This window comes from Pedobacter miscanthi (genome assembly GCF_003315595.1).
GTDB classification, from domain to species: Bacteria; Bacteroidota; Bacteroidia; order Sphingobacteriales; family Sphingobacteriaceae; genus Pedobacter; species Pedobacter miscanthi.
The window spans coordinates 115,343-230,685 of record NZ_QNQU01000001.1 but is presented as its reverse complement, the minus strand read 5'-3'; the positions used below and the strand labels follow the sequence as shown (position 1 = coordinate 230,685).

The window sequence follows — 115,343 nt, the reverse complement described above, 5'->3', positions numbered from 1 at the left end:
TCTTACGATAAAACCATTGGTAAAAACAGCTTTTCGGGGATCCTGAGTTTTGGATTGAGCCAGAATAATTACAATTATAACCAGGTAAATGCATCAGGCTTTGCTACCGACGATTTTTCTTACAAATACCTGGGTGGGGCTTACCTGAAAGATCAGTTCCAGTTATCTTCTGATTTTGTAACCAACTCATTAATCAGTTACGTGGCGAGGTTTAATTACAGCTACGATAATAAATATTTTGCAACCCTTACCGGAAGGTACGATGGTTCGTCGAAATTTGGCAATGGCAACAAATGGGGACTTTTTCCATCACTTTCACTCGCATGGAATATTGCAAACGAAGATTTTTTCAAGGATATCAAGGGAATCAACATGCTTAAAATCCGTGCAGGTTATGGTATCGCCGGAAACCAGAAAATTGATGATTTTGCCTACCGTTCCCTTTATCGTCCGGTATTTACCAATGGATCTGTTACTTACGTGTCAGACGGCCGTTTAGGAAATCCGGATCTTGTTTGGGAAAAGCAAAAACAGCTCAACCTGGGGCTGGATATCGCCATTTTAGACAACAGGCTAACTTTTAATGCTGATTATTTTCTGATCCATAACAACGATTTGTTGATGAGAAGAACCCTATCCACCACATCCGGATTTAACAATACCATCGCTAATGTAGGCTCATTGCTTAATAAAGGATTCGATTTTAACATCAATGGTGTCATCCTGAAAGGTGATGATTTAAAATGGAACCTGGGTGCCAATATTTCGGCCTATAAAAGCAAAATCACCAAACTTTATGGTAACGTAGATGCCATTTATAATTATGGCGGATTTACCGGAGTGGAGATCCAAAGGGAAGGCAATTTCTTCCTTAACCAGCCGCTCAATTCGATTTATACCTATAAGTTCGAAAAAATTGCACAACAATCCGATATGGCGCGTATCCAGGGGATTGATTACGGTGGCCGTACCATTCATCCGGGTGATATTATCCCTGTTGACGTAAATGGCGATAAAAAGATAGATGATGCCGACCGTATTGTAGTGGGGAAAAAAGATCCTAAATTTTACGGCGGTTTCTTTACCGATGTAACCTATAAAAACCTCACGCTGAACGCGGTTTTCAATTACAGCTATGGCGGTAAGGCCATCAGCGGACTTTATGAAGGTTTATTAAACGGAACGGGCGAATATTCGGGTCATGAAGACGAACTTAACCGCTGGACACCTACCAACACCGGTTCTAACATCCCCAGAGCTTATAGCGGAAGTGGCAGGTATGGTATTGGTGAAACAGATTACGCCGTACAAAATTCATCTTATTTAAGGATGTCGGCCTTAACACTTGCCTATAATTTCACACAGGATTTTATGAAAAAGGCAAAAATCAGCAATCTACGTGTGTATGTTACCGGCCGGAACCTGTTAACCGTAACCAAATACAAAGGTTACGATCCTGAAGGCGGTGATGGTTATCCAACTTCAAAAATGTTTGTTTTTGGTGTTAATATTGGACTTTAAGAGAAATTACGATGAAAAGGAAATATAGTTTGATCATGCTTGCCTTATTGGTGATACTAAGCGGATCGTGCAAAAAATTTATAACAGAAGAGCCACAAACTGCCCTTACCGAAGAGCAGGTTTTTAAAAGCCTCGATAATATCGAACCTTTGGTACTGGGTTTATATACCAGCTGGCGCAATACTAAAAAAGATAGGGGAGGTTTTGTTTTTACCCTGGGTACCGATGAAGCTCAGCAAGGCGCTTACCAGGTTAGAACCGACGATCGTCAGGCAGGTTTAGACCGCTATAATGGCTTTTTAACTGCCAGTAATACCGCCCTTGCCGAGCAATGGAACAGCCGCTGGCCGGTAATTTCTGCAGCAGCAAAGGTAATTTATGCCTTAAGCTTAAATACAGAAGATCCTGAGCGTAAAAACAGGATTTTGGGCGATGCTTCCTTTATCAGGGCGGCGCTTAATTTCGAAATGAGCCAGTACTGGGGCGAAATACCATTGATCGATCAGGCAAAATTTGCTGAATATGGTACCAAACGTCAACCTTTAACATTGGTGTACAGCAGTATTGTTTCGGACCTTGAAAATGCAGTAAAATACCTGCCTGCAACACAAACCGACAAACGTAAAGCCACTAAAGGTGCTGCATTGGCACTATTGGGTAAAGTATACATGTACGCGCCTGTTAGTTCGGGGGTACGCGATTTTGCCAAAGCCAGAGATACGTTTAAACAGATTGTAGATGCAGGCACATACCAACTCGTAGCCAATTATGCCGACCTTTGGAACCCTGCAAAACCAAACAGCAGCGAATCTATCTACGAATTTCAGTTTAACAATGTTTACCCCGATAATAACCAAACCCAATGGCAAATGGGATCGAGGTCTTTGGCCGAAATTGATCAATATGCTTATTTTGGCGGTTACGACCTGATGGTGCCCACACAGTATTGTTATAAAGATGCAACTGCAGGCGGACTTTGGGAGGATGGCGATGTAAGAAAAGGGGAGAGCATCCGTTACGATTTTACCTATAAAGGCAAAACACCTGTACTTAACCCTACATTTGGTGGCGATGAGCTCGATCCACACGTTAAAAAATATGAAGATATCAGAACTGATGGTACGTTGAGTTTCTGGCTTTCGGGCAAGAATATTTTTTACCTGCGTTATTCGGATGTGCTTTTATGTTATGCCGAAGCCTTAAATGAAACCGGTGCAACTGCCCAGGCGGTTGATTTGGTCAATACAACCGTAAGAAGAAGGGCATGGAACAACAATCTGCCTGATGATAAAAAATGGAGTGCGGCAATGTCGCAACAGGATTTCAGAACAGCCATTATGGACGAACGCATGCGCGAACTTTGCTTCGAAGGATGGAGAAGAATGGACCTGATCAGAACCGGTAAACTGGTAGATCTTGTAAAAGCACGTAACAAATGGACAAAAGAGAGTGCTTCTATACAGCCTTTCCATAACCGTTACCCCATTCCATTACAGGAAATTAAACAAAACGACGATATATCCGAAGCGGACCAAAATCCAGGATATTCGAATAATTAGATGATTATGATGAACAAAAAGCCGCAGTTTGTGCGGCTTTTTGTTTACTGACCGTCAATTCGAACGGAAACTCCCCAGTACGTCATTTCGAGTGGAGCCGATAGCTATCAGGTGCAATGCAGTCGAGAACCAAATAATGCTCAGCGAAGCTAAATCTATCTCGAGATAGATCTCTCCATTCCACTGCGTTACAGTCGAGATGACGACTTCTTTGAGTGTTTTATCTTAAAAATGTATGGGAACCTCCTAAAACTTAATCGGCAGCTTATCAGAAACCAGCACATTGTTTTTATAATACTCAAAAAACCAGCTGCCGTTTTTCTTTAAAACTACACCTGCAATACCGCCGTTACTGGCAATAAAGAAATCTTCAACAGAAGTTTTTAATAAAGTCATTACAATTTTTGGTGTTGCATCAACCAATTGGTAACCGTTGTTTATGGGCTGTGCGTAAAGTACCGCTTCAGTTAGTTTTGTTCCGGTTGTTGCTGGCTGACTTACAGGTGCCGGCACGGCTTCAGTTTTAACTTCCTGAGCAGGTGCTGCAGCTGTTGTTGTTGTAGCAGGGGCAGGGATTGAAGTTTCAGGTGTGCTGCCTGCGGTATAACGAAAATCGTTTAACGAACTAAAGGCATCCTGTAAAGCTAGATTGAATGAGGTTTTATATTCCTTTTCCCTGCTTTTTCCTTCCTTGCTTTTTAATACTACTGTTCCTTTGCAATCTTTCAGCACAACCGTTAAATTGGTTACAAACATGCTGTTTTTTTCGAGTACATCTGCTGTTAAGGCCTTACATCTATCGCCTGCAATTTCAGTCGGAAGATCGGCGTTATCATAATAAACCGTAAAACCCATACCCTCAAACAGCGCTTTGGTAACACCATTTAAATTATACTGATTTGGCTGTTTAAGAAAACTGTATTTCTCGGGCACAATGATATATTTATAATGGTTGATATTAGGCTGCGCTTTTGCAGAAAAAGACAAAGCCAGAAGAATGATAAAAATGTACCGTTTCATAATTGTTGATTGAAAAAGGATTATCCGGGTTCAATTTATACAATGAAACGGAGAAAATCAAATGTGAAATGCTCTGGATGGATTTGTATTGGTTGAAGTAGAATATTTTACTTTAGATGGCGATGAATCACAACTGTGGCAAGGCACAAAAAATTTAAACAAAATTTATCGTTTAACCAGATATCAATGATCCGATATCACCATTTTAGCTGCTGCAGGATTTTTCTTCGTTTTTACAAAAAGTAACAGCGGCAGTGTAATTACAAAAAGCAGCCCCACAAAATAATAACAATCGATATAACTGAGCATAGACGATTGTGTACTAATCGTATGTTCCAATACGCCAATCCCTTTCATACGGGCCTCCATTATATTGCTCCCTTTTTGTTGAAAATAAGAGGTCAGCGAATTTAAACGTTCAACAGCCTGTGGATTATAGGGGTTGATATGCGTTAACAAATCGGTGCGGTGTACTGCAATTCTTTGTGCGTAATAAGTGTTCACCGCCGAAATGCCAAACGCACCACCCAATTGCCTCATCATATTGTTCAGCGATGCACCCTGCGGAATATCGGCAGGAGCCAATGATGATACCGCCAGCAAGGTGAGGGGGACAGTTAAAAAAGCCATGGCGGTAGCACGGAAAATCAGATTAATACTGATGGCGCGTGCTGAAATGCCAAAATTAATACCCGACATGCTCCAGTTGAAATAAATAAAACAGATAAAGCCCAAAACAACAATCAAAATCGGAGATACCCCTTTGGCCATCAGCCTGCCCGAAGCAATCAGTGCAAATATGGCAATTACAGCACTGGGCAGTAACATCAGTCCGGTTTCGGTAGGTGTAAAACCAAGCAGGCGCTGGGCCAGTACAGGTGTAATAAAAACCGAAGTAAACATGCCGATGCCGGTAATAAAGGTTAAAATGGCGGCAATAGATAAAGATCTGCTTTTAAATACCCTCAGGTTAACAACAGGATGGGGCACATGTAATTCCCAGAGAATGAATGCTGTTAAGGCAACAATAGCGGTAACTGTTAATACGATAATGTAACCGGTAGCAAACCAATCTTCCGTTTGTCCGCGTTCTAAAACCGTTTGTAATGAGCCGATACCTATGGCTAGTAGAATAATGCCCAGCCAGTCTACTTTGTTTATTTTAGGTTTAATAAGTGGTTCAGTAAGCAGAAAATAACAGGAAACAGCTGCTGCTATACCGATGGGGATGTTGATGTAAAAAATCAGCGGCCAGTTGTAGTTATCAATAATCAAACCGCCCATTGTTGGGCCAATGGTTGGTCCGATAAATACACCTATGCCAAAAATTGCACTGGCCACGCCCTGTTTTTCTTTCGGGAAAAGTTCGAATATTACAGCCTGCGAAACCGATAACAATGCACCGCCGCCCAATCCCTGTAAAAACCTGAATGCCACCAATGTCCAAATATCCGGTGCCCCACCACACATAATCGAACACACTACAAATACGATAATTGAACCAATGTAATACTTCCTCCTGCCAAAAATAGCGGTTAAAAAACTGGTCATGGGGATGATGATCACGTTGGCTATGGCATAAGCCGTAACCACCCAGGTGGTATCTTCCAATGTAGCGCCAAGATTCCCGCTCATGTGTGAAAGGGCCACGTTTACAATGGTGGTATCAATCAGTTCCATCACGGCGGCCATCAATACCGTAATGATTAATAATATGCGTTTTAAATTGTTCATTGGGTGTTTTGGTAAAAGTGAACGTTTGGTCTCTTTTTTGGTAAAAAAAATTATCTTGTTTTTGTTGGTTTAACTATAGTATATGGGATGCGGGTGATGTTAGGTTTATTCTTATTTTATAAAAGTGAACGATTGGTCTCTTTTTGTGTAAAAAATTTTAGATGATATAAGGCTCAATTTCTTTTTTCAGTATGGCGATAGTATTATGCAGGTATTCGGGACTATTTTCTATTTTGCTGATCAGTACGGCGCCTTCGTACATGGTAAAAACTTTAACTGCGTATTGTTCTGCATCAAAATCTTTAGAAAATTCGCCATTTTCCTGTCCATCAACGATGATTTTAATAATACGGTTTTTAAAACGGTGGATGGCAGCACTTACTTTTTGCTTCATTACAGGATTGGTATCATCAGCCTCTGCCCCAAAATTTAGGATGGCACAACCACCCCATTTAGATAAAATACGACTGTCGTAAAAATCCAGTAAGCCATAAAGTTTTCCCTTGGCTGTTGGTATTTCCCTTACTACTCCTGTAACCGCATCGTGCATTAAACTGCTCAGATAATTAAAAACTTCCAGACTCAGCGCTTCTTTACTGGGGAAATGCCGGTAAACACCACCTTTTGCCAATTGTGTAGCCTCCATAATATCGTTCATAGAAGTGCCTGCAACACCTTTTTTATTAAAAACCGGTGCAGATTTTTCGATAATGAACTGTTTGGTACGTTCGGCTTTTTTCATGACGGTACAAATATGAACAATCGGTCGCAAATTTTAAGCGGAATATTTATCTATTGACAAGCCAATTACAAAACAAAAAATGGTAACCGGAATTCCGGTTACCATGCTGTAAGATCAACGGTGTTTTTTTTGATTATTTTACCGGATAGAGGGCTTTTATGGCCACCTGATCGTAAGTGGTAAAAGGGCGGCTATTGTTACCCAAGCAGGCAAGCATCCACGATTCCGGATCTCCGTTTTCAGCCGTTGGTGTTCCGGGAATATGAACAGCACCTACATCCGCCTTACCTTCATTTTGCTTTAAATATTTTCCAAGCCACGAGTTGTAGGTCTGTATATCGCAGCTATAGTTTCTGTCTGCATAATCGGTATGTCTAAAACCAATGGCATGGCCAATCTCATGCGCAATTACGGTAGCCAGCAAACTCTTTTTATCATAGGTTGCACTATATACCTTATTGTTAAGTTTAATTGGGGTAGCAGGGTTTCCGTTTGCCGGAAATCCGGCCGACTGACCAAGAATGGTTTGTCCGTTTGATGCTTTACCTAAATCGGCACCGATGATGGAGATATCCGCTGTTTCAGTAGAAGTTGCATCCAAAAGTCTGAAGCTAAGTTTTAGGTTAAGGTCGTTATAACGTTTAAGTGCTTCAGTAGTTGCATCGGTAAATACCGTTTGTGATGCGCCGGCGTCCACTTTTATTTTTAAAGTCCTTGAAGTGCCAACACTCACAATATTTGTAGTACGGTACTGTTCGGTACTTGGTTTATTTTTATTAAGATCATCAACAATTCCCTGCTGAATGGCCAGGTTTTTAGCATCCAGAAAAATATCACCTTCTACCAGGTAACCGCCATCTTTTTTAAAGGCGTCAGCAGGAGAGAAGCCCGCCTTGGCGATGGCCATTTCTTCATCTTTGCTTAGCTGGGTTTGGTCTGGTTGAATTTCGTTACCGGTATTGCTTTTTTTACAACTGATGGCTACGGCCAGACCAGTTAAAAAAATAATTGCATAACCTGTTTTTGATTTTAAAAATTGTGTTTTCATTGGTTCGTTAGTTAAAAGTTAGTTAATAGGTTGATCTTACAATATTTTTTAACGCAACTGATGTTTTTTTAAACTAAAGAACACCATTAGCAAAAATTATTACAGGCGGTAGTATTGGGAAGCACAAATTAGATCGCGATGGCGGGAATCGGGAGAAATAATCAGGAAAACAGGGTATTGTTTTTGTGAACTGTAGCGTTCAGCTTTATTGAAGTTTTTCAGAATATGTCCCATCGTACTAAATGTTATTAATTTATGTGGGACGTGAAACAAATATAGATAAGCAGGTAATATTTGTGTCGTTAAATAACGTTGATTATCAGATTTTTACACGAAATCGGTAATGTAGATTTAAATATGGCTCTGTTGTATGTTTTTAATCATGAAATTTACACGAAACTTATTTTAATGTGTAGTTTTTATAAATTTTTAGGGTGTTTTCTATTAAAAAAGCCCGGTTAGCGAACCAGGCTTTTAATAAAATATCAGTTTTGATTAGTTCTTATCCACGAATTTATTATTGGCTTCGCTATAACGTTCGCCGGTATTGGGATATTTTTTTAGCAATACCTCAATTTTAGCAAGGTCATCAGCAGTAATATTTACATCAACAGCACCCGCATTTTCGATCAGGTATTTTCTGCGTTTTGTACCCGGGATGGGAATAATGTTTTCGCCCTGGGCAAGTACCCATGCAATAGCAAGTTGTGCGGCTGAACAGTTTTTACCGGCAGCCAGTTCGGCAAATTCCTGTGTTAATCCCCTGTTGTTTTCAGCATGCTCTTCCTGAAAACGTGGAAGGCTTTTTCGAAAATCGCCGTCTTTTAAGGTGCTTACATCTAATGTGTTGGTTACCAATCCTCTGGCCAATGGACTGAAAGGAATAAAAGATATCCCCAGTTCTTTACAAACCGGTAAAATTTCGGCTTCTACTTCGCGGGTGAGTAATGAATATTCACTTTGTAAAGCACTTATCGGGTGTACAGCATGTGCACGCCTAACCGAATTGGCCGATGCTTCAGAAAGTCCGAGGTAACGCACTTTTCCTTCTTTTACCAGATCGGCCATGGCACCAACCATTTCCTCTACGGGTACATTGGGATCAATGCGATGTGCATAATAAAGGTCGATTACATCTGTTTGTAAACGGCGTAAACTGTCTTCAACGGCTTTTTTCAGGTAAGCAGGTGAGCCATTAAATGCCGTATATTTTCCTTTGGTGTTCAGTTCGAAACCAAATTTGGTTGCAATAAAAATCTTTTGACGGTTTGGCTTTAAAACCTTTGCCACCAGTTCTTCGTTGGCACCATTCGCATAAATATCAGCGGTATCCCAAAAATTGATGCCCAATTCGAGCGCTTTTTCCAATGTAGCAATGGATTCGTTATCATCGGGTTCACCATAAGCATGGTTCATGCTCATGCAGCCTAATCCTAAAGCCGATAAAGCAATGTCTGTATTTCCTAATTTTCTGTATTTCATAACCTTTAATTATGCAACAAAGATAGGAGAGCGCTTGTTTCGGAAATAAAAGTATTCAAACCAATAATTCTAAAATTCAAACAACCGCTTTGCGGATCTCTTTAGGGCTTTTACCCGAATATTTTTTATAAAAGGTATTAAAATAACCAGGATATTCAAATCCCAGGCAATAACCAATTTCTGAAATGGCCCAGTTACTGTGTCGTAAAAGTTCGTTTGCCTCGAGCATAATTCTTGAAGCAATATGTTCGGTTGTGGTTTTACCCGTAACCTCCTTAACTGCACGGTTTAAGTGGTTAGTGTGTACGGAAAGGTGATCTGCAAAATCCTTTGCCGATTTGAGTTTAAGCTCATGTTGTCTCGAATCGATCGGGAATTGCCTGCCCAGAAGTTCCAGAAACATGGAAGTAATCCTTGCAGAAGCGTTCATATCATGATTGTAGTTATGGGCAGGCTTTAATTTTAGCGCATGGTGGATAATGAGATGGAGGTAATTACGCAATACATCCTGTTTTAGTGCATAGTTATTTTTGTTTTCCTCTACCATTTTCTCAAAGAAAAGCGAAATCTCTTTAACGCTTTCAGCATCAGGGAAAAATACTTTGTCGGTTTCGATCTGGAACATGGGCAGATCGGTTAACAACTCATCACGCTGTTTTACGAAAGCATCATTAAATATACAGAACCAGCCCAGTTGTTCGCCTACATCAGGTTGCCAGTGATAAGGGATGAGCGGATTCGAAAACATGAGCGCAGGCCGGTCGATATACAATGTTTTATCGGCATATTCGAGCGTGCCTTTACCCAATATCAGCGTAACTTTATAATAATCCCTCCGCGAATAAGGAACAACACCTACACACGATGCCCGTTCAAAAATGTTGATATGAGGATGATCGGGTGATAAACGTTCAAGCACCGGATATTTGATACGCTGATAAAAACTGTCGATATTTTCTCTTTTGCTCACGGTGCAAAATTAAACAATTCAAACAATAAAACCTGAGTTGTTCGATTGTTGAGGGGCGTGTTATCGAAAAATGTACATGATATTGAATTTGATATGGGATGTTAATTCAGAAAGTTATTCATTTTCAGCCATTTTACCGCTTGTGGCAGCCAATGGTCGTCTTCTGCCTTGTTATAATTGGCAAAACCATGTCCTCCTTTTTGGTAAATTTTAATGGTTGCAGGAATATTCCTCTTATGCAAAGCTTCGTAATAACTCAAACTGTTTTCTACAAGGGCCGTTTGATCGTCAGAAGCATGGATTAAAAAAGCCGGTGGTGTTTGGTTATTCACGTTAAGCTCGGGAGAATACCACCTGATTTGCTCTTGTGTTATGTTTTTTCCTAAAAGATTGATCCTCGTTTTAGATCCAGGTGCTGTTAACGAATCGCGGAAACTGATAATCGGGTAGGCAAGGATGGTAAAATCGGGCCTTAAACTGATATCCGAATCTACCTGTTTATCGTTGTAATGGGTAGAAGCCATGGCAGCTAAATGCCCTCCGGCCGAAAAACCAACGTAACCTATTTTGTTGGGATTGACGCCGTACTTTGCTGCATTTTTTCTAACAAGAGAAATCGCCTGTTGGGCATCCTGCAGGGCAATTAATCCATTGTTTTTATTACATAAACTATCTGAAAGGCGGTATTTTAATACAAATGCCACTATTCCGGCTTTACTTAGCTCGGCAGCCGTTTCGTAACCACCATCGAAAATACTGAGGTTGCCATAACCACCACCCGGACAAATAATTACAGCCGGACGGTTAATTCCGGTATTTTGGGGCATGAAAACCTTTAATGTAGGAACGGTGACTTTTTTTACCGTACCACGTTTACCTTTTTCTTCTGTCCATATTTCCTTTACCTCACATCCTTTCGAATTGGGGATTTTTCCGCTATAAAGGTTAAATTCCTGTTGCGCTTTTACAATAACGGAACAACAAAGCAGAAAAATCAAATAATGCCACTTCATATTAGTTCGCTGGTTTAAGGAGTTTTGGTTTCAATACATTTTCCCAGATTTTGTAACCTTCGGGTTTCATGTGCAGCATATCGGAAACAAATAGTTCAGGGCGCGATTTGCCATCCTTTAACATGGGCGTAAAAACATCTGCAAATGAAGTGTTTTTTTCTTTTTCAAAAAAAGACTGAAGCAGCTTGTTGGCAGCCATACATTTTGCCTGAAACTTATCCCTTACCGGACTCGGTTTTAAAGAAATGTAAACAATGGGTACTTCGGGTAATTTTTCCCTGATGGCCTTATACAAGGCAATGGTTTTTTCGAGGATAATTTCAGGCGATTCATTTTCTATGGGGATATCATTTTCGCCCACGTAAATCACCACCTGCCTTGGTTGATAAACAAACAGAAGATCATCGAGGTAATAGGTAACGTCATCAATTACCGCTCCCCCGATGCCCCTGTTCAAAACGTTATAGGTGCCAAAAGTGCTTTGCAGATTGCTCCAGCGCCTGATCGATGAGCTACCGATAAACAGGATGGGACTGATTGCAGGGGCATAAATTTTATCGTAACTTTTTATGGTTTGTACATCGTCAAAAAAACGGTGTTTTTCCTGCGCCATGGTTAAGGAGGCAAAAAAACAGCAGAAAACGATCAGTAATTTTATTTTTTTCATGGTATTCTGTTTATATGGATGTTGGATTACAGGCAATCACACTGTTCCGCACAGATGATGCATATTGTGTAAAATTATTTTCGAAGTCGCTGGCCAGTTTTTTCATGCGTTCCAGATAATCGCTGTTGTTCTGGTAGGTTTTGTACGGATTGAGTAGCGCTGTTGGTATATTTTTACACTCGAATGGAACAGCCAGATTAAATAATGGAAAAATTTCAAAATCCGCTTTATCCAGCACTCCATTTAATGCCGCATTTACCATGGTGCGTGTATGCGAAAGGCTGATGCGTTTACCCTGATGAAAAGGCAAACCACACCAACCGGTATTCACTAACCATACTTTAATTTCATGTTCCCTGAGTTTTGCACCTAACATTTCGGCATACACATTTGGGTTTAAGGGTAAAAAAGGAGCGCCGAAACAGGTGCTGAAGGTTGGTTTAGGCGATTTTATACCGGTTTCCGTTCCTGCAACTTTAGAGGTGTAACCACTTAAAAAATAATATTCTGCCTGTTCGATACTGAGTTTACTGATGGGTGGCAATACACCTGTAGCATCGCAGGTAAGGAAAAATATGTTTCTGGGGATTCCACCCACCGAAGGCCTTGCAATCCTGTCAATAAAGGTAATGGGATAACTTACGCGTGTATTTTCGGTGATGCTGTTATCGTTAAAATCAATTTCATTACTATCCGGACGAAAAACTACATTTTCTACCAATGCGCCATGGCGCAGGACTGCAAATATTTCGGGTTCGTGTTCGGCATTTAAGCCGATGGTTTTAGCATAACAGCCACCTTCAAAATTAAATACGGCATCTTTACTCCAGCCATGTTCGTCATCACCAATGAGCCACCGCTGAGGATCGGTACTTAAAGTGGTTTTACCTGTGCCGCTTAAGCCAAAAAATAAAGCGGTATCGCCTTGTGTACCGATATTGGCACTGCAGTGCATGCTCAATACTCCGTAGTTTGCAGGCATTAAAAAGTTGAGGACAGTAAAAATCCCTTTTTTAATTTCTCCGGTGTAACCTGTACCGCCAATCAGGATCATTTTTTCTTTAAAGGAGATCACCGAAAAATTCTTCGACCGCGTTCCGTGTTTGGCGGGATCTGCCTCAAAACCAGGTACCTGAATAACCGTCCATTCGCCGATAACATTTTCTGTAGAAACATCCTCCGGCCTTAAAAACATATTGTAGGCAAACAGATTGGCAGAAGCACTTTGCGTAATCACGTTGATTTTTAAGCGATAATCAGGGTGCGCACTTGCATAACATAGCCTTTGAAAGATTTCATGCTGGTTATTTATAAAGGCAAGTAAATCTTCTTTCAAGGCCTCAAAATAATGTGTTTTCATTGGGATATTGAAATCACTTTTCCAATCGGTAAGTGATATACTCAACTCATCTTCCACCGTGAATTTATCCAACGGACTCCTTCCAGTAAACGTGCCCGTATTAATGCATAAGGCACCGGTATCGTTCAGTTTTCCTTCTGCCAATAATGCTCTGTTAATGAGTTCGTCGGCAGATAATTGTAGGTGTATTGTGGTATTTGCAGTCTGTATCATGCTCATTACTTCTTTTCAGGATTTTCTACTGTAGCTAAATATTTTTGAACATCGATTAATTTTTCGCTTTTGGCAATCACCAATGTGGCAATGGTATTACCGATTACGTTGATGATGGCCCTTCCTTCACTCATAAAACGATCTACGCCTACCAGGAGGGCCAAACCTTCGAGCGGAATGATTTTTAAAGCGGTTAGGGTAGAAGTAAGCACCAAAAAACCACTTCCTGTAACGCCTGCAGCACCTTTACTGGTTAACATCAGGATGCCTATAATGGTGATTTCCTGCCCCAGGGTAAGGTTAACATGAAAGAGCTGGGCGAGGAAAACAACGGCTAAACTGAGGTAAATACTGGTGCCATCGAGGTTAAAACTATAGCCAGCCGGAACTACCAGCCCAACTACGCTTTTTTCGCAGCCTGCAGCTTCGAGTTTTTCCATAATGTTGGGCAGAACGGCCTCGCTGCTGCTCGATCCGAGCACGATCAATAATTCGGATTTGATATACTTTAATAGTTTCCATAAACTGAATCCGTTTGCCTTTAATACCAGGTAGAGTACAATAAAAATAAAAGCAGCACCGGTGATATAGAAGGTGATGAGCAATTTGCCCAAAACCGCCAGGGTGGCAAAACCAAACTTCCCGATGGTGTATGCCATGCCGCCGAAAGCACCTAAAGGACTTACTTTGATTACAATATGGAGGATATTGAACAATACCTGGTTAATTTTTTCAAAACCGGCAATTACGCTATCGCCGGCTGATTTCATTTTGCTCAACGCAACGGCGAACAGTACACCAAAAAACAGTACCTGAACAATTTCTCCTTTGGCAAATGCTTCTACAATGTTACCGGGAACAATATGGGCAATAAATTCTTTCCAGTCTATTTCTGCCCCATGTACCGCCTGTGCGGCGGCGGTTACGGGTTTTTCAACCCCTTCGCCGGGTTTAATGATATTGGCGATAACCAAACCGATGATAATGGCAATGGTGGTGATGATTTCGAAATAAACAATCGCCTTTAAACCCATTTTACCAACTTTTTTAATATCTCCTGCTTTTGCAATCCCGATTACAATGCTCAGGAAAATAACAGGCGCAATGATCATTTTGATCATATTGATAAAGGTATCGCTGATGAGTTTGGCCGATGGTGCGAATGAAGGGTAAAGGTACCCAACGATTACGCCAAGCACGATGGCGATTAATACCTGGACGTATAGTGTTTTTAAATATCTCAATTGATTTCTGTTTTAGTGTATGTTTTTCTTGGGTGATGAAATTGTTATGAGGTGCATCTTAATTCCTGTGGTCTAATTGATTTATTTGCCCTATGGCACGGTCTTGCCTCGGCTCGCCGCCGCCGAAGGGATCTTCCTTTTTGGCATCAAAAAGAAACAAAAAATGCCGGCTGAAAATTTTTCTTTGGGAGTCAGTAAGTTGGCTAGGTCGATGAAGCCCGAAAAATTTGTTAGGCCGGAGTTAAGTATAACGGAGGTGCGGTACTTTGGCTTAGCTGGGTGGAAATGCATGATCTGTATAAAATGCTTATTATTAATAAATTAATGAATAATGTCAATAGAGGTTTTTCATGTCATCCTGAGCTTGTCGAAGGGCCATCCATAACACTATGAAAGGCATTTCGGCAGCTCAGTATGACAATATATTTATGATCCTATCTCATCTTATCAATGGTAACCCGGATTCTGTGTAAGTTTCCGACCGGTATTGGAGTCGATAAAATCCTGTGGAAGCGGGAATAGCACCGGTGTATCGTAATCGTTCATTCCCCGTGCGTTACGACCGGCTATTTCATTGTATTTCCGGGTACGGCGTTTGAAATAGTTGTTTACATCTCGTTCATCACCACCTTTTTCCTGGCTTATACGCATCAAAGTATGCCTGCGTTCTTCTTCTGATAATAGCTCACGGCTACGTTCATCGAGGATAAAATCCAATCCGCCTGTGGTTAAATCTGTAGTGGTAATGGAAACAGCGTTCGAGCGGTTCCTCACTTTATTTATCCAGGTAATGGAGCCGCCCATATCGCCCAGTTTAAATAGGGCTTCTGCATAAAGCAGATAGGTATCGGCAAGGCGTAGGTAAGAAACATCGTTGTACGATTCGTCTGCATCACCCCTCGAAGCTATGGTTTGCGTATAATCCCATTTGCGGGTAGTTGGCCATTTATAGTTCTGGATGGTGGTACGGTTATCATCCAGCATAGCGGTGGTTAAAGTGGTATCAATCGGTGTTTTTCCGCCGGATAAAAACTCTACGATATTGCCCGCGGCATTTTTCTCGTAAATTTTCCAAACCATGCTATAATCCGAGATCCTGTCGTCAACAGTACCCTGGTTTTTATAATTATACAAACGGAGCGCACCTAAAGATGGCACACACCTGCCGGCACCTTTTCCACCGTTTACCAGCCAGAATATCTGTGGCAGGGTTACCGCACCACTAATATATTCGGGGGCATTCAGGTTACTCCTGCGGATTACCACATCATTGGAATAATAATTTTTATAGGTGCTCTTGATGTAAATGGCAGATGTTCCGTGCGATTCTACCTCTGGTTCAGTATTAACGAATGCATAAAGCACTTCCTGGTTGCCCTGCGAGTAAAATGGCGAACGGAAAACATCAATAAAGGCACAACCCGGTTTGCTGGCATTTGAGCCAAAACGGGTAGTCATCAGCTTATAAACAGCACCTTCTACCAGGGGCTGTAAGGCATTTTTAGCTTCCTGTGGTTTATCCATTGCCAGGTAAAGCTCACCCAGATAATGACGGGCCAATGCACCAGACACTGCGGTATTGGAAGCTGCCCTGGCAGGAAGTTTTTCGGCAGCAAATTTTAAATCGGCTTCCATTACCGCCCGTATTTCTGCAACAGGGGTGCGGTCCCAGTCCTTACGGTAGTTTACCCCGTTAATTTCTTCGGTAACCAGCGGTACAGCGCCAAAGGAGTAGGTAAGGTGACGGTAGGCCCAGGCCCTGAAGAAACGTGCTGTAGCCACAATTTCATCTTTACTTCCACTTCCCCAGTTTACCGATGGCGACTCGGCCCTGGTGATGATCATATTCGAGGTGGTAACCATGCGGTACAGCCATTCGAAAGTTGCTTTAAACGGTTCAGCATCGGTTTGATCGATATTTTTCGGGTAGTACATAAATTTGAAAGAACTGTGCGAGTTATTGCTCCACGAGTTATCAACGCCACAGCTCCACATGCTCTGTTGCACCAAAGGCAGGCTTCCAAAGCCCCCAAAGGCATCAACACGGCGGTATTCGTGGCGCATCATGCCTTGTAAAGCCGTTACCATGGTTTTAAAACCGGTATAGTCTACCAGCAGGTTATCTGCGTAGGTATTATCGCGGGGTTCTTCCTGCAGAAATTCTTTTTTACAGCCCCCCATGCTAAAAAGCATCATGGCTATTAAAATATAGATTAACTTTTTCATTGTTGTACGTCTAAATAATTTACAATCCTACTTTTAAGCCCAATACATACGATCTTACCTGTGGCGCAGCAAGCTGACTTCCGATAAATTCAGGGTCGAGGCCTTTCCAGCTTGTCCAGGTGGCCAGGTTTTTAATGTTTACAAAAACACTTAATCTTTCCAGCCGTATTTTGGTTAAAATGTTCGCCGGAACTTTATAACCCAGCGTAATATCCTGCAAACGGATATAATCAGCCTTGCGGTAATAGCCCGATTTAAGCGGGTTAACCGCACCATTTAAATCGTTTTTCGGATAGGTATTGATCGGATTATCGGGTGTCCAGAATTCGCGGTTCAGCACGTTCTGTCTGTACGACATATCGTTTTCATTCAATAATACATCTCTTGCAGTAATACCTTTAACACCATTGAGGAAAAAACTAAAAGTAAAATCCTCATAGCTGAAAAAGTTTAACATGCTCATGGTAAAATCAGGAATGGTGCGGCCGATGATCTGTCTGTCGGCAGTGGTAATGCCGTTTACACCGTCTACGTCCAGGTATTTTACGTTACCCGGAATAGAGTAGATGTAACGCGGATCCTGTTGCCCTGTAGGGTTTGCCTGATTACTGATCTGCCAGATGCCATCAAAAACATAATCGTAGTTTACATTAATGGGCTGCCCGATAAACCACCTCGAACCTACATCATCTGTTGGGTTTCCGTTCTGGTCGTAAATACCCACATCTTTGATTTTGGTATTGTAGTGCGAATAGTTAAGGGTTGATGACCAGCTGAAATCTTTGGTACGGAAAATATTGAAGGTTAACTGGGCTTCGTAACCGGAGTTTGTGGTTTTACCGATATTTTCGGTAACCGAACTGGTACCGTTGATAGATGGGATGGTACGGCTTAAAAGCAGATCGGAGGTGTTAGACCAATAAGCATCAAAAGTTCCGGTAATCCGGCCTTTAAACAAATCGAAATCTAAACCGGTATTTAAAGAGGTAGTGGTTTCCCAGCCTAAATTAGGCGAAGCCAGTTGTAAAGGATAGAAACCATAAAGTGCTTTATGATCATCGCTCAGGTAGTTAAAAGTAGCCAAACTTGGCAGCGTTACATACGCATTTACAGCTTCGTTACCATTTTTACCCCACGATAAGCGGTATTTTAAATTGGAAAGTACATTCGAAGCCGATGATTTTTTAAAGAATTCCTCGTTCGAAATGTTCCAGCCCAATGCTACAGAAGGGAATATTCCGTATTTGGTATTATTGCCGAATGCCGAAAAACCGTCGCGGCGCACCGTTGCTGTTAACAGGTAACGGCTATCGTAAGAATAGTTTAACCTCAACATCTGCGATTCATGGTTCAGTTTCGAATAAGAAGAAGTTCCTGATAATACGCCCGCTTTTGAGGCCTGGTAGTAATACATGACATCGTTAGGGAAATCTTTTCCGGTAACCGAATTATTTTCGTTCACTTTACTCTGTGCCGAGTATAAACCGGTTGCAAAAATGCGGTGTTTGCCAAAATCGTGTTTGTAGGTTAAGATATTCTCTAAAATCCAGTCGTTATTTTCCGTATAACTGGTATTCAGTTCGCCGTTCGATTGCGCACCTTCATAAGTATTTCTTCCCCTGTAATTTTTGTAATTATTGGCCTGGTAAGTGTAACCGGTATTCAGTTTATAGCTTAAACCAGGGATAAACGGCAAAGTGATATCGAATGCATTGTTGGTGATGATTTTAAGTGTTTTGTCGCTGTTAAGTTCGTTAATGGCGCTTAAAGGGTTTTTGGCAAAGGCAACGCTCGAATCTTCCCATGAGGAAAGCCTGATATTGCCGTTGGCATCGTAAGCTTCAGAAAGTGGGTTCATCCTGAATGCCCTTCCAAAATCAGGCGGCCAGCCATCTCTTACATAACGGCCCATTTGGGTGTTGGTAGAAAATTTTAACCATGAGGTAAGGTTCTGATCGAGGTTAAACCTGAAATTATCCCTGGTAAATTCATCGTTCAGCGCTACACCTTCAGTATTGGAATGGTTAAAGGAAACGAAAAATTTGGTGCCTTTATTTCCTCCGCTAAAAGAGAGGTTGTGCTGTTGTTTAAAACCGTTTTGCGTGGCTACATCGATCCAGTTGGTAGATTGACCCGCATTGTGCATCCTCAGTTCGGTAGGGGTAATGGTTCCCAGCCATGGTTCCGGATTGGCAGGCGTAGGTGTGGTGGTATTGGCCGCTTTAAGTGCTTCTATTTTATATTTCCAAAAAGTTTCGCCATCCATCATCTGCGGAATATTAATGGCCTTATCGAAAGAAACAAAGCCATCATAATTGATACTCAGCTTTCCTTCGGTACCTTTTTTGGTAGTGATGATAATTACACCGTTTGCACCCCTTGCACCATAAATGGCAGATGATGAAGCATCTTTGAGCACTTCGAGCGACTGGATATCGTTAGGGTTGATTTCCGAAAATGCACCATCAAAAGGGATACCATCTAAAATAATCAACGGCCTTGCATCTGCGGTGATTGATTTATCGCCCCTTATACGCGTTACCGAAGAGCTACCTTCTGCATTAGAACCCGTGATGGAGATATTCAATCCCGGTACTGCACCCTGCAGGGCGTTTACAATGTTGGTTTGCGGCCGTTCTTCTAAAATTTTTGTATTTAAGGTCGCCACAGCACCAGTAAGGTCTGATTTTTTCTGTGTACCATAACCCACTACCACTACATCGTTAAGGTTGGCAATACTCGATTCCATCACCACAGTGATTTTATTGCTTTGGCCTACAACAATTTCGCGTGTTGTAAAACCCACATAAGAAAAAACAAGGGTTTCACCTGTTTTAGCTTCAATGCTGAATTTTCCTTCGCTATTGGTTGTGGCAGGCCTGCTTTTGCCCTTAACCTGCACAATAACACCTACCAGTGCTTCTTTGCCGGTATCGGTTACTGTACCTGTAACCAGCTGCTGGGCAAATGCCGGCATTATAAAAAATGCGCTGAGCAGTAAAGCGAGCAGAAGCGGCCTGGAGACGCTCACTATACTCCAATACGTTTTTTTAGTTAAGTAATCCTTTATCATATTTGGTTTTAATTTGGTTCTGTTTTTAGTGGTTGAGAGCGTGAGGGTATTATGAACATCGTCATTTCGAGCGGAGTGCAACGTAGTCGAGAACCACGTAAGTGCTCAGCGGAGCTAAATCTATCTCGAGATAGATCTCTCTCCCGACTTAATGTCGGGACTATGCTTCAGTCGAGATGACGAGTTTTTTTTAATAAAAAAAACTAGAAAATGGGATTGATTTTCTCATAATAATTGATCTTGGTTTGGTTAGTTATGTTTACGGACAAAAACTGATGTTTTCAAGCTATCGCATTTCAATAAGCTATCATTCAAACGGGTTGTATTTGTACCGCTATTTGGTTACACTAAATAAGGTGTGTTTTTTCACAATTCTTTATCATGCGGCATTTAGAAATATCATAAATGATTTCTGAAACCGGGGATAAAATTTCCGAAATTTATCCAATTTATTGATAATCAATTTATTGTGTTGATTTTTTAGTTTTGTAGCAACTTAATAATAAGCTTTCATCCTAATGAAATAATTTGTGGCTACGCATTATTTTGTTCATGTTTGTTAAATTGCGTAACCAGATATTAACGTAAATTCAAAAAGGAATTTTAGAAAATGAATCTCAAAACAGGTAAAGAGGAAATTGTTTATCTACTCGCCCAGGTATTTGAAAAGTATGAGCGGATTACCGGTAACGAGGTAAGACGGAATACGAACCGCAAAAACTACGAGGAGATTGCCAAAATGCTCAGCGAAATCAGCAATCGCCTGCCTGTAACTGCTGAAACATTGGGGCATGAAGAATATGCGCCCGATCGCAATAAAAACAACTTAAGCTATCCTAACTTGAAATATGATATTACCGGCGGACAGATTAAAGATGCCTGTAACGGTATGGTGTCAAATCCACGGTCTTTTCTGGTTGATGCCTGTTATATTTATCTGTATGGTGTAGGACGTAAGCGTTTTGAAGAAAACCCTTTAGATTCAAATCTGGTAGAAAATCAGCCCATACAAAAGGGGGCGAATGTTTCAAAATCTCCAGGCATTTTTACTATCGGTTTTTGGCGGATTGCCGCTATTCTACTTTTTATCTGCGTTTTGTCTCTTGCTTTTTTTACTTACCGTGCTTCTGATAAACTACAAACAATTACCAACGATATGAAAATCGGGGTTTATAAGCCTACACCTTCAGAAATAAAAAGATTGGTGGGTACCTGGCTGGTATATATCGGGAGTCCGCAGGCACGCCGTTCGGAGAAAAACAGGTACCATCAGGTGGTTACCAATGTTATTGATGTGCGTTTTAAAGATGGTTATTTTGTATTTAAACGTTATGGTGCCAATTTTAACCACAATGGTTATATGCAATTCGAAAGCAAGGATATTGTTTCTGTGCACTCGTATGTATCCAATGATCGCGATACCGTAGAATCGCCAAGGTTATCGCTAATGCGCCTTGATCCCAGAAATAAGTTTCAAAGTGTAATTTCGGCTTCCTGGAATTTCGATACAGGCGAATATAATGATGTGATCGGCATCCGCGAAGTATATATCAAACAGAGTAATTATGGCTCGACAAAAGAAATCCTCAATACCATCGAAAACAGCAGCTGTAAGTGTAAAATTATCAGTTTGGATGAGGGCAACACACACCGTAATTATTACTTAAAGAATATTCTTCTGGATTCGTTACCTGATAAAACTTTACGCGCCCTGCTCGACGAAAACAGCATTCTACTCAGAAACCCTGATTCTACTGTGGTTATCGGTAATACACGCAGGAAATCTTAATCAGCATCAGCTATTTTCATATTCTTTCCCTGAATAGCCTTTAGTTTATACACTTTATGCCGGTTTAATATTGAAGAAATACGCTGCTATGACTTACCCGACAGAATGGGATATTATGTTGATAAATAGAAAAAAGTTAAGCGGAATATGACCGTAATATCGCTTTTTTACGATGCGCTTATCAGATAGATATCAGGCCATATCCTTAAATTTGATTCTTAAATAAGCAATTGATGAAGAAAATAGGATTTTTATCATTCGGGCATTGGTCTGACCATCCCTCATATCTAACCCGTAACGGAGGGGATACTTTATTGCAATCTATCGATTTGTCTGTAGCAGCAGAAGAACTGGGTGTAGATGGTGCGTATTTCAGGGTTCATCATTTTGCACGTCAGCTGGCATCGCCATTTCCGCTGCTTGCCGCAATCGGGGCAAAAACCAATACCATTGAGATCGGTACCGGTGTAATTGATATGCGCTATGAAAACCCGCTATATATGGTAGAAGATGCCAGTGCTGCCGATCTCATCGCCGGACACCGTTTACAACTAGGCATAAGCAGGGGTTCGCCCGAACAGGTAATAGAAGGCTGGCGACATTTTGGTTATCAGCCTGAAGAGGGAGAAACCGATGCCGATATGGGTCGCAGGAAAGCCATGGAATTTCTGGATAAACTAAAAGGCACCGGATTTGCCGAGCCCAATCCTTACCCAATGTTCCCTAATCCGCCGGGCCTGTTGCGCCTCGAACCATACGCCGATGGGTTGCGTGACCGTATCTGGTGGGGAGCCGCATCTAACGCCACCGCAATATGGGCGGCAGAAAATGGCATGAACCTGCAGAGCTCTACACTAAAGTTCGACGAAAGTGGCAAGCCTTTCCATATCCAGCAGGCCGAACAGATCAGGCTGTATAAAGATGCCTGGAAAAAAGCAGGGCATGAGCGCGAACCAAGGGTTTCGGTAAGCCGTTCTATTTTTGCAATCGTGAACGATCAGGACCGGTATTATTTCGGACAGCAGGGCAAAGGAGATGATAGTTTTGGTTACATCGAGGCCGATAAAAGAGCAGTGTTTGGCAGGAGTTATGCCGCCGAGCCCGATCAGCTTGTTAAAGAGCTGGCCAATGATGAGGCCATACAGGAAGCAGATACGCTACTGTTAACCATACCAAATACTTTAGGAGTAGATTATAATATCCATGTGCTATCGGCTATTTTAGAGCATGTTGCCCCGGCATTGGGGTGGAGATAAAGTCTTATTATGCTCTGAAAAATAAAAAAAATGGACTTTAGTTTTAGGATTACTATTAATTCTAACTAAAGATACTTTTATACGAAACAAGATGAACAAATCACTTTATTAACCTGAGTTCGATAATTGTTTGTTAAATTTTGCTTTAAAAGAGATTAGTTAAAATCGATTCGTCGTGCTGAATTTATTTCAGCATCTTTCCTGGTAGATAGACCCTGGAATAAATCCGATAGTTATCGGATCAGGGAGACGAATCTTTGTTTAAAGATCATGTCTTATTAACAAATGTATGATGAAATAGGAAATTTTGATCTTACAGTGTATTAATGGAAGCAAACTTATGGTTTAAATATCGGTGATACATTAAGATGAAATACGCCTAAGATATTTCAACAACAATTTTCCCGCTAACACTGCCAGATTCTATAGTTTCATGAGCACTAACAATATCATTTAATGAAAAAACTTTCTCTACTTTAACTTTTAAGTTTTCTTCCCCAAGCAAAGTGGCAAACAACTGCAACTGTGCTTTGTTCGGCTGCATCATTGGCCAAATTAATTCTATGTTTCTCTCTTCAGCCAGTTTTAGGGCAATTGGGTCATCTTTGGTTGATGAAGGTAAACATACAATTTTACCCCCGGGTTTAACAATGTTGATGGCGCGATAAAGTATTTCTCCACCCATTGTATCCAATACTGCATCCAGCCCTGTAGCAATTTCTTCAAATTTTTGTTCTTTATAATTAATCACTTCATCAACACCCAGTTCGGCCAGGAAAGCTGCATTTTTAGCCGATGCCGTTCCGTAAACAAATGCACCAGCCAATTTCGCGAATTGTACAGCCAGATGACCAACACCACCGGCGGCAGATTGTATTAATATTTTTTGTCCCTCTTTAATCTGTAAATGATCATGAATGGCCTGATAGGCTGTTAATCCTGCTACCGGAATAGCGGCTGCCTCATAAAATGAAATATTTGCAGGCTTTTTTACTATAGCCTCAGCTCCAGCTGATACATATTCTGCATAGCTGCCATTCACGGATCCAAAAATTTCGTCACCAGTTTTAAAATCCTGTATGTTACGGCCCACCTGTTCGATTATACCGCTAACATCTTTTCCTAAAATAGCAGGCAGCTGTAAATTTTTGCTTGATCTGTGTAATCCTGATCTGATTTTCGCGTCAACAGGATTTATACCTGCAGCAATTACCTTAATCAGCACCTGATCATCATTAATTACAGGTTTTTCTATTTCACCCAACTGTAACGCTTCTGGCCGGCCGAATTTATGTAGGAGGATTGCTTTCATAAAGCAAATTTAATTTTTATTCGTTCTGCGCCAATTGCAATTTGTCAGTACAGGGTGATTTTTGAATGCAGAAACACTCGTTTTGTTGTCATCATTGAATGGGAGGATTTCTGATATTGCTTCCAGTTGAGCTGTTCGGTTTATTAGATTTTAATTTAGTTGTACAGTGATGATCTCTAAGGCATGTTCAATAAGATTACTGTTCCCTACATTATTCATCATAGATCTGGCTTGTCGATTCAGAAAACAGCAGATTATGTTAAACTAAAGGGCTTAAATAGCATATTGCTCAGCTTTTCAATTCAGGAAAATAGGGAAAAAGCTGAAGGAAAGAACTGCCTATGATAATCATTCATTGTCAAACCAAAACAGCGGGAGAATGTTTATAGCATCAAATGATAACGGAAGAAAATATAGCGCAGCGCATACTGTCCGTTGCCCTGGAGCGGGGGAAGGATAAAAGCACCTGTCCCTCAGAAATTGCCCGAATGCTGTTCCCGCAGGAATGGCGGAAAAAAATGGATATCGTTATGGATGTGGCCAGGAACCTTCACGCCAATGGAAAAATCTGCATCACCCAACAAGGTAAGGCGGTAGACATCCAAAAGATCAAGGGGCCTGTACGGATTAAGCTGGCTAATGCAGTAGTTGATTGATATGGATTTGCACTCCCTTAAATCTAATATTCTCGCCCCCCATATATTTAGCTGAGAAAGTATATTAAAACACAAGATTCTGTGATTTTTATTTGGTGGAAAAGCTTTGGGTGTATGATTTGTATTACACAATAATGATTATTTTGCTGAAATTTTGCACCTATAATCTAGCGCCAGAGATCAGAAAAGCATATCGTTGACATTTGTCATGTACTCCGTTGGTGCGATCTAATTATTAAGAGAATATTACGCCTAATTTTGCGGAATGAAAAACGCTCTCAACTTGATTATTTTGTTAACTCTTATAACAAATGCCAAAGCTCAAACAGCTCACACCTTATCTGCAGATCTTCTGGAGGAATCACGTTTTACCTTTAACAAAAAGCTAATAAAAAGAGAGCAATACAACTTACAGCAATTGCCATGTTCGCAATATCTTTTCAGGCAATCAGACAAATGTGAGGTTGACATAGAAGGCTTAATATTTGTAATGGATAACAATACCATAACCGGTATAAAAGGTATTGATTTATCAGCAGAATCCCTTAAACAGATCAACGATCGTTTAGGGATACTCGACAGGCTCCAATGGGCATATAGCGAAGCATCTAATAATGAATTTCGATCCGGCCAAAGGAATAATCATGATATAGTTTTTAATGATAGAAAATTTTTTTCTACGCTGAGGGCAATTAAATCTACTGCCCGCGATATCAGGAAAATATATGGGTCAGCGCTGTCGTCAGCGGAGAAGTCGGAAGCTATTGCAAAACTCAGGTTTGCAAATGTAGATTGGCAATTTTATAGGAGGATAACCGAAGTTGAAAACAAACAAATTTTGGCCAGTGATTGATCGAATATTCCAATACAATAGGATGTGTTTTATTAATGTAGGTTTTTGCGGTATATAAAGCGAGCTTTACTGAAATATTAATGGTGTTCAGTTAGTTTTATGATTGGTGTGCGAGATGGCGTACAAAAAGATAAACTATTGGCGATGGATAGTTTCTGTTCAAATGCATTTAGAATGGCCTTAAAACACAAATAACCCACATAAATTGATATGTGAGTTATTGTCTGTGGAGCCGAAGGGAGTCGAACTATTCAGTTTAATCCACTGTGAATAAGTATGTTATGTGTATTTAATGTTTTTAGGACAACAAAAACCCACCTCTATTTTTGAATGCAAATTCTTGGTTTAAAGATAGTAAAATAATTAAAATTATAGGCCAGTTCGACAAAATTTATACGTTTATTGTTTCCAAATAACAGAAAGATCTGAACTTTTGGAATATCTCCCTGGAACATCTTTGGTTTTTTTTCTTCATTCTGATCGCTTCAAACTGCATATTTAATATTCTGAGCGGTAATTAATATCTTTATCATTATTTTTAGTAAACCTTGAGCTAAACTACATGAAGCGTGCGATTTTATACATTATCCTGTTTTTACCGGCGATATTAGCGCATGCGCAGACAAGTAGGTTGGATGAATTACCTATGCCTGAATTGAGGAAAAAACTTGCTGCCAGCAAAGAGGATACAACAAAAGTAAAATTACAGCTCGCATGCGGACATTTGATGTTGCTGAAGGCAACTAAGGGACAAAAGGATGTTGATTCTGCTATTAGGTTTTCTAATGAAGCTGAAGTGCTCAGCCGCCGGCTTAATTATCACTTCGGAATTATCAATTCACTCTTATTAAGGGTAGAGACTTTGTATGAAAGAGGGGATGTTAAAGCAGGATTAAGACTTGCAGAAAATGCTCTTTTATTTTCTCGCCAGAATAAAAACAGCGATGGAGAGGCCAGGTCTTACCATATGATATCTAAGTACTTTAGCACAAATTCACCGGCAGAACTTCGAACAAGGATATGGTATAACGACAAAGCTATCGCAATATTTAGAAAAAATAAGAATTTCCATTCCCTTGCGGATATGTTAACGGTCAACGCGGATATGCTTTTCCAGGCCGACCGTACTACAGAGGCATTAAGATTCCTTTTTGAGGCGTTGAATCTGGGAAAAGGAGTGAGCTTGAGGACCGTAGAGGGCATCTATTGGAATATCGGTAGGAACTCCTTTAGATTAGGAGATTATGAAAACGCTTTAAAATATACCTTATTAGCCCGTGAAACCGCCAGAAAGGTTAATGACACCACGACACAGGTATGCGTTATCAATTTAACAATTGCGTCCAGTTATATCAAGAAGCAGGACTATTTCCGATCCATACCTTATTCCAAAGAGGTAATAAGCACAGCAAAAAAGTATAATGACGAAGGATTTGTCCGGGCTGGAGCTTACCAGCTGGCCTCAGCATATACTCATACGAACCAAATCTCCAAAGCATTAGCTGTACTCGATGAAATGAAGAGCCGTCCTGGTGGTTTTTTAAAAAATATAGCTCTCAAAATAGAGTACATAAATACCTTGGGTTATGCTAAAAAGTTTCAGCAGGCTAAAGAATATGTAAACGAACTGGAAAGCTTGTTGCCAAAAATCTATCCGGAAAACATACAACAAATAATGAACGTTCATAATGCTCTCGCTTACTATTATTCCGAAACAGGGAAGGTAAACCAGGCTTTTAAACATACAGAATTGCACGCGCAGTTGGCACATAAAGTAAATTATGCCAAAGGTATTCAAACTGCTGAATATCGGTATTATCAACTGGTCTCGCTTAAAGGAGATAAAAAGTCAGCTTTGGCCCATTTTCAGAAGGAAAAGGCAATAAAAGATTCTATTGATAATGTTTCAAAAGCCTACCAAATATCCCTTTTGCATATAGAAAATGCAGCAATGGAGAGAAACAGGCATATTGAGCTGCTTACCAAAGACGCGCTGATTAAGGATATTAAAATGAAACGGAATGAACTCATTAATCGGGTAACCATTGGTGGAATAATCGTGCTGTTAATTTTTACTGCATTGATATTCAGTAGATATCGGTTAAAGCAGAAAAGTAATGCCTTGCTTGTTTCGCAGAAATTGGAGATTGACAAGCAAAATGCTGCTCTTAAGCATCTGGTGTCATATAAAAATCAACTTCTTGGAGAGAAGGATCTGCTTTTAAAGGAAGTAAATCATCGAGTTAAGAATAATTTACAAATTGTAATGAACCTGCTGGCCTCCAAATCTGTTTATTTGTCTAGCGAAAGCGCACAGCAGGCTATTTTGGATAGTCAAAGTAGGGTTCGATCGATCGCGCTTATCCATGACCAGTTATATAAATCGGATAATATTACGCAAATCAGTCTATTTCTTTACATTAATGAATTGGTGGATTCTCTGTACGACTTCCTTGATAATGATTTTGATAATATCGAGATATTGTGTGAGGTTGAAGATTTCATGATTGATGTTTCACAAGCAATACCGATAGGTATAATCCTAAATGAAACCGTTACTAATGCTATGAAATATGCATTTCCAAATCACAAAAAAGGCACAATAACTATTTGCGTTAAAAAAGTAGGTATGTTCGTTGAGGTGGAAATCAGTGACGATGGCATAGGACTGCCAATTAATTTTAGCTTGCCAAACGAAAATACACTTGGAATCAATCTTTTGGAAGGGTTGACAGCTCAGCTTGGCGGCTTATTTCGAATTAAAAATGAAAAAGGCCTGACTATTTTCCTGAAATTTCCTTTAAAGGCTCCTACGCAGCTTGAATTTAGTGCTTTAGATAACGAGTTGGCTAGTGAGCAAGAAACATTGGAGCTATAGGCCACGTGACCGTCGCCAAAATATAGTATGCAGCACATATTATCAAAAACTAATTGCGAAATTATAAACACGACTGAGGAAAGCATCGAAGCACTGCCTTAAACGCTGATTATTAATTGTCTATGTAAATTAAGCCAACTGCTTTTGGAATGGCTGAAGCTTAAATTACGCGGGTTTATTTTTACGAGGGTACATTCGCCTTCAAATAGCTTTTCAATCGCACTACTTGAAAATTAACAAGCGGGATCTGTTTTTAAACCTAGAAGGAGGGAATTATGTTTTGGTTGGAACATACTAAACCCGGTTGGTTTGGCTTGCCGTCACAAGTCGAGTTAATATAAGTTTTTCTACAGGATTTCTGTCATCTAGTAAGAATTAAATGTTAAGGTTCCTGAGACGGGAAATAATCCTGTCTTCGAATATTCAATTTTAACAGTTTTGATTCCAATGTGGTAGGCTTGATTTTAAGCAGTTCTGCAGCGCCATTCTGGCCCCTGATTCGGCCTTTGGAAATCGTAAGTACCGATATCAAATGGGCACGCTCTGTCTCCATCTGTATTTGCTTAACATCATCTAATGTCTCGATTGCACTAATAGGGGAATTGCCAACCAAAATTTCAGTAAGGGGCTGCTTTAAGTTCAACTTACTCGAGTCCTCATTTATGATGACGGAACGTTCTATTATGTTTTCCAGCTCTCTTATATTTCCTGGCCATTGGTATCCATACAACTGGTCCATCATTGCACCTTCGATATCGGGGATCGGCTTATTGAACTCCTTACAGAATTTATTGACAAAGAAGTTAACTAGTGCTGGAATATCGCTTTTTCGCTCTCTCAATGGAGCAATTGTTATGGGAAATATGTTTAACCGATAATATAAGTCTAGCCTAAATTTCCCTTCCGCTACCGCTTTCTCCAGATTTCTGTTGGTAGCGGCGACTACGCGAACGTCAACTTTAAAGGGTGAATTGCCGCCAACAGCATTTACCTCTTTTTCCTGCAATACCCTTAGTAGTTTTACCTGCATATCCAGCGGAAGTTCTCCAATCTCGTCTAAAAAAATAGTTCCACCACTTGCAAGTTCAAACTTCCCTTTTCTTTTTTCAGTTGCACCTGTAAAAGCGCCCAATACATGCCCAAACAGTTCTGATTCAATAAGTGTGGAAGGTATCGCCCCACAATTTACCTGAATGAAAGGCTTATCTCTCCGGGATGATAATTGATGAACGGCGCGTGCAATTTTCTCTTTACCGGTACCACTTTCCCCGAGTATCAGAACGGATGTATTGTACGGCGCAACCTGAATGGTGAGATCCAAAGCAGCGAGTAGCAGGGAATGGCTGCCGATTATACCATTGAACTCGCGACGCTCCAAAAGTTTTGATTTATTGTATAAAGGCTCACCTAGGCTTCTGTTGAGGGAAGAGATTGAAGGATAAAGCATTTTCTCAGTAACATTACTCAGGCATTTTGTGAAAAGTCTTAAAACCTCTGTATGCTTCTGTGTATACAAATCCCTTTGCCGACTATAGAAAATATATGAGAATTCAGTCCCCGTACCAATCTTCAATCGGAAAATTCGCTCAGACTCCATTTTAAAGTAATTCATCCAGACTCTTTCGCCCGGGATTTTGGAATTTCGGTTGATCTCGCTTTCCTGGTTGGGGTGTGAAAAAAATGCTGGTCCATTATCGGTGCTGAAAGTTTTTCTAGACAAGGATTGTTTTGGGTTTACAGAAGCTACCAATTCCGTTTCAACGATGAACTCGTATTCGCTGAAACCTGTCCTTAAGTATCCACAATTGACATATCCACTATCTGAATCGGCACGAGTAACAATCAAGTCAAAGGGGATAAATATTCTTATTGCCTGAGAAATTTCCAATAATTTTTGCTTTGCCTCAGATTTTCGGTTACTAATGTCCAATAGTTGCTTTTGTAAGGATACTTCTTGTAAAAGCCGGGCCTCGACATTATTTTTTTGTCGGTACCATGCAATATCCAGCGTAACGATTAAGTCTTTTTCCCGAAAGGGTTTTACCAAAAAACCATATGGGTCGGTTTTTTTGGCTTCTTCCAAGATCGTCTGGTTAGAATTAGCGGAGAGATAAACAAAAGCAATATGCTGGGCAGTTAGTATTTTAGCTAAATCAATTCCTGAGCGTTCGCCATTCAGCATGATATCGAGTAAAACAATATCAGGCTTCTGCTTATGCATCTGCTCCAGGGCATCCTCTACTGATATCGCAATGCCGATTATGCTGTAACCTGCTTTTGATAATATTAAACGAAGGTTATTTGCAACTACATATTCATCTTCAACGATGAGCACTTTCTTGGCCATATGGTATAAAGTTAGCTAAATTGTATTTTCCGGATGAATGAATTTGATTTTTATTTGAACGCCATTGTTGTTTTCGATCTGAAACGTTCCCCTAAGTTGCCGGGCAAGTCCCTGCATTAAGTCTAGACCGAGGGAATTCAAGGGTGATTTTTCCATGCCTTTAGGTAATCCGGTTCCGTTGTCAGCAATGAAGAGTAACAGATGATCGGGGCCTTCTTGCCCTAAAGAGATATCAACTATTCCAGCTTTGCTATTTAGGAATGCATATTTGATTGAATTGACTATACTCTCAGTAATAATAAGACCTAAAGGAATTGCCTGGGTGACATCCAGGTTTAAGTTTTCGATCTTCTGGTTAAAAATAATCCTGTGGTTATCATCAAAGCTGTCGCGAAGATAATGAATAAGTTCATCTATATATTCGGGCATAAATATAGTTGATACGTTATCATCCTGATACAACTTTTGATGAATCATCGACATAGCCTGCATTCTACGCAAACTATCGTTTACAGCTAAAATTGCAGCATCATTATCAAGATATGTTGTTTGTGAGCTCAATAAGCTTGTAACCATTTGGAGGTTATTCTTAACCCGGTGGTGAACTTCTTTAATTAACCATTCCTTTTCTTTCAAAAGCTTTTCTTGTTCGGTATTCATACTTTCCAGATAAGTATTTTTCTGGTCTAATTCTCGCTGACTTTCTTCAAGTTTCCGGTTGGTTCTTTGTTTAAGCCGATATCGGCTAAATATCAGTGCAGTAATAATGGCCAGTAAAACTGACATGGTCATAATAACTTTTTGCATCAATTGTGTACGCTTCAATGCATCATCCTTAGCATGCCCCGCTTTGGTGAGGGTGTCAATATCGTTATTCTTTTTCTCCGTATCGTTTTCAATTTGCAAAAGCGATACCTGATAAGCTTTGGTAACATTTTCTATTGAGTCCTTTATTTCTTCGGACAATAGGTGGTGCTTAATGGCAGATTTATAGTTGCCCTGCAGTGAATCCAGTTTATAATACATGTTTTCTACCGACCTAATGCCTATAGGGAAATTGAAGGATCTGACGACTGCTGCATATGCGTCTGCATATTGGTAGGCAAGTTTTATCTGCCTGGTATCAATGTAGTGAGCGGCTAAAAAATTATATGCCGTAATCCTATTGTTAAAATTATCTGGCGGAATCTTTTTGAGCAGACGCGTGACCTCGCCTGCATAAAATGCAGCCTCTTTATACTTTTTTGCATGATTAAGGTTGCCCAAGAAGTAGGTCATGATATAAAGGGAATCCGCATCATTCTTTGCATATTGCCAAATATTTCTCAACAGTTTCAGGGCATCATCTAATTTATTCACTCTGGTGTAATTAAAAGCTGTGGAGATGGAGATTGTAAATATATAATCCGAATCGTTATAATGCTCCGCGATTTTTAAGGCCTTTAACGCATAAGGAAGCGCATTCTTATAATCCTTCATATAAGTATATACGCTCGATGTCGTGAAATTTATGCTGGCAACAGTTAAGGTTGTATCATTGACTGCTTTTGCGGATTTAATTGCGAGAAGCGAATACTTAAGTGCACTGGGAAAATCTCCAAGTTCATTCAGTGTTCGACCAATAAGCCAATATATTCCCTGAATGGACTTGTTCCCGATCGACTTATTAACATTGATGGCCTCGAACAGTATTTTTATCGCTTCCATATGTTGCCTGTTTAACAACAACATTTCCGCATCGCCTTGTAAAGAAGAGGCAAGCCGGTAAAAATTGTGCGTTTTTCTAAAAATATCACTTGCTTTTCGGTAGTATTCCATTCTCTTGACCAGTTGTTCCGGTTTAGATATAGAGTAATGCTGGCCAATTACGATATACGATTCGGCAATCCCTGTTTCCTCGCCGATTTTGGTGGAATATGCCAGGGCCTCTCTTGCAGTTTTAAGTCCCGCGTCAACCTCATTTTTTTTATTTAAGCTGAGTGCCCTCAGCAAAATTGCGTTGATAATGCCTTTAGAATATCCGATCCTACGGCTTAATTGCTCTGCTTCTGTTGAATACCTCATCGCAGTGTCTATTTCAAGACTTCCACCGCCTGGTTTAATCAACAACACTCTTCCCAGCGCAATTTTTAGTTTTATTTCTATAGTATCCGGATTCTGCTGGGAAAGCCTTTTTTTTAGCTCTGACACAGGAAGTTCTTCAAGGCTGCTATTTTGAGCCATTACAGAAATACTATAGAGGATAAACAGCATCAGCAGGCTAAAAATTTTCATAAGCATGTTATCTTCTTTGGGTATTCAAATTACGGCATAGGCTGGCGAAAGCCATCAAAACAACCGTTATAGTATTTATCAGAATTATAATAAATGGTGGGTTGGAGTCTTGAATCAATATCGATCTATCAACAAAATAATAGCATTTATGAAAATCATTATTTCTATTTATTCAGCTGTAACCTGACCTTCATGCTTCAGTTTAGACACTTACAGCATGCTAAAATTAATCGCCATGATTAGACAATATATTTTTTTATTCTTGCTTTCGTGCTGGCCATTCCGGCAGCAAAAGGCCAGAATCAAAAAGTGGATTCGGTAACCATAATACCCTCGGCAAAATATGATCGTGTAGGCAGATTGCACCGAAAGGTTTTTGGTGAAAACTATCGAAAAGATTATGCCCGTCCTGTTAAAGTTCCTTTAATCAGGCTTTCACGGATATCGGAAGGACTTACCGCAATTCAAGCCGGAGGGGGCAATCAGTCGAAGACGCTAAGGCTACGGGATGCTAGTGGCCAGGAATGGACGCTGAGGTCGGTACTGAAATTTCCTGCAGTTTTGCTTCCAGTTCCACTTAGGGAAACATTTCTGTTGGGAATTTTAGAGGATAACATGTCTGCGCAACACCCTTTCGGAGCCCTTGTTGTTCCTGTCTTGGCGCAAGCTGCCGGGATTCCCCATAGTAATCCCATCATCGGAGTTGTTGCACAAGAGGCTGGGCTGGGGATTTATGCAAAGGATTTTGCAAATACGCTTTGTCTTTTAGAAGAACGGGAGCCTATGGGCAAATCGGATAACACCGAAAAAATGCTAAAGAAGATAGCAAGCAGTTATCGAAATCGGGTAGACTGGCAAACCTACTTAAAAGCAAAGGCTTTAGATGTACTTTTAGGTGACTGGGATAGGCACGAAGATCAATGGCGTTGGGCAGTAGACGCCAGAGCAGATGGCACTGAATACACCCCAGTACCACGTGACCGGGATCAGGTTTTTTACCGTTCGGATGGTAGCATACAACGGCTGGCACAGTCTAGCTGGCTATTGCCCATGATGCAGGGTTACGAGAGAAATATTCAGAATATTAACTGGTTCTTATGGGAGGGAAGAAATCTAAACTCACAGCTGTTTTCCGGCATCAGTCAGTTGCAGTGGAATAATACCATTACAGAATTCTGTGCTGTCATGACCGATTCCCTGCTTGCTCAGGCACTACTTAAACTTCCTGACTCGACGGATCCAGATGTTAGGGCACAACTGCTCGAACAAATGAAGATGCGCCGAAATGCACTCCCTGATCTGATGGATCAATATTACCGTTTCTTTAACAGAATTGTGGATGTACCTCTCAGCGATCAGGATGAACGGGTAAGCCTGATGGAAAAAGGCAATGGATATCTGCAACTTATTGTTTCCAAACCCGGAATGGGGGAGAGCGCTTCAGCGCAAATCCTTCAGCGGGAATTTGATCCATCGATCACTAAAGAGTTGCGCATATTTCTTCGGGAAGGAGAGGACAGTCTTTTGATGGAATCGGGTGATTCAAAGATTAAGGTTCGTTTGATTGGAGGTTCTGATATAAAACATGTAAAGGTTCAATGGAAGGGTAAACCATTAATTTATTATGGAAAGCCGCAGGATGATATTGCCGATGTGAATCACCGACTGAAAACGAGATTGTCTACCGATACGTCTAATTTTACTTATTTTGCTACTAATCTTTATTCTCGAAAGTTAACTCTTGCTAACTTCGGATTTAATGTGGATGATGGTGCTATGATTGGTGTATCGCACAGATTTACTGTACCGGGCTTTAGGAAAGAGCCTTTTGCAAGTACGCATTCATTTTCTGCTTTATATGCATGGAATACTTCAGCATTTAGCTTGCATTATTTGGGTGAGTGGCTGAATTCTATAGAAAACAATGATCTGCTTATCGATCTAAAAGTAAATGTCCCAAATAATACCCGCAATTATTTTGGCGCTGGGAATGAAAGTGAATTCGATCGGAAATCTTCGCCAGTTAGTTTCTACCGGGCACGTTTTGATCTCTTTACCTTAAAGGCTTTGATCAGGAAGCGCTGGGCGGATAATAATTTTTCATTCGGACCATTGTTTCAGTATTTTCATTATTCAGATTCAAAAAATAAAGAAAAATTCATTAATGGCTATCTGGCGGAAAACAATTCCAACAGGCCAATTAGTCTGAATAATTTTCAGATTGGCACAATACTCCAATTGTTTATGGATAACAGAGATAAGAAAGTCCTTCCGCAGTCTGGAACAATTTTCAAATCAAACCTTGAATTACTGACTGGTTTCGGACCAAGCGCCAGTCGTGTCGGGGTATTGAATTCCGAATTTACACTGTTTATTAAACTGAATAAAACAGGAACTGTTGTTTTCAGCAACCGCGTGGGGGTAGGGCTAAGTGCAGGAAGGCCAGAATTTTTTCAGTTGCCATATTTAGGGGGAACTGATAATTTAACCGGCTATAGAAAATTCCGGTTCACAGGTGATTACAGTGCGTTTAATAATGCAGAAGTTCGGATAAAATTAGGGGAGTTTTTAAGCTACATCCTTCCCGGGGAGTTTGGATTGAATACGATGTATGATTTTGGTAGGGTTTGGGAACGCGGTGAGCATAGTAACCGTTTACACCATGGTATTGGAGCCGGGCTCTATTTCGCTCCTGCATCTTCTGCGCTAATTAATCTGACTGTTGGATATTCAAAAGAAGGTTTTTATCCCACACTTTCCCTTAAAACCCGATTATAATGTGATAATAGACGTTAAAACTTAATTTCTTTTTTTACATACGGTGTCCACGCAGCGCTTCGGTTATACTGATAAAGTAAAAGATAAAAATCTGAACCGAATATGTCTAGCCTTATAGATTTTCGGTATTGTATGGAAACGATTGTCATTTGCTGTAATCCCCACTTTGTTGAGGTAAAATCGTTGCAAGCTTTCCGGCAGCGATTTGCTGATTTTTTTGGCTTAAGCTGTGATGCTTCGAAAATTATTGCTTGTTGCCATTTATCACTTCAATAGTATTTGCTATCAGTTTTCTGATTGCTGAATTCGCTTTCCGTCAAGATAAATTCAATAGGTTTACATCATAAAGTCAAAATCATATGGTATTATAGATAATCAAAATAATATGAAAAAAATAGGAATAAACGGTTTAGGCCGCATTGGAAGGGCATCTTTAAAATTAATCATGGAAAGTGATCATTTAGAACTGGTTGCAGTAAATGATCTGATGAGTATTGAAAATGCAGTATATCTTTTGAAGTATGATAGCATTTACGGTCGTTATGAGCGTGAGGTTACGCATAGTGAAAATATGGTTTATATCGGTGATAAATCTTTTCATTACAGTTCAGTGCGTGAAATCTCGGATTTGCCCTGGAGTGAATTTCAGGCCGAGGTGGTGATCGAAAGTACGGGGCTATTCACAAACCGGGCCGATGCAGAAAAGCATCTGGCTTCCGGAGCAAAATTCGTTGTCATATCAGGGCCGACAAAAGATACCCCTACAATTGTTCACGGGGTGAATACCGATGAAGGCAAGGTTAATATCTTCTCCTGTGCAAGCTGTACCACAAATAATATAAGTCCGATTATCGAAATTTTAGGCCGCAGAATCGGGATTAAAAAAGCGGTTTTAAACACCACTCATGCCTATACAGCATCACAGACATTGATGGATGCTCCCTCGAAAAAAGAACCCAGAATGGGCAGGACTGCGGGAATTAATCTGGCGCCCGCTGCAACAGGGGCAGCGATAGCAACTACAAAAGCACTTCCACAATATGCCGGTAAATTTGATGGTGTTGCAGTTAGGGTCCCGGTTTCTGTCGGATCTATTTCTGATGTCACATTTATTTCTGAAAGGCCCACCAGTGCCGAAGAGATCAATGAGATTTTGATAGAGGAATCCTTATCGTCAAGGTATAAAGAAGTGGTTGGTACAACAGATGAACCGCTGGTTTCCACCGATATAATAAAAAGTCCCTTAGCCTCAATAGTGGATTTAGCCATGACTAGGGTAGTAGATGGTGATTTGGTAAAAGTGATGTCCTGGTATGATAATGAGTGGGGATTTACGAATCAAATGATTAGACAGATTGGTGCCTTATAAAAAAAATAAAGCTTAAATTTAAACTATGAACTACGCACAGCTCGCATTTACGGATGCAGTTAAAAATCTACAGGAGAAGCTCGGTAGCCGGCTGAGTTATGACCGCATGGAAAAAAGAAGCTTTGTAGATGGACTTACCGATTCTGAAATTGACTTTATAAGTGATATAGATAGCTTTTATATTGCCTCATTTGGGGAAAATCAATATCCATACATCCAGCATAGAGGAGGCCCCAAAGGTTTTATTAAGGTTATCGATAAAGGTACAATCGGGATAGTTGATTTTACAGGGAACAGGCAGTACATTACTGCAGCTAATATTTCCAGGAATCCAAATGTTTCACTTATTCTTCTTTCCTACCCGCTGAAAGCACGGCTAAAAATATATGCGAGAGCTGAGGTTGTTGAAATCGATAAAAACCCAAGGCTTTATGAGCTATTGAAACCTGAGGCCTATAAACATAAACCGGAATGGATGTTGACATTCAAAATATCCGCTTACGATTGGAACTGCCCACAACATATCGTTCCAAAATATACCCTTGAAGAGATCGAGGAACTTTTAAAACCGCAAAAAGCATACATAGAGCGGCTTGAACAGGAAATCAAAAGATTAAAAGAGATTTAATAATGAAAAGGCCGGACATTTTCATGTGCCCGGCCTAATTCTTTTATTTTAATTTTTTCAGAAAGCTCTGTATCAGAGCGGCTACTTCTTCACCGCTTTCCTCCAACAGAAAGTGTCCGCCGTTAAAGAGGTGAACTTCTGCCTTTGGTAAGTCTTTCTTATAGGCAGTCGCTCCGGCACCCGGGAATATTTTATCATTCTTTCCCCAGACCAAAAGTGTTGGCGGCTGATGCTTGCGAAGGTAATTTTGCCATTCTGGATACTTTGGGAAATTATTTTCATAGTCTCTGAAAAGCACCTTTTGGATGTCTTTTATGCCCGGCCGCTCAAAAAAGAAATGATCCATATTATAACTGTCAGGACTGATTCGTTCGGGTTGGGATGCGCCATATAGGTATTGTTCCTTTATTCCTTCCAAAGACATCATGTAATTGGCCGCTGCTTCAAGACCTTCAGTGTCCTTCGCCGCACTTAAAGCACCGATTTTCTGAACGTCAGGCCCAATCCCTTCCATATACATATTGGCGTTCTGGATGATTAATGCCTTAACCAATTCGGGCCTGCGGCTCGCAATCCGAAATCCAATCGGACCACCATAATCCTGCAGGTAAAAGGTAATGGACGTTAACTTAAGGTTATCGATAAATTTTTCAACAATCTCCGAAAGATGGTCAAATGTATAATTAAATGTTTCGGGAGATGGACTGCTGCTCATCCCGAAACCAGGATAATCGGGCGCAATTATGTGGTAGTCTGGCGCCAGTTTTGTGATTAGATTCCTGTACATGTGGGAGGATGACGGAAATCCGTGTAGGAGTAGGATTATTGGTTTTGCCTTTTCACCCGCCTCTCTATAAAATATTTCGGTATCTTCCACCTTTATTTTTCGATATTCCATAATATTTGAACTTTGTGAATGCTTTTGCGATGCAAGCGAACGCACTGACGTTTTTTTGGAACCCTTTACAGTCTGCGCACGGGCTATTGTTAGGCTGGATGCCGCGATCAAAACCGTAGTCATCAGCATGCTGAATTTTTTCATTTTTTCTCTTTGAAATTGTTTTTGTTTGTTACAAATGCCGAAATTAAATTTTCCTTTAAGGGTGTTTCTTGATGTAATCTCAGTTGATGATACAGGCTCACTATAAGCGTCTTTCAGATTCATGAATGGGAAGGTCGTTTATACTCGCATATCTCTTGGTCATCAGTCCGTTCGTATCGAACTCCCAGTTTTCATTGCCATAAGCCCTAAACCATTGTGATTGAACGTTTTGATATTCGTACTCAAATCTGACCGCAATTCGGTTTTCATTGAATGCCCATAGCTCTTTTTTAAGGCGGTAGTTTAATTCCTTTGACCATTTCTTTGTTAAAAATTTTACGATTTCCGCTCTCCCGTTGATGAAAGTATCTCTATTACGCCATTCACTATCTACTGAATAGGCTAAAGATATTCTCAAAGGATCCTGAGTGTTCCAGGCATCTTCTGCAAGTTGAACTTTTTGTAATGCTGTTTCCAGATCAAATGGGGGTATAGGCGGTTTTGTTTCCATCTTTATTAACTTATTTAAAATGCTTTTAATTGAATAGTTTGGTTGGTATTCCGGGTTCGAGCAAAATTAGCCGGTGTCCGATACCCAGAATATTGAAAGCCTCCCGCAGGTTATCATTGTTCTCGGTATAATGTGACCAGCCTTCAGCGTGGACGGGCACAATTATGGCGTTTTTGAATGCGGCAGCAGTGTCCAGTGCATCGTTGGTGCTCATTGTCAGATTGAAAGGACCGCGGGGGCGTGCTGCGCCTGCAAAAATAAAAACATATGAGGGATTTATCTGTTCAGCCAGTTTTTCGATCTCGTTGTAGTAAACTGTATCCCCTGTTATGTACAGACTCTGCCTGATTTCATTTTCGATGCTTAAGTGAAAACCAATAACTTCGCCGGTTATTGGTTCTATACCTGCCGGCCCATGCCTGGCAGCTGTGGCTGTAATAACCAGACTTCCACCAGCAGGAATTTGGAATTCCCGACATTCTCCGGGCGCTAAGCCAATGCTGTTGGCTCCAAGTCGTTTTGCACCCGACTTTGTTGTCAGAACTACGCCAGCCCGAGTTAAAAAGGATCGACCTGCATTATCGAGATTATCAAAGTGATGATCATGGCTGAGTAAAACTATATCTACTAATTCTTCGGGAATCTTCGCTGGTCCTTTGAGCTTGGTTTCAGTCATATTCTCATTAAGTTTGAAAAAACTACCGGCCTCGTCTAATGTCGGGTCTGTCATTAATCGCAAGCCTCCTATTTCAAAAATCACGGTAGGACCTCCAATGTAAGTCGCTGAAAAAGGTTGTTTGTTCTTCAAGTTCATCATTTATATATTTTAATCAACGAATATTTTTTCTGACAATCTCCCGCAGTGGAAAGGTGGATATTAGGAATTACTTTTTGCTCAGATTAAGGATTGTATATTCCGGGATTTTATAAAGTAGTTCAAAATCTGATTTGATTGACTGATTTGTATTTTTCATCCTAAATTCGGTTCCGGCCAATCTGCTTCTGTCTTCAACCGAAATTTGTAGCCTAACGAAGGCCCTCTCGGTGCAATGGGCAAAATTAATTTGGCCAGAAAAGAATATCGTGAAGTATGCGAGCACCACTCCGGCAAGACAGGCTAGTTTTTTCATTTTAATATTCATGGCTAAAATTTAATATTGGCTAAAAATTATACTGCTTTACAAAGAATACCGGTAGAGGAAATACTGCTATTTTTTGTCCGCTGCAAAATGTTGCGTGTCTACATCTTTTAAAAAACCAATAAGGGCATTAAAGTAATTGCTTTGATCGTCATACATAGACATATGACTACCCGCCGGACATAGGTAGAACCTGCTGTTTGGAATCAATTGTGCTTCCTTTTTCATGCTTTCCGGGTTCATCTCGTCATATACGCCGCCCAGTACCAGTGTCGGCACCTTGATCTGGGGCATTTTATTCCAAAAGCTCCAGTTTAGCAAGTTGCCAGTTACATGAAACTCATCTATACCCTGCATTTGCAAGTATATCGTTTGGTTGGGCTTTTTGAAGGCTCTCATTAAAGGTTCCGGCCACTGTTCAAGAGGCATTCGGCAAATTACTTTGGTATAAAGTTTTTCATTTAATAAAGACGCATAGCGCGGGGAGGAATAAGCTTTAGCATTGTCCAACGAGTCAAACAATTGTTTTTCCTTTTTTGTAAAGAGCTTCGACTTTAGCACAGCACTATAGTCAACAAAGTCTGCAATGCTTCCGGTCATATTTGAAAGGACCGCACCCTTTACATGTTTCTGGTATTTGTATAGATATTCCATAGCCAATAAACTCCCCCAGGAATGCCCCAAAATGTAAAAATTTTCCAGACCCAAACCTTTTCTAACCTGCTCAACTTCCTCAACAAAACGTGGGGTGTTCCAGAGCGTTGTATCTGTTGGGACATCAGAAAGTCCGCTGCCCAATTGATCATAATAATAAAATTCAATATTCTCTTTTGGGAGGAAGTCTTCAAAACATTCAAAATAGTCATGTGAAAATCCCGGCCCTCCGTGTAGAAGCAACACTTTGATTTTACCTGTTCCAACCTTCTTTGTCCACACCTTATATTTTCCGTCAACTGAGATGAGTTTGCTGCCACCTGTTTTTATTTCGCTAACGGTGCCTGCTTGCGATGCCTTTCTCGATTGTGGAGATCCGCATGCAATAATCACTGGAATTAATGCAACAAATAACAATACTTTAAAAAGGGATTGATGCTGTGTTTTCATTTTATATGGTATTAAGGATAATTTACCAGCTTCTTGTTTTCATATCCCAGATATGATCATTCAGAGGGTAAGCTTGCAAAACAAAATTAATCCGGGACCAATCATGTTTTATATAATGGAAATCATATATCTTATCAGCATTGTGATAATGGAGTTTGTCCGTTCATCTTTTGGCCCGCTTCCAGGATTTTTAAAAACTGATCCGGATGTTCTGTTTCCTTTAAATCTGATTTATCCGAAACTGAACCATGATTATATCCCTAATCTTGTTGAGATGCCGTATTTCTTACCATCAATAAATTAATATATCATATCATTTAAATGTGATAAATGCAATGCTGTGCAGTCGTAATTTTACTCCAGACGATCAAGAAAAACAAGATCATTATCTGCTCATGGCTAAAGTTCGGATAGTGGGCTTCAGTCGTAGATTAATTAAATAAATGTTTAACAAAAATTATCAATTATGCCCAATATCCTGCATATCATTTCCAGCCCCAGAGGGGAAGCGTCAAATAGTATTAAACTGTCAGAAGCTATTATCGAAAGGCTTCAATTAAACTATCCATCAGCAGCGCTGCATACCAAAGATCTGACCAAATCGCCATTCCCTCACTTAGAGGAAGTTCATCTAAATGCTTTTTTAACTCCTGTAGAGCAGCATACTGATGAGCACAGGGAAGCCATAAAACATTCCAATTTAGCAATTGAGGAGTTAATGAATGCAGATTTTGTCGTTATTGGAGCACCCATGTATAATTTCGGGATTTCTTCAACGCTTAAGGCTTGGTTTGATCACGTAACCCGTGCAGGCATTACTTTCAAATACACGCAGCAGGGCCCTGTAGGGCTGCTTAGCGGAAAGAAGGTGTATCTTGCCATTACAACCGGCGGAATATACAGTTCAGGGGCGAACATAGAAAACGATTTTTTAACCCCTTACTTAAAATTTATGTTGGCTTTTATTGGAATGGATAACGTAACCGTGTGCAGGGCGGAGGGATTTGCTTTGTCAGAAACCCGGGATAACGCTTTAGAAAAAGCTATAGGAAGAATCCAGATTTAAGCAAAAACTTAAAGTGGCGACTTCGATCAGGTTGCAAAATAATCAGTTATCATCGGCACAATGAACGGCATTAAATGTTTAATTCGATTATCAGCTATTGCTGTGCTCATGGTGTTCATTCCGAAAAAAATGCAGGCTCAGCGTTTCATGCTGCTTAGGTTTGAAGAGGATCATCATCACCTGTCGGATTCAACCCGAAATTTCTATAACCGGCTGAAGTATTCACAGTTTTCATCTAATCCTGCGCTAAGCCTTTCATTTGGCGGTGAAATACGCGCTGAGTGGGCGGTGAAGGTGGATGAGAGCTGGATTGCCGATGAAGGATTCAATCACTCCTTTCTTAACCGTTATTCCTTACATGCCGGAGTAAATTATGGAAAAAAGTATCGGTTTTTTGTTCAGTTAAACAGCAGCCTTGAAAACGGTAGTCGCAATGCAGTTTCCACAACGGATGAGGATAAGCTCAATGTTCAGGACCTTTTTTTGGATTACGATTTTTCGTCATCTCCGGCGCTACAACTCTTGCTGAAGATTGGGCGCCAGGAACTTGATTATGGTTCCGGACGCTTAGTCTCCGTTAAAGATGGCAATAACAGTCGACAGTACTTTACCGGATTGAAATTGTCTTATGTTAAACCTCGTTTAAAAATTGACGCCTTTCTTTTAGCAGCAGATAAAACCAATCCCGGAATATTTGACAACAAAACAAGAATCCAAGGAAACCTTTGGGGCGTTTATTCGGACGTGAGGTGGGCCGAAACCGGTAACTTTAATATCTACTATCTGGGTGCGATGCGAGAGCAGTCTCAATTTGAATCTGGGATGGGTCGGGAACTTCGGCATACACTGGCGATTCGTTACTGGAAAGAAAGTAACCGTTTTAGATATAATCTCGAGACAGCATATCAATTCGGAAAGTTCGGTCAAAATGAAATCAGTGCATGGACTATGGCAATTGAAATGGGCTATGTATTTAAGCAATTCAAATTTAAACCCACATTAAGCCTGCGGAATGATTACATCTCGGGCGACAAAAATGTTCTGGATAAAAAATTAAATAGTTTTAACCCTTTGTACCCAAAAGGGGGCTACTTCGGATTTAATCCTTTAATTGGCCCATCAAACCTTATAGATATACATCCATTCCTAACACTCCATGCAAGTGATAAACTTTTATTTCAAATTGATCTGGTCTATAATTGGCGGTATTCACTTCATGACGGAATCTTTCATCCTAGTGGGAGTTTTAATATCGGAGGCTCTAGTTCCCTGTCACGTTACATCGGCACAACCTATTTATGGAGTGCAGATTACCAGGTAAACAAATACCTGTCCATAAGTTTTGGCTATCAATATTTTAGAGTAGGTCGTTTTATACGGGATGTCATCCCAAATACTGCTAATTCCAAATTCTTTAATACGCAACTTTCATTCAAATTCTAATATAATTCTTGCAAATAAACTGTTTTCAGAACGCTTGGAATGGGCTAAACGCAAAAAAAGGCAAATCCTTAATTAAAAGTTTTGCCTTGTATGCAGCGATACGATTTATATCTGTTTTTTTAACGGCTTTGGTAGCCACCGTAGAAGTTAATCGGGCTCCAGCTGGGTATAGCACTGGGGATTTTCGGAGCAAGTTTTTGATATTCCTGAGCACCATAAACAACCTTACCGTTCATAATGGTTAGGATTGAACAAATATCTTTTATTTCATCCTCCTTAATGTCAAGGTAATCCGAGTTAAGAATTGCCAGATCGGCCAGTAAATTTTTCTTTAACATCCCGCGTTCATTTTCCTGATGAATTAATGAAGCGCTTCCCAGGGTATATATTTTCAATGCGGATATTCTGTCGACCTGATTTTCACTGGAAGCGAATTTTAATCCACCTAATGACTTTCCGGATACAAATTGGTAGATCCCAATCCAAGGATTGAAACTTGAGACCCTAGTGCCATCTGTACCTCCTCCAACACGTATGCCCTTGGCTAGCATTCTGCGGACCGGGGGTGTATGAAGCGCAGCCTTTTTGCCATATCTCGAAACGAATCCCTCGGCTTGGAAAGCCATTCTGTCCTGAATTGACAGGCCACCGCCTAAAGCCTTTATACGATCTAGATTTGCATCACTCACCGTTTCCGCATGGTCAAAAAACCAGGTCAGTCCATTAAATGGAGTTTCACGGTTTACCTGTTCCATAACATTCAAAAACCTGCTGATGCTCTCATCATAAGTTGCGTGCAATCGAAATGGCCAGCGGTTTTTCACCAGTTCACTTATCACTGCCTTTAGCTGATTCTCCATAGCCGGAGGGAGTTCAGGTCGCGGTTTGAGGAAATTTTCAAAATCCCCACCCGACGCTACTAAGTTTTCTCCTGCACCCTGAACATGGTATTCAGTTTTCTCGCCTTCAAATGAATCATCCGTTTGATGGTCTGAGAGATCAACCATACCAATCCATTTCAGGTAGTCTTCCAATTCTGTTCCAGGTTTTTGAGCAAATAAATAATATGGTAATCTTATATTTAATTCCCCCTTCTTGGATAACATATCAGTAATCTGATAGTCGTCTGGAAAGTTCTGGAATCCCCCTCCCGCATCCATTACACTAGTTACGCCCAACGAATTTAAATCGGATATGAACCGTTTTGTGGAATTGATTTTTTCTTCCGTAGTGAGTTCTGGAAGCTTTGATAGCGTAGCATACAATATAAATGCATTGGGCTCAGCAACCAAAAGTCCGGTAGGCTCCCCAATTGGATTCTTTTGTATTAGCCCCCCAATTGGATTCGGCGTATCACCTGTAATATGCAATGCCTGAATACCAGCCTTATTTAAAAATGCCTGTCCATACAGATGCAGAATGAAGGTTGGAGTAGCTCCTGTAGCGTTGTTGATTTCATCAAGGGTAGGGAGGCGTTTTTCTTTGAACTGGAATTCACTCCATCCGCCAACAACTCTTACCCACTGTCCTTTGGGTGTACGCAATGCCTGTTCTTTAAGCATTGATAATGCCTCTGCCAATGTGTTCAATCCATCCCATCTCAGTTCCGCATTGTAAAATCGTCCACCGCGAATCACATGAAGGTGAGAATCATAGATTCCTGGGATCACTGTTTTTCCCCTGGCATCTATCACCTGAACATCTTTGCCGATGTATTTTTTTATTTTTTGGTTACTTCCAAGTTCAATAATTCTATTACCGGCAATAGCAAGTGCTTCAACAGTTGGTTGTTCATCATTCAGTGTAATAATTTTACCGTTTAGGATGACTTTGTCTACCTTTTGCTGGGAAAATATACTCCCAGAACATACAATGATCAAAAATAGGGTTGTTTTAATTCGTTTCATGGTCTGCCTTGATCAGAGGGACAACGCATGCATTGTCCCTAGATAACTTATAATTATTTAATGTTTGATCATTTCTTTCGCATATTGGATCCCAATCCCGTATGCTCCTCCGTACTGTTTAATAAGGTCGGTAGTTGCATTGTAAGTTTCTGATCTTGCCCAATCACGCTGTAGTTCTAAAAGATACTGAAGCGATGTTATCGGTTGCACACCCGCTTTAACCATTCTTGTAACGGCCTGATCATGTGCTTCGGTAGAAACATCACCACTGGCATCTGTAATTACATAAACGGTATAACCTTCATTGATAGCTGATAAAGCTGGCCCAACTATGCAAACACTCGTCCACAGACCACCTAAAACCAATATTTTTTTGCCTTTGCCTGTAATTGCCTTATGCGCATTTAGATCTTCCCAGCAATTCATAGTTGTTCTATCAATAACAGTGGTAGAAGCAATCGGATAAAATGAACTGATTTCAGGAAATACAGGACCGCTGAATGATTTTGCCGCCACAGTTGTGACCACGGTTGGAATATTGAAAATTTTGGAGGCGCCTGCGGTTAGGGCCGCATTGTTTCGAAGCACTTCAATGGACTGATTCTTGACAGCGAATGCCATCTGACTTTGATAGTCTATTAAAACCAGTGTATGGTTAGTAGGGTTTAATAATTGCGGACTAGGCTTTTGTGCGAATCCGTATAGTGATGTTATAAGACTTACAGATAACAGAATTAATTTTTTCATATTGATTTGATTTTGTGAATAGTTAAGGATGATAGCAAATGTGTGTGCGCGGGGCATTTGTTTATAAACCGCACATGTTCGTTTAGGATGATGTTATGGCAGCGGGGTCATAAAGTTCTTAGGTTAATTTCCCTTAGAGCATTATTATCTTTTAACCTTACGGTCTAAAAAATCTTCAATTGCTGCTGCCATTTCATCCCCCTTACTTTCGAGGGCAAAATGCCCGGCATCATACAAATGGTATTCAAGGTTTTTTACATCCTTCTTGTATGCTTCAGCGCCACTTACAGGAAAAATGTAGTCGTTTTTTCCGTAAACAATAAGCATTTCGGGGTTATGGTCTCTAAAGTATTTTTGCCATTTGGGATAGTTAGGTGGATTGGTTCCGTAGTCATAGAATAAGTTCAGTTGGATCTGATTATTTTCCGGTCTTTCAAGATGACGCAGATCAATCTCCCAATTATCCGGACTTACAACTGAGGTATCGGGCACCCCGTGGGTATATTGCCATTTTAATCCATCTGGCTGATGAAAGGTTTCGAGCGTGCTTTCTGCTGCTTTATTATTTCTGTCTTTCCAGTATGCCTTGAATGGATCCCAGAAAGTTTCCAGGCCCTCTTCATAGGCGCAACCGTTCTGAACAATCAATGTGTCAATTTTTTCTGGATGTGCCGAAGCGATTCTCCAGCCAACCGGGGCACCGTAATCCATCAGGTAAAGGCTGTACTTTGATATCTCCAGTTTTTGAAGCAAGGTGGTAATAATCTCGGCAAAGTTATCAAATGTGTATTCGAAGTCTGCAATCGGAGGCTGTTCACTTCGGCCATAACCAGGATAGTCTGGGGCGATTAGGTGATATTTGTCCGATAAGCTGTTCATCAGGTTGCGGAACATGTGCGAGGATGTTGGATAACCGTGCAAAAGCACTAATGTTGGTGCTGTTTTCAGTCCGGCCTCGCGGTAGAAGATATTGACACCGTTAATGTCAATGAAGTGATACGTGGTTTGATTTTTCATAATTTTCCAAATTAAATTTATCTTAAATAGTGAGTGTTGGCTACCATAACTGATTTGTTCTAGTGGCAAACCAAAAGTACCGGCCAATGCCAAAATTTGTATATAAGGCTATTTATACCAGGTATTATTAAAATCATAAATGCTTAAAACGGCCAGGTAACCGTAAATCCCAAATGTGAAACAGGGCCGAAAAGGTTAGTGGTTAACCCGGGCTGCCAAAATCCAATACCGAAAGTTTTTTCTTCAGAGATTCCAAATCGCGATTTACCGATCAAACATTTTTGATATCCCAACTCCGATATTTTCAGAGTTTACATTAATGAAACTCCGAAAAAATTGGAGTTCTGGTGAAATCCTTGATCAAAACGCAGTTGCATTTTTATTTTATTTAACTGATAATCAATGTTTTAAAATAAATTTAGTTTGCATTCCATTTTTTATTATTTATGGCACATAATTGACTGGTGCTTAGTTATGAAGTCACAGAATGAACAAACTGCAACATTTGCAAACCAGAATGGCCAGCACATTTTTTATCGAAACTGGAATAGCCCCAGCCAGCTCAAAGGGATAATCGTAATTATTCACGGGCTCAATTCTCATAGTGCGTATTACGAAGATTTTGCATCTCAGCTTAACGGAGAGGGGTTTGAGGTTTATGCTATGGACCTGATCGGTAGGGGTCGCTCAGAAGGCGAAAGGTATTATATACCTGATTTTCATGGAGTATTGTCAGACATTGATACCCTGATTAATATTGTTGTATCCAGGCATCCAAGCATTCCCGTTTTTTTGCTTGGGCATAGCGCTGGAGGCGTTTTTTCTTCCGCTTACGCTGTGGAAAATCAGCATAAGCTCCAGGGACTAATTTCAGAAAGCTTTGCATTTAAAATTCCGGCGCCTGCATTTGCTCTAGCGGCCATAAAACTCCTTGCCCGTTTTATTCCTCATGTCCGTTTGGTCAAATTAAAAAATGAAGATTTTTCCAGAGATGCTGCCCATGTGCTTAAAATGAACAATGATCCATTGTTGAGCCATGAAAAGCAACCTGCAAAGACTATGCAGCAACTTTTGCTCGCATCCGAATATCTTAAAGAAGAAATGAGTTTGATTAAGCTCCCGCTACTGATCCTTCATGGTACTGCGGATGGCGCAACTTCGCCATCCGGAAGTGAATACTTTGAAAAACACGCATCCTCTTCAAATAAGCTATTGAAACTGTATGTAGGGCATTATCATGACCTGCTCAATGACAAGTACAATGGACTTGTTACACGGGACATTATACACTGGCTAAACGACGCGATATAAGTTGAGCAGCAGAACATCCAAGAGACATACTCTTTTGGTATGGTACTGCAACAAGTTGTAACGAACGATTAATAAAAAACCTTAAACCAACAAACAATGATTAATCTAGAATGGTTCAGAACCTTTAAAGTCATTTATGAAGTCGGAACACTTTCGGCTGCAGCAAAAGACCTGTTTATTTCCCAACCAGGTGTTAGCCTGCACTTAAGCTCGCTTGAGTCTTTTGCCGGCCATCGGCTTTTTGACCGGGATACCCGGAAAATGGTAGCTACAGAAAGAGGGACAATGCTATATAACTTTATAATCGACCACATGAATAAGCTTGAAGAAGCGGAACATATCTTCCGTAGAAAGTCAAAGGCTGAAAAACCAACTGTCAGTGTGGCTATGTCGATGGAAATCTTTCAGCACGTACTGGAGTCCAATATCACGGATTTACCTTTCAACCTGGTTACCAGGTTTGGTGATTGTCCGCAGATGCTTCAGGATTTGAATAACGGTACCTTAGATCTGATTCTTACTACACTAAAGGGTACGCAGCATAACCTGGATTATAAGCCATTCAAAACGGAAAGGATTATATTGATCTGTGGCAACCAGACGGATACCAGCGAGTTTGCAGAGCTCCTCTCTCAAGATAACCGGCCGGCTCTTAGAGATTGGCTGAACGATCAGATCTGGTATACAACTGCGTATGATATGGAATATCTTAAAAATTTCTGGTCAGCAAGTTTCGGCGCCTTACCGAGTTTCAGACCAAAATATGTGGTGCCCTCTTTCGCGTCAATTTTAAGGTGTATGTCCAATAACAAGGGTTTTGCCGTTGTACCCGATTTCCTTTGTGGTAAAGAACTTGCAGAAAAAGGTATTAAACTGGCATGGGAGGGAAGTCCGCCAGTAGAAAACACACTTTATTTTGCCAAGCGCAAAAATACTGCGTATCCGGACGAGATTAAATACCTTGAAGATATTTTAAACAAAAATTGGCCTGTTGGTATGGAGAAGTTATCATTGGTGGATTAGTGGATGCTGATACATTCCATGATGGATATATCCATGGCTGATTTTCATTGCTGGAAAAGGGCATTTCTGGATTTTAACCTCATTAAGCAAGATGTTTATAACCATTTACATTCGGCTTGAAGCTGTTGAATAAAAATTATTGATTAAACAGTTGCCACAGGATTTAATTGAAATGACCTTGTATGTTGTAAAACAATTGGTGTTTCGGAGGGCTCAGAATGTGATCGGATTAAAATCTTAGCGATATGGGGCTTCTTTCCAAATCAGGAATGTATATCATATGGATACCCCATAAACCTTTAATTATTTTCCATTAATAAAAGCCGAATTTGCTGGAATACCATTTTTCTTCCAAACTCGGATTGAGATGTAGGCTAGTGCTGCTACAGTTGAAATCAAAAACAATAACCCGGCGGATAAGTTGATGCTTAGCAATGCGAACATTACCAATGGGCCAATGCCGTAGCCCCCAAAAAGAAATCCTGTCCCATGAGCGGCGGGAGACAAAAGCGTTTGCCTTTCCTGAGGAAGCTTAACAAGGCCCATAAATAATGGTTGACTACAACCGAACCCAATTGAAATAACAGCCAGCAGGCATTCGGCCAGGCCGAGCGACAAATTTCCCCATAATAGTAAAAGCCCTAAAATGGTTAGCCCCATAGTGGCGTATAAAAAGGTTATCATTTTCTTATCCATCTCCAAATGGTGGAATAGAAAAGATAATGCAAAACCCGGAAAACCAAAAATAAATAGTTCGGTTGCAATCTCAGATTCATTCAGGCTATATTGAACAGTGAAATAATGGCTGATCCAAACAAAAACCCCAGAATGAAACAGACCTGTCAAAAAAGAAAAACTAAATATAAATCCGGCATTGCGCTCTAAGGACTTAACATTCCCGGAATTTTCGATGAGTATCCCTTGGGGAATAAATTTCTCTACCTTCTTAAGCAGGCATAAAATGAAAAATAAAGTACATAGTATGCTTAAACATAGATAAAGCATTCGCCAGCCAAATACACCGTTTAGCCAGCCCCCGATACTGGGGGAAAACGTCATGCCCGTGGCCAGTGCAAAAACAACCGGTACGATACGCTCTAAAGATTTTGGCTTTTTGGTATGGCAAACATTGTGGAGAATCGTCATCGGCAATAATGCACCTGTCCCTAAACCAACCAGCGCTCTTGTTATTAGGAAAAAAAATGCAGTCTCGCTAATACTTAACAGATAACTTCCTAATGCCATAGAACCGAGTGAGAGCAACAAATACCCACGAACTGGCACATGAATTTTTAAATAGGCCGTAGCTATGGCAGCGATAGAAAATGCTATAGCAAATACAGGAATGCCAAGCGCAGGCAATGGTGAGGCAAAGTCTCTTGCTAAGCTTGGCGAAAGAGGTGCAATTAAGTAAGCCTGGAACATCACAAGCATGCATGCAAATAAAGTAGTATATTCATAAGTTAAGGATAAAAGTCCTTTGTGGCTGCGCTTTATCTGCTGAATCATCCGTTGGAAATTTATTGTAGACTATAGTTAATGGAATGCCGGATTACCGGTTGTTATTATTTGAGGATTATAAATAGCGAGTTCCTGGTTTTGTACTCCAGATTTTGGCTTCGGTGGCCTTTACCGGTGGTATCCTCCATAAGTAGGATCTCGCCCGGCTGAAACTGCCTTTTCTCTCCCAGTGAGGTTTCGATTTCCACACCAAGATCGAGCAGCACGACAAATTGCCTTTCTGGGGCTTGATGAGCATCATTATAATCGGCTCTAACCGTTCTAAAGATCATTTCCTTGACTTGAAACCGATCGGAAAGAAAACCGATGGGCCCAGCATCCAAAAGCGGATATTCAACCTCCTGAAAGTTGCTCTCGCCCTCCGCATCTGTATAAACGCGTGTGACTTTGAAGGTCTTTGTCATTTTATAAGCTAATTAATCGTTCAAACGTGATTGTCACTGAATATCCAGTCATTGGCGATGATCATTTCATTAGCAAGGATAGTGTGCGGCTTATCCTTATAAATTTCCAGTCTGACATTTGCCTGCTGAAGTTCCAGTTGTGCTACAGTTTCTTTAACTCTTTTTAGTGGTACATGCGGATCCATATTTCCTGTGGTGATCAATACCCGAGTTCCTAAAAAATCACCTTCGTAATTATCATTTACCAAAACTTCTCCAATCAGACCACCTGTAAAAGCTATTGCACCTCCGTACTTGCCTGCATTTCTGCTGATATACTCCAGCATTAGGCATGCACCCTGTGAAAATCCCAGAAAGAAAATTCTCTCCCGGACTATACCATAATTTAATGCATGCGTGACGAGCTCAGCAACAATTCCCAGTGAAAGATTTACTGAAGGCTGATTTGTAGCAATAGGTGCCATAAAACTGTGCGGGTACCAGCTGTTTTGCAATGCTTGTGGAGCAAATATGGCCATTCCTTCAATTTGTAACTCATCAGAAAGCGCCATGATATCTAATGCATTACCGCCTCTTCCGTGAATCATGATGAGTACACCGGTGGCTGATTCAATTGGTTGTCCAGCGGTCAAATAGTTGCTCTGTATTGCGTCCATCTTATGTTAGTTTAGGCAATGTAATTTCAAGGGTTTCACGCAATTGTTCATATTGTTCGGGCAACATCAGCTTTTCACCAAGGGTTTCTATCGGTTCATCGACCATAAAGCCGGGGTTCTCCGTAGCCAGCTCAAATAAAACCCCTCCCGGTTCGCGGAAATATATGGAATAGAAATAGTTTCTGTCAATCTTTTCAGTGACATGTAGACCAAGACCAATAATCGTATCCCGGAACTGCATTAAAATCTTTTCATCCTTCACTCTGAAAGCGACGTGGTGTACCGATCCCATAGATACGTGGCCCGGAATTTCAGATTTCGAAACCAAAATGTCAACGATTGCTGCATTTGTAACCGAGTTGGTGCTAAAACGGAAGAGATTATCTTTTTGCTCCACTAATTGATAGGCAAATACTTTTGTTAATATATCCGCTGTTGGCGCTAAGTCGTTTAGTGTTAAAGTTATATTGTAAAATCCTTTCAGTGCATTGTTTCCGGGTACTTCTTGAGATGTCCAAGGTTTGCGTATATCTTCCTTTGAAGAGCCAATCAGCTCCAAACGAAGTCCGTCGGGATCGAAAACAGTTAAATATGGTTCATTGAACTTTTCAGCAACATCAAGGTACTTTACGCCGTTATTATCAAAGCGCTGCTTCCAGAAATCAAAACCTGACTTATCTATGGAATATCCTATGGCTGTAGCCTGACGTGTTCCGGGTCGTCCCGCCGGGATTCCCTCATTCGGAAAAAATGTCAAAATGGTGCCAGGTGTACCCATCTTATCTCCATAATAGAGGTGGTAAGTTTCGGGATCATCGAAATTCACAGTTTTTTTAATAAGCCGAAGTCCGAGGATTCGGGTATAAAAGTCATAGTTTCTTTTGGCATCACCTGCAACCGCAGTAATATGATGAATACCTTTAATCGTGTTATCCATATTTTTATTTTATTAGAATGCGTAATTCAATCCTTTCTGCATTGAAGACCTCTATCTATTGATCGTTCAGCTTCCCTGAGAACATTTCTGTGGCTGATTCCGGCAGGTCCTTTAGACTTTCCTGAACAAATTCTCGCCAGATTACCTTAAATTGAATTCATCACCAACATGATTTATTTTGAATAAAGTTCATTTGAAATTTTAAAAATGGAAAATCATACGACTTATACCTGTTATCATTATTTTGATAGTCATCTTGATTGTTCTGGCAGGAATGTTCGTAATACCGGAGTTCATTTTGGGTTGGATCGGCAAGTTGAGAACCAAGAGGGTTATTTCCGTATCAACAGTATCGAACATGGTGATCCTAATCTGACTGGTTTTTGGTTAGGTCTTTCCAATATGTCTTTCTACAAGGTTATAAAATGAAGCAAGGTCGAACGGCTTCCCGATATTCCCGTCAAATAACCAAAGATTCTTTTTTTTGAGAATGCTTTCATCGCAACTCATCGCAATGATAGGGAGGTTAGGATATAGAGATTTCATTCGACCGCACCACTCTATAGACTTATCGGAAGGTAAACTAAGGTTAATGAGGATTAGTGAAGGTGCTATATTCTGAATTAGTTTAATCAGTTCCAGTTCGTGCCCCGAGTAACCGATAGCTTCATATTTTTCCATCTCCAACGCATGACAAAGAACTTCCAACAGGTTTAGGTTCGGGTCTATGATTAATATAGTTTTCATCACGTAGTCTATACTTTGGTAACACTGCCATAAATGATACACTAAAAATTGGTGTTTAAGAATATGAATTAAACATTGGAATAGCTTTTAGCATTTCTTATCACACATTTTAGAGATGTAAGGATGATGATCTTGGAAAAACTGCGTGCTCAGTGTGGCTTTACGGTTAATTGTTACTGCGCATAGATATAGACCGATGTGGGTTTATCCAATACATCAGTCGAAGTTTACGCCCTGTTGATCTTTATAACACCACATCCAATTCTCTCCTGGCTCGGCAGAACTGGCTACCAGATGGGACATTGACAAAGCATGTGTACGAATATGCTTATGGTCTGATGAATCGCAACACAGCGTCGCTCAACAACTTTGGCAGACCCTCAGATGAACCCATTTGCCTCCAATTTTGACGCATTCTTCGCATTCAAGTTTCCCACTGGTCATGATTTTGTTAATTTCCCTGATGTGTATGCATAGAATCTTTTTTTCTGACATCGTTTTAAAAATTTGCGTTAGTGTTCTGCTAAATATTTGTGGACAAAGGAAATCGCCATCGAACCTTCACCAACTGCCGAAGCGATTCTGTTCATTGCCCCGGAGCGCACGTCGCCAGCTGCAAAAATACCCGGAATACTGGTCTCAAGTAAGTAAGGATCTCTTTTAAGCTTCCAGAATTGCCCGAACCTGCTGTCGTACCTTAGATTTTGCCCCGTTCTGATAAAGCCATTAACATCCCGTTCGATAGCCTCTCCAAGCCAGTCGGTGAATGGCTTAGCCCCTATAAAAATATACAATGCAGCTGCCTTATATTTTTCAAGACTCTTGCTTTTAATATTTTCGATTAACAAATCTTCCAGGTGGCTTTGGCCTGAAGCTTCCCTTATTTTGCAGTTTGTCAAAACCTCGATGTTGGGCAAGCTTTCGATCTGCTTAATTAGGTAGGAGGACATCGTATTGGATAAGCTTTCTCGTCTGATGAGAATATGTACTTTTTTAGCAAATTTAGAAAGGTAAACTGCAGACTGACCCGCAGAATTGCCTCCTCCGACAATATAAACCTGCTGCCCCCTACAGGAAGCCGCTTCGCTTACGGCTGCTCCATAATAAATTCCGGCACCTGTAAAATCGCTAATGCCCTTAATCTCTAGTTTTTTATAGTCGACTCCGGTAGTTATAATTACTGCCCGGCATTTGATTGAGCTTTGATCGTGGAGCGTAATTGTTTTATAATTATCTGTTTCGCTGATGGATAACACTTCTTTTGGAGAAAGTATTTCCGCACCAAGTCTTACGGCCTGGCTAATCGCCCTTCGGGATAAATCAGCGCCTGTTAGTCCGGAAGGGAAACCCAAGTAATTTTCTATCCTGGAACTCGTTCCTGCCTGTCCACCCGGAGCTTTGCGCTCTATTATAAGGGTTTTAAGACCTTCGGAAGCGCCATAAACTGCAGATGCAAGTCCCGCAGGACCTCCGCCGATAATTACAACATCATACATCTCAGTCGTTACTCCGGCACCTGCCCCGATTTCCAAAGCTAGAGCAGAAACATCTGGCTGGATAAAAACTTCTCCATCTTCTGTTATAACCACAGGTAAATTCTCCAAACTTAACCCGTTAAGTTGAAGCAGTAGATTTGCTTCCGGATCTTTCTCTACATCCAGCCATTGGTATGGAATCAAATTGCCTGCCAGATAATCCTTAAGTTTGTGCGAAAATGGCGAGTATTGGAAACCAATTAACTTGAGTCCCTTGAATTCAGGGCGGTAATTAGCCTGCCAGTCGGATAGGAGGTCATCCAGCACGGGATATAAGCGTTCCCCGGCCGGATTCCACGGTTTCATAAGGTAATAATCCAGCTGGATATGGTTGATCGCCTCAATGGCAGCTTGGGTATCGCTGTATGCAGTCAGCAGTACCCGTTTCGCATTGGGAAAAATGGCCATAGCTTTTTTCAAAAATTCTATTCCCTGCATCTCTGGCATACGCTGATCGCTGATAAAAATAGCAATTGCTTTTGACTGATTCCTCAATTCGGCAATAGTTTCTAAAGCTTGGTGCGCGGAGCTGTTGCTGATGATCTTATATCTTTTTTCATACTGGGACTTTAAATCCCGTGTGATTGAATGGAGAACCTGGGGGTCATCATCAATCAAAAAAATTAAAGGTTTTTCCATTTTATTTATGGTTTAATTGCCTGTTTGTGAGTGTTGATTGGGATGCAAACTGTAAAGACCGTATTGCGGGGAACTGAATATACCTTAACTGATCCGCCCTGCCTAAGTATAATCCTTCTGACATTTTCTAGGCCCATGCCTGTGCCTGATCCTATAGGTTTGGTTGTAAAAAAGGGATCAAATATGTTGTTTATGATATCTTCAGGGATTCCCGGTCCATCATCGGTAAAGCTAACCTTGATGTTATTACCCGCAAGTTCGGTCACAATCGTAAGTGATCCCTCTTGGTTTTCAAGCATGCTGTCAATTGCATTGTCGATCAGATTGGTCCAGACCTGATTAAGTTCTCCAGTATGCGCGTTTACCGGTGGAACTTCTTCACCATAGCGCTTGTTAACGCGAATTTTTCCAACTCGGATTTTATGTCCGAGCATACGGATGGTGTTATCAATTCCCTCATGGATATTAGAATATGACCTCTCTTGGCCTCGATCCATGTGCGTGTATATTTTGACGGATCGGACCAAATCTGCTATTCGCGATGAAGCCACTTCAATGTTACGGGCAATTTTTTCGGTAACAAGGGAGTTGGTCAGTTGTTTAAATAAGGCTGCCAATGCTTTTTGCGGAAGACTCTGTTTGAGAAATTCAAGCGAGTCGCTTTGGATATTGAAATCTGCAAAAACTTCGATCATTTCTTCAGTATAGCTGATGGAATTACGCTCCATCCATTTGGTGATGGAATTTTCTTTCTGATTTTGCTCCTTGTAGGATAGTTCTTTTTCCTGATGCCCGGAGATTATTTCTACAAGCCGGCTTTCAATACTACTTCTTTGGGTATTTACCAAACATTCCGTTGGAAAGAAACTATTGAATAAGAACTCTGCACGAATATGTTTTTTGAGGGCTAAAGCATCACTGATGAGCGCTGAGGCCGGATTATTCAATTCATGGGCTAAGCCCGCTGCCAATTTTCCGAGCGAAGCCATCTTGTCATTTTGTTGCTGAAGCGTGGTGTAACTTCTGACTCGGGTATTCATGATATGTACCAATGACTGGGTAAGCTCAAAATGTAAACTGATCATTTCCCGTACCATTGAGGTTTCAAAGGATAGCACTTCGACCTGGTCGAGGGCAAGTGCATTTAATGGTGCGATATCGCTTCTTGAGTAGGGAAGGTATCCGAAGATATCGCCCGTTTCCAGTGTCAAAAGATCCTGCTTCTCGTTGCCACGATACATAAACATTAAAATATTTCCCTTTATTAAAAAGTGTGGCCCATCGATTTTTTTTCCCTGTATTCCTACAAATGCTCCCCTTTCAAATTTTCTGATCTTGCTGTGCTTGATTAGCCAGTTCAACTGGTCATGAGGGACTGTTGAAAGACTTTCAAAATTCAATAATTGCTGAAGAAGGGTTAGCATTGTCTGTTCATCTATGTAATAAATTAGGCCAGGTTACACTTAAGCCCACAGATATTTGTGTAACTCAGCAGATGCATGCGCAATTTGCGACTTCACCTGCGTCAGCTTTGCCAAAGGATTAAGCAAGCCAAAATCATGAATCATACCATTATAGCGTATGGTGGTTACATTGACTCCGGCCTGATCCAGTTTTCGGCCAAACTTCTCTCCCTGATCCCTCAAAATATCAGCTTCTGCTACCTGAATTAATGTTGGCGGAAGCTTTTTAAGTTGCTTGCGGTCTGCAAGAACAGGGGAGATGTAGATACTGCCAAGCGCCTGCTCATCGCTGGTATAGTTGTCGAACATCCACTTCATTTTTTGTGAAGTTAAAAACCTGTCACTGCCATATTTATCATAAGATTTCCAATCTGTGGTATAGCTTGTTACCGGCCACATCAGTATTTGTAGTTTGATCTCTGGCCCATTGTTTTCAATTCCCCGGATCGCACTTGCGATTGCCATGTTCGCCCCGGCGCTGTTGCCTACCAGCGCCATCCGTGTAGCATCAAGATTATAATCATCAGCATTTTTTGATAACCAATCCAGTGTTGCAGAAATTTCATCCAGTGCCCTTGGATATTTTACTTCAGGTGATAGACTGTAATTTATAAAAATCCCTGCTGTGCCTGAGTGGACAACCAAATCTCTTACCAATCGTCTATGGCTCGGATAGTCACCTAAAATCCAGCCACCCCCATGAATGAAAACGAAAAAGGGTAAAGATCTTTTGCTGTTCTCGGGTTTTAAAATGTTTAATTTTATTTTGTATCCACCAGAATCGATGTTTTGTTCGGATTCCTCAATTCCAGAATAATCGACTTCGCTCGATGCTTGAAGATCCGCAAAAGCTTTTCTTGCTTCAGTAACCGATAAATTTGCTGCGGTCGATTCTAGGGCGTTGAACTTTATAAGGAATTTTTTTGTTTTTTTTGAAAGTGCTTTATCCTTCTCAACCGGGTATTTTTTTTCAATTTCTTCCATTATGTATAGGTTTTAATTTTCATTGCAGTAAATAGCCTTGAAGCGCTTGTAGCAAAGTTGGTTAAGGAGATTGAGGAACATAAAATATGCTCTGCAGAACTGGACGTTATGCAGAGCAGTTTTAATTGTACTGAAAATCAATATTTTCCACCGGTATTATGGCTGAATTCCAGTTAATTAACGGCTGTCGCCGCATTGACGATAACTTTAGCAACTTGTTCAGGCTGTGAAATAAATACCGCATGACTTCCCTTTACCTCTGTAACTTTAGTGTTCGAGCGTTTATACATCGCTCTTTGAATTGAAGGAACAAGTGTCTTATCCTCGGTCGAAACTACCGCATAACTTGGTTTTGTTTTCCATGCTGCAACCGTAAGTGGAGTTACAAACCCCTTCACATTGAAGGCGCCCTGTGAGGCTGCCATAAATTCAGCCTGCGCTTTTGGAATATCCGCTCCGAAACCGGCGTGAAATTTTGCAAGATCATAATAAACCATTCCTTTTTCATCTGGATTAAGTATTCCGCCTTCAGGAGCTGGTGGAGCGGTCATTACCCATTGCAACACAGTTTCCCCCTTATCTGGTTGAAAGGCTGCGACGTAAACCAATGCGGCAACTTTAGGGTGATCACCCGCTTGGGTAATTACGGCACCGCCATAAGAATGACCTACCAAAATCGTTGGTCCATCTTGCTTATCCAATGCAAGTTTAGTAGTCGCCACATCGTCTTCGAGTGAAGTCATTGGATTTTGAACTACTGTTACCTTAAAACCCTTTTTGGTCAGTATAGAGTAGACGGCACTCCATCCCGAACCGTCGGCAAAAGCTCCATGTACCAATACAATATTTTTGACTTTTGGTGCCTGTGCGGATACTTTCTGCGGCGTTAAGATCACTGCAAGTAATAACAAGGCCAAAGTTCCTACCCTGGCCGGTTTTTGGATTGATAATTTTGTTTTCATATTTTTTAAAATAATGGTTTTAGAGACGCCCGTCGGGACAATGGATTCCGGACACAATGTTTTCCGTATCCTGTACAAAGTTGGTGGTTTTTGAAGTCCTGCAAAATCATTTAAATTTTAGCAGTTATTAAAAATATAATGCTATTATTAAGTATCGGGAAGTCACTCAGTATATTTGCGAGTAATGATTATCTTTAGAAATGTGCTGCTACTGTTGATTAGGGATGATGGGATAACACCTAGTGAAGATAGGGAGCCGGGCATAACATTTTCATGGTGCCCTTCAGGGGGGGCTATCGGTAAATCTTACCAACATACATGGAAACTTCGCTGAGAAATTTCGTTTCAAGCTAACCAAATATGTCCATAATAATCGAATAAAATGTCAAAGCCATATCCTGTTGCCCTTAGAAAATTTCCTGTCAAAGCCTCATAATCGCTGCTGACTTTCCTGTTATCAATGAAAAGAAAGTTGATATCACTGTAGTCTTTGTACTTATTCATTACCAATTTCATCACAGCGAACGACTACGAAAGAGAGTCGAACTATTCAGCTTAGTAATCTATAAATAAGTATAGCATGTGTATTTAATGTTTTTAGGACAACAAAAAATCACCTTCTCCTTAATTGCAAATTCTTTAAAATAAAGGACTGGATATTCAGTCATCAGGGAAATTAAAGACACTATTTAAGTAACTATTTAATGTATTCCTTTTGTCATACAGAATCTGACAGCAAAAACAACTTAAATGGCATTGACGTGCTACCGCTAAGGTTAGATCCATGGATGGCTCTGTAGTAAATTAGCACACTACAATGTTAAACGACTACACAGTAAAGTTAAAGTCCAAGTATGCGAAGCGTTCTGTTGTCTTTCTCCCCGGAAAAGAATGCATCAAGAACCTGTTGAAAAACTGCCGGAGCCTTAGCGACACAAGAAAATAAGCTCATACTTGACCTAAGTTTCAGATCATCCGGACTACCAAAAATTTCATGGGCAGTGCGGTTTTTGTGACAAAGCAATCTTTCACTGATTTCCATTAGCCTGGGGCCTAATAATGGATGGTGCAAATAAGCATTAGCCTGCCTAAGGTCCTTAATGGCGTAATACTTTGCTGTTTCAGATAGGCCGAGGCCGCGGATCTGAGGAAAGATATACCACATCCAATGGGATCGTTTTTTTCCTTTGCTTATCTCAGTTAGCGCAGTTAAGTAGTCACGTTCCTGCGCGGAAATAAACTTTTCAAGTTCCTGGTTGGCCGTACCAGTTTCATAACTAATGTGATCATCTTTATTTTTCATAAATAACTTTCTCCTGACGATATAAGATTTAACTATAGATCTTTTAAAATAGTTTTAGGAATGAGACGTATCTTGCCTTTTTCCTTAGGGAAAAGCCAAACTCACCCCGCCATTTTTTATTGTCGAGTCGAAATATTAGAAAGTTGAATTATCCATTTATAAAATAGTCAAAACTATTTCTATCGATTAGGATTTTATATATAAAAAGCTATGAAAACATTACGGTTATTTTTATGTGTCACAGCTATTGCTGGAATGGCTCTACAGGGATGCACTAACCCTTCAGAAAAGGGTAAAAAAGTGAAGTTAAAAATGACTTCAAAGGATACTTCCGCAAAGAAGGTTGATACCTTGCAGCCACAGAAAAAACTTGATCCGGGAGATTCAGTAAGAAAGTATTAATGTATTTTCTTTGCCATCTAAAAATGGACCAGCAAATTAATGCGTTTCCTGTTTGACAGAAAATTACAGAAATATTGTTTGATAAAGTTCAGAATGGCAGATGAAATTATGTTGTGTTTAACTTGCCCCAACACCATTTCGGAAAGCAGATTTTAGGTTAATAGCTGATGAAATCTGTAAATTAACTCATAATACCATTGTTAAGTTAACTAAGGGATCGCCGGTCTCAACTCGTTAATTCCTTATCGATAGTCTAGTGGTATATTCAAATTCCCGGCAAATTACCGCTGGCTAAAGCACCTGTGCATCCGAAATCGGCCCCATGGTGTCCTTAGAAACCCGCGAGAAGACATGAGAAAAATTGCGAATATCGATATTGGTCTGATATTTAGGGAAAATCTGATTATCCAAAGGGATTTTTGTTGATGTAAATCGCATTAAAGTTCTTATACGCATGAAAATCAAGTTAACCAATAATTTTCAATGATTCTAAAAAAAATAACGGTCTGCAATTAATAATTACTGTATAACTTTCTGCGTGCGGTTACCGATCTCGACTAAAGGAAAAGACAAAAATTAGTTTTGAGGCGGAATACAATGCATTGGATTAGATGATTTGACAGTCTGCTATTTGCAAGCTTTTGGTAAATGCCGGATAATATCTTTTCTCATTTGGTTTGGTTGCAATTAGGTCTTATCAATGCAACTTGAAACATAAACCTATCTACACGTCATAATAAAAAACATAACAAAATCAGAACCGTGTAGTCAAAACCAATGCAAAACGCACTAAAACTTTCGCTGAAGTACTATGGTGATTATTTTTTTTACATATAATGTTTACTTATTTGAAAGGAGAATGCTCATCCGCCCATCTCGCTCCATATATATGGAATCAATCTTTTCGAGATCGTCCCGGTGCATTACTTGTCGCACCTGCTCCATTATCTCCTGTTTTCCTATCAGACCCTTCTTTAAATTTTTATCGAGGAACTGCCCATTTTGATAAAGTACAAGTTTTTTGCCGGAAAACCAATTGCTTAACTTGGGTTCAACACTAGTCAACCAGGCTAATAATCTGTGCATTACGACAATTAGGGTGCTTGAGACTACCACAGGTAAAAATGGAGATGCCCCTACAACTGCCCTGCTTAATACAGCGCCTAATAAGATTACGATGATATTATCCAGAGGGCTCCTCAAGGCGAATGAGCGCCTACCAGATATGCGGATTAATAGATAGGCCAATGCAAATACGATTGCTGCCCGGCTGCACATCCCTAAATAAGAAAGTTCTGTATTGGTCTCAAATAAAAAATTACTCCAGTCCATAAATAATGGTAATTAAGTTTTCGGCTTTATGCTTATTATGTTCAATGGTTTGTTTTACTTACTTTTTGCAGGAGAGGTTATTTTTTTTAAAACCTTTTTATTTTCCAATAGGTTTTAAAAAAAAGGACTAAGTCGATTCCAATATTGTGGAAGACGCGGTGAGGGACGGTGATAGAATTATAATACAGATAACTAAGATTAATGTTATGGCTAAGTATTCAAAGAAAGCTGGCGAAAAAGTCGAAAAGGCTATCCATGAGGAAAAAGAGGGATCGCTAAAAACCGGAACCGGAAAGAAAGTTACCTCTAAAAAGCAAGCAGTAGCAATTGGCCTGCCCGAAGCGAAGAAAGAAGGAGCGAAGGTGCCTAAGAAAAAATAACCGGTTTGGTTTCAATCCGGGTCAGGGTTGGTTCAGCGTATCAGTCCATGAATTCAGATCTAGGTGGTCCCACATCTAGATCTCCTGATTGAGTGAAGAAACTCAAGTTAGTATGATCTTAAAACCTGAGCGCTGAACTAGCCTGATTGACCAAAACGAAGCAGAACTATTATTGCAGACAGGAAGTCTGCCACAAATTGGGAGTTGTTGTCATTATTACCGTGGATTGGCTAAATTATGTTATACTTAATTGGAAATTTTCAGACTCTTCGCTTAAGTTCTTTCATCACAGCGTGCATCGTTATCGGATTCTCGATTTTTTTTACTAGTTGTCATAAAGAAGATCCTAACGGTTACAGTTATCCTGTTCGTGAATTTATCATAACGGCAAATGAAGAAATGCAGTTTCAAAATGTTCTCTTGGCAGAATGGAAAAAAAATCCGTCGAGTGTGAAAAATTTTGATGTCATCGCGGATAGGGAAAAAACAGCCAACAGCTACATGGAGAAATTAAAAATGTTCGCTGATCAATATGGGGTAGTGCTTGCTGATTCACCGGATAACAATCGTTTGGAGCAAATAATGGAAGCTAAGGGGGCGGTAAGAAGTTTGATTACTTTGGCAGTCCGTTCTGATCAGCACATGATTGAACTCCATGTTAAAGCTTCCTCAAATATTGGGGTAGATGATTCTGCGTTAAGATCGTGGGCCAGCTCGCGACTCGCAGATTTCACTGAAAATTTAGATCGTCTACAAAAGTTGAATTGACCAGCATTGCTCTGCCTGATTAGGCATCTGACTGTCTGTAAAGTGCTGTGAACTTGTCGCAGTACCTATTAAAAAGCGGGCATGCTTCAGGTCTGCACGAATTCCAATAATTTCTCCACAATAGTTAACTTCCAACCTTATCAAATTGCAGCCTCTTTAAAAAGCGTTGGCACTTTTTAAAGTTTCAAATCTGGATAGTCCTGCATGGGCAGAATCAAAGCCCTATCTGTTACTCAAGCGATACCTTTTATAGATACCCGTTCATTAACAAAAAGTACGGTATGTATATTTTTAACCATACAATTTGAATTAACTTATTGGGTCGAACAAGGTTTAAACTTCTTTGTTTAACCAGAAATCTTTGCGGGCAGGCTTGCTTGAGGTAACAAAAAAAGTTAATTTAGCGCAATGGGGAAGAAGGTAATCATTTTTGAAGACGACATGGACCTGGCACTAATCTTCAGTTTTTTGTTTGAAGAGGAACGCTGGGATGTGAAGACCTTCGAAAACTGCGATTGTGCGGTTGGGATTTGTAAGGAGTATTCCCCGGATTTGATATTAATGGATAATTGGATCCCTACTATTGGTGGTAAAGAGGCGATACGGCAGTTAAAAGGTGATCCCCAACTAAAAAATATACCGGTTATTTTAGTTTCAGCAAACAATAATATTAAAGAGGTTTTCGCAAATTCAGGTGCAGATGCATATCTGGCCAAACCTTTCGACCTTGAGGATCTGTTGGTTCTCGCCCGGCAACTGATCCAAATAAAAGTTTGCCAAACTGATCTCTTACTACAATTATCCCACCATGAAATACCCTAATAATACAGATCTAAACCAAAACGACCGGGAGGTTGCTGCCATTATTGAAAGCGCTCCATTTCCTATCGCCGTCTACCATGGCAAGGAAATGCGGATTGTCAAAGCTAACCAGTCTGTGATAGAGGCTTGGGGTAAAGGACCCGAGGTGATTGGCAAAACCTATCGTGAAGTTCTTCCAGAACTTGAAAAAACCGATATTTATCAAAAGCTTGACCAGGTATTCAGTACTGGCATTGCTTATCATGTCCGCAATAGCAAAGTGGAACTGGTTGTGGAGGGCAGGCTAAGAGAGTTTTATTTCAACTATAGTTTTACTCCGCTGTTCGACTCTGAAGGGAAGGTTTATGGTGTAATGAACACTGCAGCTGATGTGACTGACTTGAACCTTCAAAAACAAAGAGCTGAATTTTCAGAGCAAAATTTTCGCGAAATGATCTTACAGGCTCCGGTAGCAATGTGTCTGCTTAAAGGCCCAGACTTCGTGGTAGACCTCGCAAATGATGCGATGATTGAGATCTGGGGAAAACAAAAAACAAACGTAATGGGGGTTCCTGTATTCAAGGCGCTGCCCGATGCTAGGGAGCAAGGGCTGGAGCAGGTTATGGAAGCAGTTTATAAAAATGGCATACCTTATACCGCCAGTGAACTTCCTGTGGTACTGATGCGTCATGGCAAGCAGGAAACCGTATACCAGAATTTTACTTACCAGCCCTACCGGGACCAGCACGGGGAAATCATCGGAATCCTTGCCACCTCAGTGGACATCAGTGAACAAGTTGTTGCCAGAAAGGATCGTGAGAAGGCTTATGAACAGATTCATCTATCTAAAACAGCTGCTCAGGTAGGCACATTCGATATGGACTTAGAGAGGGGAACAATGGAATGGGACCCCAGATGCCGCGAACTTTTTGGCATTTCCCATAATCAAATGGTAAACTATAAAAAAGATTTTGTCCAGGGACTGCATCCCGATGACCGCGGCCGAATTACCTCAATCATCGACGGGCTAATGGAAAGCGAAAGCTCGGGGGGAGATTATGATGTGGAATACCGTACACTGGGTGCCACAGATCATAAACTACGCTGGGTCAGGGCAAAAGGAAAAGTTTATTATGAAAAAGGCAGGCCGGTACGGTTCATCGGATCTGTGCTCGATATCACTGCTCAGAAAGAACATGAATTGAGCCTGTCGGAACTGGCAGAAAAGCAGGCCCGGTTTGTGGCGGTGGTCAATTCTTCTGATGACATTATCATTTCAAAAACCCTGGAAGGCATTATTACCAGTTGGAACCCGGCGGCGGAACGCGCGTTTGGCTATAGTGAGACAGAGGCAATTGGACGTCACATTTCCATCATCATTCCAAAACAACGCTTGGGTGAGGAAGATTATATCCTCTCACAAATCCGTAAAGGCGAGAAGGTCGATCACTTTGAGACGGTAAGGAAAACAAGAGAGGGAAAAGCCGTCTACCTTTCTTTGACAATATCACCGATCATTGATGAGCAGGGAAAAATCATCGGTGCTTCTAAGATAGGCCGCGACATTCAGGCTCAGAAGGTTGCCCAGCAAGCTGCGGGCCAATATACAAGGCGACTGGAAATCATGAATATGGTAATGGGTTCGGTTTCTGAAGAGCTGGATCTCAATAAGATTCTTCAGAAAGTTACCGATGCGACTACTGAGCTCACTGGAGCTGGTTTCGGAGCATTCTTCTATAATAAAATTGATCAGGGTGGAGAATCCTATACACTCTTTACCCTTTCAGGCGCATCGCGTGAGTCTTTTGAAAAGTTTGGTATGCCACGTAATACTGCTGTTTTCCAACCTACATTTTCTGGACAGGGTGTGGTGCGGGTAGACGATATTACCAAGGATCCAAGGTATGGCAAAAACGATTGCCATTACGGTATGCCCAAGGGACACCTCCCGGTGGTGAGTTATTTGGCGGTGCCGGTAACTTCAAGATCCGGGCAAGTGATAGGAGGGTTGTTTTTTGGACATCCCGAACCTGGGAAATTTACCTCTGAACATGAAACTTTGGTTATTTCCATAGCTGCTCAGGCTGCAATCAGTCTGGACAATGCGAAGCTTTTAGAAGAGGTTTTGGCACTTAACGACAAAAAGGATGAATTTATCGGCTTAGCTAGTCACGAGCTAAAAACCCCGCTCGCATCCATCAACGGTTACCTGCAAATTCTTTCCCGAATTATAACAGAGGACCGACCAAAGATGTTTCTGGAGAAAGCTTTGATCCAGGTTGGCAGAATTACTAAGCTGGTTAATGATCTTCTCGATGTATCCAAGATTGAGGCTGGGAAGCTCCAGCTGACCATTGCAAAGTTTAATCTTATCTCAGTGGTACTGGAAGCCATTGAACTCATTGAACATTCGGAGAGCAGTCATCTGATTTCCTACACAAGCGATATTCAAGATTGCCTCATAGAAGGGGATTCACAGCGTGTCGAGCAGGTGGTTATTAACCTGTTATCCAATGCCATCAAGTACTCTCCAAAAGCTGGAAGAGTCGAAGTCACTCTTTTCTGTGATGATCAAAAGGTAACCGTTTCTGTTAGAGACTTTGGCCCTGGCATCGCTCCTGAAAAGCTGAAAAGCATTTTTGCAAGGTTTTACCGAATAGATGAAGCGTCTCCAAATATCTCCGGACTTGGTATAGGCCTCTACATTTCCCACGAGATCGTAAGCCGTCATGGTGGGGAGATTTGGGCAGAAAGCAAACTTGGGGAAGGTGCAGTTTTTTATTTTTCCCTTCCATTAAGCCTGAGCCCTGGGTGAAAATGTGATCCTGAAAATAACATCTGAAGCTCGAAAAACGTAAATAGGATATTGCTGGATTATATACGATTTTCTCTGCTAATTGCTGGAGGCGGGCGGAAAGAGCGGTAGGATTATCAACCGATCATTAATAGCTCGATTAGATGATAAAATACCCTGCTCTTTTCGCTGGTTCGTGATTAAAGTTAAGCCTCTTTTGAAGATGATATTCAAGAGGGTAGGGTAATCTGATCAAGACTTTTTCTCGGAGGCCCGGTAATTACTTTTCCCTGAACATCAAACCTTCCCCCGTGGCATGGGCAATCCCAGCTTTTTTCCGTGGCGTTCCAGTTTACAATACAACCCGCATGGGTACAAACCGGGCTTACTGCGATAGCTTTTCCTTCTTCATCTTTGTATAAAGCAAGTTTTTCGCCTTCAAACTCCACAATTTTTCCCTCATCATTCTTAAGTTCACTTACTGAAGTAATGATTTCTGTTTTGAAGCGGTCAGCAATAAGATGGTAAGCCACATCGGCATTCTCTTTTAAAAAATCCATAAAGCCAGAAACCGGTTTGATCCTTGAAGGGCTGAGTAGTTTGGAAAGTTCCGTTTCATTTCCCTCGATCAGCTCTGTCAGGATCTGAGCAGAAAGGGAGCCGAAAATCATTCCGTTTCCGTTAAATCCTGTAGCAACGTAGCTGCGCTCGTCTCCGCCGGGAAATTTTCCTATATAGGGAAGGCCATCTACCGGGACGTAATATTGAGAAGACCAGCGATAGCGAATTTCCTCAAGTTGGAAGTTCTCTCGCGTGTAGTTTTCCAGGTCTGAAAATGCTTTTTCGGGGTCATCATGTCCGGTTTTATGGTCTGCACCCCCGATCAGTAAATACCTTTCACTATCAATAATATGGCTACGGAAGTAGTGATAGGGTTCTTGCATATCATAGGCCAGGCAATCGGGATAATCATCATTTTTCAACTTCACTGCAAGGACATAACTTCTATATGGAGCATTACGGAGAGATAGAATATTGATTCCCGGAGGGATATGGGTTGCCCAAATGAGGCTTTTAGCCCTATAGGTCCCACTGGACGACTTGGCGATATGTACATCATCCTTGAATTCTGTGCTTTCAATAAAAATATCTTCAATAATATCTCCACCAAGTCGGAGAAACTCCTTGGAAAGGCCAAGTATATAATTTACAGGGTGAAACTGCGCCTGTCGACGAAATTTGAGTACACGTTCAAATGGTAAAGAAACGCCATTTGCGGAAACTTCTGAGACATCTATCCCTGCTTCAATAGAGGAGGAAAGGATGGATCCGAGTTGCTGGCTCTCCTTTTCATTCTGGGAAAAAAGATAACCATCCTTATATTCAAAATCAGCATCTATTTCGAATTCTTCGATATTTTTTCTGACCTGCTCTATCATTTCCTTTGCCGCCTGTCCAAGAAGGTTAGAGGCCTCTTTCCCAAAATCACTATCAATTTCAGGATATGTGGCATCAAGAAAAGTATTGAGGTGCGCGCTCGTCCCGCCTGTGGTTCCAAATGCGAGTTTATGGGATTCTATCAGCAGACATTTTTTTCCTTTTTTCTGAAGCTTCAATGCTGTAGATACCCCAGTAATCCCCCCGCCAATGATCAGCACATCATAGATATACCTTTCCCCTGATCCATTTATCTCCGTTTTTGAAGCTGCACTTTGCCACAGACTAATGTTAGCGCCGTCCCGTTCCCTAATATGATTATTTTTCATCGGTGTATCTTTTTATAATATAACCAGAATAAAATGTCAAAGTTTTAAGTAGACTCTATGAAATTGTAGGCCCGCTGGTCATTTTTTCCTGGATTGTACTCCCGGCTGTTGCGACTTTTGTCTTGATAATTTTTCGGCAGAATCAATAGAGTGCGATTTATGGATATCATCCTCCTCTTCTGCCACATCGGAAAGTCTTTGATAATATTTTCGCAGTACATCCAGTTCAGCCTCTGAAAGATCTTCAATATCCACCATACGGTTACTTGCACGCCTGCTGGCGGCTAAAAGTTCATTCAGCTTTAATTGTATGGCTTTCGAATCTTTATTTTGCGTTTTTTGGATGAGAAATACCATTAGAAATGTAATAATGGTCGTTCCGGTGTTGATTACCAGTTGCCAGGTATCTGAATAGTGAAAAACAGGTCCGCAAATCCCCCAGATTATAATGATGAGAAATGCAGTAGCAAAAGCTCCCGGGCTTCCGGCAGCGCAGGTGATCTTATCTGAGATTCTTTCAAATAAATTTAGGTTTTTCATAGCATGATATTCTTTATAGCTATAAACTATGAAAACGAATGATTGGTTTGTTTTAGGCCGGGTTAAACTATTTTTGTAATAAAAAAGGCCCAAAAAGGACCTTTAGTAACGTTGTAATAAATTTTCTTATTCCGACACTGCTTCAGCGTTAACAGCGCCAACTGCTATTTCTGTTAGTGCAACATCTGTCGCTTTTTCATTTTCTAGGGTCTGTGTTAAAAGATCTGCTATGTCATCGCGGCCCATATTCTGTGCAAATACCCTTAAGGTCCCATATGTGGCGATTTCGTAATGCTCGACTTTTTGGGCGGCCAGGATCAGGCCAGCATCCCGGATCATCGTACCTTTATCGGTATCGGAGATAATACTATCAGCCTCTTCCAGTAAACCCGCCATTGCATCACATTTTTTAGCTGTAGCTTTTTCTTCCAACATGTCAAATACACGCTCGAGTGTAGTGATATGCTGTTCGGTTTCAGCAGTGTGTTTCTCAAATGCGGACGCGAGTTCCGGACTTGTAGATGCTTTTTGTAGTTTGGGCAGGGCTTTTGCGAGATGTTTCTCCGCCCAGTAGATGTCCTTTAATTCGTCAACAAAGAATTCATGGAACTCTGTGTCTTCAATCTTTTCTTTTTTTGATGCCGCTTTACCTGTTGCTTTTGCGGCTGTTTTTGTAGTTGCCATATGTTTTCTTTTTATAGGTTGTGTTATAGCTAAAACCGTATTCTTGCACCGTTGGTTTTGAATATTTTATGTTCGCCAGCATTGCCTGAAATTTTTACTTTCCTGTTTCTAGGTCCGGGGCATCGACAGGTTTAGACTCGGGCGAGCCTTTTTGGCGAAGGAAGATGGTCAGAATTACGATAGATGCAACAGACAGAAATTCGCTTTGCCAGTTCTGAAAGGTTTCAAACCAGAAATTTGCCTGGCCAAGATATGCAGGAAGGCTATCGGTCGGTTTCCCCTTTAATACCTGCTCTATATTATGCTCCTGCCAGCTCCCGTAAAGATGCAGGCCCCAGCTTATAAAGAACAAAAAGCCAAAAACAATAGAAAGTGAATGTGAATAGACCCTAAGGATCCAGCCACCTTTTTTTACCGGCCATGGAGCATCTCTAGATGCTACTGGTTCCCTATCAACTTCTTCTTTTTTATCCAGGTTTTTTGATTCCGCAGAACCGATCTGACGGAGTGAAATGGTTAACATAACATACAAGGCCATCTGCAAAAACTCGCTTTCGAAGTTTTCAAAAGTAGCAGAAATAAAATGTCCCGAGCAAAGATAGGTTTGGAATGACAGCTCCGAAGAACCAAAGTCTTCGAGTTCACTGTTATGCTCTTTCCACCCACTAAGGGCCTGTGCGATCAATGTGATCAAAAAAATACTGATAAAAAATATCGAAAGACCATTTCGATATAGCCACGATTTTCCTTTTGCCTTCATTTTATGACCCATTAAATGGTTTATGGTTAAAGATGTGCTAGGTGTTGATTAAGCAATTCCGCACATTTTACAACTGTTGAATATACAATGTCTTCTCTTTCCCCTGTGAAGTGCATCTGCCTGGAAAAAAGCATTCCCTGATCATAAGCGGCATAAATGAACATTGTACCGACGGGTTTATCAGCAGTCTCACTGCCACCGGGACAGGTTAGACCTGTTATGCCGATGTGCAGGTCGGCAGGTATCAATTTCCGGAGACCCTCGGCTATTGCTTTAGTAACCTCCATCGACTCGGGTGTATATTTTTTTATCAATGAAGGTTTTACCTTTAAAAGTTCTTCTTTAATACAGGCATCGTAACACACAATGCCCCCTTTAAGAAATGAACCGGCATTTTCGATCAGTGAAAATTCTGAGCACAGCCGTCCAGCCGTAGCGCTTTCGGCAAAAGCGATAGTGAGTTTTTTTTCAATGAGTATTTTGCCCAACTGCTGCAACATCGCGCGTATCATGGTTAGTGCTTAGGAGTTATGAGAATGATAATAGTTTTTTCTTTAAAACATACGGGAATACCGATAGTTTTGCAGGAAGTACCGGATTTACTACTTATCGTATTTATGTCAGGATAAGCCGCAGATTATACTGATAAAAACCTTGACAAAAAAGTTTGGAAAATATAAAGAAATATTCCATATCGATATTCAAAATCTGCATACGCTAACAAATTGTTTAGAATAGCATGATCTTTTAACAGAAGCAAGGGTTAGAGGAGGCTGTAAATGGTCCAGAGGTAATAGTAACCTGACTGGCGATGCGATTTTTGCGTTTTTTATTTTTTATTGATAAAATGAAAGGCTAACTCGAAAATGCTCTGCCACTAGTATTCACTCAGGAATAATCTGTCGTATTTCGGAAAATTGAAGTAGGTACTATAAGGGAAAAATAACGATAAAAAAAAGGCCCGAGCAAACGGGCCAGCTTTTAACAGTTGATATTTATAGCGGTGTAAACTGGCAGGTTTTCTCTGCCAGTTGCCTTTTTTAAGTCAGCCTGTTTTCTCGGGTAGTTTTTTTCTCTTTTCTTTTTGGCAGTCTCCAGATGTATCTAATCGGTGGAGGGTATCACATACAAACGATCATATCTTCACCCCTTCCAGCTTCTTTAAATTAGTAAATTTGAAATAATATGTAGTCTGATTTCTAAAGAACGGTGTTGCAACCGATTACATTTTGGTATTAATTCTAGCGGATAAAAATACAATAAATTAAGTATTGTTGCATTAAGGTTGTCCACTTCCTCCTGCTGCACCATATATTTGCCCTGTAGAATAACTGGCATCGTTAGCGGCAAGTTGGACATATATCGAGGCCAGTTCAGCTGGCTGCCCTGGTCTGCCTAGAGGGGTTTCTTTTCCAAATTCCTTTAACGTTTCGGGAGTGGAGCCTCCTCCCATCTGCAGAGGTGTCCAGATTGGGCCCGGTGCTACGCCATTTACCCTGATACCTTTTGGACCTAATTGCTTAGCCAGTGATTTTATAAAGTTTGTTGTTGCTGCTTTTGTCTGTGCGTAATCGTAAAGGTCGGCGGAAGGATCTGTGGCTTGTACCGAAGTTGTCCCGATTATCGCAGAGCCCGGTTTCAAGTAGGGCAATGCAGCCTTTATGATCCAAAATGGCGCATAAATATTTGTTTTGATCGTCCAGTCAAATTGTTCGGTAGTGATATCGGCGATAGAAGGGGTACTTTGCTGACGTGCCGCGTTGCTAATCAAGATATCAAGACCACCCAATTCTTTGGCCGCAGTATCTACCAGTTTTTTACAAAAGTTTTCATCACGTAAATCGCCCGGTATCGCAATGGCTTTTCTACCCGCCTTTTTAATGAGTTCGACTACCTCTTTTGCATCGGGTTCTTCCTGTGGTAGATAATTGATCGCTACATCTGCGCCTTCACGTGCATAAGCAATGGCAGCAGCACGTCCCATGCCTGAATCACCCCCAGTTATCAATGCTTTGCGCCCTGCCAGCCTGCCTGAACCTTTGTAACTGGTTTCACCATGGTCAGGTCGGGGATCCATTTTACTTGCTAGGGCGGGCCAGGGTTGGTTCTGATGAATAAAGGGCGGCCTGGGATATTTAGTGGTAGGATCTTCCAGAGGTCCCGGGATAAAACTTTCCCCTTTTGTACTCGCCGAGCTAACCATTGAAGGGGCTAGTGATAACGCTGCAATGCCAAGGCCGAGGCCCTGTACAGCTTTTCTTCTGCTAATAATCTGATTTTCCATAAAAATGTTTTCTAGGTAAAATTAGAACCCTGCTTCTTTTCCAATAGTTTTGATTTTTTGAAATATCCTGGTGCGGGACTTAGGCGATCATCTTTTGAAATTACAGCTTATACTCAAAACCATTTTTCAGCCAGACATGTTCTTATCATAAAAATATCATGGAAGAAAATAAGAAAGCAGAGAACCAGGAAACTGAAAAGAACAATGGGCAGTCACAACAGAGTCCGAACAAAGAAAAAGAAGTGGACGACAATGATGTGCAGCGTGGTTTAACAGGCGAAACTGATGATGAAGAAGATGTTGGTGGAGACCTTGCAGGAAACGCTGGTGGAAATACCTAGATTTCTTATTCTAAAAGTAGAGGTTAAGCTCTGGATTTATCCGTATTAGATGTGAAGCAAATAAAGATCCCGGATTGCCTGGCAATCGGGGACCTTTATTTAAGTACAAAGAAATTTACCGCTTCCTGGATGAGATAAACTTTCGGCACAATCATTTTCCGCAAAGTTTTTTATTTGAATTTGTGACGCTATTAGCTAAAATAAAGGATTTAAATATTACCTCCTGATTTAGCCTTTTGCAATTTGAAACACATTTTTAATCACAGTTTTTACCTTGGGAAGCAGGCCACTATCACTGCGTTTTTCTCTTAACAGATTTTTCACAAGGCTTATGATTTGCTGGATCGAGAATGGTTTCTCCATAACCGCATCGCAGCCATAATCAGATAGGGAAAACAATATTTTCGTGTAAGCCGAAATGATGATGATGGGAATATATTCAAATCCATCGATGGCACGGATCGCGTTACAAAGCTCTCCACCATTCCATTCAGGTAACATGTAATCCAGAATTATCAGATCGGGAGGATTCTGCTCGATGAGGTGTATTGCTTTTGTCGGGTCGGTGCTGCCATCGCATATATAGCCTTGTTGCTTGAAAAGTTCCTGCAAGGTTTCCAATAATGCCAGATCGTCTTCAACAATAAAAATTTTTCTTTTCATGATTACTTAATATCGCATGAATATATTGCTACTGTGATTTTCTCTCCTTAATATCTCAAACTGTAATGCCTTCTTATGAGGGTCCTGCTAATAATATTCTTACTCAAACGCAGACATTCCACTTTCCTCGAGTTTTGAAATCCGAAAGATTTCTTTTGAAATGATTGCAACATTTTCCTTGAGTTCTTTTAGGTTGCAGAATATCGTAGCCAAAGGTATGGGAAGTCCGGCAACTTCATGCGTAAGTACCATTTGAATCATGCACGTGGCTGAATGTTCCATTCTTCCTTTGAGAAGATTAAATGTATCGAGTGCTGTTTGCCGTTCCGTTCCCAAAGCAAATTTACCATATGTAATTTCAGTGCCCTTAAAATGAAGTGCTATTTTTATTTCCAATAGTGAATCCATTTGTGATGCTCTTTAGTTTCCGTAGTAAGTTATTTTGAAGATGAACTAAAAATGCCGCAGAGTGCGGCATTTTGAAATTGTTTAGCTGATTGCTATCTGTCTGGAAACTGCCTTTGCTTCTTCCTTCTTCGGAAGGGTCAGCTTTAGTACGCCATCACAGTAGCTTGCCAAAATGCGATCTACATCGGCGCTTTCAGGAAGTGTGAATACCCTGGTAAAAGAAGAATAGCTGAATTCACGCCTGTTATAATTCTTTTCAGCTACACTGTTCTCACTCCGCTGCTCGGTAGAGACCGTAAGCGTTTCACCCTCCACCGAAACCTTAAAGTCTTCTTTTTTCAGACCGGGGGCAGCAAGCTCAATCTGGTATTCTTCACTCGACTCTGAAATGTTAACGGCCGGAAGGCTACTGATTCGGCGATCTGAAAAATAAGTATCGCCTAATACGGATTCAAAAATGTCATTAAAGCCTGGCAATAATGCACTGTTTTTCTTTTCTGGATTAAATTTAACTAACGTCATAGTTTTTCCTTTTAATGGTTTAATAATAAATGGACTATTAATCAATTAATTTTCTCTAAAACCTCAATGAGGTTCTGTAAGTCAACTATCAACTGGTATGCCAATTGCGCTGGCAGGCATATTTTCATATTATCTGCGCTGGACTGCTGAAAAAATTTCATATTTTCAGATTTTTTTTCAGTTGCAACTGCAAATTTTTCAGTTTTAACTATTGATTTTTTGCATGGCGATCAAAGTTTTCCGGAGTGAGGTAGCCGGATTATGGGATGAATCCAGACTGATTATTAAGGGACTATGCCTTTCTTTTCAATTCAGCAGGTGCTAATGATAGGGCTTTCAGAAATCTTATCCTATTAAACCAGTTCTAGTCTTTTCCCAGATATGCCGCTAAAAAAGGCGCAGTTCTGCTTTCCCTGCACCTTAGCAGACCATCGGTTCGGCCACTGTAGACGATCTTGCCTCCCTGATCACCCGCTCCAGGACCGATATCGATAATCCAGTCGCTTTGTGAAATCACCTGCATATCATGTTCAACCACAACAACGGTATTTCCAGCATCAACGAGTCTATTGAGTTGCAGTTGTAATCGTTCTACATCAGAAGGGTGTAGGCCGGTCGTTGGCTCATCCAGGATGTAAAGTGAGGATCCTTTCTGACTTTTCTGAAGTTCGGTCGCCAGCTTGATGCGCTGTGCCTCGCCTCCGGAGAGTTCGGTTGCGGCCTGCCCAAGTCTTAAATAGCCAAGCCCAACTTCTCTTACAATATCCAGTGCACGGTAAATTGGCGGGTCCTCATCAAAAAAATCACAGGCTTCTTCCACCGTCATATCCAGTATCTGGGAAATGTTTTTTTCTTTATAAGTGACCTCAAGTGTTGCAGGGTTGTATCGGGAACCATTGCAGACAGGGCATGGGGTATATACGCTGGGCAAAAACAGCAGTTCGACCATTACAAACCCTTCACCCGTGCAGTTGGAACATCTTCCTTTTGCTACATTGAAGGAAAACCGCCCTGCATCGTATTTCCGTTTCCTGGCGAGCGGAGTTTCAGCAAAACGCTTTCTTACCAGGTCGAAAAGCCCGGTATATGTCGCAAGGTTGGATCTGGGCGTTCTCCCTATGGGCCGCTGGTCGACTACAACAAGACGGGTGATCTGCGATAGCCCGCCCGATATCCTGCCTTTTAGTGGAACGGCCGGGTCCACTTCCGGTCCTTCGGGGAAAGTTTCCTTTTGCGCTTCTACCTGTTGTCCCAATCCCTCCGCAATAAGTCCTGCTAGTATTCGGCTGACCAGGCTGCTTTTTCCCGATCCGGATATCCCTGTGACGCAGGTCATTACCCCGACGGGGAAATCTATATTCACCTGGTTAAGGTTATGAAGGGTAGCTTCCGATATGCTCAGCTGACCAGTGGGTGTTCTGGATGGTTGGATGTGATGCGATTTATTTCCAAATAAAAATGAAGCAGTAACCGAGCTTTTATCGTCTTTTAATCCCGCTGGAAGGCCGCTATAGAGAATGTGCCCGCCGTTTTCTCCCGCACCAGGGCCAACATCAACAATCCAATCGGCCTGTTTAATGATCTCAATTTCGTGTTCTACCACAAAAATGCTGTTCCCTGCATCCTTTAATTTATCCAGAATGCCCAGCAGCGCCGCAGTATCCGCAGGATGTAGCCCCGCTGATGGTTCATCAAGCACATAGATTACCCCAAAAAGATTGGAATGAACCTGGGTAGCGAGCCTTAGCCGTTGAAGTTCACCCGGCGATAAGCTTGGCGTGGTCCGTTCCAGGCTGAGGTAACCCAAGCCTAGTTCTAACATCACTTCGATGCGTGAGAGGATATCTGCGCAGATCCGTTGGCTGACAATCTGTTTTTCAGACTGCGGGGATTTTCCAGGGACCGCATGTTTTTTAAATATTGGAGAAAGTGTTGATAAAGGTAGTCTGGACAGGGTGGTGATATCTTTTCCATCGAAGTTGACCGAGAGCGATTCTTTCCTGAGCCTTTTGCCCTTACAAAGAGGGCAGGGGGCACTGATCATGTATTGGCTGACCCTTTTTTTCATCAGTTCGGACTGGCTGGATGAAAAGGTCTTAAGAACGTAAGGCTTCGCGCCGATAAAAGTTCCCATATAATCGGGTGTTCTTTTGTTTTTGATTGCTTTTGCTGTTTCTTCCGGAGAAAGACCGGGGTAAACAGGGACTGTCGGCGTTTCTGTCGTGAAAAGTATCCATTCACGGTCTTTTTTGGGAAGATCCCTCCAGGGGATATCCACATCAAAACCCATTGATACCAGGATGTCACGCTGGTTCTGGCCCTGCCAGGCTAGCGGCCAGGAGGCAACTGCGCGTTGGCGTATGGTAAGACTATCGTCGGGAACCATTGTTTTTTCATTTACCTCGAAGACGCTTCCCAGTCCGTGGCATTCCGGACACGCACCCTGTGGTGTGTTTGCAGAAAAACCTTCTGCGTAAATAATGCCCTGACCTTTCGGATAATCGCCCGCCCGCGAATACAGCATACGTAAAAGATTGGAAAGGGTAGTGACGCTCCCTACAGATGACCGGGTACTTGCGCCGCCGCGCTGCTGTTGAAGTGCGACCGCCGGCGGCAGACCATCAATCGAATCAACCTTAGGTACACTCATTTGGTTAAAAAGCCGGCGGGCATAAGGGGATACTGATTCCAGGTACCTGCGCTGAGCCTCAGCATAAAGTGTCCCGAAGGCCAGAGAAGATTTTCCCGAGCCTGAAACGCCTGTAAATACGACCAGCTGATCCCTGGGGATGTCTAAACTGATATCTTTTAAATTATGTTCCCTCGCTCCACGTACCCTGATCATATTGTCCTTTTCCTGCGCTGCCATATTCTAATTTACCTTAATTTCATTTATGCAACACTCCAGGCCTTGGTTAGTTTTTCTGACCGTGGATATTTTAAGCCTGCAGGGGAGTAAACAAGCTGTCGTCAGCACTAATAAAAAAAATAAGACAATCTTGCCCTTGCAAAACCTTCCGGGTTTTGGAACGGTTATAACATTATGCAAATCTTATCCCAACCATTATCGCCCAAAGGCAGCAAAAGATTATATCATTATCAGGAAAACGACATCGGAGTTCTTTTTGAAAAACTTGCTTCAGGCGGAAAAAATGCCCGTTTGCTTTACCAGTTGGCTACCGGGGGTGGGAAAACGGTTATATTTTCTGAGCTTGCTGACCGGTATATCAGAAACTATGGTAAGAAGGTTATTGTACTTACCCATAGACGTGAACTCTGTAAGCAGACTTCTCTGGCGCTTAAAGCCACGGGTGTGAATAATAAGGTGGTGGACAGTGGGGTTAAACGCTTTTCCAGAAAAGACCTTTTTCCATGTTATGTTGCAATGGTCGAAACCTTGAAAAACCGGATCAACGAAGGTCTTATCGATACGCTGGATGTGGGGCTGGTAATTGTAGATGAAGCCCATCATAACTCCTTTCACAAACTGCTCGGTAAATTTCCCAATGCCGCTGTAATCGGAGTTACTGCCACACCTTTTTCAGCAGATGTAAACCTGCCGATGAACCAGTTCTACCAGGAGCTCGTGGTGGGTGAATCCATCAGCGCGCTGATTGAACAAGGTTTTTTAGCCAAACCTAAAACGTTTAGTTATCAGGTGGAACTCAATACCTTGATGAGGGGGATCCACGGCGACTTTACGGTAAGCAGTTCAGATGAACTTTATTCTTCTCCTGTCATGCTTGAACTGCTGCTGCATGCCTACAGGGAACACTCATCCGGAAAAAAAACTTTGATTTTTAATAATGGGATATTTACTTCACGTAAGGTGCTTGAAATGTTTGCCGGCTTAGGGCTTCCCATCAGGCACCTCGACAATAAAACGGGCGGCTGCGAACGCGTGGAAATATTAAAATGGTTCAAGAAAACCAAGGGTGCGATATTAACATCAGTATCTATCCTGACTACTGGTTTCGATGAGCCTTCCGTACAATCCGTTATCCTTAACCGGGCTACAACTTCGCTCACCCTATATCACCAGATGATTGGCAGGGGCGCAAGAAGGCTGAGTGGCAAAAAAACATTCAATATCATCGATTTGGGGAATAACGGAGAAAGATTCGGCGAATGGGATGAGCCTGTTGACTGGAAGCATGTTTTTGAAAACCCTGAAATTTATCATCAGAGCCTGAATCAATCTGTTGGTGAGATTCACCAGATGCCGGCAGAAATGAGAACCCGGTTCCCCAATAGTGCGGGGATTTCCTTCGATGTGCTTGCCGCATACAATGCCGCAACTGAAAAAGGGCAGAAAACAAAGGTAGTGCTTAGAGACTCAATACGGCAGCATGCGTTGATGTGTGCCGATAATGCAGATACAGTGAGTATGGCGCTGGAACTCGCAGGGGAGCTGGATAAAGAGATCACCTGGCGGATTAAACAATATGCAAAGTGCCTTGGTACGGTTACCAGAAATTATGTCAAATGGTTGGGAGAAGATTACCGGAAGCGCCTTATCGTGCTGATTGAAAAAATTATGTCGAGAAGGGTGATGATGAGGAGTGCAGGTTAGTATCCTAACGGGTAAATAAAGATAAAAAAGCAATTGTTGGCGGCTTTTCTGGTTAATATATATAAGCAAAAGGAGGAAAATTGATCGTTAAATACACAGAAAATGGATGGGAGATTATCACCCAGCGTGCCCATGGATTATTAGCGGGGCAAATCTGTGCGCGTTGGAAAATTTCCGATCAGCCCGCAAGATGGGTGGAAACCCTTATGGCAACCGCTGAGCATGATGATGTTTTTAATGAATTCCAGTTTGGCCCGCTTCTTACCGCGAGCGGCGGACCGGTAAATTTTAAAATGACGAAGTTTGATCAAGCAGCTTGTGAACAGTTGATTGATATGGCATTGAGCAAAAGCCGTTTTATCGCATTACTTTTTGCCCGGCATATCGCTTTTACCCATGGCGAAGAGCCTGAAGCAAAATCATATTTGCTAACGCTAAAAAAATGTGAAGATCAATGGACAAAGGAGGCAGGAGTCAGTATTTCGGAAGTGGACCAGGCCTATGAACTCCTTGAATTCTGTGATGCGTTTTCGCTGCTAATCTGCCAGGATCAGGTTCCACCTGAAGAGCGTACGCTGGAGATCAGCAGCGGTCCGGATGGAACCCCTTATCGGTTTTTCCAAAGAAACGGACAGCTTGTTGTAAGCCCATGGCCTTTTGAAACAAAAAAGTTCGAGATCAACTATGAATGTTTGCATCTAACGCAGATGAGTTATAAAAATGATGGTGAGTTCAGGGATGCATTGCGGAAAGCTAAAGTTGAACTTAAGAAAATCATTATTAGCGAACACTGATGTATGGATTGGGGTGCTGCTGATAGTGGGGACGAAATTAACTTCGCCCGTTTGCAACTTTATTGAACTATATGGCCACCAATTTGTTATTTGTTAAACTTAAAATATACCACCATGTTAGACCCAAAGGAAAACGAGGACCAGTTGCGAGATCAAAATGTAAAACCTGATGATGAAACCATCCAGGATTCAAACTGGGATGAGCATCAAAGGATAGATGAAGAAGGAAACGAATTAAGTCCGGATGATATTAAATAAGAAAGATGAAAAATATACTAATGATTTTAACCTCGCATAGCGGGATGGAAAATACCGATGGCAAGACCGGTGTGTGGCTGGGTGAATTTACAGATCCATATTACGAGTTTATTGATGCGGGTTATCATGTTGAGCTGGCCAGTCAAAAGGGAGGTAGGCCTCCTGTTGACCCGATGAGTGAGCTCACAGAAAACGTAACAGGATCGAACCGCAGGTTTCAGGATGATGAAGTGGCAAAAGCCGCCTTTTCACACACGAAAGTTTTAGATCAGGTGAGCGCTGCTGAATATGATGCAGTATTTTATCCTGGCGGGCACGGACCTCTATGGGATCTGGCAAATGATAACAACAGCGGGATTTTAATACTTGATTTTTTAGACTCAGGCAAGCCAGTAGCTGCGGTATGCCACGGACCGGCGGCATTGATCAGTGCAGAGCGGCAGAGACCTGGGTTTTTGAGGGGTAAGATACTATCAGCTTTCAGTAACACCGAAGAGACGTTGGTTGGCCGCAGTGGCAATGTGCCATACCTTTTGCAGACCAAACTGGAAGAATTAGGGGCAGAGGTGAAAACGGCCTTTGTACCATTTCTTTCCCATGTTGAAAAAGATGGATTGCTGATCACCGGGCAAAATCCACTTTCTGCAGGCCCCGCTGCCAAAGCGCTAATAAACTTATTAACCGGGCACGCTGAATCCGGCATCGAGGAATAATAGGAGATTCATGAAATGACACATGGTCGATGGCCAGATAATTTTTTATCGGATACCTTGCTTTAGAAAAAAAAGTCTTGGCGATCAGTTTAATTGTCTTATTTTTTGTTATTCCTTAAATTAACAAAGGACAGTGGATTAGCCTGCTGTTCTTTTAGTATTTCCACTTTTCTCTTACTCTGATAAGGCGTTTAACCATCCTGAGTTCTAGCTTTATCGAATTCTGCCTATTCCTTATACCTGAAGGAAATTTAAATTTACATTTCGTTTTTTATAGAAAAACCGAGTTTTTTGACCGCATTTAAATTAATTTAACTGGAAGCCAGTTTTTTAGAGATTTGCATTTGCATAGCCGGCGAATGATTTTAAATTTGCGGCATGACTGTTACGGTTTTAGCCATTCTGGAAACTGATTTTATTCCGCAGAAATCGCTGGCAAAGATTATGAGCGATAGGCTCCAGCGGGCCGCAGGCGAACTTAGGCAAATCCACTTCAAAACTTTGTCGGGATGGGGATTTCCCTCGGACGACCTTGTAGTATACATCAGCTACAATCCTAAATATAAGATCCGTTACCATATTGTGAACGACGTCCCTGCTGATATACAATATTTTGTTGCAGAAACATGTGGCAGGCTTGGGTATATCCTCTGGAAAAGAGACAGGGTCAGACTAGAAGAGGACAATTATTTCTATCCTTAAAATTTACTTCTCCATCATTATTCCTGGGTGGGATCAATAAAAGCAGCTTTAAAATCGGGGTCCAGTTTTTTAAAAAGGGCTGTAGGTTCAGTGGTGATGATAAGTTCCATGGTTGGACCAATGATGAGTTCAAGAAGATGTCCTCCGTGCACGATACCATCACTGGTTGCTGCGCTGAAATGGGTATGCGCAACGGGATTTCCGTTGTAGCTCGCGATGTCACCGGTGAATGAAGTGACCTCAGCAGTATCGATTTTGATTACTTTAAATGCTTTCTTTTTATAGTCATACCATCCGGCTTTTGCTGATACTGCATCCCCGATAGCGGTGTAATGGGCACTTTTAACCTTGTACTGTTTTGCAAAATCAGTCAGACCGGAAACCACCTCGTCGCCATTGGAAAATATGATGATATAGGTTTTACGCTCTCCGTTTGTGGATAATAGTTTAACCTTCATCTTGGGTGCTTTTCCGGATTGAACAGGATTTGTTGGCGCAACATACTCCTGGGCGAAAAGTTTGACTGCCGCGATGCAGTACAGCGCGATAAATGTCAAGGTAAAAAGATATTTTTTCATGGTTTAGGATTTACTTAATATAACCCTGCCTTTGGCTGGATTGTTTTTGTGTGGCAGACCCCGTGCACAGCATATTTACCAAGATGGCCGACGTTAAGGGTGTCTTGGGCGTTACATCTGTTTTCCCGGCTAAGGTAAAAAGGCAGTTATAATTAAAACTTTTCCTTTACCAAGCATCTACTTTCTACAGAACAATTAACAGGTTTATTGTTTTTCTGATTTTTACTTATACAGTTTCTGCTCACTGGTGTAGTAAGCTGTTCTCCCACCGATCTTTTCCGAGCGGATAGTTTTCCCTGTTGGAGATCTTTCGATTTTGGCTCCATGTATTTTCATGAAATCGCGGAGTTCGCCTTTAAGTTCATTTCCGTTTTCTTTGGTGATGGCCTTAATGGCCTCATTCAATACTTTTGAAATGGTCCTAAAAAGCTTTTTAGCCTGTTTTTCGGGTATTTTATCTGCAATCGATAAAGGAGATATGCTAGCCTCCCAAAGAATTTCATCAGCATAAGAATTACCAATACCCCTGAATGCTTTCTGATCAATCAGGACTTCTTTAATGTTTTTCTTTCTCCTGGAGAGTAAGGTCAGAAACTCGGTTTCGGTAATTTCAAGCGCGTCGGGAGCTTTTGCTATTGGAGGGCTAAGTGTGGTTGTCGCTTGTTTGAGTACATCTGTCACCGCAAAGCCTTTGCCTTCAGTAAAATGAAAAGCAAGGATGGTGTGTTTAGGCAGGTCCCCACTTATCGCCTTTAATTCTCCCCGAAGCATCAGATGCAGACCCAAAACCTGGTCTTTGCCAAAATGGAATTGCAGGGTTTTACCGGCCCGCTCTACCTGGTTTAGTGTAGTGCCTTCCAATGCTGTCTTTAGTTCGGCAGAGGTCACATTCAACTTTTTAGCCACCTTAATTTCCAGGTCATTTAATGTTTTTCCCTTATAAAGCCGTGTCAGGGTTTTGGCAAATACGGTTAGATCAGGTAATTCGGCCATTATTGTATCGTATTAGATGCTGAGGTACTTTTTAATTGCCCTTACCGAGTTTCCAGTAAGCGCCATGGCCGCATGCAACTCTTCATGGCTAATCTGAAACTGAGTGGCCCAGAATGCCATGTCCTTCGGATCATCTGCATTGATTTCTCTGTGTTCAGACTGATCATCAAAAGGTTCCAGCGTATCAGAATCATCTTCGATCGGAAAGCGTTCTCGAATATCATCTGGATCAGGTATATTATCGTCTGACGGATCTTGCTTTTTGTTCTGTTCCATTGTTTTTGTGATCAGTTAATTCCAATTATTTTAAAATAGGGGTTGCCAGCTTTTTTAATGATAAGGTCAAGATGTTCTTCAAAGTCCACCAGGTTCGGCGCCTCATCCTCTAAAAAGGTAGTAAATACCTCCATTTCAGTTTCCTCACTGATTATGACTTCAAGTGTTTCGTCTGTTTTCCACTCGGTTTGAATAATTTGTGGATAGGTGCCCTTCAAAATGGCGGGGTATCCGTTTCTGGAAAAGGCTCCTGAAAATGCTGCTGCGATGTCTGCAAGGTAATGCTGTAAATCTTTATCATGGGTTTGCCACTGCATCCCATTTTCCTGATCCTGCCACATGGTACCCAGGAACTTTCCGTTTAGCTTAACGCTATAACATTCCCCGCTTCCCTCCACGATCACCTGCTTGTTGTTATCCTTACCAGGTATATCAAAAACATATCTTTCCATATTCAGATTGGGTAACATTTGTGATGCCGTTTTATTAAAGGCAAATTTCCGTCTTTTGGCCAGGTAAAGTATTCCCAAAGTAAGTCCGAGACCAGTGGCCGCGCCCAATACGAAAGCAAAGGGATGATCGCTAACCCATTTTTGGATCAGTCTAACCGAATTTTTTTTATCCTTTGTTGTCATGATAGTACAACACTGGATTTTATAAATTGGTTTTCGATTAGAAAAGGCGGAACAAAAAAGGCCGTTGTTTGATATTTATCAAAATCTGAGGCAGCTATCAGTTAAGATGAATTTACGGATATGCGGCGAGATATTCTGATTAGGAAGAATGGAAATGTTTAAAAAAAAGGATAATCAATTAATGATTATCCTTATCTAAATTAACGCTCTCAGGCTTTCGCCGGATGTAAGGCTCTCACCCCTTACTGATACAAGTATACAAAAAAAAGCCCTTGGTAGCAAACAGATTATTGCATTAGCATATTTTTCAATCAGATGATAGAAGATATAGAAAAATAACCTGAGAACCTAAATAGGTATCAGCTCTGGTAATCCTGACCCATCTGATTTTAAAAGAAATGCGCCCTGGTTCTCTGTCATAGTTATCATAGCCATGATTGACAATATTGCCTATGCCAAAGATGCACAGGAGGCAAAGGATAAAAGTACTAATTGAAATCTACCTCAAATTCTCGCCGCCATGGGCCACCCAGGTAAGTCCAAACCTGAATGCCTTCAATCCCCACAGTGAAACCTATGAAATCTTCAGTCAGCTTTCCAAACAGGAGTTCTGCCTCCTTTAAGGTAACTTTATTCTGTACCGTTACATGGGGCCTGTAACCTTGCCTGTCCTGGCTTTTAAGGACCGAAAAAAAGTGCTTTGATAAAACCTTATGCAGTTGCATCAATTCTGCACTTTCAATGCGATAGGCAACTCCGCGTCCGAGTTTCATCAACCCCTTCACCTCTGCAGTGAATTTGGGAAAGCTCAGTTGTTGTAAAAAGTAAACTGTATCCACAGTAGGGGGCAGGTGATGAAAGACCATTAAATGCGCCTCCAGGAAGTTCCTTTCAGCTGGAAAAAAAGCATTCCGTTTTGCATCAAAAAAAGACTGACTTTTCTTATCCATCTTTAGCGTTAAAATCAGCGAATCATCCATTGTTAATTATCTTAATCATATAATCGGCTGCCAGTCCTATCAATTTTTATATATTATTACACCCTAGCGATCGATTTTGTTTTGCAATAGCCAGCTAGGGAAACAGTACAATCGTGCGGAACTGCACGCATTTGCACCAACATGTGTTTAGAAGAGGCGGGGGAAGCTGGCGTTCAATAATATATATACCAGTTGTTTGTTTGATGTGCAAAGCTTAACTGATAAGTCAACGGAATAGATTGAGCGAAACATGATTTGGAATTTGTTTGACGGAAGTTTGTTACCTGCACCATTCCCCGGAGTTTCAGTCAATCGGCAGGCACTTCGTGCCTTCCCCTCAAAGCTTGACTATTCGTTGTCAAATGAATGTGTGCATATTATAGCAAAACATCATTGGGAAGCCGGATTAGGAGCGATTCAATGCCTGTTTCACCCTGTTATTAGTCATTTAATTGGCCGTGTCTTAAAACTTTATGATTAGTTGAAGGTTTTATAACAAAAAATAAATAATATCAGGTATGAGTGATTCCGAAGGACTGCCACTTATGGGGGATGACCCTGCAAACATAAAACTATTAAAAGCTGCCCTGGATTCGTCTATCTCTGGCATTATCATCACTGATAATAATCAGTTTGATAACCCGATTATCTATTGTAACCGTGCTTTTGAGCTACTTTCGGGTTATGAACGTGAAGAAGTGATAGGAAGAAACTGCAGGTTTCTGCAAGGTAGTGAACGCGACCAAAAGGAACGCGAGCTGATCAGGAAAGCTGTTCTGACCGGAAAGCCAGTTACCGTAGAAATTCGAAACTATAAAAAAAGTGGCGAACTTTTCTGGAATGAACTTTACATTTCGCCCATTATAGGGTCTTCTGGAGAGGTGACACATTTCATTGGGGTGCAAAATGATATCACCAGAAGAAAAAATGCGGAGGAAAATTTGGTTTATGAACGAAACCTGGTGGAACAGAAAATTCAATCGCGTACCCGGGAGTTAAAAGAAAACCAGGAATACCTGGATAGCATCATACAAACCATTCGGCAAGGATTGATTGTACTTGATCCTCAATATCGGGTAATCTCTGCTAATGATTTCTTTTTTAAAACCTTTAAGGTTGAAAAACGTGATACATTAGGTAAATCCCTTTATGAACTAGGTAATGGGCAGTGGAACATCGATCAGCTTAAAACGCTTTTGGAACAGATATTGCCGACCAATAACCCGGTACTGGATTTTGAGGTAGACCATGAGTTTCCCCATATCGGACGTAAATTAATGTTACTTAACGCACATCGCATTGAGCTGGAAGGTATTTTCAAGGATAGGATATTGTTGGCCATTGAGGATATTACCGAGATACGTGCAGCTGAATTGCGAAAGGATGACTTTTTATCCGTTTCCAGCCATGAACTTAAAACCCCGCTGACCGCTATAAAGGGCTATATTCAGACAATATTAAGGTTATTGCCATCAAGCATTGACCCGAAGATTATGGCCATGGTGAAAAAATCAGCTCATCAGGTGGAGAGGCTTCAGAAGATTATCACCAGCCTGCTTGAAATGTCTAGGATACAGTCTGGTAAGCTTATTCTGGAATATGAGAAGGTGGATCTCGATACACTGATCAGGAATGTCATCGACGATGTTAGTATATCTAGGCCCACACATTTGATTGAGATTGAAGGGACGATAAAAAAACCAGTCTACGGTGATGAGTCCCAGATTAGTCAGGTGCTGGAAAACCTCATATCCAACGCCATAAAATATTCTCCCGGGGCATCCAAGATCAATATCAACCTCTCCGAAGTCAGCAATTATGCCAAAGTATCCATCACAGATTATGGTTTTGGAATCAGCCTGGACGATCAGAAAATGATCTTTGATCGTTTTTTCAGGGTTTCTACAATCCAGAAACATTTTCCAGGCATGGGCATTGGACTGTACATTAGTGCACAGATTATAAAACAACATGGGGGAACGCTTTGGGTGGATAGTGAACCCAAACATGGTGCAACCTTTAGTTTTACTTTACCACTTACAACGGAGCGAAAGGATGCGGAATAAAAAAATACTGATTTGTGATGATGACAGGGATATCCTGGAAATGTTGGAAATTATTTTAGAAGACAGCGGACTTGATACCTTCACGGAGCCGGACAGCACCATTTTAGTGGACCGTATAGAAGAAAACATGCCCGACCTGTTGCTGATGGATTTATGGATGCCGGTTATCACCGGAGATGAAATTCTGAAAACTTTACGCAGTAATGATGGGATCAAAAACTTGCCTGTAATCATCATGTCTGCCGCGCAGGACGGCAAACTTATCGCCACAGAAGCCGGCGCAGATGATTATATCTCCAAACCGTTTGATATCGATGTGCTGATCGCAAAAGTCAAGGCATTGATCCAATGAGTCGTCATTTATAGTCAATAAATACGTTTTTGGACTAATCACTTCTGATGGCGATACACCCTTAGCGAGGTTGTTATAGGTAAATTGAAATAAAAGGGCGGAACTCTGAGGCCTCCCCGGTCAGGTCAGGCCTGTTTTCCTGCCATGCGTTATGTGATTCTGAATAGAGAAAAGATCAAAGCCGCTCCCAGAAGCTATTTTACTTGGTTAATCTACCCGGAGAAAATGTCGGGTTCTTTCCCTATCACGCCAATTCCATCGTCGACCGTTCTCCCAGCACCGGTTTCATGATAGATTGAAATCTCTACATGGCAACTCCTAATGGGTACTTGCCCCTATTGTTCGTTAGATTGTTTCCTATGTTATCCTTACTTCAAATTTAATGTTTTCTGATCCCGCTTTTGGCCATGATAAAGGACGAAAGATCCTCGTATTTAGAAACGGCAACGCTGTTGTTACCTATAAAAACTACAGTTTCACCGAAAAATCCTGAACCTTGAAAATATCAACAAAAAATAACAGTTTACCCAAACTTTTCAGTGCCATAGAAGTTGCTAATAACATGGATATATCAGTGGTCACTATAGTTAAAAACCGGCGCAGCGCCCTGCTTAATTTGATCAGGGGTTTGGAATATTGTAAAACTACACCATCTGAGTTAATCATTGTTCATATGAATGAAGCGCCTTACAGGCTACCTTCTGCTTCCTTCCCGATCCATGTTAAGGTGGTCGCTAGTGAGCACCATCTGCCCCTTGCAGCAGCACGGAATTTGGCCATTGAATCTGCAAATGCCAACCAGGTAGTATTTTTAGATGCGGACTGTATACCTTCAATCGATTTGTTTTGCGTGTACCGTAAAGCCTTTAGCCAGGCAGATCTGTTGCTTTCAGGCAGGGTGCGTTACCTTTCCGGGCTGGTGATGAGCAAGACAGATCTTTTTGAACATATGATGGCATACAGTATGCCCGATCCGGTAAGGGAGGAAATAGGGCAATACCCTTACGAACTTTTCTGGTCACTCAACTTTGCTTGTAGTAAGGCTGTTTTCAGTCGAATTGGTGGATTTGATGAGCGTTTTATAGGATATGGGGGAGAAGATACCGATTTCGCATTTTCAGCAAAGTCGGCTGGCGTGGAATTAAAAACCATTGACGCCATAGCCTTTCATCAACACCATCCAAGTTATGATCCGCCCCTGAACCATCTAAAAGACATTATCTGTAATGCAAAGGCATTCCAGGAAAAGTGGGGAATATGGCCAATGGAGGGCTGGCTGGCAAAATTCCAGCATGCGGGTTTAATCAGCTGGAGGGACGGACGGCTGGAACTTCTGCGCGTGCCATCGGCCCAGGAGATCCGGCAGGCTTTAAAACAGACCTAAAGTTTTTTAAATAGTTTTCTGTAGCTGTCCATCAGGTAAACTGCTGCCTTTTTCGCAGAATCAGGGTTTACCAACCCGCCCCAGGCGGGGCGGGTACTCAGTGATTTCTTTAGTAAGCTCTTCCAATCGGTTCCTGCGATTTGTGTAGCAGGAATATGTATAGCCAGGGACAGGCTTTCAATAATCTCTGCCTTTTGCAACTGTTCTTTAAACGGGCGCTCCTCAGATATAGCGATGAACCGCTTATTCAATGACGCGCATTCCATCACCGTATTATGTCCGGCGTTACCAATTACAATGCAGCAGCGTTCTAACACTGCGCTCGGGTCATCCATCCTTCCATGGAAATGCACGTTGGAGAAATCATTTCCGGTATCAGTATCTCCGATCACGTGGAATGTCCAGGAAGGACATTGAGAGGAAAGTTTTGCAAAAAAAGCCCCTTTCATTGTAGTCCCCCCGCTTCCAATCAGTACCGCTACCTGCCGCTGACCCGGATCACTGAGATCCTCCCGGGGGCTAAAGCGGCTAAAGCCCCCTGTATAAAAAGTCTTCTGCTTGATCCATTTCGGTTCATGACCTGCCATGCGCCCATCGTAAGGGGCAAGTAAACCAGCCGCGTTGCGGTAACAGATATGGTGGGGCAAGTCATTGCGCTGGCCGTGCTGCCTGACAATAACTGTTGGTACGCCACAGAGCCTGGCAAGCATGGCAATTTCCACAGATACATCCACAATGAGTAAAAGTCTGGGATGGCTGGCTAAGAAATGGGTTATAATAGCCACTCTTTGCAGTTGCCCTGAGATATTTAGGGGTGCATAATGCAAGCCTTCTAAACTTGAACTCACCCGGTTAGTATCCTCCTTCCCCGGAGTATCCATTGGAAGCTCAATAACCTCGATTGAGTTAGGAATAAGGGATTTATGTTTCTCCAGTCCGCTTCCCAAAAAGGTAATTTCGCATTCATCGAGCCCGGCAGCGATTGCCAGGCACCTCATCAGATGGCCGGATCCGTGGTGGTGGACGTAAAAAGCAATTCTCATATCAGGCTACTTTGCTTACCGTATCACTAAATAGCGATTCATAAGCATCAATCATGCGTTCGATATCCAGATTTTCTTCTGCCTGACGGCGGCAGGCGGAGCGGTCCATTTTCACAGCGCTTTCAATACAGCCCGCAAGCTCTGCCGGGTCATTACTGCTAGTCAGGCAACCTGTTCCCGGGCTGACCAGGTAAGGCAACGCCCCCCGTGAAATACCTGCTACAGGTGTGCCACAGGCAAGGCTTTCTGCTACCACCAAGCCAAAAGGCTCATCCCAGCATGGGGTGATCAGGGAGCATCGGGCATTCCCGATCAGTTCGTTTAGCATTTCGTGGTTACAGTTGCCTAACAACTCCACGTCCTTGTCAATTAACGGCTCCACATAAGTCTGGAAATAGTGGCTATCGGCAATACTCCCTGCAACTTTGATGGGATAACCGGCAAGCCTGGCCGCCTGAATAGCGATGTGGGTTCCCTTGTCCGGATGGATCCTGCCAAACCAAACCAGGTAATCCCCAAGTGGCTTCGGATGGAATTTCCATAGCGAAATATCCACCCCATTGTAAATCACCTCACAATTATTGAGAAAGGGTTGCCAGGCAAGGGCGTTAGGTTTGGAAACACTCACATATCGGATGCGGCCGGTTTTGCGTTCATGTGACATGGCCCGCTTCATTTCAAAAATGGGAGGGGTGTGCAGTACAGTGACCATTGGAGTTGCGGTAACGGTTGACATTGTCAAAGGAACATAGTTAAGGCTGTTGTTGAAGATTATGTCATGCTGGCGGCCATCAATATCTTGCATAAGTTCTAGGTAAGCATGATGCGTGGAAATAAAATCCTCGCTTAATTCATGTGAGCGAAACCGGCTCAACGTTTCCCTATCATAATCCACATCAGTCAAAATCACATGAACATTCAGATCCGGATCACTCAATTCACTAGCGTAAAGTGTCACTGTATGTCCCCTGGCGATGAGCCTTTTGGTTACCTCGTAGGTGAAAGCTTCAAGTCCACCCATATATGGCCGTCTGATGGGATGTTTTAAATGTGCAATTATTCCGATATTCATAGGTTTAAAAAAAGTTTATTATAAGAACTTGATAAACCGGTGAAAGTTTTGGCCAATGTATCAACTAAAACTGTTAATGTATTATTTCCCGTAGTTAACCCGAATAACCTATTCAATCGCCAGTCTGAATTTTTCTGGGCAGCTTTTAAAAGACATTCATGCGAACGCATTTGGACCATGATAGCACAGAAAAATCGGTACAGTTTAAATGGTAGATCTTTTTGCCAAAACAAACCATTTTTACAATGATCTGTTTGTTAATTAAATTAATTTATTTTGGCAAATTCGACTCCTCATGACCTGGCAACACTGGTCCACAATAAGCTTAGGTTAACAAAGGTGAAGGCTACTTTACCTGATATAAAGGTAATGGAAGATTTGTTTGACTGCCTGTATTATGCTAGCATGTGTAAAGAGGAGAGTGAGCTAATCAAAGTCACCGTAACTTTTATTGACCCGGAAAATCCTGATCCGGTTCCACCAAGGTATATTGTGGCCGAACGGTGGAGCTGTATTGAGTTTGACCACCGTATTGCGATGACAACAAAATCCCTCTCCAAGCTTTCAAAAGCTGCTGATCCTGCAAGCTCATCGCTTGCCGTGTATTACGATGAACAGGGAAGCATTTTTATATGGGGCATGATCGACCAGGCAGTTCACTACCAGAATTTCCTGAACTATGAATCTGAAACCGGATCAGAACAGCCTGGGCTTTTTCAGGTTTCGGTAAGTGATATCGGAACGCTAAATGTGCTTTTCGATTATGAACTTCTGGCAACCTTAAAGCAGAATATTCTTGTCAAGCGGTATCTTGATGTTTTGACCATTGGTCCGATTTCAAAAATTCTCAAGAAAAATGCTGATTTTCTGAAATTCGCCGTTCGTGAATATATTGAGCAGGTACACCCGTCGGAACTGTATGCTGACTGGGAGAATTTTTTGGATGGGCTTTGGATCCAGACCTTCTCAAGGTTGTTATTGCGGATTCAGAACTATCAGCATGGAGGGGCACTCCTTATAGCGGATGATAGTGCCGATCTGGATGTCAAATATAAAATCCACTATGAAAGGCTGACCCTTGCGATGGTCTCTTATGCCAAGGCTGCTATCGATAATTATGTTGTGCAGAGAGTTATAGAAACAGATTTACAGCATGGAAAGAGATCGGTCAGTAAAGCTCTGTACCTGCATGAGGCAAGTTCATTCTATCACAAGAATGGTACTGCTGATGAAATCAAAGGGGCAATCAGCTTTATCGCCTCACAGACCTGCGTAGACGGGGTTGTGCTCTTTAATCGAAGTATGGTCAGCAATGGTTTTGGCGCAGTGCTGCGGGCAAAAAAGATGCCCAGGAAGATTTATGTTTCCACTACTGCTACAGCTGCGCCAAAGTCGCTGGAAGTTCATGACCCAAAGCATTACGGGACCAGACATCGCTCCATGATTGCCTATTGCTGGAGTCATCCATCCGCACTTGGGCTGGTTATTTCCCAGGATGGGGATATCAGGGCTTTTTCGAAGATCGACGATAAGCTTATTATGTGGGAGAACATCAAGACACAGCAGTACATGACTGGTAAATCCCAAAAGCAAAATAATAAGCAGTAGCAATATTTTGCTTGGCTGTTTTTCCCATCAACATCGTTTAATCTTTTGCACTGCGGAACATGGTAAAATCACTCATGTTTTAATTTTGGGCGTAAGACAAGCCATCAGGAACTGAGGTGGATCAGCTTGGCATAGTTATCGGCAAAAGACCAATGAAGCGGTTTGTGTTAATTTGTGGTTCGACTAAGGAAGGTAGGAAGGGGTGATAATCAGGCTCCGATTGTGGATATACAGTTTTGCGCTACTCCATTCCTTGTTGGCAGGTAGAAACAGTTTATCGCACTTATCTTGTTGTATTATTCCCGGGTAAACTGCCAAAGCCAGCTGAAGCTTAAGGGGTGTTTAGCTTTTGAAAATCATTAAAACAGGGCTACCTGTCTGCGATAACAAAAGTATATGCCCTTCATTGAGTTAGCAACAGTATATAAAAAGGTCCATTTATTGAAAAGTCGTATTGCTGAAAAAAAAGCGCTTTTTATAGATTGGTATCCCGTCAGGATATATATTTGTGAATAACAGGATAATTACTAACGGAGTATGATATGGACCGTAGAACACTTCTCCAAAGCTTAGCCGTGGGAATCCCCATTCTGATGCTTTCAAAAAAACTTTCTTCATTTGCACTGCCTGATTCGGCAACCAGGGATTTCGTAGAGAAAATCCTCTCCGGGCCATTTAGTCCAACCTGGGAATCACTATCCAAATATGAGACCCCAGAGTGGTTCAGGGATGCAAAGTTCGGGATTTGGGCCCATTGGGGTCCTCAATGTCAGCCTGAAGCAGGGGACTGGTATGCAAGGGAGATGTACATGGAAGGGAGCTGGAAATACAAATACCATATAGAAAAATATGGGCATCCTTCGGAATTCGGATTCAAGGATGTGATCAATACCTGGAAAGCCGAGAAATGGGACCCGGATGAATTGGTCTCATTATATAAAAAAATAGGGGCAAAATATTTTATGGCTTTGGCAAATCATCATGATAATTTGGATCTCTATCAGAGCAAACACCAAAAAGAATGGAATTCGACCAGGCAGGGACCTAAGAAGGATATTGTGAGAGGTTGGGCAGATGCGGCGAAAAAACATCATTTACCTTTTGCGGTGAGTGTACATGCTGCCCATGCCTGGAGCTGGATGGAAACTGCCCAACGTGCTGACAGGCACGGCTCCTATGCCGGTATTCCATATGATGGCAAACTGACCAAGAAAGATGGTAAGGGGAAGTGGTGGGAAGGTCTTGATCCGCAGGAGCTCTATTCCCAAAATCATATCCTGAGCAAGGATTCACAGGATAATAGTACCATCCATAAACAGTGGGATTGGGGCAACGGGGTTACACCACCAACAGATGCTTACATTCATAAATTTTTTAACCGGACCATTGATCTGATCAATAGATACAGTCCCGATATGTTATATTTTGATGATTCACAATTGCCGATGTGGCCCATCAGTGATGTGGGCTTAAAGATTGCGGCCCATCTTTACAACAAAACGATCAAAGATAATGGTCGATTGACTGGTGTGGTGACCGGGAAAATTCTTGATGAGGTGCAGCGGAAGGCTATGGTTTGGGACATTGAACGTGGTCAGAGCAACAATATTGAGCCGCTGCCCTGGCAAACAGATACTTGTATTGGTGACTGGCATTACGATCGTGGAATTTATAATAGAAAAGGATACAAGAGTGCTAAAACAGTTATACACACCCTTGTTGATGTAGTAAGCAAGAATGGCAACCTGATGCTCAATATTCCATTGCGGGGGGATGGATCAATGGATGAGCTTGAGTATAAAATTGTTGAGGAGATAGGTGTATGGATGAATGCTAATGGTGAGAGCATCTACGCAACCAGGCCGTGGAAGATTTTTGGGGAGGGACCTTCACTAAAACAAACTACTGCATTGACCGCACAGGGCTTTAATGAGGGAAAAGGTTTGCCATTTGGGGCAGCAGATATCCGTTTTGCCGTGAAAGGTAAAGATCTTTTTGCTACCGTGATGGGCTGGCCAGATCAAGGATTTGTTCTAATCAAAAGCCTTGCAAATGGCGCTGTGCATTATCCTGAGCAAATCAGCAACGTCCAAATGGTTTCAACTGGGGAAAAACTAAAATTCGAAAGGACCACAGCTGGATTGCAGGTGCATTTTCCTGCCGAAAGACCTGTGATCTTTTATGCCAACGCTCTAAAAATTTCATAAAAGTTTATATGTTTTTAAAAAACCTCGAAAGGGTAGGCGCTTGTTTAATAAATCAGTTATCTGTATGATCTAAAGTAGTGTATTCGACTATGGATAGTATTATCTTTATCCCTGTCTCCTTTAAATCAGCAATAATAAGAAATTAAAATCCTTCTCAAGGGTTTATAAAGGCATTTACGGGAAGTTTAAGCTTTTTTTCATTTCCGTTTTTTAACGTCTTTTGCCTTCTTTATAGCTATCCTTTTTTCCAGGGAGGTGAGCCTGGCTTTCCATTTTTCAAGCGTTTCATCCTGGGATATGGGAAGCTCTTTGCTGCTCAGCAGGCCCAGGATTTTGGCAAGCGGGGCAGAGTCCCGGGCAAGCTGTTTATGAGCGTCAACCCAGTTTTTTTGAATGGTTTCCAGATGGGCCTTTCGATTGGTAATGAGGGTCTTCAATAGCTTAACTTCGGCATGTGCATCTTTGGTTTTGCGCAGCAGGACCAGCAGACGCGAGGCAGCCTGGATATGAACAGGGTTTTTACCAAGCACAGACCCATAGGTTTTGATCGCTTGGGGTAGCTCAGCGGCGTGTTCAAAGGCTTTTGCCTTTTGCATTCGCTCTTTTTCTATAAGCCTGGCTTTTTTCGACATCTGTTCCATTGTTTACTGATTTTTATTTTCCTGGCTTTGGATAATCCGGTATAACACAGGCCATATATTCTCTGCTGCAATTGCATAACCTTCCCTTAGCGGATGGACTCCGTCAGGCATATTGAGTGAGCGGACGCCAGCCACGTTTTTTAAGAATGAAGGCACCAGTTCGATATTGTTTTTATGGGCCAATGCCGAAAATATTTCAGAGTAATCTCCCTGGTGAAGGCCGGTTGCCCAGTCGGGCAGTTCAATCCCCAATAATAATATGGCAGCTCCGGGGCAGGCAAGTTTAACCTTTGAGATGATGCTTTGGAGGTTTGTTAAAATCAGTAACGGGCTTATGCCGCGAAGAAAGTCATTGGCCCCGAGTTCCAGGATGAAAATACCAGGTTTTTCTTTTAAAACTTCATCAAGCCTGGATAAGGCAGAAAAAGTGGTATCGCCGCTGATGCCGGCATTTATTACATCATAGTTTAATCCCAGCTGTTTCAGCTTTTCGCTGATTAGCGCAGGGATGGATTCAGTTGAAGGGTTCTGAAGTCCGTAGCCCGCTACCAGGCTATCACCAAAGAAAATAATCTTATTCTCCATTTTAGCATTTTTTTTTAAGTGGTGGTGAAAGTAAAAGGCCCGTGCCAATAGCGCTTTTTTCTATTTTAAATATGCAATCACCGGTAAAGCCTCTTCCGTACCTTAAGTAACCCGCTTTTTTATGAAATGGTTTTTAGTAAGGTTTCAGGACGTGCGCACCTTAGAACCGAAGCTGCGATAACTTCTCATTGTGGATAATTTATGAGCACCATTAAAAACAAAATAGCCGATGAGTGGTTGAGCTTAGAAAAATATTTACCTATGGATAAAACAACAGCTAGTAAAGACCTCGAAAAATTTATCGAAAAGTTTGAGCCATCTAAATTCAAATTGCTACAAAGGGGAATCGAAATCCGCGGGATCAAGGACCTTAATAGAAGTATTTCCTTTGCAAAGGAACTCATCGACCAGTTAAAACTAAAACTAACTGTTTCGCATAGTGCTGAAATGGCGATGTATGGAAGTTTTGAGGTAGTGTATCAATAACTACAACTATAAATCCGGTATCATATTGGTTAGCAAAGCCAATGAAAAAAATCATAAGAAGGCTTGGTAAATATCCTGGCCTTTTATTGTAAAAAGATTTTGGTTTAGATCGTGCGATATATTTAAGCCGGAATTTTGGCAGTAAAGACCGTTAACAGCTAGCATTCAACTGACCTGATCCATTCTTTGCTACCGCATTTAGGACAATCCGAAAACCTTTTGCCTAACATCATATATTGAGTATAACCACAACATGTACAACTAAAATGACCTTCTAGGGAAACTGCAATTCCCGCAGGCAGCAGATGATCTTCATTCACATACTCCTCAGGAATTATACCCAATCCAGGAAGGATTTCTGATTTTGGAAAACACCATACTGACACTAATCCCGAAGTTTCAAAAAAAGCATTTTTTACCTGACCCAAATGTTCAATATCCTTACTACGCAGAAATCTGTAGAGATCCTCATGGCTCAGATTGTTTTTGTTGAGTGAGGCATTAACAATCATTCCGTCATTAACCAGACAATCCGGCCTTCCCTCCATAAATGCCTCAAGTTTTTTGTTGCGGTTGATGATCCATTCTGCAACGCTCTGGAGAATAGCTACAGTAGTAATCACCACCATTCCATGTATAATCGGGATATCCTTTCCCATCATCGGGTCACCTACCGCAGAACCGAAACATATAATAATCGCGAGCTCGAGCGTGCTAAGTTGCCCCATGCTACGTTTACCTAGGAGCCTGAGCAAAATGATTGTATAGGCATACATCACTGAAGTTCGAAAGATAATCTCCAATAGAAAACCGTAAGGCAGATCGCCGAAGAAAATCCTGTGAAAATCAAAAGTTTTAAACGCATCCATAAAGAAAAATTTAAAAAGTTGGGATCATCGTGGCCCTTTTCAGAACATCTTTAAAATTCAAAAGGTTTTAGGTGAAGATTTAAATACAAAAGCTTTTTTTCAACCGGACATCTCACAAAAATGACCGCTCGTTCCGCGTTTGAGCTGTCGCGCCGTTTCGCTTGATTGATTTAGATAACTTTTTGAGAAAAATGTATTTGAATTAGGTGCACCTCAAAAATTGGAAAAGAACATGCAAGTGAACCCTCCATGTCGCATCAACAATTCCCTTTTTAAACTTATCAGAGATCGAATTCCATACTCATGTTAGATTACTTCCAAACTAAAGCTCAATAGTCATGAGTCTGTAGATTAAATGATACTATATCGCTGTATCATGTGTTTTTATGACATAGATTTTTTTATTTAAAAAATTAAATTTATGATTTCGACTTTGGAAAAAGTGTTTTTAATCTACGGAAACCGGCTTTTGACCAACTAATTGTTAGCAAACGGTTAACTGGCATAAAAGTTGGAACGATTCGGAGTTAAATCATCCAGCTACAAGAACCTATGCTTAATCATACCGAATTTGACAGTTTCAAAAAAATAATATTAAAACGTTTTAAGCCTGCATTAAAACCATTGGATATCGAAAACGATTTCCTTGAGGTTTCTACAAGTTATTTGGGAAAAGCTTATGAAGTTCGGATCATGGGCCGTCCTGACCAAAACAGCAACTATTTCTGGGATGTGGTCAGGGTTGTAAACAGGAGCATTATTCCTTCTAGCATTTCACCCGGGAAATCCCAGCTACAGGGAAAATAATAAGGACATGGACATACTTGCCCGCTGTATACCTCTAAAACTATATCGTGATATCAACACTGTCTGAGGTCTGAAGATGAATTTTAGATCTAAGTTTTTTACTGTTGGTGGGCTACATACACCGGTTAAAGATAGCTGAAAAGGGCTATTTTTTGCTACCCTTAAGGAACTTACATTTGTATCCTTCATATAATCAGGAATGATTTTTTTACACTGCCTTTTGGATAAAAGGTGGTGTTTTTTATTTGGAAGTATTTCTCCGGCGGGTAAAGTCTCTTTTTAGTGGGAAAGGTTATGTTTCATTGGAATATTAATCCTAACCCGGGTTCCCTTGTAATTTTCGATAATCAGGCCAGCCCTCAAACGTTCTGCCCTTACCCTGATATTATCCATTCCCACCCCTGCAGATTTCTGTAAGGCGGGATCAAAACCGATACCGTTATCTTTTAAAGAAACTATCAGCTGATCCTTTTCGATCTCGATGAGAAGTCTTGCCGTACTTGCATTGGCATGTTTGAGAATGTTGTGAGCAATTTCCTTAACAATAAGGTAGCAATCCCTTCTGCTCTGGCTTTCCAGTTCAATTAGGGGAATATATTCAGGAAGATCGGAGGAGAAAATAATATCGGTATGTTCAAAAAGTTTTTTGATCTGTTCATCAATAAAGTAGATCAGGCTTTCCAGGTTATCGCTGTCTGTGTTCGAACTCCATATAATTTCCCTGATTTTTACCGCTGTCTCGCTCACCAATCCTTCCAGTTCTCCAAGTTCGGGGATATCTGGTCTGGACCTGGATGCATGTTCTGCGTATAACTTTATTGCAGTCAGACCAGATCCAATCTCATCGTGAAGTTCCCCACTGATTCTGTCCCTTTCATTCTTGATCAAAACAGCCTGATTTTTATATTTTCTCTGATACTTTCTGGCTTTTATATAATATCGCAGTAGCAGTACCATTAGAAAAAAAAATATAATCCCCAGTAAAAACGTCGAAAAAAAGAACGGTTTATTATATAAATTCAGCTGCATATTATTTATCGGTATCAGAGGCCTAACGCCCTAAATGATTCACTAAGTTAGTTTTATGTATTATAAAGTTTACGTGTAAAGACGTTATTTTCATAGTTGTGTATTATTGCATCACTTACATTCTGTATTTCTGAGTAATTCGAAACGTCATTCTTGCAGGTGTTAACTGCGTGATATCAAAGGGCATAGCTAAAACAATTCTTTTTTATAGGTTTGTCAGGTCCGGCTTAAGCAGGATATAGGATCGTCTCCCCCTTCAAAAAAATCATCTGATCATCAACGGCATAAATCCGGTATGGTGGGTTAATGGAATATGTAGAAATGACGGGAACAGGCATCTGACAATATTACTTAAAAAAACGCATTATTTATGATATCAGTTTCCATTGTTGAAGATCACAGCCTTTACCGGAACAGTTTGGCCAGTACAATTCTAGAAAACAAATCTTTCGAACTTAAAGGGGTTTATTCCTCAGCTGAAGAAGCATTGGAAAAGTTGCCCAATGAATGTCCTGATATCGCTATAGTAGATATCAAACTTTCCAATATGTCGGGGATCGACCTAGTGATGCAGAGCAGGAAAAGCCTTGGTAAAACACTTTTCCTGATGTGCACCGGCTTCCAGAATGATGAAAAAATCTTCAGTGCATTGCAGGCAGGTGCATCGGGCTATATTGTTAAAGGCTGTACTTCGGCCGAGATCCACGAAGCGCTGATAGAGCTTTATAACGGCGGGGCGCCTATGAGTCCCTACATCGCCAGAAAAGTGATTAATCTGGTTCGGGGAGGACAACCTGCGCGGCCAAAAATTGATTTGGGCCTTAGCGACCGCGAACTTGAAGTACTATCGCTACTGAGTAAAGGGTTGTTATATAAAGAAATATCAGATACACTTTTTATCAGCCCGAATACCGTAAAAAACCATTGTAAAAACATTTATAAGCGCCTTCATGTCCAAAATAAGATTGAAGCTCTTAACAAATTTAAAAACTATAGTTACAATTAATCTGCCAGCGCTGTTACTATTTCGGTTCCAATTAAGCGGCTTGGCATAAAAAATCTTTTATTTCTCTGCAACATGCATCCAGGTATGTTTAAACACGTACCAACAGATCATAATCAATAAGCGTAAAACTTTAACGCCGGCAACCTGTTGTCCCCTTGTTGTCATCCCCTTTACACGCTGCCAGACAGATAGCTTTGTTCTGTACAGTTCGCGATGCATTGGTTTTAGCTGGCAATATTAAGATTTAAGTTTCCCGATATGATTAAATTAGCGTATGATACTCCCATTTCCAGGTTGGAAAAGATTAAGATTGGTGATGAGGTAATGGATGAGTACCAATCCAGCGGAAAGGTTACTATGATAAAGAAGAATATCAGTGGTGAGTTTACTGAATTTATATTTTTACTAGACAGTAAACAGACCATTTTTATCATGTGCGCAGGGGCATAAACAATTTTGTGGGGCAAATTGCCCTGTTAAACGCTTAAGTTTTGCACATCATGCAGTTTATAGGCAATGGGCAAATAAAATTGCTACCTTGTAGTCCAATCCCATTCTCATGAAGAAAAGCCGTTTTGCGAAAGTAATTTTTGCTGCCGCTGTTACTACCATTGTCATTTTTCCCAACTGCCATAAAGCCATCATCACCGGGCCTGAAAATAATGTGGTCAACACCTCATTGAGTGAGGAACCATTTAAAGAATATCTGGGAGTAAATGCCTTCGAATGGAATTTTACTTCGGATGTTAACCACGGTCAGATTGAAGAATCCAGGTTTCAGACGATAAAATCTTTTACAGGTATCAGGCACTATCTGGATTGGCAAAGGATAGAGAATAAGGAGGGATTATTTACCTATAGCCCTTCACATTGGGGCGATTGGGATTATGATCAGATTTACCGGAGAATGAAAGAGGCAGGTAAATACGTATTACTGGATTTAAAAGGTTGCCCCGATTGGCTTTTGGAAACCTATCCGCTGGGTAAAAGGGATGCTGAAAATGTTCCGGCGCCTTACGGTCTCGACCGGTCTTTACCGGCAAGTTATCTTAAACAGGCTCGGGCCGGCTTTCAGTTGGCAGCACGCTATGGTGCAAACAAACTTGTTGATAAAAGCTTATTACTGGCAGATCCTACTGTTCGCTGGAGAGACGATCCACAGAATTTACCCAAAGCAGGTTTAGGTCTTATCAGCTATATGGAGTGTGATAATGAGCGTGATAAATGGTGGAAAGGCCCGTTGGCCCAGCAATCGCCTGAAGAATATGCTGCCAACCTTTCGGCGTTTTACGATGGCCATAAAGGTACCCTGGGTAAAGGCATCGGGGTTAAAACAGCAGACCCGGATATGATTGTGGTGATGGGCGGCCTGGCCGATCCAAATCCTGATTTTGTACGCAAAATGGTGGCGTGGTGCAAAACCAACAGAGGAATGAAAGCAAACGGACAGATTGATCTTTGTTTTGATGTGATTAACTACCACCAATATTCTAACAATGGTTTTCAGAATTATGGTAACGCTACGGCAGGCATGGCACCTGAGCTTTCTGAGCTGGGTAAGGTTGCCGCATTATTTAGAGATTTTTCAAAATCAGTAAATGGCGGTATCCCCGTTTGGGTTACTGAAACAGGTTTCGATATAGGCGAGCATACGCCGCAAAGAGCTTTAAAAATAGGCGATAAAAGCGCAATGGTTACACAGGCCGACTGGAACCTGCGAACAGCTTTGCTCTATGCCAGATCAGGAATATCTAAATGTATTTTTTACATGTTGGAGAATGTGGATGTAAACAGCTGGACCCAATATACCTCTTCGGGTTTTGTTAATCCTGATTACTCAAAAAGGCCATCAGCCGATTATGTGCTCCAGACAAACCGGTTAATAGGAGAGTACCATTACCAATCTACCCTTAGTAAAGACCCGTTGGTTGATGTGTACGTGCTCAATGGAAAAAAAACCTTTGTACTTACCATACCGGATCAGGTTGGAAGGTCAAAATCATACGACCTTGATCTCGGCCAGAGTAAAGAGGCTACTATTTATACACCCGCCATTGGCAAAGATGAAATGGCTGGTAAAACCGTAACCACTAAAAATGGGATTCTGCAAGTTCAGGTAACAGAAACTCCCGTGTTTATTCAACCTAAATAAAAAACCACCGTAATTTACACTAAGACACGGGCATGCATTTGCTCCTGTTTATTGGTACTTAAGGGCTATTTTGGACCTAACGGGGATACAATAGCTTTGTACAAGCTAAGGCTAAGGATCGGCATGCGATATTGCCTGCCCGGTTTTTTTTCGATGCGCCTTAATGTATATGAATATAAAGACGGATAATAATGGTTTCTGAAGGCCGGGGACAATCACTTTATGTGTTTCAGGACTGGAAGAACAATAAAGGGAATTTTAAGTCCAGGATTATCATGCTCCTTTACCGAATCTCCTCGTTAATTTATCGTTACAGAATTTTACGGTTTATTTTTTTCTGGTACCTGTTGCTTTACAAGTTTGCTTTAGGCTGGTTGATGAATATCGGAATCAACTCAAGTGCTGTAATTGGCAAGGGCTTGAGGATACAGTATGGTTTCGGGACAGTAATTGGCAGTAATACTGTAATTGGCAAAAACTGTAACATCAGGCAGCTTACCAATATCAGTGCAAAAATGAAAGAAAACGGCAGTTATGGCCGCGCACCCCGGATTGGAGATAACGTAGATATAGGCATTAGCGTGGTAATACTTGGCGATGTAAATATCGGAAACAATGTAACCATTGGCGCGGGCTCTTTAATTACCAAAGATGTAGAAGACAACTGCGTAATGGTGGGCAGCACCGCTACCGTATTAAAGAGAAAATATATCATCTCTGTTGAAGGAGCGTAGCTAACACATCAATTTAATACCCCGCCATTGGGGTTAATATCTCTATACAAAAAGAACTGCTTTTGTTGTTTTAAATCCCGGCCAGAAGGGATTAGCCCTATTGGGCTATTGATACGCGGCAGGCGAAATTAGACCTTTACAGCATCTTAAAAATATATCAATAACCGGTATGTGTAGAAGATGACGAATACCATATCATAATTAACGTTAATGAAAAATCTTATTTTAAAGAACAACGTCAAAAAATATGTTAAAAAACATATACTTCTGGTAGATGGGGGATTGGACCTTGGCAAATTACTGAACTTTATCCTTGCACCCGAATACAAGCTTACCATTAAAACCAATGGAATTGATGCGCTGAGCTGGCTCGAAGAAGGCAATGATCCTGATCTGGTAATTTCGAGTTTAAGGATGCCGTTTTTTGACGGAAGCGTATTTATCCAAAGCTTAAAATGCAGTGGTTTTTACCGCAATACGCCGGTTATGCTCCTTTCGGGAGAGGAAAACCTGGAAGATAAAATAAAAAATATGTCGGTGAGGATTGACAGTTACATGGAAAAACCCTTCGATCCGGCAATTTTGAAAAACCAGATTAGCAGGTTAATTGCATAATGAACGGCCATAATAATGATACTGCTGTTGCCAATGTAAGATCGGTTTACTTTGGTAAATTATTGAGGGATGCGATTTTTGAATGCCTGGATAAGCATACTAAAGAAGTTATTTTTATCGATGACTTTCAATCTTACATCCAGCAACAAACTTTTTTAAGCCTTCCAGACCTGGTGCTGATCGAAGTGGATGAAAATCCCGAGTGGTTTAACCAGGTTTCATTTATCAGGGATCATCCGATACTAAAGCACCTCATTGTTGTACTGATTGGTACAACAGAAAATGCTGAATCGAGGAAAAAGGCATTAAAGCTGAGGGCAAACGATTATTACGTTTATCCCTTTCCACACGCTGATTTTATTTCCAGGATTGCTTTCCTCATCAGGTTTAAAGCAATTAAGCCAAATATTATAGAGCTTTCCGTGCAAATGCAGGAGCGTTACAAAATACCTTTGAGTAAACGCTTATTCGATATAGTCGCTTCAGGAACAGCCCTGCTATTATTAATGCCGCTGTTTGTCCTGATCGGGATTATGATCAGGCTCGAATCTAAAGGCACCATCATTTACAAAAGTAAACGTGTAGGTGCAGGTTATAAGATATTCGATTTCTATAAATTCAGGTCGATGCGCCAGGATGCCGATAAAATGATCGGCGAAATGGCTTCGTTAAACCAATATGCCAATGAAGGGAATAAAAACGGAAAATCTGCTTTTGTAAAATTCAACAACGACCCAAGGATTACCCGTTTGGGCAGGATATTACGCAAAACCAGTATCGATGAACTTCCGCAACTGATCAATGTATTTATCGGCGATATGTCGCTGGTAGGCAACAGGCCGCTTCCACTCTACGAGGCAGAACAGCTTACTACCAATAAATGGTCTTCGCGTTTCAACGGCCCCGCAGGTTTAACAGGCTTGTGGCAGATCAGTAGAAGAGGTAAGAAAGAAATGTCGGAGAGCGAACGCAAAGAGCTCGATAATTACTATGCCAACCATTATTCTATTTTCCTCGATTTCAAAATTATATTAAAAACCATTCCCGCGCTAATCCAGAAAGAAGAAGTTTAACAGATTGCCCGGTTAATATCACACAAAAATTATATGAAAAACATTTCAGCTATAACCCTTTTATTATTTATGCTTGTTGGCAGTTCGGTATTTGCGCAAGAATCCATTCTGGGCCAGGTAAACCAGGCAGACATCGAACAATATGTTGCGCTCGCCAGGCAGAATTACGTAAAACGAAAAATCCAGACCATTTCTTCTGAAGCGGTAAAAAACGATGTTTCTATGGCCAAAGTATCTTATCTGGATATTTTAAATGCATCCTATTTTTATCGCCCCCAGAATAACACCGTTTTGGATCCCGTAAACCCATACAACGTAAACGGATTTCAGTTCGGCGTCAATATTAACGTAGGCTCTTTGCTCCAAAAGCCGTTTATGGTAAAAAAAGCCAAAGCAAATTACAAGGTAGCCCAGTTAGAAGCGCTTGACTTCGATACCCAGCTTACGCTCGAAGTTAAAAAAAGATATTATAACTACCTGCAGGAAAAAAGCCGTTTAAAGGTGCTCACTCAAAGTGCGTCAGACAGTAAAGGAGTTGCAGAAAGTTTGAGGAGAAAATTTGAACGGAGTGAGGTTTCCCTTGAGGTTTTCAATCAATCGAGGGTTACACAATCGAGTGCAGAAACATTAAAAGTAGAGGCGGAGGGCAATTACCTGAAAGCAAAAGATTTATTGGAAGAAATAATCGGTCAGCAGATACCGGAAGGAAAATAATATGGTAATGGATTTTAAATTTTTTTTGCATCGGATTTTCAGGTTTAAATGGCTCATAATCTTATTGCCCGTGTTGGCGATAATCATTTCTTTCCTGCTGGTAAAAAATATCCCCCGAAAATACGAATCTGTTGCACAGATTTCAACCGGTTTGCTCGATCCTTCTAAAAAGGTAATCAGCAATGAAACGGTAGATTTTTTTGCCGTAAACCAGCAGTTTGCCAATCTGGTAGAAAAATTTACAATGAAAAGGATGATCAACCTGCTTACCTACAGGCTAGTAATTCATGATCTTACCGATCAGAAGAGTGCATTTAAACGCTTGCCCGAATCATTATTGGCAAAAAGTAGTACAGAATTGGCAGAGATTACAGCCCTTTTTGAAAAAAAACTGACCAGCAATGCCCTGTTAACCCTTGATGATGATAAAGGCCGCTACAAACTATTTACCATTGCCGAAGATATGGGTTATGGCGAAGAACAGTTAAGGGATGACCTGGAGGTTTCGCATGCAACCAACAGCGATCTGCTTTCCGTGATTTTTACTTCCGGAAATCCTGCATTATCTGCCTTTACAGTGAACACGCTTTCTACCGAGTTCATCAGCAGTTACAGCAATGATGTGTCAAACAACCAGAACTCTTCTGCCAAAATCCTTGATTCGATGCTCCTGAGCAAAAAAAATGCAATGGATGCCAAAAATAACCTGCTTTCAAATTTTAAACGGACCAAAGGGGTGCTTAACCTCGACGAACAATCGGCAACAGTTTACAACCAGATTTCGCAGTACGAAGCGCAACGTGCTGAAGCCATGCGGGTAATCCAATCGAATGCAGGTGGTGTAGCCACTATCGAAAGCAAACTTGGTGGGAGCGACCGATATATTAATGGAAGCAGCAGGGCCAGCAACCGCGAGATCGTTGATCTTAAAAGGCAGTTGCAAGTTGCCAATAACCTTTATATAGATGGTGGATTTAAACCTGCCATGCAAAAGAAAATTGATTCATTAAACCGCCTGATCAGTAATAAAAGCTCGGCGAATATGGATGAAAATATAGTAGATACGCGTGTATCAAAACAGGATCTTGTTCAGCAAAAAGTTGGTCTGGAAGTATCTTTACAACAGGCACGGAGCAGTATTAGAACGCTGGACGGGCAGTTGCGTATTTTACGGGGCCGATACAGCAGTATGGTTCCTTTTGATGCCGATATACAAAACTATCAGCGTGATGCAGAACTGGCCACCAAAGATTACATGCTGGCACTTGATCGTTTCAATTCCGCAAAAACCGATCAGAAATTAGGTCTCAATCTCCAAATTGAACAATTGGGGTTGCCAGGCAATCCAAAACCTACTAAAAAGGCACTGTATATTGCCGGAGCCGGTACAGGCACTTTTGCGCTTTGCATTAGTTTTGTGCTGCTGTTGGTGGTGGTAGATTCTGCTGTGCGCAACCAGCAGACCCTCGAAGCCATTACCGAAAGTCCGGTAATTGGAAATATAAACGAAATAGCTGGTAAAGAACGCACTGCCAGAAATATCTGGGGCGATAAATCTACAGACGGAAAATACCTGGTATTTAAAGAACAGATCAGATCGCTGAGGTTTGAAATTGCCTTGCAGATGGAAAACACTGGCAGCAAAATTTTGGGTATCACCAGTTTGGCAGGTGGCGCAGGAAAAACCTTTTTAAGCCATAGCCTCGCTTACGCCTTTGCATTAACCGGTAAAAAAGTGCTGCTCATTGCTGATGAACAACAACAGCCCCTATCAAATGAAACAGGACTGATCTCTAACCTGAGCTTTCAGTCTTTCCTGATCAAAAAAGAATTTCATACTGAAGATCTGATTACGGTGATGAACAAAAGCGTTGAGCGGAATTCGCTGCTGGAAATCCAGAATGTAGGTAACCTGAAAGATGGTTTCGAGGTGCTTAAAAAAGAATTTGATTATATAATTATTGACGTGAACAGCTTACGTGAAGTTAATATTTCGAAAGAATGGTTGTTATTTACTGAGCGTAACATTGCCCTTTTTGAGTATGGCGGTAAAATTGGCGAAGCAGACAGGCCTTTAATCCGTTACATCAGGGAGCAACCCGGTTTTATGGGCTGGGTATTTAATAAAGTAACCGATGTTAAATAATTTACCGGTGCATCAATACGGCTTACCTAACTAATGAAGCGGATTTTACTTTATTTTCTGGTTGCCTACTGCTTTTTCCTGTTTCTTTTTGGACGCGAAATCGGCTTGCTGCCTTACGGTTTATTGATCGATGTGTTTTTTGTGCTCATCTTACTTACTACGATTGTTACCACAGCGAAAAAAGAATGGGATGCCATTAATATCAGTCTTTTTTACCTGCTGTTGTTGTGGCTGATGGTAAGTTTATTTGAAGGCTTTAATCCGGGTTCCAGTAAACTGGGCTGGATCAATGAAATCCGCAGTACGGCCATTTACCCCTTTATAGCGGTGCTGCTTGGCCTGTTAATTTTCCGGACGCACCGCGACCTGGATATTTTTCTTACCCTGGTATTAATCTGTTCCACTTTGGCCTCATTAAACGGAATTAAACAACTTTATATTGGTCCAAGTGCCAATGAGCGGGTGTTTTTACTCGATAATGCAAGCACGCACCTTTTATGGGGCCGTTTGCGTGTTTTTTCTTTTTACAGTGATGCCGGGCAGTTTGGTGCATCGCAGGCACACGTTGGCTTAATGGCAATTATCCTTTCGCTCGCGCCCATTAAAACCTGGAAAAGGATTTTACTTTTTTTATGCGGGGCAATCAACATTTACGGTATGCTGATTTCGGGTACGCGTGGTGCCTTGTTTTTAATCGTTATAGGTGGCTTTGTGGCCATTGTTCTTGGTAAAAATTACCGGGCGCTTTTATGTGGTGGCTTTCTGGTTATCGCCCTGCTTGGCATACTTAAATTTACTACCATAGGCGATAGCAATTACCAGATTTACCGTTTACGCACGGCAATGAATCCTGAAGATCCCTCGTTAAACTTGCGGTTGGCCAATCAAAGAAACCTGGCACTTTACATGAAAGATTATCCCTTTGGGGGCGGGCCCGGAGTGACCGGATATTATGGAAAACTTTATAACGGGGACAAGTATCTCTCACGAGTTGAACCCGATAGTTACTTTGTGAAAATCTGGATGATGTATGGAGTTGTAGGACTTACCATCTGGTTTTGCATCATGATGTACATTTTGGGTAGCTGCTGCGGTATTACATGGCGAATAACAGACAGGGTGCTGAAGGTAAAAATAATTGCCCTTACCGCAGGCTGTGCAGGTATTCTGTTTTGCAGTTATGGCAACGAAGTAATTAACCTCATGCCGACTTCAATTGTGGTCTATCTTTCCTGGGTATTTATTTACAGATCGCCGGAATTAAAACCCGGTAAAGAAATTTTAATTTAAGTTATGCCGTTCGAATATTTTATCATCCCGGGAATAATCTGCTTTATTATAGGCCTGTTTAAAGCCAAAAATATTTACCTCTCCAAAAAGCCCTAAAATATGATTTTAAATGTTGTTTGGCTGGTTATACAGCTCCTGATCGGTTACAACCTCATATTGCCATTGTTGCTCTATGGGGGATATCTGCTGACTGGCAAACGCAAATACCCTAAAATAGAAAGCGTTGAGCACGATTATGCCATTATTGTTACGGCTTATGAACAGACAGAATTATTGCCCGCAGTAGTGGATTCACTGCTGAAAATCGATTATTCCAATTACCTGATCTATCTGGTGTGCGATAATTGCGATATATCCGGCCTTCATTTCGATGATGAGCGGGTAATTTTACTCCGGCCCGAAAAAGTATTGGCCAGTAACACCCGTTCGCACCTTTATGCCATTGCCCACTTTAAACGTGAACACAAGCTCCTTACCATTATTGATAGCGATAACCTGGTCGACAGGCAGTATTTAAAAGAACTTAATGTGTTTTTTGATCATGGCTTTGACGCCGTTCAGGGTTTGCGGAAATCAAAACGACTGGAAACCACCATTGCCTCGTTGGATGCGGCAAGAGACTTATATTACCATTTTTTTGATGGCGAAGTGATGTTTGCCTTAGGTTCTTCGGCAACACTGGCGGGATCGGGGATGGCTTTTAGCACCAAATTGTATATTAATGCTTTCCGGGATCATGACCTTCAGGGAGCAGGTTTTGACAAAGTTTTACAGGCAAAAATCGTTTCTCAGGATCTTCGCATTGCATTTGCACCGCGTACAATAGTTTACGACGAAAAAACAGCAAATCGTGTACAATTGGTTAACCAGCGATCGCGTTGGATCAACACCTGGTTTAAATATTTTAGCCTGGGTTTTTCTGTTATTGGCCGTGGTTTGCGCAACCGCAGTTGGAACCAGCTGCTTTTTGGGGTGGTACTGTTACGTCCGCCACTTTTTCTGTTTATTCTGCTTTCAATGTTGTGTTTGCTGCTCAATATTTTTTTAGGAAGCAAATTATCATGGTTATGGTGTGCGGCCTTTATTGCTTTTGGTTTAAGTTTTTTTATTGCACTAAGGCATGGCAAAGCCGATCGTAATATCTACAAGGCCCTGGCAGGCATCCCATCATTTATTTACGTACAACTCTGCTCTCTGATGCGCATCAAGCAGGCCAATAAACGCTCGGTAGCTACCAGGCATGTTATCAAATAATACTAAAAACGCTAATCAAAAAGATTTGAAAAATCGAAATATTATCATTGTAGGTCAGCAGCCCTGGGATACAGAAATTGGGAGCAACTGTAAAAATATTGCATTGGAATTTTCCAAACAAAACCGTGTGCTTTATATCAATCCGCCGTTAGATCGCATCAGCAAAATGCGGCATACGGGTGATAAAAGAGTACAGAAACGCCTGGCCATTATTAAAGGCAAACAAAGCGGTCTCGAAGAAATCAGTCCCGGCCTTTTTACGCTCTATCCCGATTGCCTTATCGAATCGGTAAACTGGCTGCCCCGGGGATTTATTTTTACCAGCATTAACCGGTATAATAACCATAAATTTTACCGTGCCGTAAAACCTGTAATCGAGAGCCTGGGCTTTAACGATGCAGTGTTGTTTAACGATGGCGACATGTTCAGGAGTTTTTACCTCATCGAACTGTTGCAACCCCTCGCTGCTGTTTATTACTCGCGTGATAACCTGGTTGCTACCACATATTATAAAAAACACGGATTGGCCCTCGAACCGCAATTAATTGCAAAAAATGACCTCTGTGTAGCCAATTCTGAGTTCCTGGCAGATTATTGCAGGCATTCTAATCCTAACTCCAGCTACATTGGGCAGGGCTGCGATTTTAGCCTTTTCGACCATTTTCTGGAGCAGCCTGAGCAGAAACAACCGAAGGCTTTTACAGGTCCGGTTATTGGTTATGTGGGTGTACTTACCTCGGCCAGGCTGGATATTACTTTGATAGCAGGCATAGCCAAAGCGCGCCCCGACTGGAACATTGTGCTTGTAGGACCAGAAGATGCCGATTTTATGGCCAGCGGACTGCATCAGCTTAACAATGTACACTTTTTTGGTGCCAGGCCAACTGATGAACTCCCGATGCACATACAGGCATTTGATGTGTGCTTCAACCCCCAGCTGATCAACGATCTCACCATTGGCAACTATCCGCGTAAGATTGATGAATACCTGGTTTTGGGCAAACCTACCATTGCCACCGCTACACCATCTATGAAAGCCTTTAAGGAGCAGGTGTACCTGGCCGAAGGCATAAACGGTTATATTGAAGGAATTGAAACCTTGCTTAACCATAATACTCCCGAAAAGGCTTTTCAAAGGGCAGCTTTTGCACGCTCGCACAGCTGGGAAAAATCGGTAAAGGGAATATACGATGCCCTGGCCGGATTAGTGGAAACCAAACGATCTAATTGCTGAGAGATGAAACATAGATTTGTAGTACTCGATGTTTTCAGGGGGATTTTTGCCACCCTGGTGGTGTTTTACCACATGAGCGCTTTTTCTGATACACCCATACTGAATAATGCTTTTATCGAAAACGCCGATCTTTTTGTCGATTTTTTCTTTGTGTTAAGTGGGTTTGTAATCTGTTATTCCTATCGGTCCATCAACGCTGTTAAAAACATTTCCGGCTTCCTTTACAAAAGGCTGATCAGGCTTTACCCTTTACACCTTTTAATGTTATTGTTGTTTTTGGGGGTAGAAGGAATTAAATATTTTCTGGCGGGCCGGGTGCAGATCAATAATTCGCTTGATAATTCTACACTTACCTTTATCACTTCTTTTTTTCTGCTCAACTCTATTGATTTCCCTGGCGTACGCGATATCAGCTGGAATTTGGTGAGCTGGTCTATCAGCGCAGAATTTATCAGTTATGTGGTTTTTGCACTTAGTTGTTTTTCGCTCAGCCATCTCAAATCCGATCGGTTAAAACCCATAGCTTATTTTTTACTGGCAGCCCTGGCAGGCACATTAATTTATAACTTTACCGGTAGCGCACGTTTAGATTATACTTACAATTATGGTTTCTTAAGAGGCATTATCGGCTTTTTTACCGGTAGCCTATGTTTTTATCTGTTCGATTTTTCCCATAACCGCCTGAGCAAATGGTCTGCAGTTTTGTTTACCGTTTTAGAAATATCTGCAGTAATCATTGTCGGTTTTATGGTGGTTAACGGAAAAGAATTCCGTCAGCTGGGCATTCTTTTTGAACCGGTTTTCTTCGTTTCTGTCTTTATTTTTGCTTTCCAGAAAGGTTATTTATCCCTCATGCTTAGCAAATCAGGCTTACTGGAGAAGATGGGGAAATATTCTTATTCCATTTACATGGTTCATACCCTGTTCATCAGTGTTTTTAATGTGCTTTTTATCAGGATCCTGAAATTTCCTCCTGCGGCATACGGTTATCTGTTTATTATTAATTACCTGGTAATTTACCTGGTTGCAGGCTGGACTTACAGGAATATCGAAATGCGCTTTCAGAAAAAACTTCAGCTGCAGAAAAAGCCATAATATTACAGCCAGCCAGGCTATTAAAGCTTTCGGAGTGGTGGCTGCGCAATAATGTCGAAATTATACTTAAGCTGGCGGTAAGTATCTCTTAACAGTTTAATCCATACGGCTTTACTTTCACGCCAGCTGATCCGGGTCATGGTGCTCGGTTCCTGGTGCGAATTTTTCTGGATCAGCAGCTTGCTAAAATCATTATAAAACAGCCCCTGCGCTTTGTTCTGTAAAAAGGAAATACACATTTTGTATTCCGTAAGATCTCCCTTTAAGCCCTCAGGATACCGGCCGAATTTTTGAAAAAAATCTGATCTTCTTAAATGTGGATGGTCCGAATAAAGGTATATTTTGGTGTAATCTGTCCCAAAGGTAGGGTGGAACATTTGCGAAAAGTGTTCGTCAAAGGGTTTTAGGTAGGCGTAAGGCGAGTAAGCATAAAACCGCACAATATCCAATGCCTTTTTTGCCTTCATGTGTTCCAGTCCCTGTAAAAACAGGTGCGGAAACCGGGCAGAAGGTTCAAAATCTTCCTGAATGTAAAGGGTGTAAGGCTTGGTTACTGCATCCTGGCCTTTATTTATGTTATGGCCCAGGCCACGGTTTACGGGTGTGGTAATCAGTTTAAAACCGAAAGCTTTTTGGAGCAGGTGGAGTTTGCCCAGGTGTTCTTCGTTGCTTCCGTCATCCGAAACTATAATTTCGCCAAAACCGCATTTTAGGTCGTTAAGCGTATATAACAAGTTGGCTAAGGATGAACTTCTGTTGTAGTGCGTTATTAAAAGGGAAACCTGAAAAAAGGTGTACATTGTTAATTGATTTTAAGGTTTAAATTTTCTTGGTATCGTGTGGCTTGTGTGGCGTAAAGAGCGAGAATAATTTTTTTGATTCGATCGAAATCCTAGAGAATAATGCCTGGGTAAAAGAACCATCCCGCTGCAAGGTTCGTGGTGCTGTCCATGCTCGGGAACGGTTGCGCTTAAGCTGGCGTACTTTGCCAAACTGCATCAGATCGAAACACAGGCGCCCGTCTTCGCCCCGCACATTTACCATCACGTAGCCCACCTTCATTCCATACTCGCGGATATAACCCATGCTGATGCCAAATGCATTAAGATAGGGGCGTTTTACATGCCTTAAAGCAGCAACAGCATCCTTCATTTTCTCTAAGATGGCCAGTTTCCACCGGGGGAAACCGGGTTCGGGAATAAAAGAATAGCGGCCATACACACAAACGGTGCCGGGGCTGCTTAAAATGGCCAGCATATCATCAAGCCAGCACTCCGGGTAAATGCAATCCGCATCAGCCAGCAGAATGTATTTTCCCCTCGCTTTTTCCATACCCATCTGTCGCGCAGGTCCACAGCCCTGTATCTGCTGGAAATAACTTTTAAGGTGCAGTTTATCCAGAGTCAGCTGTGTTGCATCGGTAGAGTTGTTGTTAATTACAATAATTTCAAGCGGTATTTT

General features: G+C 41.3%; 104 protein-coding genes (2 of these 104 running past the window's edge). 44 read left to right on the top strand and 60 right to left on the bottom strand.

Features of this window, described 5'->3' with window-relative positions; translation table 11 throughout:
- Both DRW42_RS01040 and DRW42_RS01035 read left to right on the top strand, forming a co-directional pair.
- On the top strand, positions 1-1,521 hold the final stretch of the coding sequence (locus tag DRW42_RS01040) for a SusC/RagA family TonB-linked outer membrane protein (RefSeq protein WP_113946969.1). It extends 1,536 nt beyond the left edge of the window; only the last 1,521 of its 3,057 coding nucleotides appear in the window; the start codon falls outside the window, past its left edge; the stop codon is at positions 1,519-1,521.
- 11 nt (positions 1,522-1,532) lie between these two features.
- A complete protein-coding gene (locus tag DRW42_RS01035) occupies positions 1,533-3,080 on the top strand; it encodes a RagB/SusD family nutrient uptake outer membrane protein (RefSeq protein WP_113946968.1) in 1,548 nt (515 codons plus the stop codon).
- 246 nt (positions 3,081-3,326) lie between these two features.
- Here DRW42_RS01035 and DRW42_RS01030 read toward each other — a convergent pair whose 3' ends face one another.
- The 12 genes from DRW42_RS01030 to DRW42_RS00970 form a co-directional block, all read right to left on the bottom strand.
- Positions 3,327-4,100 carry a hypothetical protein gene (locus DRW42_RS01030; RefSeq protein WP_113946967.1) on the bottom strand — a complete coding sequence of 258 codons (774 nt, stop codon included), beginning with the start codon at positions 4,098-4,100 and terminating at the stop codon, positions 3,327-3,329.
- Between the two features lie 183 nt (positions 4,101-4,283).
- A complete protein-coding gene (locus DRW42_RS01025) occupies positions 4,284-5,834 on the bottom strand; it encodes a DHA2 family efflux MFS transporter permease subunit (protein WP_113946966.1) in 1,551 nt (516 codons plus the stop codon).
- Positions 5,835-5,991: 157 nt separating this feature from the next.
- The gene (locus DRW42_RS01020) at positions 5,992-6,576 is read right to left on the bottom strand and encodes a TetR/AcrR family transcriptional regulator (protein WP_113946965.1); all 585 of its coding nucleotides are present in this window, start codon (positions 6,574-6,576) and stop codon (positions 5,992-5,994) included.
- Positions 6,577-6,709: 133 nt separating this feature from the next.
- Positions 6,710-7,624, bottom strand: a complete 915-nt coding sequence (locus tag DRW42_RS01015; protein ID WP_113946964.1) for a M57 family metalloprotease — start codon at positions 7,622-7,624, stop codon at positions 6,710-6,712.
- 495 nt (positions 7,625-8,119) lie between these two features.
- Positions 8,120-9,106, bottom strand: a complete 987-nt coding sequence (locus DRW42_RS01010; protein WP_113946963.1) for an aldo/keto reductase — start codon at positions 9,104-9,106, stop codon at positions 8,120-8,122.
- 76 nt (positions 9,107-9,182) lie between these two features.
- The gene (locus DRW42_RS01005; protein ID WP_113946962.1) at positions 9,183-10,076 is read right to left on the bottom strand and encodes a helix-turn-helix domain-containing protein; all 894 of its coding nucleotides are present in this window, start codon (positions 10,074-10,076) and stop codon (positions 9,183-9,185) included.
- Positions 10,077-10,177: 101 nt separating this feature from the next.
- A complete protein-coding gene (locus DRW42_RS01000) occupies positions 10,178-11,089 on the bottom strand; it encodes an alpha/beta hydrolase (RefSeq protein ID WP_113946961.1) in 912 nt (303 codons plus the stop codon).
- Between the two features lies 1 nt (position 11,090).
- Positions 11,091-11,756 (bottom strand): GDSL-type esterase/lipase family protein, encoded by a 666-nt coding sequence (locus DRW42_RS00995; protein WP_113947179.1) that lies wholly within the window; start codon positions 11,754-11,756, stop codon positions 11,091-11,093.
- A 10-nt stretch (positions 11,757-11,766) separates the two neighbouring features.
- On the bottom strand, positions 11,767-13,329 hold the full coding sequence (gene pckA, locus DRW42_RS00990) for a phosphoenolpyruvate carboxykinase (ATP) (protein ID WP_113947178.1): 1,563 nt from the start codon (positions 13,327-13,329) through the stop codon (positions 11,767-11,769).
- A gap of 5 nt (positions 13,330-13,334) precedes the next feature.
- Positions 13,335-14,573 carry a C4-dicarboxylate transporter DctA gene (dctA, locus tag DRW42_RS00985; protein WP_113946960.1) on the bottom strand — a complete coding sequence of 413 codons (1,239 nt, stop codon included), beginning with the start codon at positions 14,571-14,573 and terminating at the stop codon, positions 13,335-13,337.
- A 447-nt stretch (positions 14,574-15,020) separates the two neighbouring features.
- Positions 15,021-16,799 carry a RagB/SusD family nutrient uptake outer membrane protein gene (locus DRW42_RS00975; RefSeq protein WP_113946958.1) on the bottom strand — a complete coding sequence of 593 codons (1,779 nt, stop codon included), beginning with the start codon at positions 16,797-16,799 and terminating at the stop codon, positions 15,021-15,023.
- A 19-nt stretch (positions 16,800-16,818) separates the two neighbouring features.
- Positions 16,819-19,872 (bottom strand): SusC/RagA family TonB-linked outer membrane protein, encoded by a 3,054-nt coding sequence (locus DRW42_RS00970; RefSeq protein WP_113946957.1) that lies wholly within the window; start codon positions 19,870-19,872, stop codon positions 16,819-16,821.
- A gap of 610 nt (positions 19,873-20,482) precedes the next feature.
- On the opposite strand from DRW42_RS00970, the gene DRW42_RS00965 reads away from it, so the two are divergent.
- Both DRW42_RS00965 and DRW42_RS00960 read left to right on the top strand, forming a co-directional pair.
- Positions 20,483-21,661 carry a hypothetical protein gene (locus DRW42_RS00965; RefSeq protein ID WP_113946956.1) on the top strand — a complete coding sequence of 393 codons (1,179 nt, stop codon included), beginning with the start codon at positions 20,483-20,485 and terminating at the stop codon, positions 21,659-21,661.
- A 233-nt stretch (positions 21,662-21,894) separates the two neighbouring features.
- The gene (locus DRW42_RS00960; RefSeq protein ID WP_113946955.1) at positions 21,895-22,917 is read left to right on the top strand and encodes an LLM class flavin-dependent oxidoreductase; all 1,023 of its coding nucleotides are present in this window, start codon (positions 21,895-21,897) and stop codon (positions 22,915-22,917) included.
- A gap of 379 nt (positions 22,918-23,296) precedes the next feature.
- Here the strand turns inward: DRW42_RS00960 and DRW42_RS00955 are convergent, their stop codons facing one another.
- Complete coding sequence (locus tag DRW42_RS00955) at positions 23,297-24,229, bottom strand: NADP-dependent oxidoreductase (RefSeq protein WP_113946954.1); 933 nt, start codon at positions 24,227-24,229, stop codon at positions 23,297-23,299.
- Positions 24,230-24,624: 395 nt separating this feature from the next.
- Here DRW42_RS00955 and DRW42_RS00950 point away from each other — a divergent pair, with 395 nt between their 5' ends.
- The 3 genes from DRW42_RS00950 to DRW42_RS00940 all read left to right on the top strand — a co-directional run bounded on the left by DRW42_RS00950 (position 24,625) and on the right by DRW42_RS00940 (position 28,616).
- Entirely contained in the window at positions 24,625-24,885 is a 261-nt protein-coding gene (locus tag DRW42_RS00950; protein WP_113946953.1) for a DUF3253 domain-containing protein, read from the top strand.
- Between the two features lie 283 nt (positions 24,886-25,168).
- On the top strand, positions 25,169-25,738 hold the full coding sequence (locus DRW42_RS00945; RefSeq protein WP_147243640.1) for a hypothetical protein: 570 nt from the start codon (positions 25,169-25,171) through the stop codon (positions 25,736-25,738).
- Positions 25,739-26,300: 562 nt separating this feature from the next.
- Positions 26,301-28,616 carry a sensor histidine kinase gene (locus DRW42_RS00940; RefSeq protein ID WP_113946951.1) on the top strand — a complete coding sequence of 772 codons (2,316 nt, stop codon included), beginning with the start codon at positions 26,301-26,303 and terminating at the stop codon, positions 28,614-28,616.
- A 382-nt stretch (positions 28,617-28,998) separates the two neighbouring features.
- Here DRW42_RS00940 and DRW42_RS00935 read toward each other — a convergent pair whose 3' ends face one another.
- A complete protein-coding gene (locus DRW42_RS00935; protein ID WP_113946950.1) occupies positions 28,999-30,963 on the bottom strand; it encodes a sigma 54-interacting transcriptional regulator in 1,965 nt (654 codons plus the stop codon).
- 15 nt (positions 30,964-30,978) lie between these two features.
- Entirely contained in the window at positions 30,979-33,237 is a 2,259-nt protein-coding gene (locus DRW42_RS00930) for a histidine kinase dimerization/phosphoacceptor domain -containing protein (protein WP_158544249.1), read from the bottom strand.
- 270 nt (positions 33,238-33,507) lie between these two features.
- Between DRW42_RS00930 and DRW42_RS00925 the strand changes: the two genes are divergently transcribed.
- From DRW42_RS00925 to DRW42_RS00915, 3 genes are all read left to right on the top strand, one after another.
- Positions 33,508-36,015, top strand: coding sequence for a BamA/TamA family outer membrane protein (locus DRW42_RS00925; protein ID WP_113946948.1), 2,508 nt, complete (start codon positions 33,508-33,510; stop codon positions 36,013-36,015).
- A 385-nt stretch (positions 36,016-36,400) separates the two neighbouring features.
- The gene (locus tag DRW42_RS00920; protein WP_113946947.1) at positions 36,401-37,384 is read left to right on the top strand and encodes a type I glyceraldehyde-3-phosphate dehydrogenase; all 984 of its coding nucleotides are present in this window, start codon (positions 36,401-36,403) and stop codon (positions 37,382-37,384) included.
- Positions 37,385-37,409: 25 nt separating this feature from the next.
- Positions 37,410-38,012: a pyridoxamine 5'-phosphate oxidase family protein gene (locus DRW42_RS00915; RefSeq protein ID WP_113946946.1), complete on the top strand. Its 603-nt coding sequence runs from the start codon at positions 37,410-37,412 to the stop codon at positions 38,010-38,012.
- 43 nt (positions 38,013-38,055) lie between these two features.
- On the opposite strand, the gene DRW42_RS00910 is transcribed toward DRW42_RS00915, so the two are convergent.
- The 5 genes from DRW42_RS00910 to DRW42_RS00890 form a co-directional block, all read right to left on the bottom strand.
- A complete protein-coding gene (locus tag DRW42_RS00910; protein ID WP_208643466.1) occupies positions 38,056-39,177 on the bottom strand; it encodes an alpha/beta fold hydrolase in 1,122 nt (373 codons plus the stop codon).
- Positions 39,155-39,565 carry a nuclear transport factor 2 family protein gene (locus tag DRW42_RS00905; RefSeq protein WP_113946945.1) on the bottom strand — a complete coding sequence of 137 codons (411 nt, stop codon included), beginning with the start codon at positions 39,563-39,565 and terminating at the stop codon, positions 39,155-39,157. Before DRW42_RS00905 ends, DRW42_RS00910 begins: the two co-directional genes overlap by 23 nt.
- Before the next feature lie 25 nt (positions 39,566-39,590).
- Positions 39,591-40,373, bottom strand: coding sequence for an MBL fold metallo-hydrolase (locus DRW42_RS00900; protein WP_208643465.1), 783 nt, complete (start codon positions 40,371-40,373; stop codon positions 39,591-39,593).
- A gap of 76 nt (positions 40,374-40,449) precedes the next feature.
- Positions 40,450-40,695: a hypothetical protein gene (locus DRW42_RS00895; protein ID WP_147243639.1), complete on the bottom strand. Its 246-nt coding sequence runs from the start codon at positions 40,693-40,695 to the stop codon at positions 40,450-40,452.
- Between the two features lie 78 nt (positions 40,696-40,773).
- A complete protein-coding gene (locus DRW42_RS00890) occupies positions 40,774-41,808 on the bottom strand; it encodes a proline iminopeptidase-family hydrolase (RefSeq protein ID WP_113946943.1) in 1,035 nt (344 codons plus the stop codon).
- A 466-nt stretch (positions 41,809-42,274) separates the two neighbouring features.
- Between DRW42_RS00890 and DRW42_RS00880 the strand changes: the two genes are divergently transcribed.
- A complete protein-coding gene (locus DRW42_RS00880) occupies positions 42,275-42,874 on the top strand; it encodes an FMN-dependent NADH-azoreductase (protein ID WP_113946941.1) in 600 nt (199 codons plus the stop codon).
- Between the two features lie 60 nt (positions 42,875-42,934).
- Positions 42,935-44,317: an alginate export family protein gene (locus DRW42_RS00875; protein WP_113946940.1), complete on the top strand. Its 1,383-nt coding sequence runs from the start codon at positions 42,935-42,937 to the stop codon at positions 44,315-44,317.
- 119 nt (positions 44,318-44,436) lie between these two features.
- Here DRW42_RS00875 and DRW42_RS00870 read toward each other — a convergent pair whose 3' ends face one another.
- The 3 genes from DRW42_RS00870 to DRW42_RS00860 form a co-directional block, all read right to left on the bottom strand.
- Positions 44,437-46,224 (bottom strand): amidohydrolase, encoded by a 1,788-nt coding sequence (locus DRW42_RS00870; RefSeq protein ID WP_113946939.1) that lies wholly within the window; start codon positions 46,222-46,224, stop codon positions 44,437-44,439.
- Between the two features lie 57 nt (positions 46,225-46,281).
- Positions 46,282-46,971: a hydrolase gene (locus tag DRW42_RS00865; protein WP_113946938.1), complete on the bottom strand. Its 690-nt coding sequence runs from the start codon at positions 46,969-46,971 to the stop codon at positions 46,282-46,284.
- Between the two features lie 144 nt (positions 46,972-47,115).
- Positions 47,116-47,988 carry an alpha/beta fold hydrolase gene (locus DRW42_RS00860; RefSeq protein WP_113947175.1) on the bottom strand — a complete coding sequence of 291 codons (873 nt, stop codon included), beginning with the start codon at positions 47,986-47,988 and terminating at the stop codon, positions 47,116-47,118.
- A gap of 474 nt (positions 47,989-48,462) precedes the next feature.
- Between DRW42_RS00860 and DRW42_RS00855 the strand changes: the two genes are divergently transcribed.
- Both DRW42_RS00855 and DRW42_RS00850 read left to right on the top strand, forming a co-directional pair.
- Positions 48,463-49,299 (top strand): alpha/beta hydrolase, encoded by an 837-nt coding sequence (locus DRW42_RS00855; RefSeq protein WP_113946937.1) that lies wholly within the window; start codon positions 48,463-48,465, stop codon positions 49,297-49,299.
- 96 nt (positions 49,300-49,395) lie between these two features.
- Positions 49,396-50,322, top strand: coding sequence for a LysR family transcriptional regulator (locus DRW42_RS00850; RefSeq protein WP_113946936.1), 927 nt, complete (start codon positions 49,396-49,398; stop codon positions 50,320-50,322).
- 303 nt (positions 50,323-50,625) lie between these two features.
- Here DRW42_RS00850 and DRW42_RS00845 read toward each other — a convergent pair whose 3' ends face one another.
- From DRW42_RS00845 to DRW42_RS00795, 11 genes are all read right to left on the bottom strand, one after another.
- Positions 50,626-51,831 carry an MFS transporter gene (locus DRW42_RS00845; protein WP_113946935.1) on the bottom strand — a complete coding sequence of 402 codons (1,206 nt, stop codon included), beginning with the start codon at positions 51,829-51,831 and terminating at the stop codon, positions 50,626-50,628.
- A 56-nt stretch (positions 51,832-51,887) separates the two neighbouring features.
- Positions 51,888-52,247, bottom strand: coding sequence for a cupin domain-containing protein (locus DRW42_RS00840; RefSeq protein ID WP_113946934.1), 360 nt, complete (start codon positions 52,245-52,247; stop codon positions 51,888-51,890).
- A 20-nt stretch (positions 52,248-52,267) separates the two neighbouring features.
- Complete coding sequence (locus DRW42_RS00835) at positions 52,268-52,903, bottom strand: alpha/beta hydrolase (protein WP_113946933.1); 636 nt, start codon at positions 52,901-52,903, stop codon at positions 52,268-52,270.
- Between the two features lies 1 nt (position 52,904).
- Positions 52,905-53,840 carry a ring-cleaving dioxygenase gene (locus DRW42_RS00830; protein ID WP_113946932.1) on the bottom strand — a complete coding sequence of 312 codons (936 nt, stop codon included), beginning with the start codon at positions 53,838-53,840 and terminating at the stop codon, positions 52,905-52,907.
- A gap of 387 nt (positions 53,841-54,227) precedes the next feature.
- The gene (locus DRW42_RS00825) at positions 54,228-54,587 is read right to left on the bottom strand and encodes a response regulator (protein ID WP_113946931.1); all 360 of its coding nucleotides are present in this window, start codon (positions 54,585-54,587) and stop codon (positions 54,228-54,230) included.
- A gap of 216 nt (positions 54,588-54,803) precedes the next feature.
- Positions 54,804-54,941 carry a UBP-type zinc finger domain-containing protein gene (locus DRW42_RS29465; protein WP_208643475.1) on the bottom strand — a complete coding sequence of 46 codons (138 nt, stop codon included), beginning with the start codon at positions 54,939-54,941 and terminating at the stop codon, positions 54,804-54,806.
- A gap of 158 nt (positions 54,942-55,099) precedes the next feature.
- Positions 55,100-56,761 carry an NAD(P)/FAD-dependent oxidoreductase gene (locus DRW42_RS00815; RefSeq protein ID WP_113946930.1) on the bottom strand — a complete coding sequence of 554 codons (1,662 nt, stop codon included), beginning with the start codon at positions 56,759-56,761 and terminating at the stop codon, positions 55,100-55,102.
- A 5-nt stretch (positions 56,762-56,766) separates the two neighbouring features.
- Positions 56,767-58,185, bottom strand: a complete 1,419-nt coding sequence (locus DRW42_RS00810) for an ATP-binding protein (protein ID WP_113946929.1) — start codon at positions 58,183-58,185, stop codon at positions 56,767-56,769.
- 39 nt (positions 58,186-58,224) lie between these two features.
- Positions 58,225-59,208, bottom strand: a complete 984-nt coding sequence (locus tag DRW42_RS00805) for an alpha/beta hydrolase (protein WP_113946928.1) — start codon at positions 59,206-59,208, stop codon at positions 58,225-58,227.
- 173 nt (positions 59,209-59,381) lie between these two features.
- Positions 59,382-60,170, bottom strand: a complete 789-nt coding sequence (locus DRW42_RS00800) for an alpha/beta hydrolase (protein ID WP_113946927.1) — start codon at positions 60,168-60,170, stop codon at positions 59,382-59,384.
- Between the two features lie 841 nt (positions 60,171-61,011).
- Positions 61,012-61,473, bottom strand: coding sequence for a DUF1810 domain-containing protein (locus DRW42_RS00795; RefSeq protein WP_113946926.1), 462 nt, complete (start codon positions 61,471-61,473; stop codon positions 61,012-61,014).
- Positions 61,474-61,683: 210 nt separating this feature from the next.
- Here DRW42_RS00795 and DRW42_RS00790 point away from each other — a divergent pair, with 210 nt between their 5' ends.
- Complete coding sequence (locus DRW42_RS00790) at positions 61,684-61,875, top strand: hypothetical protein (RefSeq protein WP_113946925.1); 192 nt, start codon at positions 61,684-61,686, stop codon at positions 61,873-61,875.
- 840 nt (positions 61,876-62,715) lie between these two features.
- On the opposite strand, the gene DRW42_RS00785 is transcribed toward DRW42_RS00790, so the two are convergent.
- Positions 62,716-63,207 carry a DUF421 domain-containing protein gene (locus DRW42_RS00785; RefSeq protein WP_113946924.1) on the bottom strand — a complete coding sequence of 164 codons (492 nt, stop codon included), beginning with the start codon at positions 63,205-63,207 and terminating at the stop codon, positions 62,716-62,718.
- 206 nt (positions 63,208-63,413) lie between these two features.
- Between DRW42_RS00785 and DRW42_RS28990 the strand changes: the two genes are divergently transcribed.
- From DRW42_RS28990 to DRW42_RS00765, 4 genes are all read left to right on the top strand, one after another.
- Positions 63,414-63,587, top strand: coding sequence for a DUF6496 domain-containing protein (locus tag DRW42_RS28990; RefSeq protein ID WP_167437777.1), 174 nt, complete (start codon positions 63,414-63,416; stop codon positions 63,585-63,587).
- 237 nt (positions 63,588-63,824) lie between these two features.
- A complete protein-coding gene (locus DRW42_RS00775) occupies positions 63,825-64,355 on the top strand; it encodes a hypothetical protein (protein ID WP_113946922.1) in 531 nt (176 codons plus the stop codon).
- A 408-nt stretch (positions 64,356-64,763) separates the two neighbouring features.
- Entirely contained in the window at positions 64,764-65,177 is a 414-nt protein-coding gene (locus DRW42_RS00770; protein ID WP_113946921.1) for a response regulator, read from the top strand.
- Positions 65,164-67,971, top strand: a complete 2,808-nt coding sequence (locus DRW42_RS00765) for a PAS domain S-box protein (RefSeq protein WP_113946920.1) — start codon at positions 65,164-65,166, stop codon at positions 67,969-67,971. Before DRW42_RS00770 ends, DRW42_RS00765 begins: the two co-directional genes overlap by 14 nt.
- Before the next feature lie 209 nt (positions 67,972-68,180).
- Here the strand turns inward: DRW42_RS00765 and DRW42_RS00760 are convergent, their stop codons facing one another.
- The 6 genes from DRW42_RS00760 to DRW42_RS00735 all read right to left on the bottom strand — a co-directional run bounded on the left by DRW42_RS00760 (position 68,181) and on the right by DRW42_RS00735 (position 73,984).
- A complete protein-coding gene (locus DRW42_RS00760; RefSeq protein WP_113946919.1) occupies positions 68,181-69,716 on the bottom strand; it encodes an FAD-dependent oxidoreductase in 1,536 nt (511 codons plus the stop codon).
- Positions 69,717-69,794: 78 nt separating this feature from the next.
- Positions 69,795-70,256 carry a low affinity iron permease family protein gene (locus tag DRW42_RS00755; RefSeq protein WP_113947174.1) on the bottom strand — a complete coding sequence of 154 codons (462 nt, stop codon included), beginning with the start codon at positions 70,254-70,256 and terminating at the stop codon, positions 69,795-69,797.
- A 126-nt stretch (positions 70,257-70,382) separates the two neighbouring features.
- Complete coding sequence (locus tag DRW42_RS00750) at positions 70,383-70,940, bottom strand: ferritin-like domain-containing protein (protein WP_113946918.1); 558 nt, start codon at positions 70,938-70,940, stop codon at positions 70,383-70,385.
- Between the two features lie 94 nt (positions 70,941-71,034).
- Positions 71,035-71,700, bottom strand: coding sequence for a DUF6766 family protein (locus DRW42_RS00745; RefSeq protein WP_113947173.1), 666 nt, complete (start codon positions 71,698-71,700; stop codon positions 71,035-71,037).
- 26 nt (positions 71,701-71,726) lie between these two features.
- The gene (locus DRW42_RS00740; protein WP_113946917.1) at positions 71,727-72,212 is read right to left on the bottom strand and encodes a CinA family protein; all 486 of its coding nucleotides are present in this window, start codon (positions 72,210-72,212) and stop codon (positions 71,727-71,729) included.
- 767 nt (positions 72,213-72,979) lie between these two features.
- Positions 72,980-73,984 carry an SDR family oxidoreductase gene (locus DRW42_RS00735; protein WP_113946916.1) on the bottom strand — a complete coding sequence of 335 codons (1,005 nt, stop codon included), beginning with the start codon at positions 73,982-73,984 and terminating at the stop codon, positions 72,980-72,982.
- Positions 73,985-74,142: 158 nt separating this feature from the next.
- Between DRW42_RS00735 and DRW42_RS00730 the strand changes: the two genes are divergently transcribed.
- Positions 74,143-74,325 carry a hypothetical protein gene (locus DRW42_RS00730; protein ID WP_113946915.1) on the top strand — a complete coding sequence of 61 codons (183 nt, stop codon included), beginning with the start codon at positions 74,143-74,145 and terminating at the stop codon, positions 74,323-74,325.
- Positions 74,326-74,553: 228 nt separating this feature from the next.
- Here the strand turns inward: DRW42_RS00730 and DRW42_RS00725 are convergent, their stop codons facing one another.
- The 4 genes from DRW42_RS00725 to DRW42_RS00710 form a co-directional block, all read right to left on the bottom strand.
- Positions 74,554-74,988, bottom strand: coding sequence for a response regulator (locus tag DRW42_RS00725; RefSeq protein ID WP_113946914.1), 435 nt, complete (start codon positions 74,986-74,988; stop codon positions 74,554-74,556).
- A gap of 99 nt (positions 74,989-75,087) precedes the next feature.
- A complete protein-coding gene (locus tag DRW42_RS00720; RefSeq protein ID WP_113946913.1) occupies positions 75,088-75,396 on the bottom strand; it encodes a hypothetical protein in 309 nt (102 codons plus the stop codon).
- A gap of 81 nt (positions 75,397-75,477) precedes the next feature.
- A complete protein-coding gene (locus DRW42_RS00715) occupies positions 75,478-75,918 on the bottom strand; it encodes an Hsp20/alpha crystallin family protein (RefSeq protein WP_113946912.1) in 441 nt (146 codons plus the stop codon).
- Positions 75,919-76,282: 364 nt separating this feature from the next.
- Positions 76,283-78,787, bottom strand: coding sequence for an excinuclease ABC subunit UvrA (locus tag DRW42_RS00710; protein ID WP_113946911.1), 2,505 nt, complete (start codon positions 78,785-78,787; stop codon positions 76,283-76,285).
- Between the two features lie 174 nt (positions 78,788-78,961).
- Between DRW42_RS00710 and DRW42_RS00705 the strand changes: the two genes are divergently transcribed.
- The 5 genes from DRW42_RS00705 to DRW42_RS00690 all read left to right on the top strand — a co-directional run bounded on the left by DRW42_RS00705 (position 78,962) and on the right by DRW42_RS00690 (position 82,958).
- Positions 78,962-80,491, top strand: coding sequence for a DEAD/DEAH box helicase (locus DRW42_RS00705; protein WP_113946910.1), 1,530 nt, complete (start codon positions 78,962-78,964; stop codon positions 80,489-80,491).
- An 80-nt stretch (positions 80,492-80,571) separates the two neighbouring features.
- Positions 80,572-81,285, top strand: coding sequence for a DUF3891 family protein (locus DRW42_RS00700; RefSeq protein ID WP_113946909.1), 714 nt, complete (start codon positions 80,572-80,574; stop codon positions 81,283-81,285).
- 114 nt (positions 81,286-81,399) lie between these two features.
- On the top strand, positions 81,400-81,543 hold the full coding sequence (locus DRW42_RS28640; RefSeq protein ID WP_158544248.1) for a hypothetical protein: 144 nt from the start codon (positions 81,400-81,402) through the stop codon (positions 81,541-81,543).
- A 5-nt stretch (positions 81,544-81,548) separates the two neighbouring features.
- Entirely contained in the window at positions 81,549-82,256 is a 708-nt protein-coding gene (locus DRW42_RS00695; RefSeq protein WP_208643464.1) for a type 1 glutamine amidotransferase domain-containing protein, read from the top strand.
- Between the two features lie 378 nt (positions 82,257-82,634).
- Complete coding sequence (locus DRW42_RS00690; RefSeq protein WP_113946907.1) at positions 82,635-82,958, top strand: hypothetical protein; 324 nt, start codon at positions 82,635-82,637, stop codon at positions 82,956-82,958.
- 17 nt (positions 82,959-82,975) lie between these two features.
- Here DRW42_RS00690 and DRW42_RS00685 read toward each other — a convergent pair whose 3' ends face one another.
- From DRW42_RS00685 to DRW42_RS00665, 5 genes are all read right to left on the bottom strand, one after another.
- Positions 82,976-83,536, bottom strand: a complete 561-nt coding sequence (locus tag DRW42_RS00685) for a PPC domain-containing DNA-binding protein (RefSeq protein ID WP_113946906.1) — start codon at positions 83,534-83,536, stop codon at positions 82,976-82,978.
- Positions 83,537-83,758: 222 nt separating this feature from the next.
- Positions 83,759-84,529 (bottom strand): DNA-formamidopyrimidine glycosylase family protein, encoded by a 771-nt coding sequence (locus DRW42_RS00680; protein WP_113946905.1) that lies wholly within the window; start codon positions 84,527-84,529, stop codon positions 83,759-83,761.
- A gap of 12 nt (positions 84,530-84,541) precedes the next feature.
- Positions 84,542-84,805 (bottom strand): DUF3606 domain-containing protein, encoded by a 264-nt coding sequence (locus DRW42_RS00675; protein ID WP_113946904.1) that lies wholly within the window; start codon positions 84,803-84,805, stop codon positions 84,542-84,544.
- A gap of 11 nt (positions 84,806-84,816) precedes the next feature.
- Positions 84,817-85,440 (bottom strand): hypothetical protein, encoded by a 624-nt coding sequence (locus DRW42_RS00670; RefSeq protein WP_113946903.1) that lies wholly within the window; start codon positions 85,438-85,440, stop codon positions 84,817-84,819.
- 488 nt (positions 85,441-85,928) lie between these two features.
- Complete coding sequence (locus DRW42_RS00665) at positions 85,929-86,420, bottom strand: 2'-5' RNA ligase family protein (RefSeq protein ID WP_113946902.1); 492 nt, start codon at positions 86,418-86,420, stop codon at positions 85,929-85,931.
- Between the two features lie 518 nt (positions 86,421-86,938).
- Between DRW42_RS00665 and DRW42_RS00660 the strand changes: the two genes are divergently transcribed.
- Together DRW42_RS00660 and DRW42_RS00655 are read left to right on the top strand one after the other, a co-directional pair.
- A complete protein-coding gene (locus DRW42_RS00660) occupies positions 86,939-88,486 on the top strand; it encodes a sensor histidine kinase (RefSeq protein WP_113946901.1) in 1,548 nt (515 codons plus the stop codon).
- A complete protein-coding gene (locus DRW42_RS00655; protein WP_113946900.1) occupies positions 88,476-88,838 on the top strand; it encodes a response regulator transcription factor in 363 nt (120 codons plus the stop codon). The genes DRW42_RS00660 and DRW42_RS00655 overlap by 11 nt, the downstream gene beginning before the upstream one ends.
- Positions 88,839-89,306: 468 nt before the next feature.
- Here the strand turns inward: DRW42_RS00655 and DRW42_RS29175 are convergent, their stop codons facing one another.
- Positions 89,307-89,504 carry a hypothetical protein gene (locus tag DRW42_RS29175; RefSeq protein WP_167437776.1) on the bottom strand — a complete coding sequence of 66 codons (198 nt, stop codon included), beginning with the start codon at positions 89,502-89,504 and terminating at the stop codon, positions 89,307-89,309.
- On the opposite strand from DRW42_RS29175, the gene DRW42_RS00650 reads away from it, so the two are divergent.
- Positions 89,413-90,222 carry a glycosyltransferase family 2 protein gene (locus tag DRW42_RS00650; protein ID WP_244215166.1) on the top strand — a complete coding sequence of 270 codons (810 nt, stop codon included), beginning with the start codon at positions 89,413-89,415 and terminating at the stop codon, positions 90,220-90,222. The two genes, DRW42_RS29175 and DRW42_RS00650, sit on opposite strands and share 92 nt — an antisense overlap.
- Here DRW42_RS00650 and DRW42_RS00645 read toward each other — a convergent pair.
- Positions 90,219-91,265: a glycosyltransferase gene (locus DRW42_RS00645; protein WP_113946899.1), complete on the bottom strand. Its 1,047-nt coding sequence runs from the start codon at positions 91,263-91,265 to the stop codon at positions 90,219-90,221. The two genes, DRW42_RS00650 and DRW42_RS00645, sit on opposite strands and share 4 nt — an antisense overlap.
- A 1-nt stretch (position 91,266) precedes the next feature.
- Positions 91,267-92,337, bottom strand: coding sequence for a glycosyltransferase family 4 protein (locus DRW42_RS00640; RefSeq protein WP_113946898.1), 1,071 nt, complete (start codon positions 92,335-92,337; stop codon positions 91,267-91,269).
- Positions 92,338-92,613: 276 nt separating this feature from the next.
- Between DRW42_RS00640 and DRW42_RS00635 the strand changes: the two genes are divergently transcribed.
- Together DRW42_RS00635 and DRW42_RS00630 are read left to right on the top strand one after the other, a co-directional pair.
- Positions 92,614-93,945, top strand: a complete 1,332-nt coding sequence (locus DRW42_RS00635; RefSeq protein WP_113946897.1) for a putative sensor domain DACNV-containing protein — start codon at positions 92,614-92,616, stop codon at positions 93,943-93,945.
- Between the two features lie 542 nt (positions 93,946-94,487).
- Positions 94,488-96,152: an alpha-L-fucosidase gene (locus DRW42_RS00630; RefSeq protein WP_113946896.1), complete on the top strand. Its 1,665-nt coding sequence runs from the start codon at positions 94,488-94,490 to the stop codon at positions 96,150-96,152.
- Positions 96,153-96,349: 197 nt separating this feature from the next.
- Here DRW42_RS00630 and DRW42_RS00625 read toward each other — a convergent pair whose 3' ends face one another.
- The gene (locus tag DRW42_RS00625; protein WP_113946895.1) at positions 96,350-96,793 is read right to left on the bottom strand and encodes a hypothetical protein; all 444 of its coding nucleotides are present in this window, start codon (positions 96,791-96,793) and stop codon (positions 96,350-96,352) included.
- A 3-nt stretch (positions 96,794-96,796) separates the two neighbouring features.
- Entirely contained in the window at positions 96,797-97,378 is a 582-nt protein-coding gene (locus DRW42_RS00620; protein ID WP_113947171.1) for an arylesterase, read from the bottom strand.
- A gap of 201 nt (positions 97,379-97,579) precedes the next feature.
- Here DRW42_RS00620 and DRW42_RS00615 point away from each other — a divergent pair, with 201 nt between their 5' ends.
- Positions 97,580-97,864 (top strand): hypothetical protein, encoded by a 285-nt coding sequence (locus tag DRW42_RS00615; protein ID WP_244215158.1) that lies wholly within the window; start codon positions 97,580-97,582, stop codon positions 97,862-97,864.
- A 158-nt stretch (positions 97,865-98,022) separates the two neighbouring features.
- On the opposite strand, the gene DRW42_RS00610 is transcribed toward DRW42_RS00615, so the two are convergent.
- Positions 98,023-98,733, bottom strand: a complete 711-nt coding sequence (locus tag DRW42_RS00610; RefSeq protein ID WP_113946894.1) for a DUF421 domain-containing protein — start codon at positions 98,731-98,733, stop codon at positions 98,023-98,025.
- 552 nt (positions 98,734-99,285) lie between these two features.
- Between DRW42_RS00610 and DRW42_RS00605 the strand changes: the two genes are divergently transcribed.
- The gene (locus DRW42_RS00605; RefSeq protein ID WP_113946893.1) at positions 99,286-99,540 is read left to right on the top strand and encodes a hypothetical protein; all 255 of its coding nucleotides are present in this window, start codon (positions 99,286-99,288) and stop codon (positions 99,538-99,540) included.
- Between the two features lie 279 nt (positions 99,541-99,819).
- Here DRW42_RS00605 and DRW42_RS00600 read toward each other — a convergent pair whose 3' ends face one another.
- The gene (locus DRW42_RS00600) at positions 99,820-100,428 is read right to left on the bottom strand and encodes a sensor histidine kinase (protein WP_158544247.1); all 609 of its coding nucleotides are present in this window, start codon (positions 100,426-100,428) and stop codon (positions 99,820-99,822) included.
- Positions 100,429-100,939: 511 nt separating this feature from the next.
- Between DRW42_RS00600 and DRW42_RS00595 the strand changes: the two genes are divergently transcribed.
- Positions 100,940-101,575: a response regulator transcription factor gene (locus tag DRW42_RS00595; RefSeq protein WP_113946891.1), complete on the top strand. Its 636-nt coding sequence runs from the start codon at positions 100,940-100,942 to the stop codon at positions 101,573-101,575.
- 57 nt (positions 101,576-101,632) lie between these two features.
- Here DRW42_RS00595 and DRW42_RS28635 read toward each other — a convergent pair whose 3' ends face one another.
- The gene (locus tag DRW42_RS28635; protein WP_158544246.1) at positions 101,633-101,794 is read right to left on the bottom strand and encodes a hypothetical protein; all 162 of its coding nucleotides are present in this window, start codon (positions 101,792-101,794) and stop codon (positions 101,633-101,635) included.
- A 39-nt stretch (positions 101,795-101,833) separates the two neighbouring features.
- On the opposite strand from DRW42_RS28635, the gene DRW42_RS00590 reads away from it, so the two are divergent.
- The 11 genes from DRW42_RS00590 (at position 101,834) to DRW42_RS00540 (ending at position 113,882) form a co-directional block, all read left to right on the top strand.
- Positions 101,834-102,025 (top strand): hypothetical protein, encoded by a 192-nt coding sequence (locus DRW42_RS00590; protein WP_113946890.1) that lies wholly within the window; start codon positions 101,834-101,836, stop codon positions 102,023-102,025.
- A 109-nt stretch (positions 102,026-102,134) separates the two neighbouring features.
- Positions 102,135-103,727, top strand: a complete 1,593-nt coding sequence (locus tag DRW42_RS00585; RefSeq protein ID WP_113946889.1) for a hypothetical protein — start codon at positions 102,135-102,137, stop codon at positions 103,725-103,727.
- Between the two features lie 191 nt (positions 103,728-103,918).
- Positions 103,919-104,461, top strand: coding sequence for a serine O-acetyltransferase (locus tag DRW42_RS00580; protein WP_113946888.1), 543 nt, complete (start codon positions 103,919-103,921; stop codon positions 104,459-104,461).
- Between the two features lie 210 nt (positions 104,462-104,671).
- On the top strand, positions 104,672-105,076 hold the full coding sequence (locus DRW42_RS00575) for a response regulator (protein ID WP_113946887.1): 405 nt from the start codon (positions 104,672-104,674) through the stop codon (positions 105,074-105,076).
- The gene (locus DRW42_RS00570) at positions 105,076-106,149 is read left to right on the top strand and encodes a sugar transferase (protein ID WP_113946886.1); all 1,074 of its coding nucleotides are present in this window, start codon (positions 105,076-105,078) and stop codon (positions 106,147-106,149) included. The genes DRW42_RS00575 and DRW42_RS00570 overlap by 1 nt, the downstream gene beginning before the upstream one ends.
- Before the next feature lie 33 nt (positions 106,150-106,182).
- Positions 106,183-106,863: a TolC family protein gene (locus tag DRW42_RS00565; RefSeq protein ID WP_113946885.1), complete on the top strand. Its 681-nt coding sequence runs from the start codon at positions 106,183-106,185 to the stop codon at positions 106,861-106,863.
- Positions 106,864-106,933: 70 nt separating this feature from the next.
- Entirely contained in the window at positions 106,934-109,009 is a 2,076-nt protein-coding gene (locus DRW42_RS00560) for an exopolysaccharide transport family protein (RefSeq protein WP_158544245.1), read from the top strand.
- 33 nt (positions 109,010-109,042) lie between these two features.
- Positions 109,043-110,299, top strand: coding sequence for an O-antigen ligase family protein (locus tag DRW42_RS00555; protein ID WP_113946883.1), 1,257 nt, complete (start codon positions 109,043-109,045; stop codon positions 110,297-110,299).
- A 99-nt stretch (positions 110,300-110,398) separates the two neighbouring features.
- Positions 110,399-111,553 carry a glycosyltransferase gene (locus tag DRW42_RS00550; RefSeq protein WP_113946882.1) on the top strand — a complete coding sequence of 385 codons (1,155 nt, stop codon included), beginning with the start codon at positions 110,399-110,401 and terminating at the stop codon, positions 111,551-111,553.
- A gap of 25 nt (positions 111,554-111,578) precedes the next feature.
- Positions 111,579-112,787 carry a glycosyltransferase gene (locus DRW42_RS00545; RefSeq protein WP_244215157.1) on the top strand — a complete coding sequence of 403 codons (1,209 nt, stop codon included), beginning with the start codon at positions 111,579-111,581 and terminating at the stop codon, positions 112,785-112,787.
- A 3-nt stretch (positions 112,788-112,790) separates the two neighbouring features.
- Entirely contained in the window at positions 112,791-113,882 is a 1,092-nt protein-coding gene (locus tag DRW42_RS00540; protein WP_113946880.1) for an acyltransferase family protein, read from the top strand.
- 20 nt (positions 113,883-113,902) lie between these two features.
- Here DRW42_RS00540 and DRW42_RS00535 read toward each other — a convergent pair whose 3' ends face one another.
- Entirely contained in the window at positions 113,903-114,682 is a 780-nt protein-coding gene (locus DRW42_RS00535) for a glycosyltransferase (protein ID WP_113946879.1), read from the bottom strand.
- A 19-nt stretch (positions 114,683-114,701) separates the two neighbouring features.
- Positions 114,702-115,343, bottom strand: partial view of a glycosyltransferase family 2 protein gene (locus DRW42_RS00530; RefSeq protein WP_113946878.1) — the 3' portion only. Its footprint extends 213 nt past the window's final position; 642 of the gene's 855 nt are visible here — the last part of the coding sequence; its start codon lies off the right edge, out of view; it ends in the stop codon at positions 114,702-114,704.

Excerpts from the sequence above, each read along its gene's own strand:
- DRW42_RS00740 (WP_113946917.1), bottom strand. The coding sequence starts at position 72,212 with ATGATACGCGCGATGTTGCAGCAGTTGGGCAAAATACTCATTGAAAAA.
- DRW42_RS00575 (WP_113946887.1), top strand. The coding sequence starts at position 104,672 with ATGAAAAATCTTATTTTAAAGAACAACGTCAAAAAATATGTTAAAAAA.
- DRW42_RS00880 (WP_113946941.1), top strand. The coding sequence starts at position 42,275 with ATGCCCAATATCCTGCATATCATTTCCAGCCCCAGAGGGGAAGCGTCA.
- DRW42_RS29175 (WP_167437776.1), bottom strand. The coding sequence starts at position 89,504 with ATGATTAACTCAGATGGTGTAGTTTTACAATATTCCAAACCCCTGATC.
- DRW42_RS00950 (WP_113946953.1), top strand. The coding sequence starts at position 24,625 with ATGATAACGGAAGAAAATATAGCGCAGCGCATACTGTCCGTTGCCCTG.
- DRW42_RS00765 (WP_113946920.1), top strand. The coding sequence starts at position 65,164 with ATGAAATACCCTAATAATACAGATCTAAACCAAAACGACCGGGAGGTT.
- DRW42_RS00660 (WP_113946901.1), top strand. The coding sequence starts at position 86,939 with ATGAGTGATTCCGAAGGACTGCCACTTATGGGGGATGACCCTGCAAAC.
- DRW42_RS00895 (WP_147243639.1), bottom strand. The coding sequence starts at position 40,695 with ATGAAAAAACTAGCCTGTCTTGCCGGAGTGGTGCTCGCATACTTCACG.
- DRW42_RS00975 (WP_113946958.1), bottom strand. The coding sequence starts at position 16,799 with ATGAAAAAGTTAATCTATATTTTAATAGCCATGATGCTTTTTAGCATG.
- DRW42_RS00590 (WP_113946890.1), top strand. The coding sequence starts at position 101,834 with ATGATTAAATTAGCGTATGATACTCCCATTTCCAGGTTGGAAAAGATT.
- DRW42_RS00770 (WP_113946921.1), top strand. The coding sequence starts at position 64,764 with ATGGGGAAGAAGGTAATCATTTTTGAAGACGACATGGACCTGGCACTA.
- DRW42_RS01010 (WP_113946963.1), bottom strand. The coding sequence starts at position 9,106 with ATGAAATACAGAAAATTAGGAAATACAGACATTGCTTTATCGGCTTTA.
- DRW42_RS00795 (WP_113946926.1), bottom strand. The coding sequence starts at position 61,473 with ATGAAAAATAAAGATGATCACATTAGTTATGAAACTGGTACGGCCAAC.
- DRW42_RS00555 (WP_113946883.1), top strand. The coding sequence starts at position 109,043 with ATGAAGCGGATTTTACTTTATTTTCTGGTTGCCTACTGCTTTTTCCTG.
- DRW42_RS00960 (WP_113946955.1), top strand. The coding sequence starts at position 21,895 with ATGAAGAAAATAGGATTTTTATCATTCGGGCATTGGTCTGACCATCCC.
- DRW42_RS00915 (WP_113946946.1), top strand. The coding sequence starts at position 37,410 with ATGAACTACGCACAGCTCGCATTTACGGATGCAGTTAAAAATCTACAG.
- DRW42_RS00870 (WP_113946939.1), bottom strand. The coding sequence starts at position 46,224 with ATGAAACGAATTAAAACAACCCTATTTTTGATCATTGTATGTTCTGGG.
- DRW42_RS00675 (WP_113946904.1), bottom strand. The coding sequence starts at position 84,805 with ATGGAACAGAACAAAAAGCAAGATCCGTCAGACGATAATATACCTGAT.
- DRW42_RS00610 (WP_113946894.1), bottom strand. The coding sequence starts at position 98,733 with ATGGATGCGTTTAAAACTTTTGATTTTCACAGGATTTTCTTCGGCGAT.
- DRW42_RS00790 (WP_113946925.1), top strand. The coding sequence starts at position 61,684 with ATGAAAACATTACGGTTATTTTTATGTGTCACAGCTATTGCTGGAATG.
- DRW42_RS00785 (WP_113946924.1), bottom strand. The coding sequence starts at position 63,207 with ATGGACTGGAGTAATTTTTTATTTGAGACCAATACAGAACTTTCTTAT.
- DRW42_RS01015 (WP_113946964.1), bottom strand. The coding sequence starts at position 7,624 with ATGAAAACACAATTTTTAAAATCAAAAACAGGTTATGCAATTATTTTT.
- DRW42_RS00755 (WP_113947174.1), bottom strand. The coding sequence starts at position 70,256 with ATGAAAAACCTAAATTTATTTGAAAGAATCTCAGATAAGATCACCTGC.
- DRW42_RS00690 (WP_113946907.1), top strand. The coding sequence starts at position 82,635 with ATGACTGTTACGGTTTTAGCCATTCTGGAAACTGATTTTATTCCGCAG.
- DRW42_RS00595 (WP_113946891.1), top strand. The coding sequence starts at position 100,940 with ATGATATCAGTTTCCATTGTTGAAGATCACAGCCTTTACCGGAACAGT.
- DRW42_RS00565 (WP_113946885.1), top strand. The coding sequence starts at position 106,183 with ATGAAAAACATTTCAGCTATAACCCTTTTATTATTTATGCTTGTTGGC.
- DRW42_RS00995 (WP_113947179.1), bottom strand. The coding sequence starts at position 11,756 with ATGAAAAAAATAAAATTACTGATCGTTTTCTGCTGTTTTTTTGCCTCC.
- DRW42_RS00830 (WP_113946932.1), bottom strand. The coding sequence starts at position 53,840 with ATGGATAACACGATTAAAGGTATTCATCATATTACTGCGGTTGCAGGT.
- DRW42_RS00805 (WP_113946928.1), bottom strand. The coding sequence starts at position 59,208 with ATGGAAGAAATTGAAAAAAAATACCCGGTTGAGAAGGATAAAGCACTT.
- DRW42_RS00570 (WP_113946886.1), top strand. The coding sequence starts at position 105,076 with ATGAACGGCCATAATAATGATACTGCTGTTGCCAATGTAAGATCGGTT.
- DRW42_RS00860 (WP_113947175.1), bottom strand. The coding sequence starts at position 47,988 with ATGAAAAATCAAACCACGTATCACTTCATTGACATTAACGGTGTCAAT.
- DRW42_RS00710 (WP_113946911.1), bottom strand. The coding sequence starts at position 78,787 with ATGGCAGCGCAGGAAAAGGACAATATGATCAGGGTACGTGGAGCGAGG.
- DRW42_RS28990 (WP_167437777.1), top strand. The coding sequence starts at position 63,414 with ATGGCTAAGTATTCAAAGAAAGCTGGCGAAAAAGTCGAAAAGGCTATC.
- DRW42_RS00940 (WP_113946951.1), top strand. The coding sequence starts at position 26,301 with ATGAAGCGTGCGATTTTATACATTATCCTGTTTTTACCGGCGATATTA.
- DRW42_RS00730 (WP_113946915.1), top strand. The coding sequence starts at position 74,143 with ATGGAAGAAAATAAGAAAGCAGAGAACCAGGAAACTGAAAAGAACAAT.
- DRW42_RS00905 (WP_113946945.1), bottom strand. The coding sequence starts at position 39,565 with ATGGAAACAAAACCGCCTATACCCCCATTTGATCTGGAAACAGCATTA.
- DRW42_RS00605 (WP_113946893.1), top strand. The coding sequence starts at position 99,286 with ATGCTTAATCATACCGAATTTGACAGTTTCAAAAAAATAATATTAAAA.
- DRW42_RS00855 (WP_113946937.1), top strand. The coding sequence starts at position 48,463 with ATGAAGTCACAGAATGAACAAACTGCAACATTTGCAAACCAGAATGGC.
- DRW42_RS00935 (WP_113946950.1), bottom strand. The coding sequence starts at position 30,963 with ATGGCCAAGAAAGTGCTCATCGTTGAAGATGAATATGTAGTTGCAAAT.
- DRW42_RS00920 (WP_113946947.1), top strand. The coding sequence starts at position 36,401 with ATGAAAAAAATAGGAATAAACGGTTTAGGCCGCATTGGAAGGGCATCT.
- DRW42_RS00750 (WP_113946918.1), bottom strand. The coding sequence starts at position 70,940 with ATGGCAACTACAAAAACAGCCGCAAAAGCAACAGGTAAAGCGGCATCA.
- DRW42_RS00720 (WP_113946913.1), bottom strand. The coding sequence starts at position 75,396 with ATGGATTCACTATTGGAAATAAAAATAGCACTTCATTTTAAGGGCACT.
- DRW42_RS00625 (WP_113946895.1), bottom strand. The coding sequence starts at position 96,793 with ATGGAACAGATGTCGAAAAAAGCCAGGCTTATAGAAAAAGAGCGAATG.
- DRW42_RS01025 (WP_113946966.1), bottom strand. The coding sequence starts at position 5,834 with ATGAACAATTTAAAACGCATATTATTAATCATTACGGTATTGATGGCC.
- DRW42_RS00850 (WP_113946936.1), top strand. The coding sequence starts at position 49,396 with ATGATTAATCTAGAATGGTTCAGAACCTTTAAAGTCATTTATGAAGTC.
- DRW42_RS00535 (WP_113946879.1), bottom strand. The coding sequence starts at position 114,682 with ATGTACACCTTTTTTCAGGTTTCCCTTTTAATAACGCACTACAACAGA.
- DRW42_RS00910 (WP_208643466.1), bottom strand. The coding sequence starts at position 39,177 with ATGAATCTGAAAGACGCTTATAGTGAGCCTGTATCATCAACTGAGATT.
- DRW42_RS00550 (WP_113946882.1), top strand. The coding sequence starts at position 110,399 with ATGATTTTAAATGTTGTTTGGCTGGTTATACAGCTCCTGATCGGTTAC.
- DRW42_RS00840 (WP_113946934.1), bottom strand. The coding sequence starts at position 52,247 with ATGACAAAGACCTTCAAAGTCACACGCGTTTATACAGATGCGGAGGGC.
- DRW42_RS01030 (WP_113946967.1), bottom strand. The coding sequence starts at position 4,100 with ATGAAACGGTACATTTTTATCATTCTTCTGGCTTTGTCTTTTTCTGCA.
- DRW42_RS00655 (WP_113946900.1), top strand. The coding sequence starts at position 88,476 with ATGCGGAATAAAAAAATACTGATTTGTGATGATGACAGGGATATCCTG.
- DRW42_RS00865 (WP_113946938.1), bottom strand. The coding sequence starts at position 46,971 with ATGAAAAAATTAATTCTGTTATCTGTAAGTCTTATAACATCACTATAC.
- DRW42_RS00835 (WP_113946933.1), bottom strand. The coding sequence starts at position 52,903 with ATGGACGCAATACAGAGCAACTATTTGACCGCTGGACAACCAATTGAA.
- DRW42_RS00580 (WP_113946888.1), top strand. The coding sequence starts at position 103,919 with ATGGTTTCTGAAGGCCGGGGACAATCACTTTATGTGTTTCAGGACTGG.
- DRW42_RS00890 (WP_113946943.1), bottom strand. The coding sequence starts at position 41,808 with ATGAAAACACAGCATCAATCCCTTTTTAAAGTATTGTTATTTGTTGCA.
- DRW42_RS00630 (WP_113946896.1), top strand. The coding sequence starts at position 94,488 with ATGGACCGTAGAACACTTCTCCAAAGCTTAGCCGTGGGAATCCCCATT.
- DRW42_RS00695 (WP_208643464.1), top strand. The coding sequence starts at position 81,549 with ATGAAAAATATACTAATGATTTTAACCTCGCATAGCGGGATGGAAAAT.
- DRW42_RS28640 (WP_158544248.1), top strand. The coding sequence starts at position 81,400 with ATGTTAGACCCAAAGGAAAACGAGGACCAGTTGCGAGATCAAAATGTA.
- DRW42_RS00715 (WP_113946912.1), bottom strand. The coding sequence starts at position 75,918 with ATGACGTTAGTTAAATTTAATCCAGAAAAGAAAAACAGTGCATTATTG.
- DRW42_RS01020 (WP_113946965.1), bottom strand. The coding sequence starts at position 6,576 with ATGAAAAAAGCCGAACGTACCAAACAGTTCATTATCGAAAAATCTGCA.
- DRW42_RS00615 (WP_244215158.1), top strand. The coding sequence starts at position 97,580 with ATGAGCACCATTAAAAACAAAATAGCCGATGAGTGGTTGAGCTTAGAA.
- DRW42_RS00735 (WP_113946916.1), bottom strand. The coding sequence starts at position 73,984 with ATGGAAAATCAGATTATTAGCAGAAGAAAAGCTGTACAGGGCCTCGGC.
- DRW42_RS00645 (WP_113946899.1), bottom strand. The coding sequence starts at position 91,265 with ATGAGAATTGCTTTTTACGTCCACCACCACGGATCCGGCCATCTGATG.
- DRW42_RS01000 (WP_113946961.1), bottom strand. The coding sequence starts at position 11,089 with ATGAAGTGGCATTATTTGATTTTTCTGCTTTGTTGTTCCGTTATTGTA.
- DRW42_RS00810 (WP_113946929.1), bottom strand. The coding sequence starts at position 58,185 with ATGCTAACCCTTCTTCAGCAATTATTGAATTTTGAAAGTCTTTCAACA.
- DRW42_RS00620 (WP_113947171.1), bottom strand. The coding sequence starts at position 97,378 with ATGGAGAATAAGATTATTTTCTTTGGTGATAGCCTGGTAGCGGGCTAC.
- DRW42_RS00775 (WP_113946922.1), top strand. The coding sequence starts at position 63,825 with ATGTTATACTTAATTGGAAATTTTCAGACTCTTCGCTTAAGTTCTTTC.
- DRW42_RS01035 (WP_113946968.1), top strand. The coding sequence starts at position 1,533 with ATGAAAAGGAAATATAGTTTGATCATGCTTGCCTTATTGGTGATACTA.
- DRW42_RS00970 (WP_113946957.1), bottom strand. The coding sequence starts at position 19,872 with ATGATAAAGGATTACTTAACTAAAAAAACGTATTGGAGTATAGTGAGC.
- DRW42_RS00640 (WP_113946898.1), bottom strand. The coding sequence starts at position 92,337 with ATGAATATCGGAATAATTGCACATTTAAAACATCCCATCAGACGGCCA.
- DRW42_RS00845 (WP_113946935.1), bottom strand. The coding sequence starts at position 51,831 with ATGATTCAGCAGATAAAGCGCAGCCACAAAGGACTTTTATCCTTAACT.
- DRW42_RS00875 (WP_113946940.1), top strand. The coding sequence starts at position 42,935 with ATGAACGGCATTAAATGTTTAATTCGATTATCAGCTATTGCTGTGCTC.
- DRW42_RS00665 (WP_113946902.1), bottom strand. The coding sequence starts at position 86,420 with ATGGATGATTCGCTGATTTTAACGCTAAAGATGGATAAGAAAAGTCAG.
- DRW42_RS00930 (WP_158544249.1), bottom strand. The coding sequence starts at position 33,237 with ATGAAAATTTTTAGCCTGCTGATGCTGTTTATCCTCTATAGTATTTCT.
- DRW42_RS00965 (WP_113946956.1), top strand. The coding sequence starts at position 20,483 with ATGAATCTCAAAACAGGTAAAGAGGAAATTGTTTATCTACTCGCCCAG.
- DRW42_RS00585 (WP_113946889.1), top strand. The coding sequence starts at position 102,135 with ATGAAGAAAAGCCGTTTTGCGAAAGTAATTTTTGCTGCCGCTGTTACT.
- pckA (WP_113947178.1), bottom strand. The coding sequence starts at position 13,329 with ATGATACAGACTGCAAATACCACAATACACCTACAATTATCTGCCGAC.
- DRW42_RS00685 (WP_113946906.1), bottom strand. The coding sequence starts at position 83,536 with ATGAAAAAATATCTTTTTACCTTGACATTTATCGCGCTGTACTGCATC.
- DRW42_RS00825 (WP_113946931.1), bottom strand. The coding sequence starts at position 54,587 with ATGAAAACTATATTAATCATAGACCCGAACCTAAACCTGTTGGAAGTT.
- DRW42_RS00800 (WP_113946927.1), bottom strand. The coding sequence starts at position 60,170 with ATGAAAACAAAATTATCAATCCAAAAACCGGCCAGGGTAGGAACTTTG.
- DRW42_RS00680 (WP_113946905.1), bottom strand. The coding sequence starts at position 84,529 with ATGGCCGAATTACCTGATCTAACCGTATTTGCCAAAACCCTGACACGG.
- DRW42_RS00705 (WP_113946910.1), top strand. The coding sequence starts at position 78,962 with ATGCAAATCTTATCCCAACCATTATCGCCCAAAGGCAGCAAAAGATTA.
- DRW42_RS00745 (WP_113947173.1), bottom strand. The coding sequence starts at position 71,700 with ATGAAGGCAAAAGGAAAATCGTGGCTATATCGAAATGGTCTTTCGATA.
- DRW42_RS00540 (WP_113946880.1), top strand. The coding sequence starts at position 112,791 with ATGAAACATAGATTTGTAGTACTCGATGTTTTCAGGGGGATTTTTGCC.
- DRW42_RS00955 (WP_113946954.1), bottom strand. The coding sequence starts at position 24,229 with ATGAAAGCAATCCTCCTACATAAATTCGGCCGGCCAGAAGCGTTACAG.
- DRW42_RS00760 (WP_113946919.1), bottom strand. The coding sequence starts at position 69,716 with ATGAAAAATAATCATATTAGGGAACGGGACGGCGCTAACATTAGTCTG.
- DRW42_RS00725 (WP_113946914.1), bottom strand. The coding sequence starts at position 74,988 with ATGAAAAGAAAAATTTTTATTGTTGAAGACGATCTGGCATTATTGGAA.
- DRW42_RS28635 (WP_158544246.1), bottom strand. The coding sequence starts at position 101,794 with ATGCATCGCGAACTGTACAGAACAAAGCTATCTGTCTGGCAGCGTGTA.
- DRW42_RS00670 (WP_113946903.1), bottom strand. The coding sequence starts at position 85,440 with ATGACAACAAAGGATAAAAAAAATTCGGTTAGACTGATCCAAAAATGG.
- DRW42_RS00815 (WP_113946930.1), bottom strand. The coding sequence starts at position 56,761 with ATGGAAAAACCTTTAATTTTTTTGATTGATGATGACCCCCAGGTTCTC.